Genomic DNA, 115,343 nt, shown 5'->3' with positions numbered 1-115,343 from the left:
CGGCGGCACCATTGTGTGTGATAAAACCACGAATCCACCACAATTTAGGGCATTAGCACTGCGCCGTAAACAAACGCTACTCACCTTGCACAGTCTAAAAATGCTGCACGCACGCGGTTTCTTAGCGGAAATTTTCACCATTTTACTGCGCCACAATATTTCAGTGGATCTAATTACGACTTCAGAGGTCAGTGTCGCCCTAACCTTAGACACAACAGGTTCAACGGGAACTAACGGCAGTTTACTCACCAATGCGCTAATGACAGAACTATCCGCATTATGCCGTGTTGAAGTGGAAGAAGATTTAGCGCTCGTGGCAATCATTGGTAATGAGCTGTCGCAAGTGAATGGCCTCGGAAGACAAATTTTTGGGGCACTTGAGTCATTCAATATTCGTATGATCAGCTATGGAGCAAGTAGCCACAATATTTGTTTATTGGTACCTGGAAATGATGCTGAAGAGATCGTTCGTACCTTGCACAGTAACTTATTCGAATAGTGTGGGAATTTGATCAAAAAACGAGAAGGCGATCATTTCGATCGCCTTCTATATTATACAATTAATCCTCTCTAGCATTTTTGCTGGGTTGCGCAACACTACCAGTGTATTGCAACATTTTTCCCGTCACGCCTTTATTCTGTTTTAAAAGCGCCAAGTTGCTTTTTGCGGTTTCATTACCGAGTTCTACCGCTCGTTCAAACCACATTACTGAACGAAAAATATTTTTCTCACCGCCCTCGCCTCGTGCATACATCACTGCAAGGTTGTTTTGGGCATCGCTATTTTTCTTAAATGCCGCTTTTTCCAGCAATTGCCGTGCTCTGTGTGTGTTTTTCGCCACACCCGTTCCCGTTAAATAAAAGATAGCTAACTGGTTTTGAGCTTCGATGTTATTTTCTTGCGCAATCAGCAACCAACTCAAAATATCATTCACATCAACATTTTTCAGCTCACCAGACACATACAGTTCCGCTAACTTAATTTGAGCCGCTTTACCATCACTGTTGGCAAGTGATATATACCACTCAATAGCCTTTTTGGGGTCTTTTTTAATCCCTCCTAACCCTTTTTCATAGAATTCAGCTACCTTCATTCCAGCTTCTTGGGATTTATTTTGTGCTGCTCGTTCATACCATAGAAAGGCTTCAGAGAGATCTTTACCAACGCCATTACCTTGCTCATAGGCTTTCGCAATCGCCAGTTGGGCCGCAATATTGTTCTGTTGCGCAGCGCGTTTATACCAGTACATCGCTTGGTAGCTATTCTTTTCTATTGCGCTATGACCTTCTTGATAAAAATCACCCATATTCACTTGCGCTGTCGCAGAGCCCATATTGGCAGCTTGACGATATAAATAAATCGCCATTTCGGCGTCCGGCTCTACACCCTCACCATTTTCATACATCACCGCTAAGTTATTCACTGCGGCTGCAATATTATTTCCCGCACTTCTTTCATACCACTCTCGAGCCTTCTGGTAATCAATATCACCACCTAACCCATCATGATAAAACAACCCCATCGCAAACTGTGCGTTAGCATGTTCTTGCTCCGCGGCCTCTGCATACCATGCTTTCGCTTGCTTTAAATTTTGCTCAACCCCAATGCCATGTTCATATAAGTAACCCATCGCATATTGGCAATAAGCATCGCCTTTTTCAGCACCTCGGCGATACCATTGTTCCGCTTGTCGGTATTTTTCCTGATTTTGCAATAACATCCCAAGATAATAATCTCCATCTGTATTATCTCGGTCAGCCACCTTTTTAAACCAACGATAAGCCTCTTGCTCATTGACGTCTAAAAATTCAGTCCCATCCATATAAGCAAGCCCAACATCCACCATTGCCTCTTCATCTCCGGCATTCGCTAGCTTCAATTTTGCTTTGAATTCATCATAAATAGGCATGCTTTTAGGCTGCGCCTGTAGCGTATTCGGTTTATCTTTCGTAGAAGGTGCTTCAACAATATTGCCAGCTTGCGCAAGGGAAATACCGCTAACATAGAGAACTAACAGAAAAGAACGTAATTTCATCACCATGACCTATTTATTGGCGTTTGTCATTAACATATCACTCCAATAAAAAATTCATAAGGGATGTTGGCTGAAAAAGTAGAATAACAAAGGAATTATTAAGAAAACGGAGGAGACGCCAGCTTCTTGCTGAAACTTTTGTCTCCGAAATAAGCCGCAGTACTTAGTTAACGCGGTAACCGCCGTGTTTACTGGCAAATAAATTAAATTTACCCCATTCAATTAACAGAGCTTCCAATGTGTGGTGGCTAATCTTACACAGTTCAGAGATCTGAGAAACGACAAAGTGGTTTTCACTCACCAGTTCTGGTGAAAACACTTCCGCAATCCATTCACACTCTTTCGTGGTCACCAACCAACCGTCATTGGTCGAAAATTTATGCACGGGTACCATACCGTCTTTCGGGCTTTCTTGAGATAACAGCTTATTTTCATCGATTTGGGCTTGATGAAAAGCCGCGATTTCGTCCTCTGAAGGCACGGGTTCTACTGCTAAATTTTCTTCTAAAAATAGGTAAATTTCTTCTGCTCTTGCAGGTGTTAGCTCGCTTCTTAACCAAATCTGATTAAAACAGTGCTCATCCAGTGAATCATCGGTATCAAGCTTATCCATGATCTGTAAAACACTCATCATAGCGCTCACCGCGTCTTCGCTCATCATGAACGTTTCAGGCGCCGCACTGTTTTGGATCTGATAAGGAAAAACTGCCGAGCGTGGCAGTTCTTCTTCAATAATAAATTCATAGCTCATCATTGGCCCCCTCTAATGTATTACCTATAAGATGGTGCCGAATGCATGAAAAATCAATGTATTGATCTTGTTTTAATCTTCAGGGTCATAAGCTAAGTTTGGCGCTAGCCAACGCTCCAACTCCGTCACCGACATCCCTTTACGCTTTGCATAATCCTCAATTTGGTCTTTTTGTAGCTGGGCTACCGCAAAATATTTACTTTCAGGATGGCTAAAATACCAGCCTGATACCGAGGCCCCTGGCCACATCGCATAGGAACTGGTGAGTTGCATACCAATTTGCGTTTCCACGTCCAGTAACTGCCAAATTTTTGCCTTTTCTGTATGCTCAGGGCAAGCCGGATACCCCGGTGCAGGGCGGATCCCTTGGTAATTTTCGCGAATAAGTTCTTCATTACTCAAGTTTTCATCGTCTGCATAACCCCAATATTGCATGCGGACTTGTTGGTGTAAATATTCAGCAAATGCCTCCGCTAGCCTATCCGCCAGCGCTTTAACCATAATTTTATTATAGTCATCATGCTGTTGTTCATATGCATCAGCAAGCGCGTCTTCTTCTAAGCCCCCTGTCACTGCGAAAGCCCCAATATAATCGGCTTTACCACTGTCCTTTGGCGCGACAAAGTCAGATAAACAATAGTTTGGAAACTCAGTTTTTAAAGTTTGTTGGCGTAAATTCAGCCCCATGACTTGCACATGATTTCGCGACTCATCGGTATAAATTTCAATATCATCGCCAACCCGGTTTGCAGGGAATAAGCCAAAAATACCTTTTGGCGTTAATAAGTTTTCTTTATCAAGCTTATCTAACATATTATTGGCGTCTTTCAATAGCTTACGCGCTTCAGAACCGACCACTTCATCCTCTAAGATCCGCGGGTATTTACCTGCCAGAGACCACGTCATAAAAAATGGCGTCCAATCAATATAGTTTCTCAGCGTTGAAATAGATGCGGTGACTTCTTGAATACCAAGAAATTTTGGCACAGGTGGTTGGTAATGTTGCCAATCAATATTAACCGCATTAGCGCGTGCCACATCCAGTGCCACAGGCGGTGTTTTTGGCCTTCTACGGCCATGTTGCTGACGAACCGTTTCATATTCACGGCGAGTGCGCGCAACAAAATCTGCTTTTTGTGTTGCTGACAATAGCGCTGCGACAACCCCCACAGTTCGAGAGGCATTTTGCACGTAAGTCGGTGGCCCACTATAATTAGGCTCAATTTTCACGGCAGTGTGTGCTTTTGATGTTGTCGCCCCACCAATCAGTAATGGCAAGGTAAACCCTTGTCTTTCCATCTCTTTAGCTACGTGCACCATTTCATCAAGAGATGGCGTGATCAAACCGGATAACCCAATAATATCGACGTTCTCTTCACGTGCTGTTTTTAGAATAGTTTCACACGGAACCATCACGCCTAAATCAATGATTTCATAGTTATTACACTGCAGAACAACCCCAACGATATTTTTGCCTATGTCATGAACATCGCCCTTTACCGTCGCGAGTAAGATTTTTCCTGCACTACTACCTGACTGCTTAAGCTCTTGAATATAAGGTTCTAAATAGGCTACGGCCTGTTTCATCACCCGAGCAGATTTCACCACTTGAGGTAAGAACATTTTTCCTTCCCCAAATAGGTCTCCAACCACATTCATACCATTCATCAAGGGGCCTTCAATCACTTCGATTGGGCTGGAAGCACGTTGGCGTGTTTCTTCAGTATCTTCAATGATAAATTCGGTAATACCTTTCACTAATGCGTATTCAAGACGCTTTTCAACTTCCCAACTACGCCATTCCGCTTGTTGAACTTGCTGCTCTCCTGCCCCTGCTCCACGGTATTTTTCCGCCAGTTCAAGCAAACGTTCTGTACTGTCATCACGGCGATTTAAAATCACATCTTCAACAGCATCTTTTAATTCAGTAGGCAGGTCATCATAGATAGCGAGCTGCCCCGCATTAACGATCCCCATATCCATTCCATTACGAATGGCGTAATACAGGAAAACAGCATGAATTGCTTCACGTACAGGGTCGTTTCCTCTAAATGAGAAGGAGACGTTGGAAACCCCGCCAGAAATCATCGCATGAGGTAACTGAGCCTTAATGTCCTTACAGACTTCAATAAAATCAACGGCATAGTTATTATGCTCTTCGATTCCTGTGGCTACGGCAAAAATATTTGGGTCAAAAATAATGTCTTCAGGAGGGAAGCCCACCTCTTCGGTAAGGATCTGATAAGCACGGCGACAAATTTCAATTTTCCGCTCACGTGTATCTGCTTGGCCAACTTCATCAAATGCCATGACGACCACCGCAGCACCATATTTGCGCAATAATTTAGCATGCTCAATAAATGCCTCAACCCCCTCTTTCATTGAGATTGAATTGACGATCCCCTTACCTTGTATGCACTTAAGCCCCGCCTCGATCACCTCCCATTTTGAGGAGTCAATCATAATTGGCACGCGAGCAATATCTGGCTCACCAGCAATCAGATTCAAGAAACGCACCATCGCCGCGTGGGAGTCCAACATCCCTTCATCCATATTGATGTCGATGATTTGCGCACCATTTTCAACTTGCTGACGTGCCACATCTAAGGCTTCTTGGTAATTTTCTTCTTTAATCAGCCGCTTAAATTTTGCCGACCCCGTCACATTGGTTCTTTCCCCAACGTTAACAAATAACGATTTTTCGCCAATATTTAACGGTTCTAAACCCGATAAACGGCATTCAACAGGTAGTGACGGTAATTGACGTGGTGTGATACCTTTTACGGCTTCTGCCATTTTTTTGATATGTAATGGCGTCGTTCCACAGCACCCACCAACAATATTTAAGAACCCTGCGGTTGCCCATTCATGAATTTGTTCAGCCATATTTTGCGCATCAAGATCATATTCACCAAACGCATTCGGTAGCCCTGCATTAGGGTGCGCACTGACATAACATTCCGCAATCCTTGATAATTCAGCAATATACTGGCGCAGCTCATCCGGGCCTAATGCACAGTTCAAGCCAAATGATATCGGCTGCGCATGGCGCAATGAGTTATAAAATGCTTCTGTTGTTTGCCCTGATAATGTCCGGCCTGAAGCATCCGTGATCGTACCCGAGATCATAATAGGTAGAGAAACTCCCAAAGCTTCCAGTTCGGTTTCTACCGCAAAGATCGCGGCTTTCGCATTCAATGTGTCAAAAATGGTTTCGATCATGATCAGATCCACCCCACCGTTTACTAAAGATCGGGTAGATTCACGGTAGGCTTCAACGAGTTGATCAAAGGTGATATTGCGATAAGCAGGATCATTAACATCAGGAGAAATAGAAGCAGTGCGGTTTGTCGGGCCTAAAACTCCGGCAACATAACGCGGCTGGTCAGGGGTTTTACGTGTCCACTCGTCAGCACATTCACGGGCAAGACGCGCAGCAACTTCGTTAATTTCAGCGGAAAGTGATTCCATTTTATAATCAGCCATCGCAATGGATGTTGAGTTAAAAGTATTGGTTTCAACAATATCCGCGCCCGCTTCAAAGTATTGAGAATGGATATCTCGAATAATATCTGGCTGAGTTAAGACTAATAGATCATTATTTCCCTTTAAATCACTCGGCCAATCCGCAAATCGTTCTCCGCGAAACTGGGCTTCCGACAACTTATGTTGTTGGATCATTGTTCCCATTGCACCATCTAATACCAATATACGTTTTTTTAATTCTTGTTCTAATTGATTAACTTTTGCGGACACTGCACTGCCCTCCTAAAATGGAACACTGAGAAATAAGTCAAATTTTTACCTTTAACATCCTATCACAACTTCTCTCGTGAAAATTCGCTGTTATGATGAGAGTTTTTCAAGGTTGCACAAGAGCACACTTTTCACTGATCCGATGAGTATTTTCAAGTGAAATAGTTCATAATAGAAGCTAAATGACAGTCAGGAGAGACTTAATGGCAACGGCACCAATTACTAAGAAACTTAAAAAAGCAAAAGGGCCGGCGAGTGGCGCAGCTGCAGCAGGACAAGTTCAATCATTAAGTCGTGGATTAACACTATTGGAATATATTTCCGAATCGACAGGGGGAATTGCCCTCACTGACCTTGCGATGCAAGCTGGCTTACCCAACTCAACAACACATCGCCTTTTAATGACTTTAGAACAACATGGTTTTGTTCGCCAAACTGGTGATTTAGGCCTATGGGTTATTGCTTCTCATGCTTTTATCATTGGTAGCAGCTTTTTAGAGAGTCGTAATTTGTTAGCCCTCGTCCACCCAATACTACGCCGCTTAATGGATGAATCGGGGGAAACTGTCAACTTAGCTATCCTAGACCATACAGAGTACGATGCCGTCATTGTTGACCAAGTACAATGCAATGCGCTAATGAGAATGTCAGCACCAATCGGAGGAAAACTGCCATTACACGCCTCGGGGGCAGGCAAAGCATTCATTGCTAACTTACCAGAAGACAAACTGGTTCCACTTTTAAGCCGTAAAGGTTTACATGCTTATACGCCTTATACATTAACTAACCCATCAGCTTTAAAAGAGAATTTACAACAGGCTAAAAAGCAAGGTTTTTCTTATGATGACGAAGAGCATGCATTAGGGTTACGCTGTATTGGGGCTTGTATTTATGATGAACACAAAGAAGCTTTCGCAGCCATTTCTATTTCAGGCCCATTATCACGTATCACCGATGACCGTATTACTGAATTAGGCGCTATGGTTATCAAAGCCGCAAAAGAAATAAGCCATGAATATGGTGCAAACCGCTAGCTAAACAGTGAAAGTGAAATACAAAGCAACCTGTATTTCACTTAACCTTACAAAGCTTTTTACTGCCCTCTAATCACCTTGCTGATTTGTTGAAATAGTAGGCAACTTCAGAGTCTTTTCAAATAACTTAAATTTTTGCATATCACGGTACTTTTCAATGAGTGCCAACGCGATAGCCTCTGTTTCAGCATCCGCTTGTCCTTCAATATCTCGCGGTCGGAAATGCAATTGGAAAGCACGCAATGTTTTTTTCGTCTGTGGATCTAACTTACCTGATAGCGGGATTGTTGAATATCCATAAAAATTAAGCGCTTTTTGAATGCGTAACACGCTTGCGGGTTCATTGGCATTACGCCCCGCCAGAAATTTAGTGACTGTTTTTGGGTCAGGCCAAGCCCCTATACCATGTTGAGCAAGACGTTGCCATGGAAATGCCTTGCCTGGGTCCTGCTTGCGCAGTGGTGCGATATCACTGTGACCAATAATATTTTCTGGGGGAATACTATAGCGCTGCATAATATCTTGGATGAGAGGTATCAATGCCACAATTTGCGCTTCATTGTAAGGAACCCACAGTTGCTTTCCTTTAGCATCCTTTTGTCCCCCTGCATTAACGATTTCAATTCCAATAGAAATATCATTCAAACCATTATGCTGTAGCCAATAACTTTCACCTGCATGCCATGCTTTTAATGATTCGGGAACGAGTTGTAATACAACAGGCTGGCCATTTTTAGTTTCAGGTACACTCGGTATGAGAAAATGGGAGCTCACTTTGCCTTGCGTTAGTGTGGCTATGGAACGCGCATCATCGGAAACGGTGTAGTGAATAATGACATATTGAATGCGCTGACTACTATTTTTTGATGGGTAACGGTTATCGAGATAGTAACCTTTGTTCGAGGCCGAACAGCCTAATAGTAAAAAAGCAAACAATATCCCTATATATTTGAACATCAAACCATAGCCTTACTCTATTATTCATTAAGCTTTATTTAAGCATTGTGTCGTCTGCAATACTATCAATTTTCATGCACCAACAACATCACAATGCTTATTCTTTTTAGAAAAACAGATAATAGAAAATGAAATAAATGTTTAAATACATCATGTTAAAACCTTTTTAGCTCATATTAGAAATAAAAAAGGTTTTCTTATTAACGAAAAACATCCCCTTCTATTAAATGGTAGGGAACATTGGAAAAAGTAGAGAGAGAAGCGCCAGAAAAAATTATAATTATCATCACTAATAAGCTCCTCCTCCTTAAAATAGAGACATATTGAATTGATTATTCTTATTTCTAGAATTTAATTTTTAATTTTAAGTAGTTACCATAGACATATTTTTTTCGAGTACTATGACTATGCAAAATTAATCGTCTAATTCTCTATAACGTATAAGTTATAACCTATTTTTTATACTAGGAATTTTTAAATGAGTAAATTATTCATAAAATGTTATAAAAATAAAATAAAAAAATATCTTACTTAGGTTATCGCTAACTCATTTTTTCATACTCAACCTGCTTAGCAATGATTTTAGTAATCTCATTAATATCAATATCTAAAAAAATTACAATTTCAATTAGTTTATCTAAACTCAACTTATTAATACCTAACTCATATCGTGATACTTGCTGTTGGCTCAAATGAATAATCGAACCCAGCTCATTTCCTGATAACCCTTTACTCACTCTAGCCTTACGTAAATGATTACCTAGTAATGCATAAATATTTTTCTTTTTAGCTATATGCATAACCATCTCCTAAATGTAAATAAGAAAAATAATTTAGCTAGTATTATTCATTATAAAATTAATCATAACTATTTAAAATAGTTATGAGCAATCAAAGATAACAAGATTGATAGACAAACATCATTTTTATATACAAAAAAAATGAGGAAAATAATATATGTAAAGTAATCCATTGCTTTATAAAAGTTTTTTTATTTTTATAATTAAATTACATTTCTATATGTTTTTTTGATCAAATCGATAATTTAATATACTTTTACATTTTAAATGTTACTAGAAATAATTAGTAACCAATCAAAATAATTATCTGTTTTTTATTATTAAATAATTTTCACTCTATATGTTAAATTTTTACATACGCAAAAATTGTGTTTTCCCTTTTTTATATCAAAAAACAGATTAATAATTTATCTTATTATTATAATATTCTCTATAGTCAGGCTAATAATCTGATTTCGGCCTAAAAACAACAATCCCGGCCTTCCCTTTTAAGTAATCGTTCAGTTCGATATCAATAACCTGAAGATTTCTACGTAGTGAAGAGGCATTTCTAAATATTGTTTTATTACCTCTACGTATTACAACACCCACATGACTTACATCTAACCCATTATCCTTTGAATAAACGCCGATGTAATCCCCTACATTTAATCTCAATACTAAATCATCATCCACATATTTAACTGGAATATAGTTTATTAGTCTACTTTTAACAGGCAAGCCTGATATATATCGCTGATTATAATTTTTCAAATTAAGTTGTTTATTTACCCGAATAAAGTGTGGGCTTATTTCGCTAGTAATATCTACCACAATTGCCTCAGGTTCTTGCACCCAATCAGAGAAAAAATGCCGCCGATGTTTAAATGTAATATTTTGGTTGATATAACGAATATTGATTAAATTTGAAACAAACTGCTCGTAATTGTTAGAACGCTTAAAAGCCTCGATGTACTCTATGAATGTCATACAGTCCATCTCTTTCAAATTAATCACCAATTCTTCAGGTGATAGCGGACTCATATTCAAAGTTTGTTTATTGTAAGGTGTAGTTAAAAAATATCGGGTCAATACATCAATTTTTTCTGCTTGTGACGCATTCTGTAACTGCATTGCCGTTTGTTCATTAAAAACTTCAGTTAAAATTTTATATGACCCCGAAGCTAAGATAACCTCAGCCCTAACAAAATTTGCCAATAACAATATAAATGCAGCTATAACTAGCCTTAACATCCTGCCGCTCTTCTCATGAATACAACCTAACCTTCGACAATCATCTAATTGAATTTTGATGATAAAATCATCAACTAAGCCACTATAGCATGCTTATTTGTCTATTTCCTACCCTGTCCACACCATAATATAAATTTGATTCAGATCACAGATAGCTTCGAATGTTCATTTTCTATATTGCAACTCCTCCGCTTTCATTGAACAATGTTACCGGTAACATTGATGCTATAGTTCACAAGTAAATAACGATAGGCACAACCCGAATTGACTTGCAGTTTGATTCATCTTTTTACTGCACTATGGAGCAATTATCATGAGCATGACCACCTCTAAAGAGACAAATCCTTCAGTGATCAATAAAGAACTTGATCGCATCACTCAACGTATCATTTCTCGTTCACTGAAAACTCGAGCTGCTTATCTCAAAAAAATAGAGCAGGCTCGTTGTATGACCGTCCATCGAGCATCACTCGCTTGCGGTAACCTTGCCCATGGCTTTGCAGCATGCCAAAGCGAAGAAAAACAAATTCTTAAAAGCATGACTCGCTCTGATATTGCAATCATCAATTCCTACAATGATATGCTTTCTGCTCATCGTCCCTACGACAAGTACCCTGAACAACTCAAAAAAGCATTATTAGAAGCTGGCTCAATTGGCCAAGTCGCTGCGGGTGTCCCAGCAATGTGTGATGGCGTAACCCAAGGGCAAGATGGGATGGAACTATCGATGCTAAGTCGAGATGTCATTGCCATGTCAACTACCATTGGCCTATCCCATAATATGTTTGATGGTGCGCTCTATTTAGGTATTTGCGACAAAATTGTTCCAGGCTTAATGCTTGGCGCACTTTCATTTGGTCACCTTCCTGCAATATTTGTCCCAGCAGGTCCAATGGCAACAGGCTTACCAAATAAAGAAAAGGTTCGTATTCGCCAGCTGTATGCTGAAGGCAAAGTTGATCGACTCGCTTTATTAGAAGCCGAAGCCGCCTCTTACCATGGGATCGGCACCTGTACTTTTTACGGTACTGCCAACTCGAATCAAATGATGATGGAGGTCATGGGGTTACATCTACCCGGTGCGTCATTTGTACCACCTGACTCTCCACTACGGGATGCATTAACAGAGGCTGCCGCACGACAAATTACGCGTTTAACTGAACAATCGGGCCAGTACTTACCTATCGGTCAACTGGTTAACGAAAAAGTTATTGTCAACGGTATCGTCGCATTGCTCGCGACGGGAGGCTCAACTAACTTAACCATGCATCTTGTTGCTATAGCAAGAGCCGCAGGGATCATTATCAATTGGGATGATTTTTCCGATATTTCAGCTATTGTTCCACTTATTTGCCGTATCTATCCTAATGGCCAAGCGGATATCAACCAATTCCAAGCCGCAGGTGGCGTAGCTTTGCTTATCCACCAGCTATTACAAAAAGGTTTATTATATAACGATGTCCATACCGTAGCAGGATTCGGGCTGGAACGTTATACCATGGAACCTTGGCTAAATAATGGCCAACTTGAATGGCGAGAGGGCCCTAAATCCTCGTTTAATCCTGATGTTATCGCTGAAATAGAACACCCATTCTCACCTCATGGGGGCACAAAATTACTTTCTGGTAACTTAGGGCGTGCCGTGATGAAAACATCAGCAGTTCCTGAAGAAAATCAAGTTATTGAAGCTCCAGCAGTCGTATTTAACAACCAAAATGAGATTGCATCACACTTTGAAGCAGGTGAGCTTAATAAAGATTGTATTATTGTTGTCCGCTTCCAAGGGCCATCCGCGAATGGCATGCCTGAACTTCATAAACTCATGCCTCCTCTGGGTGTACTTATGGATAAAGGCTACAAAGTCGCGTTAGTTACTGATGGTCGCTTATCCGGAGCATCCGGTAAAGTACCATCTGCAATTCATGTCACCCCTGAAGCTTATAATGGTGGGTTGTTAGCAAAAGTAAAAAATGGCGATATCATTAGGGTAAATGCATTGACTGGAGAATTACAATTACTAGTTGATGAAGAAGAACTCAATAAACGCCAACCCTTCGAGGCTGATTTAACTGCTGAGCGTAGTGGTTGTGGAAGGGAGCTTTTCGGTGCATTAAGAAGACATTTATCAGGTGCCGAAGAAGGTGCTTGTAGTATTGATTTTTAATCTATTTTCATTGAATAGGAATAGAAAATGAATAATTGGAAAATGACCGCTGAAAGCGTATTAAAACAAGGCCCTGTCGTCCCTGTTATTGTTATCAAAAAATTAGAACAAGCGGTTCCTCTTGCAAAAGCATTAGTCAAAGGTGGCATTAGAGTGTTAGAAGTCACTTTACGTACGGAGTGTGCTATCGATGCTATTCGCCTCATTGCAAAAGAAGTACCTGAGGCTATTATTGGCGCAGGTACTGTTATTAATGCAAAACAACTCTCTGAAGTTACTGAAGCTGGAGCACAATTCGCAATTAGTCCCGGTTTAACAGATGAATTACTCAATGCAGCAACCAAAGGAGATATTCCTTTAATCCCTGGAATTTCAACTGTTTCTGAACTTATGCTTGGTATGCAATATGGCCTGAAAGAGTTCAAATTTTTCCCAGCGGAAGCCAATGGTGGCGTTAAGGCGCTAAAAGCCATTGCGGGCCCTTTCTCACAAGTCAAATTTTGCCCAACCGGTGGAATATCGCTAGATAATTACCTTAACTATTTAGAATTAGATAGTGTTCTGTGTATTGGTGGCTCTTGGTTAGTGCCTGAAGAGGCTTTGAATTCAGGCAATTATGAAAAAATTACCCAACTTGCCCAAGAAGCTGTACAAGGCGCAAAAAAATAGCGCCCCAAAAAACGACTCAATGCTTGCTAAGTCGTTTTTAATTGCCTTTAATTAATACGTAACTATTCCCATTAGTTGCGTATTATAGTTATGCAACCTCACTGAATTTATGGCAAAAACGTAATTCCTCACGATAGGCATAAACATCTTCTACGTGCCCCGCCAAAATTCTATTTTGTAACTTTTGCCAATAATCTGCGGAAAATAAATCTGCATGATATTGTTGCAAGTAATGACGAATTTTCTCATTTTGGCAAATAAAAGAAGCAAACTCTTCAGGGAAAACATCTTGCTCACCAATGCTATACCATGGCTCACTAGATAATTCTTGCTCAGGGTATAATGGCTCAGGAATTTTACGAAAATTCACCTCTGTCATATAACAGATTTCATCATAGTCATAAAAAACAACGCGGCCATGACGCGTTACTCCAAAATTTTTAAACAACATATCTCCGGGGAAAATATTCGCAGCCGCTAATTGTTTAATCGCCCAGCCATATTCATTTAATGCATTATGTAATTGCGCGTCAGTGGCATTATCCATATAAATATTCAATGGGATCATCTTTCTTTCCATGTACAAATGACGAATCAATATGTTATCGCCTAAATCTTCAATTTGAGATGGAACCTCTTTCAATAATTCCACCATTAACTCATCGCTGATGGAAGACTTACTAATCACAAAATTTTCAAACTCTTGGGTGTCAGCCATACGGCCAACTCTATCGTGCTCTTTAACCAAACGATAGCATTCTAAAACTCGTTCTCGTGTTACTTGCTTTTGTGGCGCAAATTGATCCTTAATAATTTTAAAAACACGATCGAAAGAAGGGGACGTAAAGACTAACATCACCATTCCTTTAACACCTGGTGCAACGGTAAATTGCTCTCGTGAAAAATTAATATAGGCGAGATATTCTCTGTAATACTCTGTTTTTCCATGCTTTTGACAACCAATTGCCATATATAATTCAGCAATTGACTTACTGGGTAAGATCTCCCTCAACCAAAAAACCAGTGCTGCTGGAAAAGGGGCATACACCATAAAATGAGCTATAGTCATTTGTGGTGTATGAGGGGAAAAGAGGGTGGCGTATCCTGTTGATTGTTTCCTCCAAGAAATAATTAACAGTAGAGCGATACGCCATGACAAATATTACCCTGAATGTTCTTTCACAACCAGATGAAACTGGCACTGATGTGCTAACTGCTTTATTGCGTAATGGTGCTCGTCAGCTCATTGCGCAAGCAGTTGAAGTAGAGCTGCAGCAACTGCTGCAAGCTCATGAAGAACTGCGTTTACCCGATGGCCGCAAAGCTGTGGTGCGTAACGGCTATTTGCCTGAGCGCAGCATCCAAACGGGCATTGGCGATGTTGATATCAAGGTGCCAAAAGTGCGTGATCGTAGCGGCTCTGGTATTCGTTTTACCAGCGCACTGCTACCGCCATACCTCAAGCGTGCCCGCAGCGTTGAAGAGTTATTACCGTGGCTGTATCTCAAAGGTATTTCCACTGGAGACTACCAAGAAGCCCTTGCAGCCTTGCTGGGTGAGAATGCCAAAGGTCTGTCAGCTAACACCATTTCCAGGCTCAAGGAACGCTGGATTGATGAGCACCGAGAGTGGCGACAGCGCGATTTGAGTGACAAGCGCTACGCGTACCTTTGGGTTGACGGTATTTACAGCAACGTCCGCCTCGATGACCGTTTGTGCTTGCTGGTGGTGATGGGCGTGACAGAGCATGGCCGCAAGGAACTGATTGCTGTTGAAGAAGGCTATCGCGAGTCCGAAGCCAGCTGGCTTGAGCTGCTGAATGGCCTGGTTGCGCGTGGGCTTACGACCTGCCCAAAGCTGGCAACAGCTGACGGCGCTCTGGGCTTCTGGAAGGCTCTGAGCAAAGTATACCCGCAGACCAAACAGCAACGTTGCTGGGTGCATAAGACGGCCAATGTGCTCAACAAACTGCCCAAGGCAGTGCAACCCAAAGTAAAAGAAGCACTGCATGATATCTGGATGGCAGAGACGCGTGAGAAGGCTCATAAAGCCTTTGATATAGCGCTGGAAAGGTTTACTGCTAAGTACCCACGCGCAATGGAATGCTTAGCTAAAGACCGTGAGAGCATGTTGGCTTTCTACGATTTTCCAGCAGAACATTGGGTGAGTATACGCACCACCAACCCAATTGAATCTGCCTTCGCTACAGTACGTTTAAGAACCAGCAAAACCCGCAACTGCGGTTCAAGAAACACAACCCTAGCAATGGTTTATAAATTGCTGCAATCAGCGCAGAAGCGCTGGAACCGCCTGAAAGGATTTCAACTGCTAACCCTCGTGGTCAATAACGTTAAATTCCAAGACGGCGAACAAGTAATGGAGCAGTCAGACAGGAAAACCGCCTGATGCTCGTACACCAGATTTGACCATAACTCCCATAAAATAGGACCGAGCAAAACCAAATACAATACTGGCTTCATCAAACTCAGTTAAACACGCATCAATATAAATGCGCTGACAATCATCATGGTGAATAGGAAGTAAGAATGGGTGAACCTCATCATTAATATAAATTTTACCAACTAGCCAAGCTGCCTTATTACGGTAAAATAACTCATTTGCAATATGAAAACTGACTTTTTGGGTTTCAATATCAGGAAATTTTGTTTTCAATACATTGATAATACAATGAATATCTAAATCCAAATTACGCCACTTTAGCCTTAGTGGTAACCCACTTAATATTGTGAACAATACCCCCTCTAAATTATTATTAACAAAGTATTCTCGAGCTAGTGGCCTAGGAGAAATAGAAAAACGCCTTGCAGGCTGGGATGTAAAAATAAATAAGTTATCTTGTGTAAGCTCCCGATGCTGAAATAACCGGCAGTAAACTGAATTAAAGAAGCTTTCTGCTATTTCAAACCTTGGATAATCTGGTAATAAGGTTTTATAAACATTTTTTATTTGAGCCAGTTTATCGGGTGTTAAAGATTGAACTAGCCCCATAAACTGTAGCTGAGCGACAACTAAACCAACATGGTGATCATACAGCTGAATTCTTCTTTTCATCGCATGCTGAATTGCATGCCAATCTGCCTGCTCAAACCTTTCTTGTGCACCTGAGGTTATCTCAAGGAAACGACCATATTGAGCATCAAAACCCTGTAAAATGGTCTGAGCTATTATCTGTTCTGTCGTCAATATCATAACCACTCCTATAAGAATACAGACTTATTTTGAATAAAAAACAGGCACTAAACGTGCCTGAAAAATTAACAGATACAGCTAACCAACAGAAACACCGATTGAAAGGGAAATAATCTGACTAGAATTGCTCTTCTTCAGTCGAGCCAGTTAATGCTGTCACTGATGAAGTGCCACCTTGAATAACTGTTGTCACTTTATCAAAATAGCCTGTTCCTACCTCCTGTTGATGCGAAGAGAAGGTATAACCTTTATTAATTGCAGCAAACTCACACTCTTGGACTTTTTCAACATAATGCTTCATGCCTTCACCTTGTGCATAGGAATGAGCTAAGTCAAACATGTTGAACCACATACTGTGAATACCTGCTAACGTAATGAATTGGAAGCGGTACCCCATTGCTGAAAGCTCATCTTGGAATCGTGCGATCGTGCTGTCATCTAAATTCTTTTTCCAATTAAATGAAGGAGAGCAATTGTAAGCTAATAATTTACCAGGGAATTTAGCATGAATAGCTTCAGCAAACTGTCTTGCCGCTTCAAGGTCAGGTTTTGACGTTTCACACCAAACAAGGTCTGCGTAAGGTGCATAAGCTAACCCACGACTAATTGCTTGCTCAATTCCTGCTTTAGTTCGGAAAAAACCTTCAGAAGTGCGTTCCCCAGTAACAAATGCCGCATCATAGGCATCACAGTCAGATGTTAGAAGATCTGCTGCATCAGCATCGGTTCTAGCAACTAAAATAGTTGGCACACCTGAAACATCCGCCGCTAAACGAGCAGCAACCAGTTTTTGAATCGCCTCTTGGGTAGGCACAAGAACTTTCCCCCCCATATGGCCACATTTTTTAACCGCGGCTAATTGGTCTTCAAAATGAACCGCAGCTGCTCCAGCTTCTATCATATTTTTCATGAGTTCGAAGGCATTTAATACGCCACCAAAACCCGCTTCCGCATCCGCGATAATAGGTAAAAAATAATCAATATACTCTTTATTGTCAGGGCCAATACCATTCGCCCACTGAATTTGATCTGCCCGACGGAATGTATTATTAATTTTCTTAACTACCGATGGTACTGAATCGACAGGGTAAAGTGATTGGTCCGGGTACATACTCGATGATGTATTTGCGTCCGCCGCTACCTGCCAACCTGATAAATAAATAGCTTCAATACCGGCTTTCGCTTGTTGTAGCGCTTGCCCACCCGTTAAGGCTCCCAGTGCATTTACATAACCTTTCTTTGAACCGCCATGTAGTTGATCCCAAAAGCGTTCTGCACCTTTGCGTGCTAAAGAGTGTTCGATATGCACAGAACCACGCAATTTCACCACTTCTTCCGCTGTATATGGGCGAGTAATACCTTTCCAACGTGGTTGTTTCCATTCATTTTCTAATTGGGCAATTTGTTCTAAGCGCGATGTTGTCATGATCCACTTCCTTTATAAGAATATGTAGGGTTTATCGAATTTTTTATTCACAATGATTAATCTAATAATTGGTATCCAGGGATAGTTAAGAATTCTATAAGCTCATCCTGTGTAGTAATCCGCCTCATCAGTTCTGCAGCCTCACGGAAACGGCCACTTTGAAAACGCTTATCACCAAGTTCTTTTTGGATAACCTGTAACTCTTCATCTAACATTTCTTCAAATAATGCCTTAGTGACTTTTTCACCGGTGGACAAGGTTTTACCGTGGCGGATCCACTGCCAAATTGAAGTGCGTGAAATTTCTGCTGTCGCAGCATCCTCCATCAAACCATAGATAGGTACACAACCATTCCCTGAAATCCATGCTTCAATATATTGCACAGCAACGCGAATATTAGCCCGCATCCCCGCTTCAGTTCGCTCACCGGCACAAGGTTCTAATAACTGGTCAGCTGTAATTTCTTCATCGAAATCACGAGATACATGTAACTGGTTTTGGCGCTCACCAAGTGCTTGATTAAACACGTTCATAACGGTATCCGCTAAACCTGGGTGCGCAATCCAAGAGCCATCATGGCCATTTCTCGCTTCTAGTTCTTTGTCTGCTTTTACTTTCGCTAGAATAGTTTCATTTTCTTGAGGGTCCTTGCTCGGTATAAAAGCAGACATTCCCCCCATCGCAAATGCTCCACGACGGTGGCACGTTTTAATTAATAAGCGCGAATAGGCACTTAAAAATGATTGTGTCATTGTGACAACTTGGCGATCTGGCAATACTCGGTCAGCATGCTCTTTCAATGTTTTGATATAACTAAATATGTAGTCCCAACGCCCACAATTCAGCCCCACAATGTGGTGACGCATGTGATATAAGATTTCATCCATTTGGAATACAGCAGGTAATGTTTCGATCAGTACAGTTGCTTTGATAGTGCCCCGAGGTATACCCACGGAGTCTTCAGCCAGACTAAAAACATCGCTCCACCATTTTGCTTCCTGACAAGACTCAAGTTTTGGGATATAAAAGTAAGGACCACTCCCTTTTTCTAATAACGCTTGATAGTTATTAAAAAAGTAAATAGCGAAATCAAACAGGCCTCCAGGAATAGGCTTACTTCCTGATAAAACATGTTTTTCATCTAAATGAAGACCACGAACACGAGCAATCAAAACTGCTGGATTTGATTTTAATTGGTAAACCTTTCCATTTTCGTTGGTATAAGAAATATCACCGCGGATCGCATCCCTTAAATTGATTTGGCCATCGATCAATTTTTCCCATGAAGGTGAAAGGGAATCTTCAAAATCTGCCATAAATACTTTTACATTGGCATTTAAGGCATTAATAACCATTTTACGTTCAACCGGACCCGTAATTTCGACACGGCGATCTTGTAAATCTTCAGGGATACTTTGAATTTTCCAATCTGATTTTTTTATGGAATCAAATTCTGAAATAAAGTTAGGTAAAGAACCAGCATCTATCTTTTGCTGTCTGACCTCTCTATCTTTTAATAATTTTTCTCGGCGAGGAAGAAACTCTTCAACTAGTTTAGAAAGAAATGCAATAGAATCAATATGTAACACTTGTCTTTCAAACTGTTCAATATTCTTTGTGAATGTTAATTCCGATATAGATAATTGCTGCTCCATCGACCAAACCCTCATTCATCGTTGACTATGAAATAAGCATAAGATCAAAATAGATATAAATCAAAAACGATTTCCATTTTAATTAAAAAGTCAAATATCTTATTGATAATAATGAATTTTAAATAAATTTATAAATTGATTAACCATTCCTTTGACTAGTCAAAAATGTTAAATAGTCGTTAAATCAACTAATTATAGAAAACTGTATTTTTAAAATTTTTCTTTGAAAACAAAAAAAGCAGCTAATAAATAGCTGCTTTCAGACTAACTGTGGTACCACTTTTACTATATAAGCCTAACTTTAACTGGTATAACCAGTAAAAATACTTATTTTATTATAATTTTTAAATTTATATTTCTTTTTTTAATCTAACGTTGGTTCCATATTCGTAAGATCAAAAGGTGTGATCTGATACACATAATAATTCAACCAATTTGAGAACAACAAGTGCCCATGACTACGCCAACTCACGAGCGGAGGGTTGCTGGGATCATCATTTTTAAAATAATTGCATGGGATCTGAGGAGAAATTCCAGCATCTAGATCACGCCAATATTCTTGTGCAAGAGTGTCCCCATCATATTCGGGATGGCCTGTCACAAATGCTAAGCGTTTATCTTTTGACCCAAATAAATAAGCACCAGCCTCCTGTGAACTTGCTAAAATCTCTAGATCAGTGTGCTGGCGAATAAGGTCTTCCGGAAAATCAGCGTAGCGAGAGTGAGGTGCATAAAATGATCCATCAAACCCTCTAGTGAGTAAAGCATACGGCTCTAACGTATCATGCTGATAAATACCAGATAGTTTTTCTTCTCTAGTCCATTTTGGTAAGTCATACAATACCTTTAAAGCCGCTTGTACAGCCCAACAAACGAAAAGTGTTGATGTCACATGCTGTTTCGCCCAAGCTATCACCCTTTCTATTTGTTGCCAGTATAATACATCATTAAACTCAACCAGACCTAACGGAGCTCCCGTTACAATTAAGCCATCAAAGTTTTGATCCTGTATATCTTCAAAATCACAATAAAAGGTATCTAAGTGCTCCGTTGGGGTATTCTTTGATTCTCGCTGGTCAATTCGTAATAGTTGAATATCAACCTGTAATGGTGTGTTCGACAGCAAACGCAGAAACTGGTTTTCAGTTTCTATCTTTTTCGGCATCAAATTGAGTATTAATACTTTCAAGGGACGGATCTCTTGATGACTTGCTCTTGTTGTTGTCATAACAAAAACATTTTCTTCTCTCAAGAAATTAACTGCCGGTAGTTCATCTGGTAAACGAATAGGCATCATTCATCCCCCTTTTATCTGTTTATACGTTTAGACTTCTAGAATGCTAAATAATCTAACTAATGTTATCCGTCTTGTCGAGCCTTTCAAGGTTAAATGAAATAATTTCAAGCACTGTAACTTATAGTTTATTTCTAATAATTATATACAGCTATTAACCTTCTTATCTTCAATATATTGTATTAGTGATTACTACTTTTATTTGCCATAAGCTATTAGCAATTATTCTGTGAATTATATTTAAGATACTGTTATTTGATTGGGCTCTTAGCCTAGCTACTATACTGACTTCCAAATTATGATGACGATTTAAATTCAATTAAAATATTAAACCGAAGTTGTTACTCACTACTTTGCATTTAGAATATCTATTCGTCACACCAATACAACCGCTTATCCTCCATTGCTTCTCCTAACTCCTGCCACCCCACCTTCACTAACAGCCACCATCCCCTTCAACAAGTGAGTTGTTACTTACTACTTTGACTCAAGTGGTGTCATTCATCATCGTGATGGGCAAACACCTAATCCACAGTACTCATTTGATATTTTTAAAGTTATCTTTTCCGCAAAACAACAAGTGAGTTGTTACTGACTACTTTGACTCAAGCGGTATCATTCATCACCGTGATGGGCAAACATCCAATCCACAGTACTCTCGTGATATTCTTAAAATTCCGCTACCCTAAACAATCTGTGAGCTGTTACTCACTACTTTGTATTCACAATATCCATTCAGCGCACCAATACAACCGCTCCCCTCCATTACTTCTCCTAGCCCCTGTTATCCCACCTTCACCAACAGCCACCGTCTCCTTCAACAAGTGAGTTGTTACTGACTTCTTTGATTCAAGCTATGTCATTCATCACCATGATGGGGAAACACCCAATCCACAATATTTATTTGATTTTATTAAAATTTCGCTACCCTAAACAATCTGTGAGCTGTTACTCACTACTTTGCATTCACAATATCCATTCAGCGCACCAATACAACCGCTCCCCCTCCATTACTTCTCCTAACTCCTGCCATCTCACCATCACTAGCAGCCAACATCCCTTTCAACAAGTGAGTTGTTACTGACTACTTTGGCTCAAGCGGTATCATTCATCACCGTGATGGGGAAACTCCCAATCCACAATATTTATTTGATTTTATTAAAATTTCGCTACCCTAAACAATCTGTGAGTTGTTACTCACTACTTTGCATCACGCACTCTCATTAATGATGGTGATAGATAGATAGAGAGAGCCCTAAAAGTAGCTAAAAGAGATGAAGAGAGGATTAAAATTAGGGATTAAAACATTAAGGAGCTAAGAAACTGAGGAACTGAGGAACTAAAACTTAGGCACCCCACCTAACCTCAACATCCACTGTTTTTCTTTTTTTCTCCAAACGCAAAAAAGCCACCCTATGGGTGGCTTTCTCACTAATTTAATGTCTGGCAGTTCCCTACTCTCACATGGGGAGACCCCACACTACCATCGGCGCTACGGCGTTTCACTGCTGAGTTCGGCATGGGGTCAGGTGGGACCACCGCGCTATTGCCGCCAGACAAATTCTGTTTGTTCCCGTTTAGTTTTTTCTTCACTAAACCAGAACGTCAATCTCAAACAAGCTGTGTGTCCTTCACCTTTCGGCTTCTCACGTTCTCTGAAAAACAACTCTATCTCTCTAAAACACCTTCGGTGTTGTCAGGTTAAGCCTCACGGTTCATTAGTATTGGTTAGCTCAACGTATCGCTACGCTTACACACCCAACCTATCAACGTCTTAGTCTTAAACGTTCCTTTAGGACTCTTAAAGAGTCAGGGAAGACTCATCTCAAGGCAAGTTTCCCGCTTAGATGCTTTCAGCGGTTATCTCTTCCGCACTTAGCTACCGGGCAATGCCATTGGCATGACAACCCGAACACCAGTGGTGCGTCCACTCCGGTCCTCTCGTACTAGGAGCAGCCCCTTTCAATCTTCCAACGCCCACGGCAGATAGGGACCGAACTGTCTCACGACGTTCTAAACCCAGCTCGCGTACCACTTTAAACGGCGAACAGCCGTACCCTTGGGACCTACTTCAGCCCCAGGATGTGATGAGCCGACATCGAGGTGCCAAACACCGCCGTCGATATGAACTCTTGGGCGGTATCAGCCTGTTATCCCCGGAGTACCTTTTATCCGTTGAGCGATGGCCCTTCCATTCAGAACCACCGGATCACTAAGACCTACTTTCGTACCTGCTCGAGCCGTCACTCTCGCAGTCAAGCTGGCTTATGCCTTTGCACTAACCGCATGATGTCCGACCATGCTTAGCCAACCTTCGTGCTCCTCCGTTACTCTTTGGGAGGAGACCGCCCCAGTCAAACTACCCACCAGACACTGTCCGCACCCCAGATAATGGGGCAACGTTAGAACATCAAACATTAAAGGGTGGTATTTCAAGGTTGGCTCCACGCAGACTGGCGTCCACGCTTCAAAGCCTCCCACCTATCCTACACATCAAGGCTCAATGTTCAGTGTCAAGCTATAGTAAAGGTTCACGGGGTCTTTCCGTCTTGCCGCGGGTACACTGCATCTTCACAGCGAGTTCAATTTCACTGAGTCTCGGGTGGAGACAGCCTGGCCATCATTACGCCATTCGTGCAGGTCGGAACTTACCCGACAAGGAATTTCGCTACCTTAGGACCGTTATAGTTACGGCCGCCGTTTACTGGGGCTTCGATCAAGAGCTTCTCCTTACGGATAACCCCATCAATTAACCTTCCAGCACCGGGCAGGCGTCACACCGTATACGTCCACTTTCGTGTTTGCACAGTGCTGTGTTTTTAATAAACAGTTGCAGCCAGCTGGTATCTGCGACTGGCTTCAGCTCCATGAGTAAATCACTTCACCTAATGCCAGCGTGCCTTCTCCCGAAGTTACGGCACCATTTTGCCTAGTTCCTTCACCCGAGTTCTCTCAAGCGCCTGAGTATTCTCTACCTGACCACCTGTGTCGGTTTGGGGTACGATTAATGATAATCTAGAGCTTAGAGGCTTTTCCTGGAAGCGGGGCATGAGCTACTTCATCACCGTAGTGACTCGTCGTCGGACCTCAGCATGTAGTGAACCGGATTTGCCTAATTCACCTGCCTACATCCTTAAACCGGGACAACCGTCGCCCGGATAGCCTAGCCTTCTCCGTCCCCCCATCGCAATTATCACCAGTACGGGAATATTAACCCGTTTCCCATCGACTACGCATTTCTGCCTCGCCTTAGGGGTCGACTCACCCTGCCCCGATTAACGTTGGACAGGAACCCTTGGTCTTCCGGCGTGCGGGTTTTTCACCCGCATTATCGTTACTTATGTCAGCATTCGCACTTCTGATACCTCCAGCATGCCTCACAGCACACCTTCACAGGCTTACAGAACGCTCCCCTACCCAACAATATTTACATATCGCTGCCGCAGCTTCGGTGCATAGTTTAGCCCCGTTACATCTTCCGCGCAGGCCGACTCGACCAGTGAGCTATTACGCTTTCTTTAAATGATGGCTGCTTCTAAGCCAACATCCTGGCTGTCTGAGCCTTCCCACTTCGTTTCCCACTTAACTATGACTTTGGGACCTTAGCTGGCGGTCTGGGTTGTTTCCCTCTTCACGACGAACGTTAGCACCCGCCGTGTGTCTCCCGTGATAACATTCTTCGGTATTCGTAGTTTGCATCGAGTTGGTAAGTCGGGATGACCCCCTAGTCGAAACAGTGCTCTACCCCCGAAGATGAGTTCACGAGGCGCTACCTAAATAGCTTTCGGGGAGAACCAGCTATCTCCCGGTTTGATTGGCCTTTCACCCCCAGCCACAAGTCATCCGCTAATTTTTCAACATTAGTCGGTTCGGTCCTCCAGTTAGTGTTACCCAACCTTCAACCTGCCCATGGCTAGATCACCGGGTTTCGGGTCTATACCCTGCAACTTATTCGCCCAGTTAAGACTCGGTTTCCCTACGGCTCCCCTATACGGTTAACCTTGCTAAAGAATATAAGTCGCTGACCCATTATACAAAAGGTACGCAGTCACCCTGATAAATCAAGGCTCCCACTGCTTGTACGTACACGGTTTCAGGTTCTATTTCACTCCCCTCGCCGGGGTTCTTTTCGCCTTTCCCTCACGGTACTGGTTCACTATCGGTCAATCAGGAGTATTTAGCCTTGGAGGATGGTCCCCCCATATTCAGACAGGATAACACGTGTCCCGCCCTACTCGTCGAGTTCACAACACTAACACCTTCGGATACGGGGCTATCACCCTTTACTGCCGGACTTTCCAGACCGTTCTCCTGATGCTAATGCTGATTAAGACTCTGGGCTGCTCCCCGTTCGCTCGCCGCTACTAGGGGAATCTCGGTTGATTTCTTTTCCTCGGGGTACTGAGATGTTTCAGTTCCCCCGGTTCGCTTCGTTTGACTATGTATTCATCAAACGATAGTGCAACGAATTGCACTGGGTTTCCCCATTCGGAAATCGTCGGTTGTAACGGTTCATATCACCTTACCGACGCTTATCGCAGATTAGCACGTCCTTCATCGCCTCTGATTGCCTAGGCATCCACCGTGTACGCTTAGTCGCTTAACCTCACAACCCGAAGGTGTCTTCTGACAACGAGTGACTGCACGTCATGATTTCTTCGTTGGGCAGTGCGCGCAATGCTCACGTACTTATGTACGCTGCGCTTGCTGTGCGCTGGCCGCCTCGAACTCATTTCGTTCGTCGACTCGATGCTTCAGAGAAGCACATTCAAGTTGAGATTTTTGAGAGACTCTCACATTGTTTAAGCGATAAACAATGTGCGTTGTTTTCAATTTTCAGCTTGTTCCAGATTGTTAAAGAGCATAATTGTTAAACCAACTACAACGTAATTGGCTTAATCATTATTGGGGACATCGTCTTTCACTCGATATCGGCGCAATTGGCGTCCCCTAGGGGATTCGAACCCCTGTTACCGCCGTGAAAGGGCGGTGTCCTAGGCCTCTAGACGAAGGGGACACGAAAATCACAAAAACTTTTGTGATTTCATGTAAGTCCTATTCTCGCGAATAAGTCTCCCACGTATAGCCTATTGCTCTACTTTCTATCAGACAATCTGTGTGAGCACTTCACAAGTACACTTCAATGGTAAGGAGGTGATCCAACCGCAGGTTCCCCTACGGTTACCTTGTTACGACTTCACCCCAGTCATGAATCACAAAGTGGTAAGCGCCCTCCCGAAGGTTAAGCTACCTACTTCTTTTGCAACCCACTCCCATGGTGTGACGGGCGGTGTGTACAAGGCCCGGGAACGTATTCACCGTAGCATTCTGATCTACGATTACTAGCGATTCCGACTTCATGGAGTCGAGTTGCAGACTCCAATCCGGACTACGACGTACTTTATGAGTTCCGCTTGCTCTCGCGAGGTCGCTTCTCTTTGTATACGCCATTGTAGCACGTGTGTAGCCCTACTCGTAAGGGCCATGATGACTTGACGTCATCCCCACCTTCCTCCGGTTTATCACCGGCAGTCTCCTTTGAGTTCCCGACCGAATCGCTGGCAACAAAGGATAAGGGTTGCGCTCGTTGCGGGACTTAACCCAACATTTCACAACACGAGCTGACGACAGCCATGCAGCACCTGTCTCAGAGTTCCCGAAGGCACTAAAGCATCTCTGCTAAATTCTCTGGATGTCAAGAGTAGGTAAGGTTCTTCGCGTTGCATCGAATTAAACCACATGCTCCACCGCTTGTGCGGGCCCCCGTCAATTCATTTGAGTTTTAACCTTGCGGCCGTACTCCCCAGGCGGTCGATTTAACGCGTTAGCTCCGAAAGCCACTCCTCTAGGGAACAACCTTCAAATCGACATCGTTTACAGCGTGGACTACCAGGGTATCTAATCCTGTTTGCTCCCCACGCTTTCGCACCTGAGCGTCAGTCTTTGTCCAGGGGGCCGCCTTCGCCACCGGTATTCCTCCACATCTCTACGCATTTCACCGCTACACATGGAATTCTACCCCCCTCTACAAGACTCTAGCTGACCAGTCTTAGATGCCATTCCCAGGTTAAGCCCGGGGATTTCACATCTAACTTAATCAACCGCCTGCGTGCGCTTTACGCCCAGTAATTCCGATTAACGCTTGCACCCTCCGTATTACCGCGGCTGCTGGCACGGAGTTAGCCGGTGCTTCTTCTGTCGGTAACGTCAATCGTTGATGATATTAGCATCAACGCCTTCCTCCCGACTGAAAGTACTTTACAACCCTAGGGCCTTCTTCATACACGCGGCATGGCTGCATCAGGCTTGCGCCCATTGTGCAATATTCCCCACTGCTGCCTCCCGTAGGAGTCTGGTCCGTGTCTCAGTCCCAGTGTGGCTGATCATCCTCTCAGACCAGCTAGGGATCGTCGCCTAGGTGAGCCATTACCTCACCTACTAGCTAATCCCATATGGGTTCATCCGATAGCGCAAGGACCGAAGTTCCCCTGCTTTGCTCCTTAGAGATTATGCGGTATTAGCTACCGTTTCCAGTAGTTATCCCCCTCTATCGGGCAGATCCCCATACATTACTCACCCGTCCGCCGCTCGTCAGCGAGAAGCAAGCTTCCCCTGTTACCGCTCGACTTGCATGTGTTAGGCCTGCCGCCAGCGTTCAATCTGAGCCATGATCAAACTCTTCAATTAAAAAGCTTGATGCTCAAAGAATGTCTTACTGACCGTAACGTTCTTTTGTTCGGCTAACTTTGTCGGCTTCGCATCGCTTCCCCTCGCCGTACCTAAGTACTGTCTCGGGTTATCTCTGCTTGCCTTCGCGTTATCCTTCCAAAATAAGCGTTACTACCTTATTTCATATATATGAATTAACGTGTTAGTCACTCTTCAAGACTTAAAATCAAATATTTTTTTGATAGTGTCCTGTGAGTGCCCACACAGATTGTCTGATAAATTGTTAAAGAGCATTGCAGCTTTTCTTTATGAAAACCAACCTTTCGGTCGTTGCTGCGAGGAGGCGTATATTACGTTTTCCTCCGTGAGAGTCAAGCAATTTTTTGCTTTTTCTTTTCAGAATCTCTCGCTGCCGTTTCAGTGTTCATCGCACTTTGCGTTGTCTTGTTCCCGGTCAGTGGATGCGCATTATAGGGAGTCAGAAAAATCTGGCAACCCCTTTTTTCATATTTTTTTCTGTTCGCTCAGCTTTCCACCAAATTTGACTTAGATAGCTAGTTTTTCCAGCGTTTTGAACCCTTCAGCTTCGAGAACTGGCTGTAATCCTTTTGCGTTGTCATCCATTAATAAGCAATATGCGAAGTTTTCTTCCTCTGAATTGGCGATTTCTTCTTGATTATTAATGAGCCAAACGGTTCTTCTGGCGATTGCAGAACCTGAATCAATGAATCGAGTTCCATTTGGTAGCACTTTTTCGAGTTCTTCTATTAATAGAGGAAAATGCGTGCAACCCAAAATAACAGTATCGGGCGGCTCTGGCATTCGAATCCATGGCCTGACAGTTTGAGCAACTTCATCTAGTGGTAAAGTTTCCCCATGTAACTTTCTTTCTGCAAGTTGAACTAATTCCGCAGAACCGAGAGAAATCACTTTGCAGTCTGTTGCAAACCGTTCGATCAGCTCTTTGGTGTATTCGCGGTTTACAGTGCCTTTCGTCGCCAATAAACCAACTACGCCATTACGCGTTAACTTGGTTGCGGGTTTAATGGCTGGAACAACCCCAACAACTGGGAACGTAAAATGTGCTCTCAAATTAGGAAGGCTGACCGTACTTGCGGTATTGCACGCAATAATCGCAATGGTTAAAGGATGTTTTGCAGCTATTGCATTTACGATTTGATAGACCCTATCAATAATGAACTCTTCGCTTTTTTCACCATAAGGGAAGGCTTTATTGTCGAATGCATAGATATAGTGAGCATTCGGGATCATTTTTTTGACTTCACGATAAACAGATAACCCGCCCACTCCAGAGTCAAACACTAGAATGGTCGGGCGAACAGATAGGTTGTTATCAGAAGTTGTAGCTTCCTGTAAGGAAATATTCTCTTCCAGCGGTGCGATAACCATACGCGGTCTCATAGTCTTTATCGAACATATTAGCTATTTTACCACGAATTGTGAGATGTGAAGTGATTGGATATGCAGCGGTGAGATCCCAGATGCTAACGCCGCCGACTTTAGTGCGTTGATAAGTTTCATTGGTATCATAACGACTGCCTATATATTGGTAAGTCAACCCCATATCTACAGCAGCAATGTTCCAATCTAGCTGGTATTTGACTTGTTGTTTTGCTCTACGATTAAGCACTTTATTTGTTTTTTCATTTCTTGGGTCTAGATACTGTAACGTGAGTTGATGGCTAAATAGGCCTGTTTGTAATTCTCCATTCCACTCGACTCCTTTAATCTTTGCCTTGCCAATATTGTTATAAGAACTAGTTTGCGTCACTGGATCCGAAGTGAAATCAATCAGATTAGTTATCTCGTTTTCATACCCAGTTAATTGCCAAAACAATAACCCTGTTTCGCCTTCTAAACCAATTTCCCACTGCTTACTTTCTTCTGGTTTTAAATTTGGATTTCCTTTGATGTTCCAAGCAACATTATCCGTATAAAGCTGACCTAAGTTAGGGGCTTTATACGCTGTAGCATAAGAGCCGATTAACTTATATCCATCATAAAATTCCCAGCTTAAACCTGATTGCCATGTCGTGTGCCAGTTAAATTCAGAATGGTGATCTGAACGTACTGCCCCTTCCGCATTGACAGAGTCGATGAGTGCATATTGTCCTGTAAGATAAATACCTGTGTTATTGACGGTTTCTTTTTTACTTGTCATCGTATAACCACCGGGCTCAATGCTTTGACGTTGATAATCAACCCCAGCACTGATATTTCCTTTTTCTAATCTATAGCTATTACCCCATTGAAAGTTGTATTGGTCTGATTCATCAATTACAGAACCGCTACCATACCGCCCATTGTGATAGTTGTAGTTGTAATCTTTCATATGGCTATAGCTCCCAAGCAAACTTGTAGAGTACTTACCATTCGCATATTTCAACCCAGACTCATATGTTCTGCTGTATAGCTTACGAGTGTCTGCTGGCGTACCGTCATAACTCGTACGATTGTCGTAACCATAAGCGCGTGCATAAGCAGAAAGAGCGGAAGAGAATTGATGCTCAACACCTAACCATAATGTTTTATTCAAAAATCATCTTTATCGGGTTGAGGGCCCCCGCCTGTATTTCCTCTGGCTTCAACATCAAACCCTTTTGTATGAGTATAAGCACCCGCTGCCGTTACCGTTGTATTCTCACCAATTTTTTGCTGAGTCGAACCGTTATAGTTTTGATAACTGTGTGAGCCAATGCCTGCATTTAAAGTAGTGCCATCGTTATCACGACGAGTAATAATATTCACCACACCACCAACAGCATCAGAACCATAAACCGCTGAGCGTGCTCCGCGAATATACTCAATGCGCTGTACCAGAGAAATTGGGATTTGGCTCATATCAGATGAACCTGAAATGCCCGCCTGATTCAAACGAACGCCATCAATTAGAACTAAAACATGACGAGATTCTGTTCCTCTAATAAAAAGAGAGCTTTGTTGCCCCATTCCGCCACTTTGAGAAATATCTACTCCCGGCAAGCGCCTTAATACATCAATAATGGTATTTGACTGCCAATGGTCGATATCTTCACGAGTGACCACCGTCACTGGCGCTAATATAGAAGAAATAGGTTGTTCGAAACGATTAGCTGACACAACCACTTGGTCAGTTTTGTCATTTGCACTTGCCAAAGAAGAAGTAGCGCACAGTACTGCCAGCGCAGCGGCCGATAGCGGCAGCGACTTTTTATTATTCATTATGGTTACACTCGGAAAATCAATTTAATTAACATTCCGCGAGGTTGAATATAAGATCCGCGCGAATATTCAACGAAGCGATTGGATGCGTGGCAGGTATCGGACTTTTACCGTTGCGCGTCAGTCTTGGATTCACACCAAATTCCCTAAACCACAGCCTATTATCGTAAGTTGAATAGTAGTGAGTGTCTACGGATGGATAATGAAAACTGGACATCTTCGCCGCATTCCCTACAATTTCGCTCCTGATACGAATTTATTACTGCTTTATGGAGCCAAACATGCCAAACACCTTGCACACTGAAGACTACGAACAACAGCTCGTAGAAAAAACGGATCGCTTAAAGGCGATGATGGCTCCTTTTAACGCACCTGAACCTGAAATTTTTTCATCACCAAAGTCGCATTACCGGATGCGTGCTGAATTTCGTATTTGGCATGAAGGTGATGACCTGTTTCATATTATGTTCAATAAAGAAACGAAAGAGCGTATTCGTATTGACCAGTTTCCTGTTGCCAGCCAATTGATCAATGACATGATGGCGGCGTTATTGCCGTTAATTAAGCAAAATGAATTACTACGCCATAAATTATTTCAAATTGACTATTTATCAACACTAAGTAATAAGCTGATTGTTTCGCTGCTTTACCATAAAAAATTAGGTGAAGAATGGATGGCAGAAGCAAAAGCGTTAAAAGCCGCTTTAGTTGAACAAGGCTTTGATGTGCAATTGATTGGCCGAGCGTCAAAAACAAAAATCATGTTAGATAATGATTATGTCGATGAAGTCTTACCTGTTATGGGTAAAAATATGGTTTATCGCCAAGTTGAAAATAGCTTCACGCAACCTAATGCACAGGTCAATATCAAAATGTTGGAGTGGGCAATTGAGTCAACGCAGAATTCGACGGGTGATTTATTGGAACTGTACTGCGGAAATGGAAATTTCTCTTTAGCATTAGCGCAAAACTTCGAACGCGTATTAGCGACTGAAATTGCAAAGCCCTCAGTGGCCGCTGCTCAATATAATATCGAAGCCAATAATATTGAAAATGTACAAATTATTCGTATGTCCGCAGAGGATTTTACCCAAGCCATGCAAGGTGCCCGTGAATTTAGGCGCTTGGAAGGTATTTCTTTAGCCGATTACCAATGCAATACTATATTCGTTGACCCGCCTCGCAGTGGTTTAGATGCAGAAACAGTGAAACTAGTTCAGGGTTATGAGCATATCCTATATATTTCATGTAACCCAGAAACGCTATGCGATAACTTAGCTGAGCTGACTAAAACCCATAAAATAGAGAAATTAGCCTTATTCGACCAGTTCCCTTATACCCACCATATGGAAAGTGGGGTATTACTGAGCCGCTATTAATTTACTAAAAAACAAAAACGCCGCAGTGATGTGAACTGCGGCGCCTTACTATTAGAAAAGTCGTATAAACTTAATTTTCAACTTCTTGTTCAAGTGCTAGCTCCGCTTTTTCTTTCTTACGTGCTTTCCAGCTTGAGTACATCCACAATGCGATAATGACAATAAAGGTTGCGGGAATAAAATTAGAGCCTATTTCAGGGTTTTGCACACGTAAAATCGCGGCATAGCCAAAAAGCCCAATAAAAAAACTACCGGCAACAAATTTTGGCAGCCCCATAGGCATCGCTTGATGCAAATAGCGCTGATGTAAACAATACACTGCCAATATCAGGGTTAAAATTGGGAAAAATGAAAAATCGACCAGCGAGTTAAACAGCGTTGAAAAGGTTCCATGGGTTGCAAGGCCAATCACAAAGGCTAGCAATAATGTGCTTCTTTCATAACTTTTTTGATCCGTCATTGATTCTCCTTATTATTTAGTCAGGTCTGGGTCAGTTTGATTTTGTTTTTCCTGTTCCCGGCGGTACCAGTAATAGGCGCCTTTCGCTATCATTCTTAACTGTAATACCAGCCGTTCTTCGAGATTTCTGCGTTTTTCTTCATCAATATCTAGCGCCTCTGCACCTGCGCTAAAGACAATCGTTACCATGGCCTCTGCTTGCATTTCAGTAAAATGGCGAGGCATACGGCTTTCAAGTTCAAGATAATCAGCCAATTCCGCAATAAAATGCTGAATTTCCCGAGCGACTGCCGCACGAAACTCAGCAGATGTTCCTGAACGCTCCCGCAATAATAACCTAAAGGCGTTAGGGTTATTACCAATAAACTCCATAAAAGTTGAGACTGATGTACGGATCACACTCCCGCCTTTTGCAATACGCTGCCTTGCTTGGCGCATTAGCTGGCGTAACATCAAGCCGCTTTCGTCGACCATCGTCAGCCCGAGTTCATCAACATCCTTGAAATGACGGTAAAATGAAGTCGGTGCAATCCCAGCTTCACGCGCAACTTCTCGCAAACTAAGGCTAGTAAAACTCCGTTCAGCGCTTAATTGGCTAAATGCGGCTTCGACGAGTGAACGCCGAGTTTTTTCTTTTTGTTTTGCTCTAACGCCAATTGTGTTACTCACGGTGATCCTAGTTTCTTATCATGAAAGGTAAATGTAATAAGCCTTACTCTTCGCCTAGCATACCTGAAAATAGTTAAACTGTTTTGGAGAAAAAGCGACTATCACTACAATTTACTCATTTTCAGAATTTAACTTAGCCTTTTTCAATTAGTTTTTTAACACTGATATACTACCAACCTTTTATTAAACAATACGTCAGCAAATCCTTGGGAGCATGCATAAATATGTGACTAGGGTAAGCGAGTGTAGCCAACGCTGTATCAATTTGAAAAACGACGAGGAAATTAGGTGAAATAACCAACTAATGATAACATCTTGTTGTCATTTTGTTTTAGAGCAGGTCTTACCTCATGCAACTTACCCATTTTGATGCAATAGTCATTGGTTCCGGTCCTGGTGGTGAAGGCGCCGCCATGGGGCTAGTGAAACAAGGAAAAAACGTTGCTGTTATAGAACGTTATAATAATGTCGGCGGAGGCTGTACCCACTGGGGAACCATTCCCTCAAAAGCCCTCCGTCATGCTGTTAGCCGTATTATCGAATTCAACCAAAACCCTCTTTATAGTGATAACTCCCGTAGCTTAAGCTCCTCTTTCTCTGAAATTCTTCGTCATGCTGAAACGGTAATTAGCCAACAAACACGCATGCGCCAAGGTTTTTATGAGCGTAATGGTTGCCAAATGTTTTCGGGTGAAGCCACCTTTATCGATGAGCAACATATCAGTGTCCGTTACGCAGATGGCAGTTGTGACGTTTTAAGTGCGGATAAAATCGTGATTGCCACAGGTTCTCGTCCATACTGTCCGTCCGATGTTGATTTCAATCATTCTCGAATTTATAACAGTGATACGATCCTCAACCTAACTCACGAACCTCGCCATGTCATTATTTATGGTGCCGGAGTGATAGGCTGTGAATACGCCTCTATATTTCGTGGATTAGGGGTTAAAGTTGATTTAATCAATACCCGCGATCATCTATTGGCCTTTCTTGACCAAGAAATATCAGATGCCTTGTCGTATCATTTTTGGAATAGTGGCGTTGTTATTCGCCATAATGAAGAATATGAAAAAATCGAAGGGGTCGAAGACGGTGTTATTGTTCACCTGAAGTCGGGTAAAAAAGTCAAAGCAGACTGCTTACTGTATGCGAACGGAAGAACGGGTAACACAGATAGCTTAGGTCTCGCTAATGTCGGGATTGAGGCTGATGGCCGCGGTTTAGTTAAAGTCAATAAAGCATATCGCACCACTAATGAACATATCTATGCTGTTGGTGATGTCATCGGCTACCCAAGCTTAGCCTCTGCGGCCTACGACCAAGGACGAATTGCGGCCCGAGCCATTGGTGGTAGTTTAGGTGATGCTCATTTAGTAGAAGATATTCCAACAGGGATTTATACTATTCCTGAAATTAGTTCAGTTGGTAAAACAGAGCAAGAATTGACCGCAATGAAAGTGCCTTATGAAGTCGGTCGGGCACAATTTAAACATTTAGCACGTGCACAAATCGCAGGTATGAATGTCGGTAGTTTGAAAATATTATTCCATAGAGAAACATTACAGATACTAGGCATTCACTGTTTTGGTGAAAGAGCGGCTGAAATTATCCATATCGGCCAAGCTATCATGGAACAAAAAGGTGAAGGTAATACTATAGAATATTTCGTGAATACAACCTTCAATTACCCAACAATGGCGGAAGCTTTCCGTGTTGCGGCTTTAAATGGTTTAAATCGACTATTTTAATTATTTTGTGATTTATGGTTGCCAATAACCTGGCAACCATCATCAACTAAAAAATAATATTGGCGGCTTAACCTTAAACTCTATTTTTATAATAGTTATCCATTGAGTTATAGATGGTCTCAGCTAATTGTTCATAGCGCCCACGTAACGGTGAACCCGGGCGATAAACTAATACAATTGTACGTTTCGGCTCAGGCTCAATACAATTTAAATAACATACCCCATCACGACAAACTTCATTTGGTACCGATAAATCAGGTAAAAGTGTAATTCCACTCCCTGCGGCCACCATATTTCTTAACGTTTCTAAGCTCGTTGCCCTGAAGTGTGTGTCTTCCTTCGCGCCCGCTTGGAAGCAGAAGCCCATCGCTTGGTCACGTAAACAGTGGCCATCTTCTAACATTAATAGCTTTTCACCTGACAACTCACTCATTTCAATCGTATCACGATCATGCCATGGGTGACTCTCATAAATAGCCAGTTTCATCGGTTCTTCGAATAACGGAACAACAATAAAAGGTTCCGTTTCTTTAACTTCCGCTAAAATAGCGCAATCTAATTTACCGCTGTCTAACTGAGCTAATAATTGCTGAGTTTGCGCTTCATGCAAATAGATTTCTAATTTCGGATGAGCTTGGTGCAATTGCGGAATAATATGAGGTAATAGATATGGCGCAACCGTTGGGATTAAACCAATATGTAATGGGCCCGACATGCTTTCCCCTTGGAGGGCGGCCATTTCTTGTAATACTTTAATTTCACGCAAAATAGTACGGGCTTGTTCAACCAATAATAAACCTTGTTGAGTGAAAAGAACTTTGCGGCTGGTTCTTTCTAACAACATAACGCCAAGTTCTTCTTCTAATTTACGAATTTGGCCACTAAGAGTAGGTTGGCTAACATGACAAGAATCCGCGGCACGTCTAAAATGTTTATGTTCGGCGAGTGCGACAAGGTACTCTAAATCTCGAATATTCATATTTCTTTTCCTTTCGTGAATTCTCTGTCAAACCAAAGATAGATAATACCAATCACTATATCGATATTGTTTTGTTTTATCTATTGATAAATTGAAAAATAGGGAGAAAACCTCATTTTCTGTACAAAACCCGCAATAAAATGAAATAAAATGTAATATTTAGAAACAAAATGTGTCATTATTTACCCTCCTGTTATTTACAAAGAAAGCACAACACCAGAAAAACATTAAGTTTTACTTATCATACTTAAAACAGTATTAAATATAAGTTTAAACTCTACTTAAGATCGATATTAAAGTAAAAATCCAATTGACCAACCTCAAAAACATTTCAAGCTAGTACATGGGTACGATCTTAAAAAAAAGAAGAAGTAATTTTTTTTAAATTTGCATTAATTTATTATTTTAGTTTTATAATTTCATGAGTGAAAATAACGTCATGTATAAAGTCCTTTAAAATCTTACACATAATTACACACACTTTTATTGTGGATAAACTCAAAATAACACCCTATATTTATTATAAGAAAAAAAGCATAGAACAGCATCAATTCAAATTAATAGTTTTATATAGTCACCTAACTTCTGCAATATCCTCATCAATGATGATAATACGGAGGGCTAAATACTATGAACACTATTATCAGCTTTACCTTCCCCATAAATGATCTAAATAGCAAACAAAGTTATTACAGAAAACCACAAGCATGCCGATATAAGATATGCATGTATATGATGAGCAGTGATACAAGCATAAGTTTGAAAACTGCACATACCAATAAAAATCCTCTAGGGGGTATAACAACATAAATAGGTAATTCAAAATACTGATGAATACCAATATGAATGAGGTAATAAAAATGAAGAGTAAAAGCATCAAATACAAATTCAAGTATCGAAAACATAATTTAGAGCAATACTGAAACGTTTTCATTAATAATAAGGTGGTATTAACCAATATTATTTTGGAAACAAAGAACATCACTCTCCAAAGGTTTAAAAAAGAAATCACAATGCCTTATTTCTGAAACATTTTGTCATATTCATTTTCACTTTCAATTAAACTTTGTAAATTTGTATTTAAAAACAAATTAAAAATCTCAATATAACAGCCATTTTTTATATCTAAAAATGAATATATTCAAGGCGGTTTTAAAAAACGCCACAATAGATTAAACCACCCAAAAGGGGGGTTTTGATGCAAACACAGAACATTAAACACTAACAAACCAAATTTAACGGAATATTGTAAATATAAATCATTAAAAAATGACCCTAGAGATATATTAAAGCAGGTCATTTAGAATTATATTTTAATACATTTTTAGCTTTTAGATTTACACCTTTTTAGAGTTTTTCATTTTATAATTCTTCCCATAGCAAGATATATGAAAACTTAAACAAACCGAATTACAGAAATTTGAAATTAGGAGCAAACATTATGACGGTTAAAAAAATCACTTCAGTATTAACTTTAACTTTCGCTTTAGCTGCAACATCATTCTTTACTACGAATGTACAAGCTGAAGGAAATCAAACAACCATTACTTTTAAAGCCATGATTGTCTCTCCACCATGTACCTATGACATTAATCAAAACAACACAACTTTGAATTGTTTTAATAATGAAAAAAACAAAATGGAATCTAGCCCAATTAACTTTTCCAAAGAGAAAAAATCCCCAGAATGGAAAAAATTAAATGGAAGCACGAGTATTTACCAATTCAATTGGACTAATAAAGAAAAAGGATATGCATTATTATCCGTGCAACACGCTTAATTAGAAAATAACCCGATTTTAAAAACACATTACATAAACAACTGATTTAAAACGAATTAAGTTGTAGGGCTCTATTATGCAAAAATCAATAACAGAAAGAGTATTTAATCGTTCATTAACAGCTTTAATATTAGTTTTAGCATTCAGTACATTCAATACCTATGCGAACCAAAGCCCAGAATCAGGCACTATTAGCTTCAATGGCGCAGTGGTTCACCCAACTTGTACGAATGCTGTCTCTGATACACATATTAAATTGAGTTGCTTGAATAATACTGAGTCTACAATGACAAATATTGGGCTAAATAATATTACTCAAGAAAAAGATTGGAACGTTATTAATGATGGTCGAAATGAATACTCATACAATTGGATCAATGAGGAGAAGCAATTAAGAATGTTAACCATTAAATATATTTAAAAACAAACGCGTTATGGGAATTGGGGTAGTCATGCTACCCCCCATTTTTATCTTCTATAACCGATCACAGCTCTAATCGTTTTTTTGCTTCTACAATAGCATTTGCCACTTGTTTCTGAGATACCCCGCCTTTTGCTAACCGCTTATCTAAACAAGATTGTAGTGATAAAACTTCATAGACATCCAACTGAATAGTGCTACTGAATTTTTGCAAATCACTTAAAGCCATTTCCTCTAAAGCTTTACCTTGCCCAATTGCGGCAACAACGGCCTCACCCACAATATGATGCGCTTCACGGAATGGAACACCTTTAGCAACCAGATAATCAGCGAGTTCGGTTGCATTCGCATAACCTTGCTTTGCGGCATCTTCACAACGACCGCGACGAATTTGAATACCATCAAGAACCAACGCAGCCATGTGCATGCAATCTAACCAAGTATCTAATGCATCAAATAGCCCTTCTTTGTCTTCTTGCATATCTTTGTTGTAAGCAAGAGGGAGCCCTTTTAGGGTCATCATCATACCTGTCAATGCACCTTGGACACGCCCACATTTTCCACGGATCAATTCCAATGCATCAGGGTTTTTCTTTTGCGGCATAAGTGATGAACCCGATGTCACTTTGTCTGATAGCTCAACAAAGCCAGCTTCTCCACTATTAAAGAAAATTAAATCTTCAGCAAAGCGGGATAAATGAACCATACCGATACTTGCGTTCGATAATAATTCAAGAACGTGATCTCTGTCTGATACCGTATCCAAGCTATTACGCGTTGCAGAAGAAAAACCTAACCAAGAGGCAAGCTGCTCACGGTCGATATCATAAGCCGTTCCTGCTAATGCCCCACACCCTAATGGGCTGACATCTAAACGTTTTAAGGTATCTTTTAAACGGCTTTCGTCGCGCGCTAGCATTTCGCTATAGGCTAAACACCAGTGGGCAAATGTCACCGGTTGGGCACGTTGTAAATGGGTATAACCTGGCATTACTGCATCTTGGTTATTTTCTGCGGTGATGACCAACGCTTTTTGTAATTCGGTTACCGCTTCAAGCAACAATGCGACTTGGTCTTTACACCACAGTTTTAAATCTGTTGCCACTTGGTCATTACGGCTACGACCGGTATGTAATTTTTTACCTAAATCACCAACTTTATCAATCAGCTTACCTTCAACCCAGCTATGAATATCTTCTGCGTCACTTTGCAGGATAATTTCAGGGTTATCTTGCACTTCTTTCAGTAAGGAGTTTAGCGCTTGTTCTAAAGTTTGTTGTTCGCTATCAGACAATACACCAACTGTTACTAGTGATTTTGACCATGCGACTGAGCCGATAATATCTTGTTGCGCCAGGCGATAATCGAAACGCAATGAATCATTAAACTGTTTGAACCGTTGATCCGCTTGCTGACTAAAACGTCCACCCCAAAGTGCCATAACTAATCCCTACCTGATTGATAAAATAAGTTTTTAACCCCAACAGCAGTCTTGGCTGTCGGGGGACTACTATTTGATTTACTTCGCTTTGTTTTGTTCTTTCAGCGCACGGATACGTGAAGACAGCGAGTAAAGACGAATAAACCCACCTGCATGACTGTGGTCATAAACTTCATCTTCACCAAATGTGGCAAATTCCTCAGAATACAAGCTCTTATCCGCTTTTTTCTGAATCGCAGTCACTTGCCCTTTATATAATTTCAGAACAACTTCCCCTGTCACATCTTGTGCTAATGATTCAGCAGCCGCTTGCAGCGAGTGACGTAGTGGTGCGAACCAACGGCCATCATAAACTACATATGACATTTCTAAGCCGAGTTGCTCACGCCATTTGTAGCTGTCACGGTCAAGAACCAGTTGTTCAATACCACGTAATGCCGCCATCATAATGGTGCCTCCCGGGGTTTCATAGCAACCACGAGATTTCATACCCACTAAACGGTTTTCAACGATATCAATACGGCCCACTCCATGTTTTGCACCTAAAGTATTTAATGCTTCTAAACAGCCAAGTGGAGACAATGCTTGACCATTTACCGAAACGACTTCACCGTGTTTGACACCAACGGTAACTAATTCAGCTTCATCTGGTGCATCTTGCGGATCGACAGTCCATACCCAACAATCTTGGTTTGCAGCATTCCATGTGCTTTCTAAAACACCACCTTCCGTAGAAATGTGCCATGCGTTTTCATCACGGCTGTAGATTTTTTCAAGGCTAGCTGTTGTTGGAATATTACGCTCTTTCAGATAATCGAGCAGCGCTTCACGGGAACGTAAGTCCCACTCACGCCATGGTGCAACCACTTGTAACTGTGGTGCTAATGCCGTATAGGTGCTTTCGAAACGCACTTGGTCATTACCTTTACCTGTTGCGCCATGGGCAACAGCATCTGCACCCACTTTTAAGGCAATTTCAACTTGCGCTTTAGCAATGATTGGACGAGCCATTGACGTACCTAATAAATAGCTACCTTCATATAGCGCCCCCGTTTTCAATACAGGGTAAATATATTCTTTGATGAACTCTTCACGTAAATCGACGACATAGCACTCGGATGCACCTGATTGTAGAGCTTTTTTCTCTACGCCTACTAAATCTTCACGGTCTTGCCCCACATCCGCAACGAAGGCCACGACTTCGCAATCGTCATAGTTTTCTTTTAGCCATGGAATAATTGCTGATGTATCCAGGCCACCTGAATATGCTAATACAATCTTTTTAATGCCCTTTTTCATAACGTACCTATCCGCTCAATTAATATAGTTATTCCATGGCTCATTTATGATGCCAAGATCCGTGTTCCGATTGCTGTTCCATTAAACAGCTCGGGAAGTTGTTCTGCATGACGCCAACTTGCGATATCAACAGAGCGTTGTAAGGCTGCCGCAGCGTCTAACGCCGCATTGACCTTCACAATCATTCCATCGGTAATAATTCCCTGCTCAATGAGCTTTTGCGCTTTTTGCGTCGTCATTTCGTCAATTTTTTGGCCTTTACCATCCAAAATACCGCTCACATCAGACAGTAAAACCAAATCTGCGTTTAAGGCTTGGGCGATAGCGGTTGCAGCTTGGTCCGCATTTACATTCATCAACTCACCTTCGGGTGTGATACCTATAGAGCTGATAATGGGTAAATAGCCTGCACCCAACAATAATTTCAATAATTTCGCATCGCCAGGTTTGGCATCACCGACATGACCTAATTCTTCGTTTAATTGAGTCACTGTGGCACTTTGCCCATCACCGAGAGAAAGCCCTACGGCTGGAAGTTGATACTTCGTTGCCCATGCCAGTAATGTTTTATTCGCCGTACCTGCTAATGCCCCTGTAATGATATCGATTTGGTCTGCTGGCGTGACTCGTAACCCTTGCTTTTTAACGACAGGTAATTGCAGTTTTTGCATCAATTCATCAACTAAACAGCCACCGCCATGTACAATCACCAACTCACGTTGATGTGCTTGCCGATAGGTTTGAATCGCTGTAAATAATTTTTCAAGTGCCTCGACGCTATCAAGTAACACTCCGCCCAATTTAATCACTAAGGGTTGCATGGGGTTAATCCTTCTTAAAATAAAGACTGAGTTTCAGCAAAACCAAAACGAATATTCATGCACTGAACGGCTTGTGCTGCCGCACCTTTAAGTAGGTTATCTTCTGTACCCACTAAAATCAGGTGTTCACCTTTCAATACATAGCCAATATCACAAAACGGCGTACCAACTACCGATTTCAATGCAGGAACGCCTTTTTCATATAGCCGCACTAACGGTTTATTTTGATAAGCATCTTTAAACGTTTGTGTGATTTTTTCTGCCGAAACACCCGCTTTTACTTTGCACGTAATCGTTGCAAGGATGCCTCGAGAGAAATTGCCTAAATGTGGTGTAAAAATAACCTCTCTTCCCAAGTGGGTCGCAATTTCTGGCTGATGGCGATGAGTAAAGATGCCATAAGGTTGCAAACTCACTTCACAAAAGCTGTTGGTCATCGAGGCTTTACGGCCTGCTCCAGAGACTCCGCTGGTGGCATTAATCACTGGCCACATAGCTTCATCTAGCAAATTGCCTTCAATCAATGGTTTAAGTGCTAATTGGGAAACCGTTGGGTAACACCCTGGTACTGCGATCAGTTGCGCTTGACGAATTTTATCGGCCTGCCATTCTGCTAAACCGTAAACTGCTTGCATTAGCCATTCAGTATTTGTATGTTCAAAGCCATAGTATTGCGTATAGAACGCAGGATCTTGAACACGATAAGCACCCGATAAGTCGAACACAACGCAGCCCGCTTCAAGAAACTGAGGGGCTATGTCGTGGCTTACTTCATGTGCAGTGGCAAGAAAAACAACATCAATACCTTCCGCTGCTTCTGCGACATCGGTTAATGGCAGAACGGGAAGGTCTATGATGCCTTTATACTGAGGATGTAAATCAGAAAAACGTTTATTTGCATCCGCACTTTGCTTCGATACCATCAATCCTTGAAGATTAACTTCAGGATGGCGTTGCAAATAACCGGCTAATTCTGCTCCAGTATAGCCACTGGCCCCGATAATGAGTGTGTTCAACATATGCTTTCTACCTTGTACTCGTGACCCAAACAGTTTAATGTGTATTTTTATTCAAATAAAGTGCATGAATATTGATACTATTATGGATAAAGGCTGTCAACAGTGAATATTAAATTACCTGCATTTATTGAGATTTATCGTCAATTAATTGCGACTCCGTCGATTAGTGCGACTGATTCTCATTTGGACCAGAGCAATAAAGCCCTGGTGGAACTTCTCGGTGGGTGGCTGGAGACGTTAGGTTTTTCGGTCAACATTCAACCTGTGCCGGAAACGCGAGATAAATATAATTTGCTTGCATCTATTGGTGAAGGAAATGGTGGGCTGATGCTATGCGGCCATACCGATACCGTGCCCTTTGATGATGGACGTTGGAGTAAAAACCCGTTTGAGCTAACAGAGCATGACGGCAAGTTATATGGGCTCGGAACCGCAGATATGAAAGGCTTTTTTGCTTTCATTGTTGATGCGTTACGCGATATGGATTTAACTCAGCTCAAACGCCCACTGCATATATTGGCCACTGCGGATGAAGAAACATCGATGGCTGGCGCACGTTATTTTGCAGCCAGTACAGCGCTAAGACCGGATTTTGCGATTATTGGAGAACCAACTTCGTTACAACCGATTCGTGCGCACAAAGGACATTTATCAAATGCTATCCGCATTACTGGACAATCGGGGCATTCTAGTGACCCAGAACGTGGGGTCAATGCCATTGAATTAATGCATGAGTCTATTTCCCATTTGATGGACTTACGAAATACGTTAAAAGAACGATTTAACAACCCTGCATTTGTCATTCCCTACCCGACGATGAACTTTGGTCATATTCATGGCGGTGATGCAGCCAACCGAATTTGTGGTTGTTGTGAATTACACATGGACATTCGCCCACTCCCCGGCCTGACTTTGCAGGACTTAGATGAACTACTCAATGAAGCTCTTGAGCCTGTTAGTGCCCGTTGGCCAGGTCGCTTGGCGATCGAGCCCATGCATCCGCCGATCCCTGGCTATGAATGCCCAACGGACCACAAGATGGTGGCAGTAATTGAACAGTTGTTGGGGCAAAAAGCGGATACCGTGAATTACTGTACTGAAGCGCCGTTTATCCAAGAGCTCTGCCCGACGTTGGTTCTTGGCCCTGGTTCTATTGAGCAAGCACATCAGCCTGATGAATTTATCGATATGCGCTTTATTGAACCTACTCGCCAATTAATTAGCCAAATGGTTGAGCACTTCTGTTTCACTGAGTAAATCTGACTAGCCATCGATTTAAGCGCGACACTGAACAGGGTCGCGTTTTTTATCATGAATTATTTTCCTGTTGCCTTTGAAAAAACCTCAGCGTCATAATTTAATTTAAGTATTGACTATTGGTACCGATCTGGTAATTTCTATTTGGACGTCTAAACGTATAGACGCACAAATGGATATAATAACGTACAAAAAATAGTTAGTTTGCAAATTGCGAGGTTACAGGGTATGAGTTTTTTTCACGCAAATCAGCGCGAAGCGCTAAATCAAAACTTAGCTGAGTTAGATGGCCAAATTAATGTTTCATTTGAGTTTTTCCCACCTCGCAGTGAAGAGATGGAGCAGACACTATGGAAATCTATTGATAGGCTCAAAAACCTGAAACCTCAATTTGTCTCCGTGACTTATGGTGCGAATTCCGGCGAACGCGACAGAACGCACAGTATCATCAAAGATATTAAGGATAAAACCGGTTTAATTGCAGCCCCTCACCTAACATGTATTGATGCAAGCCCTGAAGAATTGAAAGCCATTGCTCGTGACTATTGGAATAATGGTATTCGTCATATTGTTGCATTGCGTGGTGATTTACCTGACAACAGCCGTAAACCAGATATGTATGCTGTTGATCTAGTCGAGCTGTTAAAAAGTGAAGCGGATTTTGATATTTCTGTTGCGGCCTACCCTGAAGTTCACCCTGAAGCCAAAAGCGCTCAAGCCGATTTAATTAGTTTAAAAAAGAAGATTGATGCGGGAGCTAACCGTGCAATCACTCAGTTTTTCTTTGATGTTGAGAGCTATTTACGTTTTCGTGACCGCTGCGTCGCGACAGGTATTGATGTGGAAATCGTGCCGGGGATTTTACCCGTCTCTAACTTTCGTCAACTCGAGCGCTTTGCCAAACTGACTAACGTACGCATTCCTGCATGGATGAGTAAAATGTACGAAGGGTTAGATGACGACCCTGAGAGCCGTAACCTTGTCGGCGCATCAATCGCCATGGATATGGTCAAAATTCTTAGCCGTGAAGGCGTGAAAGATTTTCATTTTTACACGCTGAACCGCTCTGAGCTCACCTATGCTATCTGCCATACTTTGGGAGTTAGGCCTTAATTTAGTCGGATGAGGCGAATATTTTGCCTCATCCCTTTGCTATTTTCTTCTATTCTTATAAATATCTTCTATTTTCCCAGAAAAAAATATCAAATAGCTAGAACTAGTTATTTCTTGTTTAAAAAAGAACCAGTGTTTTTAAGGTAAATATATTAACGTGATATCTAAACTGATTAGATTTGCGAACTACTTTTCCACAATATAACTCATGCTATTATTTTCTTTATATTCAAATTCATTTTGCCACAATAATTATATTTAACGGTTAACGGTATAAATTAACTTTAAACATTATGAAAATCAGGGTTTAAATAAAAGTTACATAACTTAACATTATTGAAATATTAGTTTTTTATGAACATTTATTTATTTCCACTACATTTTTCGCCCATATAAAATCAAATAAAAATAACTAAAAAGCTAAATACATAGAAATAAAAACCATAAAAATGTAATAATTTAGTTAAATTGAGTGATTTTTAGCATCACTTTATGAACATAATCAGCTATTGAGAAAAATTATCTATAACCAAAATAACCATAAACCATCATTCACTCTACTGTTACTTTCTAATTATGACGGTTTTCATTAAATTATCTTTTTTATTTGAACACTTTTGAATTTTTAAAAAGACGGCGTATATTTAATATTGAGCTCAAGATTAATAGTATTTAATTACCACATGGTCATTGAGGAATTAAAACATGAGTAATAATGCATTAAATTCAAAACACAGTGGAATGGATGATGTCTACGCATCATTAGAATTATCCAAATCATTACCAAAAACCAAGTTTCCATTGAAAGAACAAGCACCACGTAATGTATTTAGTGCAGTACGCGATGAATTAATGCTAGATGGGAATTCACGCCAAAACTTAGCAACATTTTGCCAGACATGGGTGGATGATGAAATTCGTGATTTGATGGATTTGTCTATCGACAAAAACATGATAGATAAAGACGAATATCCACAAACAGCAGAAATTGAAAACCGCTGCGTACATATGTTAGCGGACTTATGGAATTCACCGGATGCAGAAAATACCCTTGGTTGCTCAACCATCGGGTCCTCAGAGGCTGCAATGCTTGGTGGGCTAGCGCTAAAATGGCAATGGCGCAAAAAACAAGCCGCTAAAGGAAAACCGACCGATAAACCTAATTTAATTTGTGGCCCAGTTCAAATCTGTTGGCACAAATTTGCTCGTTATTTCGATGTTGAACTCCGAGAGATCCCTCTTGAAGGTGACCGCCTCATCATGACACCGGAAGAGGTGCTCAAACGTGTCGATGAAAATACTATTGGTGTCGTACCGACCCTTGGGGTGACATTTACCTGCCAATATGAGCCCGTAAAAGCTGTACACGATGCGCTCGATAAACTGCAAAAAGAAACTGGACTGGATATTCCTATCCATGTGGATGGTGCTAGTGGCGGCTTCTTAGCTCCATTTTGTGCACCAGATTTAGAATGGGATTTCCGCTTACCACGTGTAAAATCCATTAATGCATCAGGCCATAAATTTGGTTTGGCGCCATTAGGCGCTGGCTGGGTTATTTGGCGTGAAGCCAAAGACCTTCCAGAAGAATTGATTTTTAATGTGAATTATTTAGGCGGTAATATGCCAACATTCGCACTGAATTTCTCTCGCCCTGGCGGTCAAATCATTGCTCAATATTATAATTTCTTGAGACTGGGTCGCGAAGGCTATGCAAAAATCCACAACGCTTGCTATGCAACTGCACAATACCTCAGCCGTGAAATTGAAAAATTAGGGCCATTTGAAATGATTTTTGATGGTGATAGCCAAACTGGTATCCCTGCATTAGCATGGAAACTGAAAGAAGGCACCGCCACCAGCAAATATTCCCTCTATGACATCGCAGACAAACTGCGTAGCCGTGGCTGGCAAGTTCCTGCTTACTCCATGCCAGCAAACCGTGAAGACCTTGTTATTCAACGTATTCTAGTGCGTCATGGGGTTAGTCTAGATTTAGCCGCATTACTCATTGATGACTTCAAACGCACCTTAGAGTATTTCGATAAGCACCCCGTCAATAAACCGCTAACAGAAGAAGAAGGCGGCGGCTTTAATCACAGTTAATTCTTTTATTCATGATTGTGTTGTTAACGAGCCAAAGAGCCTTAGGTTCTTTGGCTCCTACTGAGATCCGCCCTGAAAAGGCAGATTGTTTATCGATTTGAGGAGAACTCGTATGGCAACAACGACAGCTCCAGCCGCAAAGCAACTGACACTACTTGGCTTTTTTGCCATCACTGCATCAATGGTGATGGCCGTTTATGAATATCCAACATTTGCAACATCTGGCTTTAGCCTCGTATTTTTCCTGCTATTAGGAGGATTATTGTGGTTTATTCCTGTCGCATTGTGTGCCGCAGAAATGGCAACCGTAGAAGGTTGGGAGGAAGGTGGTGTATTTGCATGGGTTTCTAATACATTAGGCGAACGTTGGGGATTTGCCGCTATTTCATTTGGTTATTTACAAATTGCGATTGGCTTTATTCCTATGCTGTATTTCGTATTAGGGGCACTGTCTTATATTTTGAATTGGCCAGAACTGAATACAGACCCAATCACTAAAACGATAGGGGCACTTGTTATTCTCTGGGTATTGGCTTTCACCCAATTTGGCGGAACTAAATATACTGCCACGATTGCGAAAGTCGGTTTTTTCGCAGGCATCTTGCTTCCAGCGCTAATTTTGGTCTTTCTAGCGATCAGCTATTTAGCCAGCGGCTCTCCATTGGCCATTGAAATTAGTACTGAAACCTTTATTCCTGATTTCACCAAAATTGGCACACTCGTGGTATTTGTCGCCTTTATTTTGAGCTATATGGGTGTTGAAGCTTCAGCAACTCACGTTAATGAAATGAAAAACCCCGGTCGAGATTACCCCGCAGCGATGTTTTTACTCATGATAGCGGCAATTTGTTTAAGCTCAATTGGTGGGTTATCGGTAGCAGCGGTGATCCCAAACAGTGAAATTAATTTATCTGCTGGTGTGGTACAAACCTTTGAGGTTCTCGTTACCCACTTTAATTCCACTTTAGAGTGGGCAGTACGGATTATTGCCGCGTTGCTATTACTCGGCGTATTAGCGGAAATTGCCTCTTGGATTGTGGGACCTTCCCGTGGGATGTATGTCGCTGCACAAAAAGGAATTCTGCCGAAAAGCTTTGCCAAAGTGAATAAAAATGGCGTGCCAGTCACGCTAGTGATTTCCCAATTACTGATCACCACGGTGGCGATTATTGTCCTCACTAACACGGGTGGTGGCGGGAATATGTCCTTCCTGATAGCCCTGGCATTAACCGTTGTTATTTATCTGTGTAGCTACTTTATGCTGTTCCTCGGTTATATGCATTTAGTCTGCAAACAATCTGATAAAAAACGGGCATTCAACGTTCCGGGTGGTAAAAGCTTTAAATTGTTAATCGCGTTTGTTGGGTTAGTGATCTCAATTCTGGCATTTGTGGTGTCATTCTTCCCGCCAAGTTCATTGCCGGGCGGGGCAGATGATACGACTTACGTGACGCTGCTCGCGGTCAGTTTTGTGATTATCTTCCTGCTGCCTTTTGTGATTTATGCATTCCACAATAAAGCCGGAAAATCCACCAACGTCTCCATGGTGCATATCAAAACTCACAATGCTCCAACGAACCATTTCTTTATCCATCCTCGGGCGCGTTCGCCTTATCATCTGATCCATAATGATCAGAACAAAAAATAACGTTCGACAATAAACGAAAAGGCTGCCAATTGGCAGCCTTTTACTTATCACTAATTTATAAATAGCGTAATCAATTACTAGCCGGTATTACGCATTCCCGCCGCAACACCTGCAATGGTCACCATCAAAGCTTGCTCGACACGTGGGTCTGGCTGCTCTTGTTGACGGGAACGGTGTAAAAGCTCTGCTTGTAAGACATTTAATGGGTCAGTATAAACATTACGTAACGCGATGGATTCCGCTATCCAAGGTAAATCCGCCATTAGCGCTTCATCTTTTGAAACCGCCAACACGCTTTTAATATCTTCAGATAACTGGTCACGCAGTTTTTGCCCTAATGGCCATAAGCGCTCTTCCACCAAGCGGTGGTCGTAATATTCCGCCAGCCATAAATCTGCTTTTGCATAAACCATTTCTAACATCGCAATGCGCGTATTAAAGAATGGCCACTGCTGCCACATTTCATCAAGAATGGCTTGTTTGCCTTCTTTCTCAATGACATGTTTTAGCGCCGCTCCTGCCCCTAACCATGCGGGTAACATTAAGCGGTTTTGCGTCCATGCAAAAATCCATGGGATCGCACGCAAAGTTTCCACACCACCAGTTGGGCGGCGTTTTGCAGGACGCGACCCAAGCGGTAATTTACCTAGCTCTAGCTCCGGTGTTGCGGCACGGAAATAAGGCACAAAATCCGGTTGTTCACGTACATAATCACGGTACATCGCACAAGACACATCAGATAGCGAATCCATCACGGACTTCCACTCATCTTTTGGCTCTGGTGGCGGTAAAAGGTTCGCTTCTAATATAGCACTGGCGTATAACGCAAGGCTGCTAATGGTAACTTGCGGCAAACCGAATTTAAAACGGATCATCTCGCCTTGCTCGGTTACCCGCAACCCACCTTTTAAACTACCCGGCGGTTGAGAAAGTAATGCAGAATGTGCAGGCGCACCACCGCGGCCAATTGTACCGCCACGCCCATGGAATAATGTCAGTGTGACACCTTCTTTCTCACACAATTTAATCAGTGCATCTTGCGCGCGATACTGCGCCCATGAAGCTGCCATTACCCCTGCATCTTTAGCAGAATCCGAGTAACCAATCATCACCATTTGGCGATCATCGATAAGGTTGCGATACCACTCAATGCTTAACAGCTTGGTCATCACACTTTCTGCGTTATTTAAATCTTCCAGTGTTTCGAATAGCGGCGCGACTGGTAAGCGAACCGACGCCCCATTCTCTTTTAGCAGTAATTTAACCGCCAGCACATCTGATGGGACTTTCGCCATTGAAATAACATAAGCCGCAACAGAATCATTTTTGGCTTTCGCAATCACTCGACAAGTTTCAAACACTTCCTGTGTTTCTGCACTCGGCTGCCAATCTTGCGGGATAAGTGGGCGTAAAGATTGTAGCTCTGCCAACAAAAACTGTTGTTTTTCCTCTTCTGACCACTGCGAGTAATCACCCAACCCTAAATACTGAGTCAGCTCTGCAATGGCTTCAGTGTGACGAGTACTTTCTTGGCGCACATCAATACGTACCAGTTGCAAACCAAAGCTACGAATACGGCGCAGAGTATCCAACAACTGACCATTAGCAATAATTTTCATATTGCAGGCAATTAATGATTGGTAGCACGCGTATAGCGGGTCCCATAATTGAGCATTATCCACCAATAGGTCTGCTGGTGGTAAAACTTGCTCGCCTTTTACACGGCGCTCTAAGTACTCTAGCGTCGAAAATAGTTGGCTACGTAAATTTTTCGCGATTTGGCGATAAGGCTCATCAACGTCATCCCCCCCAGCTAACGCACGCAGCTCTGAGGTCGCTTCCGTCATCGAAAGCTCTGAAACCAATACTTGAATATCTTTGAGGAATAAGTCTGCCGCTTTCCAGCGACTCAGCAATAAAACTTGGCGAGTCACATCCGCAGTTACGTTCGGGTTACCATCACGGTCTCCACCCATCCATGAGGTAAAACGAATAGGATTGGCTTCAACCGGTAATACTGCCCCAATAGAGTCCTCAAGTTGTTCGTTAAATTCACGTAAGAAAGCAGGAACCCCTTCCCACAATGAATTTTCCACAACAGCAAAACCCCATTTAGCTTCATCAATGGGTGTTGGGCGAATTTTACGAATTTCATCGGTATGCCATGATTGAGCCACCAATTGACGCAAGCGGCGCATGATATTATTGCGTTCATAATCCGCAATGTCATCATGGTCGAGTTGTGACAAACAGTTATTTACCTCAACTAATTTATGGATCAACGTACGGCGAGCAATTTCCGTTGGGTGAGCCGTTAAAACCAGCTCAATTGAAAGCTGTTCAACTGCTTTTTGGATATCACCATCAGTGAAGTTTTTGCCTTTTAATCGGCTAAACAGATTTTTCAATGCTACTGGGTTACTTGCCGCTTCGCCGTGAGGCGAAATACTGTGGTATTGCTCAGCGACATTTGTCAGGTTTAAGAATTGGTTAAATGCCCTTGCAACGGGTAGCAATTCATCATTAGAAAGATTTTGTAATGTCATCAGCAGTTTTTGGCGCTGAACTTCATTACCTGCACGAGAAGATTTGGAAAGCTTACGAATGGACTCAACTTTGTCGAGTATGTCCTCACCTAAGGCTTCCTTGATGGTATCGCCGAGTAGCTTACCCAGCATACTGACATTACTGCGCATTGCGGAATATTGCTGATTCATGAGACTCCTGACCTTGTGCTTCTGGCAGAATGCATTCCCGCACGGTTCACGGTTAACAGACTGCTACCTGTTTCCTGTAACAAAATTTCAGTCGGCTGCGTTAGAGTTGTCGTTTTGTGATGCAGGCCGCTAAATTTACCCTTCAGTGTATATTCATATCAGAAAAAAATGACTTTGGGGGATTTTTCTGAAATTTAATTACAGCCTTATTTTTATTAATTTTTCTTATTTAAGTATTGTTTCAGCGCAATATATCGTCGATTCAGCACTTTTAAGACATGAATAATGTTTAAGAATTAAATCATCAGAATAAAAAACAGAAAATGAAGGGATAAATTAAAAATCTTCATGATGCATTGGTGCCCTCAATACCGAAGAGAACACCAATGCACTGAATAAATGATTATAAAAGTTGAGAGAGTCGGTTCAGATCCGATTGAATAGCACCCGCAGTCACATCGCGCCCCGCTCCGGGCCCACGGATCACTAATGGGTTGTCTCGATACCAACGGCTTTCAATAGCAAACACATTGTCACCCGGTAATAATGAGGCCAGTGGATGTTCCGGCTTCACCGCTTCCACCCCCACTTTTGCTTTGCCTTTTACCGCATCAAACCGTGCGACATAACGTAGCACTAACCCAAGTTCTTGCGCCGCTTCTAAGCGCTGCTGCATTTGCTCGTTAATAACCGCACTGTTTTCAAAAAACGCGTCCAAAGAACCTGCCTGTGCTTGTTTTGGCACTAAAGACTCAACTCTCACATCATCCGGCTCGATGTCATAACCCGCTTCACGGGCTAAAATAATTAATTTTCGCATGACATCTTGCCCTGATAAATCAATGCGTGGATCTGGTTCAGTTAACCCTTGCTGCCAAGCTTGCTCTACTAGCTCGCTAAATGGGATAGAACCGTCAAACTGTAAAAATAGCCATGATAGCGTTCCAGAAAAAATACCACTGATAGTCAGAATAGAGTCACCGCTTTCTTTTAAATCACGTACTGTATAGTTAATCGGTAACCCTGCCCCTACCGTCGCGTTATATAACCAGTGACGACCTGTTTTTGCGAACGCATCGCGAATTTGACGATATTGCGCCGTTTGCGCCGCCCCCGCAATTTTATTTGCACTAATCACATGAAAACCATAACTGGCAAAATCTACATAGTCATCTGCCAACGTTTCACTGGCTGTGACGTCTAATACCACTAAATCATCATAAGGGTGGGAGCGCATCCATAAAAATAGGTTATCGTCCTCATGCTCTACGGCTTCATCATCAAAGAAAGCGAGTGCACGACTTGGGTCAATCCCTTGGTAATTCAGTAAGCTACGGCGGCTGTCTACTACGCCAGCTAGGACGAAATCAAAGTCACTACGTGCAGAAATTTTGTGTTGCTCCGCGGCAAAAAGTTCTAACCAACGCGCGCCAATATTCCCTTTACCAAATAACACTAAACCGATGCGTTTTTCTGCGCGGAATAAGCTTTGGTGCATCCCTTTAATTAGATGTTCCGTTTGGTTAGAACGCAAAACAGCAACTAAACTGATATCGTCCTCTGAATGCCAAATAAATTCAACAGGTTGCCCTTTTAATTCCTCATAAAAGCGGTGGCTATGTAACGGTTTTTTACACACCCCCGCACCGACTAATGCCACCAGAGAAAAACCTTCACGTAATGATAATGACCCCGGTAAACCGGCTTCTTCAAGGGTATTTAAGGCACTTTCGACAATCTCGGAGGTATAGCACAATTGCAGTAAAGAACGGTCATGATGAATACCGCGAGCCAAAGGGCGCAATTGAGCACGTTTAAGTAATAAATCCACATCTTTGCAGATTTGTTTAAAATCACGCCCCGCGGCGATACGCAATTCAATCAGACACACATCATCATGACTAGTCACGATTTTCGCACCAGCCCCTGATGCAAGCACCCGTTCAATTTTTGTTGAACCCTGTTCAGGTTGATAGCTACACCTTAATTGCAAATCAATGTTGCTCACAGAAACAGGCTGTAAAGTCCGTGTATGTAAAACGGGAGCCGCTAAACGCGCTAATTCACTCGCTTCATCAAGACGTAACAAAGGCAGTAAACACGCATCTTTCACTTTACGAGGATCCGCACTATATACCCCAGCAACATCACTCCAAATCGTCACTTTAGCAGCATCCGCCAACGCACCAACTTGTGTTGCAGAATAATCACTGCCATTGCGCCCGAGTAATACGGTTTCACCTTGCTGATTCCGTGAAATAAACCCTGTTACCACAATACGACGGTTAGGTAATTGCGTTAGCTGTTGCTGTAACAAATACCGTGACTGTATTTCATCAACTTGTGGCTGTGCCGCACGTTCCGCACGTAGAAATAAACGTGCATCGAGCCATGCACTTGCCATATCGGCTTGGGCAAGCACTTCTGCCATCAAGCGAGCTGACCAAATTTCACCGTGCCCGACCACTTCTGCATAAATCGCATCATTTATGGGTTGATCCAACAATGCACTTAAACGCTCTAAATCGTGAATAAATAACTGGCTTAATTCTACGGCTTTTTGTTCCGGTAAAAGAGATTCAATTAAATCAAGTTGATAGCGGCGTAACGACTGTTGAGCTTGATGAGCCGAAATACGATCACTTTGGCTTAATTTTAACCAATTGATCAACTGATTAGTTGTACTACCCGCGGCAGAAACCACCATTAAATCACCGGGTTGACTATAGTTGGCCATAATTGTTGCAACGCGTTGATAGCACTTCGCATCGGCTAAACTACTGCCCCCAAACTTATGTAACTGGCGGTGGCAAGGAGCCACCTCAACCGCTGTTAGTACACTCATCAAAAAACTCCGCTAACGTTGTGCCGCAACCTGAAATGCGTGATCTAAGTCTGTGATTAAGTCCTGAGGATCTTCAATCCCCACTGAAATTCTTAGCAAGCTATCTGTAATCCCCGCTTGCGCACGAGCTTCTGCTGACATACCTGCATGCGTCATTGTCGCAGTATGGGAAATCAATGTTTCCACCCCACCCAATGACTCCGCCAATGTAAACAGGCTAAGTGAGCGAAGAAAATGGCGAAGTTGTGACTCATCACCTGCAAATTCAAAACTCAGCATCGCACCAAAGCCTTTTTGCTGTTTCACTGCTATTTCGTGCCCGGGGTGATCTTCTAATGCAGGATAATACAATTTTTTCACTAAAGGCTGCGATTTAAGATATTTTACGATCTCTTGTGCGTTTTGCTGTTGCTGTAATACACGTGGAGATAACGTTCTGATACCTCTCAAGAGTAGATAGCTATCAAAAGCGCCCCCAGTAACACCAATATTATTCGCCCACCAAGCAAGCTCTATTACCCACTTTTCTTCTTTCGCAATCACCACTCCTGCAACGATATCAGAATGGCCATTCAGGTATTTAGTGCATGAATGCACCACAAAATCTGCGCCGAGTGAAAGAGGCTGCTGCAAAATTGGGCTTAAAAAAGTATTATCGACAACGACTAATGCCCCTACATCATGGGCTAACTGGGCAATATGCTGTATATCAAAAATTCTTAATAGTGGGTTACTTGGTGTTTCTATTAACACTAATTTGGGTTTTTTCGCTAATGCTGCCTGCAATGCAGATTCATCACTTTGGTCGACAAATTGCACCTGATAAGCCCCACGCTGGCTTTGGCTATTAAATAACCGGTAGCTTCCACCGTAACAGTCATGTGGCGCAACGAGTAAATCACCCGGTTGCAGAAAAACGGTACATAACAGGTGAAGCGCAGACATCCCACTGTTAGTTAGTACCGAACCACTCCCCCCCTCAAGTTGTGCCAATGTTTTTTGCACAATATCACGCCCTGGGTTTCCACGACGTGAATAATCATGAGCTCTCGGTTCATTAAAGTCAGTAAAATTATAGGTACTGGATAAATAAATGGGAGGCACTACGCAACCAAATTGTTGATCTTCATTTAATCCATTATGAATTGCGATAGTTGACGGCTTGTAAGTCATAAACGCTTCTCCTGAACAGTGATAGGCTAAATCATACCCATCGGATGTTTGGACGTCAATATATCTAGACGTCTAAACCTCTTTACGTTTATATCAACTAATGGAATAATCAACCTTAATTATGATGTGTAAATTGATAGTCAATCACACAAATCAGCTTAACTTACTAATTTCACAAAAAATATTGTGATAAACTAAGTTAAGTGTCGTCACATTTGTATGCAGTTCTTCATCCTTGAAAGCTTAGATTAAGTTTCTATTAAAAAGAATGTGCATATTATTTTTAATTATTACTGAAAATATCCAAGGTATCCCATGGCTGAATGGAATGGTGAGTATGTCAGTCCGTATGCTGAACATGGCAAAAAGAGTGAGCAAGTAAAAAAAATTACAGTATCTATCCCTTTGAAGGTACTAAAAATTTTAACTGATGAGCGTACTCGCCGTCAGATCAACAACTTACGTCATGCCACTAACAGTGAATTACTGTGTGAAGCATTTTTGCATGCATTCACAGGCCAACCACTGCCAAATGATGAAGACTTGCGTAAAGAACGTAATGACGAGATCCCTGAAGCCGCAAAAGAAATCATGCGCGAATTAGGTATCGACCCTGAAACGTGGGAATATTAATCCTAATTAGTCGCCATTACGTGCCTCAAAGTTTTAACTACGTCGCAAACCTTGCGACGTAGTGCCTTCCCTTATGTTTTATTCAAGATAGCTATAACTATAATGGCGATACGCTCAAGTCTAAAGTCAAAATACGCAGTAATGACATCATGCTCGGTGTCGTTTATCACTTCTAATTTCTTCATTTAGACATAAAAACGCTTATTTTGGGCATTAAAAAAGGGAAACTCAGTTTCCCTTTTTTTCGCATTTCACAAGTTCGATTATTTTTTAGAACCTGGGATGCTGAAACGTTGGTTGAAGCGATCAACACGACCACCAGTCGCAACATCACGCTGTTTACCAGTATAGAACGGGTGGCAGTTACCACAAACGTCCAGGTTCAGCGAGTGACCAGCAGTTGAATTAATTTTCATTACATTACCGCAAGAACAAGTTGCAGTAACTTCTTCGTATTTAGGGTGAATACCTTTTTTCATGGGAGAACCTCTATTAAGGCCGTGTCGCCATTCCAGCCCTAACGCCGGACACCACACGTCGTGTTGATTGAATTTTATATATTGGTAAAAATAGATACCAAAGGCGGCGGATCATACAGAAATTCTGTTTATCACGCAATGAAAACCGAGTAAATTTTGTGGTACTCTAGTCAACAATCGCTCGCATTATCGCATAAAAAATAGACGGAAACCCAGATATGATCGTCGTTCAGGTGGCTTTACCTGTCCCTTTAAACCGCACATTTGATTATCGCCTTCCTGATAACATGCCACTACCAGTGATTGGCAGCCGTGTTATGGTGCCATTTGGCAAGCGCCAAGCCTTGGGTATTGTGGTAAAGCACAGCGATAAAAGCGAATTTGCTGAAGATAAATTAAAAGCCATCGAACTGGTTCTCGACCACCAAACGCTCTTCCCTGACGATATTTGGCAGCTCTTATTGTGGTCTTCACAATACTATCATTACCCAATAGGTGAAGTGCTCTTCCACGCATTACCCACACTATTGCGCCAAGGTAAACCCGCTGAATTTACCCCTATTTGGCAATGGCAAGTAACGGATGAAGGCTTAGCGGTTGACCTTAATGAGCTAAAACGTTCTCCAAAACAGCAGCAAGCTCTTGCACTTCTGCGTCGTCGACCCGTTTATCGCCATCAAGTCAGTGAGCTTGAAATCAGTGAAAGCGCTTTGCAAGCACTGAAAAAGAAAGCTTATATTGATTTGCGCCCCGTTCCACCGACTAGCGAAAAGTGGCAACCAAGCTTCACAGTTTGTGGTGAAAGGCTGCGTCTTAATAGTGAGCAAGCGACAGCTGTCGGTGCTATACGTGCTGAAGATGACCAATTTTCACCATGGCTACTCGCTGGGATCACAGGGTCCGGTAAGACGGAAGTGTACCTAAGTGTATTGGAAAATGTTCTTGCCCAAGGTAAACAAGCTTTAGTTTTGGTACCTGAAATTGGCTTGACCCCACAAACCATTAGCCGTTTTCGTGAGCGCTTCAATGCCCCCGTTGATGTGTTGCACTCAGGGCTGAACGATAGCGAGCGTTTAGCTGTTTGGTTACGCGCTAAGCAAGGGCAAAATGCCATTATTATTGGGACTCGCTCGGCACTGTTCACCCCTTTCGCCCACCTTGGCATTATTATTATTGATGAAGAGCATGACAGCTCATATAAACAGCAAGATGGCTGGCGTTATCATGCCCGTGATTTAGCGGTTTTCCGTGCTAAAAAGAACAATATACCGATTGTCATGGGTACTGCGACGCCATCATTAGAAACCTTATTCAATGTTCAACAACATAAATATCGGCAATTAAATCTCACTATTCGGGCAGGTAATGCACGCCCCGCGACTCAACACCTTATTGACTTAAAAGGCCAGCCACTAAAATTTGGCCTTTCACACTTATTAATTCAACACATTAAAGAGCACCTTGCACAAAACAATCAGGTGATTTTATTTTTAAATCGCCGTGGTTATTCCCCTGCATTGATTTGCCATGAATGTGGTTGGATTGCAGAGTGCCAGCGTTGTGACCACTATTACACCCTGCACCAAAATTTTCATCAATTACGCTGCCACCATTGCGATAGCCAGCGCCCTGTTCCTCGCCAATGCCCACAATGTGGTTCAACGCATTTAGTACCTGTAGGAATGGGAACTGAGCAACTTGAGGAAGGGATTTGTGAACTGTTCCCTGATACCCCCGTTACCCGTATTGACCGTGATACCACGAGCCGTAAAGGGGAACTGGAACAGCATTTAAACCAAGTACATGAAGGGGGGGCTAGAATTCTTATTGGCACACAGATGTTAGCCAAGGGCCACCACTTCCCTGATGTCACCTTAGTCGCCTTGTTAGATGTCGACGGGGCTTTATTCTCGAGTGATTTTCGTGCAGCCGAACGGTTTGCTCAATTATACGTGCAAGTTTCTGGTCGAGCAGGGCGAGCTGGTAAACAAGGTGAAGTGTTCTTGCAAACCCACCATCCCGAACACCCATTGTTGCTCACGCTTCTTGAAAAGGGTTATCACGCATTTACCCAAGAAGCGATGGAAGAACGGCAAATCGCGATGTTACCGCCTTACACCAGCCATATATTGATACGCTCGGAAGATCACAATAACCAAGATTCACGTCAATTTCTGCAAAATGTGCGGCAATATATTGCTGAACATCCCCAAAGTGACGCGAAAATGTGGATCCTAGGCCCTTCGCCGTCGATTCAAGCCAAACGTGGTGGGCGATTCCGCTGGCAATTGCTATTGCAACACCCTTCGCGGCTTTATTTACAACAATTTATGGCGAAACTGTTGCCAGAAATTCTTCAACAGCCAGAAAGTCGCAAAGTAAAATGGAACATCGATGTGGACCCGACCGATTGTTAACTCATTACTCATGCTAAATGATTCATTTTATCTAACCATTTAACGTTATAAACCCTGCCAATATTTTCTTCGCAGTATGTTGATAACTTTGAATTATTTACCCTATAATGCTAAACAACCAATTTGAGCGTTTTTTATACATATTGAGTTTCATTTATCTTTTTGCCCTTAGCATTATTTTCAAAATTTGCGAAGCAGCTCTAAAAAATGATGCAAGTCACACTTTTTATGCAAACTAGGTAACAGATATTCTTGAGAAACCAATTAGAATAACCACTAATAATGACGTACTTGCGCCATTCAAAAAAAGCAAACGATTAAATCAATCTAAGGAAGGCGTTGTGGAAAGTAAAAAACACAATAACACGGCAACGATGAAAGATGTTGCTAGTGCCGCGGGCGTTTCGACAGCGACAGTATCTAGAACACTCATGAACCCGGAAAAAGTTTCTTTGCAAACACGCCAAAAAGTCGAACAAGCGGTGATGGATGTTGGCTATTATCCTCATAACCTTGCTAGAAGCTATAAGCGCAATGAATCAAAGACTATTCTTGTACTCGTTCCTAATATTCGCGACCCTTTCTTTAGTGATGTCGTGTGCGGCATTGAAGAAATTGCCGCTCAAGAAGGCTATTTTGTTTTGATTGGGGACTGTAAACACCAAGAAAAACAAGAAAATGCTTTTATTAATCTCATTATTACCAAACAAATTGATGGCATGGTCTTACTGGGTTCCAATATTCCATTCGATATCTCAACCGAAGAGCAAAAAAACCTCCCTCCAATTGTGATGGCCAATGAGTTCGCACCTGAGCTAAAACTGCCTACCGTGCATATCGATAACCTCACCGCCGCATTTAACGCAACACATTACCTACAAAAACAAGGCCATAAACTGATCGCTTGTATTGCAGGCCCTGACCATATGCCTTTAAGCCAATATCGTTTAGAAGGTTATAAAAAAGCCATGTTACGCACAGGTGAAAAACTGCGTGAAAATTATATTATTCGTGGTGATTTTACCCATGAGGGTGGCGCTGAAGCAGTGAAAACATTGATGTCACTTCCTGAACCACCGACAGCTATCTTTTGCCATAGTGATATCATGGCAATTGGTGCAATGTGGCAAGCGAAAAAAATGGGCTTAAAGCTCCCTGATGACCTTTCTTTTGTTGGTTTCGATAACTTAGAGCAAGCAAAATATACCTTGCCAGCCCTAACGACTATCAACCAACCTCGTGCTGAAATTGGCCATCATGCGATGCAATTACTGCTCGAGCAGATTCATGGGCACAATGTTAATCCAGGCTCACGTCTCCTAGATTCTGATTTAATCATTAGAGAGAGCACAAAAGCGCCTAAAAGCTAGTCAAAGTTGCTCAGGTTAAGTAACATGTTAACCCAAATGATGACTAACAATTGATAACTAGTGAATTAATAGCGTGGCACAAAAAGATTATGTAGCTCGAGGGCGCTCATCCGCCCGTAAAAAAAGCAAAGGTAAATCAAAGAAAGCACAAGGACTACCAATGACAACATTGGTTGTTGCTGTCACGATTGTCGTGCTATTTGTTGGCGGCCTGTTTTATATCACTCAAAATAAAAAGGACACACCACAGCCTCAGGTAGCCACTCCCACAACACCGGGTAGTACGCTTCCACCAAAGCCTGAAGAACGTTGGCGTTATATTAAGGAACTCGAGCGTCGTGGTGTGGATATGCCAAATATTCAACAGCCGAGCACGGGTAATAATATTGTGCGCCCATCAGATTTAACACCTGAACAGCGCCAGCTATTAGAACAAATTGATTCTGACAGACGCCAGCCTGTCACTAACTTGCAAGAAATACCTGCAAACGGTAAACCAGTGCCGCGTTCACAAGTGCTCATCAATGAGCCTGCTCAACCTATCGAGCCAGTGCAACGTAAACCAGCGACTAATATCCCTCCAAAACTTGAGGCTCAACCAACCGTGCCCACAACTCAACCACAAACGGCGCCAAGCACTAAACCGACAAACAGCTTGCAAAATATGGTTGTTCAATGTGGTTCATTCCGTACAGCAGAACAAGCCGAGTCTGTGCAAGCTACTTTGGCATTCTCAGGTATTGAAAGCCGTGTAAGCGCAGGTGGAGGTTGGCACCGTATCGTTTTAGGACCTTATTCCAAGTCCACTGCCGAAAAAATGCGTGACCGTGCAGCAGGTGCAGGTGTTTCCGGTTGTATTCTTCGTGCTTCTGGGGGTTGAAAAATTCCTCCTTCCCCCCCATGTACTGTTTTAATGTACTCATGAGCGGTACTTTGTGTCTTCAACCTAGTTCAAGTGATAGTTAATTAGACAACTATCACTTGAATTTAATCTTTTGAAAATCACATTCAACCGCATTCTTTTTTGTAATAAAACCAGGGGCTAACTCATGACAACAATCGTAAGTGTTCGCCGTAATGGCCAGGTCGTAATTGGTGGTGATGGACAGGCGACGATGGGTAATACCGTCATGAAAGGCAATGTCCGCAAAGTTCGCCGTTTATACAACGACAAAGTCATTGCCGGATTTGCCGGTGGCACCGCAGACGCATTCACATTATTTGAACTGTTTGAGCGCAAACTCGAACTGCATCAAGGCCATTTAACGAAAGCGGCCGTTGAACTTGCTAAAGATTGGCGTACCGACCGCATGCTTCGTAAATTAGAAGCCTTGTTAGCTGTCGCTGATGAACACACTTCACTGATCATTACAGGTAATGGTGATGTGGTTCAACCGGAAAACGACTTAATTGCGATTGGCTCCGGTGGCCCATATGCGCAATCAGCCGCACGTGCTTTGTTAGAAAATACAGACTTAAGTGCTAAAGAAATCGCTGAAAAAGCCCTCGCTATTGCGGGTGATATCTGTATTTACACCAACCATAATGTCAACTTTGAAGAAATTTCTTCAAAATCATAAGGATTGCTAGTATGTCCGAAATGACTCCACGCGAGATTGTCAGCGAACTCGACAATCATATTATTGGCCAAAATAAAGCCAAACGTTCTGTTGCGATTGCTCTGCGTAACCGCTGGCGCCGTATGCAGTTAAACGAAGTATTACGTCACGAAGTCACACCAAAAAATATTTTGATGATTGGGCCAACAGGGGTAGGTAAAACTGAAATTGCCCGCCGCCTTGCGAAATTAGCCAATGCGCCATTTATCAAAGTTGAAGCGACCAAATTTACTGAAGTCGGCTATGTTGGTAAAGAAGTTGACTCGATTATTCGCGATTTAACTGACTCTGCCGTTAAAATGGTGCGTTTACAGTCTATCGAAAAAAATCGCTATCGCGCCGAAGAAATGGCTGAAGAACGTATTTTAGACGTTCTTATCCCACCAGCAAAAAATAACTGGGGGCAATCTGAACCAACGGATGAGCATTCTCCAGCCCGCCAAGCATTCCGTAAAAAATTACGTGAAGGCCAATTAGACGATAAAGAAATTGAAATCGAAGTCGCTGCATCCCCTATGGGTGTTGAAATTATGGCACCTCCAGGCATGGAAGAGATGACTAACCAGTTACAATCCATGTTCCAAAACCTAGCAGGCCAAAAACAGAAACCTCGTAAGATGAAAATCAAAGAGGCATTCAAACTGCTAGTTGAAGAAGAAGCGGCTAAATTAGTCAACCCTGAAGAGCTAAAAGAACAAGCGATTGAAGCGGTTGAACAGAATGGTATCGTCTTCATCGATGAATTCGACAAAATTTGTAAACGCGGTGGCCAAAGTTCGGGGCCAGATGTATCCCGTGAAGGGGTTCAACGTGATTTACTGCCATTAATCGAAGGCTGTACCATTTCGACTAAGCACGGCATGGTCAAAACTGACCACATTCTGTTTATCGCTTCAGGTGCGTTCCAAGTTTCGAGCCCATCAGACTTGATCCCTGAACTCCAAGGTCGCTTGCCAATTCGTGTTGAATTACAAGCGCTGACAACTGAAGATTTTGTGCGTATTTTGACGGAACCAAATGCCTCATTAACTGAACAGTATAAAGCGCTGATGGCAACAGAAGGCGTGAATATTGAATTCACGACTGACGGTATTCGTAAAATTGCGGAGTCCGCATGGCAAGTCAATGAGTCAACCGAAAACATTGGTGCTCGTCGCTTGCACACCGTGCTTGAGCGTTTAATGGAAGATATTTCTTTCGATGCCAGTGACCGTAACGGGCAAACTATCCAAATCGATGCAGACTATGTCAGACAGCACTTAGATGAGCTGGTGGCGGATGAAGACCTGAGTAGATTTATTTTATAATCTTATTAATTATCTGGTTTTCATGTATCCTTAATATACATCGACTAAAGTGCAGCTTTTATCGCTGCACTTTTTTCTATTAAATATTCTGCCCATTACATTGAAAATACTCAGGTACCTCTCTATATGATGGGCTATTAAATTATTAAGAACACATCTCTAAAGAGTTTGAATTATAGGTAACTGCATGCAGTCGACATCCTCAACAATAAGTCGTAAACAAGCTTGGATTGAAAGTCTCCGCCCTAAAACCCTACCATTAGGGGTGATTGCGATTGTGACAGGCTCTGCACTCGCTTATTTAACTAATAATTTTAAATGGCCTGTCGCTTTATTAGCACTTATCACAGCGGGTTTATTACAGATTTTATCTAACCTTGCGAATGACTATGGTGATGCGGTCAAAGGCTCTGATACGGCTGAACGCATTGGTCCATTACGTGGCATGCAAAAAGGCGTTATCACGCAAGAGGATATGAAAAAGGCGCTCAAGCTAAATATTACAGCGGCCTGCCTTTCCGGATTACTGTTAATTATTGTCGCATGTGAAAAACCCGAGGATGCCATTGGTTTTGTCGCATTAGGGCTTATTGCTATCGTCGCTGCTATTACCTATACCGTGGGCAAAAAACCATATGGCTACCTAGGGTTAGGGGATATTTCTGTTTTAATCTTCTTTGGCTGGCTAAGTGTTATTGGGACTTATTATTTACAAGCAAATAGTTTTAATATCATCACTGTCCTACCCGCAACGGCTTGTGGATTGCTCTCTGTTGCGGTATTGAATATCAACAATATGCGTGATATCGAAAATGATATTAAAGCAGGTAAAAATACCTTAGCGGTGCGCTTAGGTCCCCAAGGGGCTCGAATTTATCACACCATTATTATTGTTGCGGCTATTTTATGTTTGGCCTTTTTTAATCTAATTTATTTACACGGCTGGAGCGGTTGGCTATTTTTACTCGCCGTACCAATGCTAATGAACCATTTACGCCGTGTTCTCAGCGACCCAACCCCCGAAGGTATGCGCCCTCTATTGGAAAATATGGTGAAAGCCGCACTCGTGACCAACGTTTTATTTTCCATCGGCGTCGTAATGAGTAAATAATATTCACTATTTGTCGTTTTTTTGACTTTTTCCGCCTATTTTTAGGCGGGTAACTTTGCCAAGTACGGTTCAAAAGGGATATACTGATTGCCTCTTGCAGCAAAAAAGACCTAACTCCTATGAAATATGATACTTCCGAACTCTGCGATATTTACCAAGAAAGCGTCAACGTGGTAGAACCCCTTTTCTCCAATTTTGGTGGACGTACTTCATTTGGCGGTCAAATCATTACAGTTAAGTGTTTTGAAGATAACGGCCTAGTGTATGATTTGCTGGAAGAGGATGGTACAGGGCGTATCCTACTCGTTGATGGGGGCGGTTCTGTCCGTAAGGCACTTATTGATGCTGAAATTGCAAGGTTAGCTGTTGATAACCACTGGGAAGGAATTGTGGTTTACGGTGCGGTTCGTCAGGTAGATACCCTGATGGAACTCGACCTCGGTATTCAAGCTATTGCTGCGATGCCGGCAGGCTGTCCGGATGAAGGCATCGGTGAAAGTGATATTCGTGTTAATTTCGGCGGTGTGACTTTCTTTTCAGGTGATTACCTTTATGCCGATAACACCGGTATTATCCTTTCTGAAGAGCCATTAACACCTTATGAGAACAACGGTTTTGTCGAAGATGACAATATCGACGCATGATCCGTTAAAAATTCTATAAATAAGGGCTGCAAATTATTGCAGCCCTTATTTTTATACTCTAGAACATGGGGTGTGATGAAGATTTCTCTAAATAATTCGTGTTGTAGGTAGGCGGCAAAGTCGATAAGACCCTAGGAGCATACATGATATGTGACTAAGGCGAAGAGACGAAGCCAACACCCTACAATGTGAGGCATAACAAACATTTCTCTAAATAATTCGTGTTGTAGGTAGGCGGCAAAGTCGATAAAACCCTAGGAGCATACATAAGTATGTGACTAAGGCGAAGAGACGAAGCCAACACCCTACAATGTGAGGCATAACAAACATTTCTCTAAATAATTCGTGTTGTAGGTAGGCGGCAAAGTCGATAAGACCCTAGGAGCATACATGATATGTGACTAAGGCGAAGAGACGAAGCCAACACCCTACAATGTGAGGCATAACAAACATTTCTCTAAATAATTCGTGTTGTAGGTAGGCGGCAAAGTCGATAAGACCCTAGGAGCATACATAAGTATGTGACTAGGGCGAAGAGACGAAGCCAACACCCTACAATGTGAGGCATAACAAACATTTCTCTAAATAATTCGTGTTGTAGGTAGGCGGCAAAGTCGATAAGACCCTAGGAGCATACATGATATGTGACTAAGGCGAAGAGACGAAGCCAACACCCTACAATGTGAGGCATAACAAACATTTCTCTAAATAATTCGTGTTGTAGGTAGGCGGCAAAGTCGATAAGACCCTAGGAGCATACATAAGTATGTGACTAGGGCGAAGAGACGAAGCCAACACCCTACAATGTGAGGCATAACAAACATTTCTCTAAATAATTCGTGTTGTAGGTAGGCGGCAAAGTCGATAAAACCCTAGGAGCATACATAAGTATGTGACTAAGGCGAAGAGACGAAGCCAACACCCTACAATGTGAGGCATAACAAACATTTCTCTAAATAATTCGTGTTGTAGGTAGGCGGCAAAGTCGATAAGACCCTAGGAGCATACATAAGTATGTGACTAGGGCGAAGAGACGAAGCCAACACCCCTACAACGCGAAGTATGACGAGAAATTACACTTCTTCCATCTTACCGAGCAAAGTCCGTAAACGCTCTTGCCAAGCTTGCTGCTCTTGTTTTAACTGTTCATTTTCACGCACCAGTGAATCCGTGCCTGACTTTGCTGTTTCAAGCTCTTGGCTTAACGCACCATTTTTATCTTTTAATTCATCGATTTCCATTTGTAACAGTGTGATTGTATCAATCGCTTGTTGGACTTTGGATTCTAGTTTTTCAAATACTTCAAATGACATAATTCTGGTCTCCCTTATCAGCTTTTACACGATTGTAAGTAGCATGATCCTCTGTGTCCAGTTCCTTCCTTCTGAATCGTAATAACCTTCATAAAAAAACACTGGTCAGATCACATCACAAAGGTCGAATTCATCACTATTTTTGATTGTTTTGTTTCGCTTTAGTGATGCAACACACATTTTTCAATTTCGATATTTCTCGTTTATGTTCTTTAACGATAAATTCACAGTTAATGATTTTCGATTAGAAAATCTTAACTTAAAAAAACATTACAATATTTTTCATTTTCGTAGGATAGAAACATATGAGCCAAATGACGACTACATCACTCACAGGTCAGTGCATCTCAGAGTTTTTAGGGACTGCGCTACTGGTATTTTTTGGTCTAGGCTGTGTTGCTGCCGTTAGAATAGCTGGCGCACAACTAGGTTTATGGGAAATTAGTATTATCTGGGGCTTCGGCGTTGCTTTAGCCGTTTACCTAACAGCGGGTACTTCCGGTGCTCACTTAAACCCAGCCGTTACTCTCGCATTATGGCTATTTGCGTGTTTTGATAAACGCAAAGTCGTCCCTTATATCATCGCACAGATGCTAGGAGGCTTCTTTGCTGCCGCCTTAGTTTACTCAATGTATTCCCCTGTATTTTTCGATTACGACCAAGTCCACCATATCATTAGAGGCTCACAAGAAAGCTTATTTACTGCAGGTGTTTTCTCAACCTACCCTGCACCACAAATTAGTGTTCCTCATGCATTCTTTATTGAGGTCATTATTGCTGCCATTCTTGTTTGCTTAATACTCGCCCTAACCGATGATGGCAATGGTGTCCCTCGTGGCCCACTTGCTCCATTATTAATTGGTATTTTGATTGCCGTCATCGGCGGGTCATTTGGCGCACTCACAGGATTTGCACTCAACCCTGCTCGTGACTTTGGCCCAAAAGTTGTGGCTTATCTCGCAGGTTGGGGGGATATTGCCCTGACTGGTGGCCGCGATATTCCGTATTTCCTTGTCCCATTGACAGCACCTATTGTTGGTGGTCTGCTAGGCGCATTCGCCTATCGCAAACTGATTGGTCGCCACTTACCTTGCATGGTATGTGAAGAAGAGACCAAAACAGAAAAATTATCCGTTAAAAACACCAAATCCTCGGAACAGGCTTAAATTATGACAACTGAAACCACTATTGCGAAAAAGTATATTGTTGCACTCGACCAAGGCACAACCAGCTCACGCGCTGTTGTACTCGACCATGATGCAAATATTGTCAGTATTTCACAACGTGAATTCACCCAAGTTTATCCTAAACCAGGTTGGGTGGAACATGACCCAATGGAAATTTGGGCATCGCAAAGCTCAACACTTGTAGAAGTACTCGCTAAAGCGGATATTCGTACCGATGAAGTCGCTGGCATTGGGATCACTAACCAACGTGAAACCACCATCGTATGGGAAAAAGCCACAGGTAAGCCTGTTTATAATGCGATTGTATGGCAATGTCGTCGTACTGCTGATTTTTGTACGCATCTAAAACAAAATGACCGCGATTTAGAAGAGTATATTCGCCAAAATACGGGGCTGGTTGTTGACCCCTATTTCTCCGGTACCAAAGTAAAATGGATTTTAGATAATGTTGAAGGCGCACGTGAACGTGCTGAGAAAGGCGAATTACTGTTTGGGACGGTGGATACTTGGCTCGTTTGGAAAATGACACAAGGGCGTGTTCATGTCACCGACTACACCAATGCCTCTCGAACTATGTTATTCAATATCCGTAACCTTGAGTGGGATGACAAAATCCTCAAAGCGCTCAATATTCCACGTGCAATGCTCCCTGAAGTACGCCCCTCTTCCGAAGTCTACGGGCAAACCAATATTGGGGGGAAAGGTGGGACTCGTATCCCAATTTCAGGGATGGCGGGAGACCAACAAGCCGCGCTATACGGCCAACTGTGTGTAAAACCGGGTATGGCTAAAAATACCTATGGAACAGGTTGCTTCTTACTACTAAATACAGGGGAAACCGCAGTACGCTCAAACCACGGGTTGTTAACGACCATCGCTTGTGGGCCGAGAGGCGAAGTCAATTATGCCCTTGAAGGTGCTGTATTCGTGGGCGGAGCATCTATTCAATGGCTGCGTGATGAACTGAAATTGATTGATGAATCGACAGACTCAGAGTACTTTGCCACTAAAGTGAAAGACAGCAATGGCGTGTATGTTGTTCCCGCCTTTACAGGCTTAGGCGCACCCTATTGGGACCCGTATGCGCGTGGCGCTATTTTTGGCCTAACGCGTGGTGCAAACCGCAACCACATCATTCGCGCAACCTTAGAGTCCATCGCTTATCAAACCCGTGATGTACTTGATGCAATGCAAGCAGACTCTGGTGAGCGCTTAAAAGCACTGAGGGTTGATGGGGGCGCTGTCGCCAATAACTTTTTAATGCAATTCCAGTCAGATATTTTAGGTACCCCTGTTGAGCGTCCTGAAGTGCGAGAAAGCACCGCGTTGGGCGCCGCTTACCTTGCAGGTTTAGCCGTTGGTTTCTGGAGTAATCTTGATGAGCTACAGAGCAAGGCGACCATTGAGCGTGTATTCAAACCAGGTATTGAAACGACGGAACGTAATTTCAAATACGAGGGATGGAAAAAAGCCGTAGCACGCGCCCAAGAGTGGGAAGACCGCGGCTAGTCTATTTTTAACCGCCTTTATTTTTAATCACCCAAGGCCATATAATTTATATGGCCTTTTTTATTTTATCCCTACAAGTATGACTTTCTTCTAATAACTAATTAGTTAATCAATGAAAATGCAGTTATTAAAATAATAATAAATTAGACCGTTTTTTTGAGTTTATTTAGAATAACATTCCAATGAAACTCGAAATTAACCCTCAAAAAATGGATTTTGGTAATGGATAACCTTAAAATATTTGCTGATGAAATACAGCAAGGTAACTTACAACTAGGATGGTATAAAAAAGGGAGAGTGGCAATTATTCAGCAAGATACCACCTTGATAAATGCATTAAAGGATAACCCTGAACAATCAGCTGACGGCGAAAAAGCATTTAAGTTATTCAGTTGGTTAAGTGATAAGCCCCGTTTAGCGGGTGAAAATAAAAAAACCTATATATTAAGTGCGCTCGGCACTAAAGATTTCTCCGGCTTTAGTTTCCATACGAAGCAAAATTTGTTTGTTGAAAGTTTTAATTCACCCCACGAATGGATTGATGGAGAAACCAGAGCACAGGCTCAGCTCGCTGATTTATTACTACCAAGTGGGCAATGGCATCGCCATTATAGCATCGTCGTCTTACCCGAAAATGCCAATGACAAACAAGTTGAGCTCATTCGCCATTGGTTAGAACTCACAGGCGGGAGTTTATTGATAGTCAAAGATAAACACAAAAAACCATCAGCTTCTACTCAACAACTCATTGATGAACTTCGCCCAGTAGAACGCATTGAACTAACCAATAACACCTTAGACAATCATAACTTCCAGCAAGCCATTATCCTACCACCCCATTCAATAAACTCATTGAAGCTAACCGATGAGTTACGGAATAACAGCCAATATTTCTCAATATCTATAGAAAATACCAAGTATAACAAGACGTTGTCTTTACATAACATCCCAATTACAGAAACGTCGTCTTGGCAACAGATTGCCCATTCCATCGAAACTGATGTTAATAAAATGATGGCAGTAAATCAGCTTCCTGCGGTGAAAATCCGCTATGAAAATAATACCTTAAAACTTGTTGGTGAAAATATCATTTTTCGCCAGTTCCAATTGAAACAAACAAAACAGGCGATCTCTCGATATGATTCGCAAGAAAGCGTTCCTCAAATTCTACCTATTTTAGTAGCAGAAAACCCAGATGAGCTCCCAAATCAGTTAGTTGTGGGTGCCATAACAGGAAAACTACCAAATAGCCCCCATATTAAGGGTTACAAAATCCTTGAGCAGCCCAAATTTGGTCAATTAACGCTAAATAACTCCACCAACGAATGGCAGTACATTGCCAATAATGCAAAATTTAAAACCCACTCAGATCAATTTGATTTTACAGCTATGCTACCTAACGGGCAGCAATCCCAACCCCTTTCCATTCAGTTACAAACCGTAAATGCACCACAACTGCGCATTCCTGGTAAACGCACATATTCCACTCCAGACCCTGTTTATCATGAACCTCAACGGCGTTACAACCCAACACCAAGTGATATGCAAATCCATCATATTCAACTTGCGCAAACTCACCTGCAGAACATGACCGATAAGCATATGAGCTTAACGGCTAATCGCTGGGCATTATTGAATGTGGAAATCACCAGCGAAACAGCAGCGAAATCCCCTGATATTGAGGCCATCGTCAGCAATAAAGAAAGAAAAATATTAGGCCGAGTAAGACTAACTGGCCCAGATCATTTACCCCAAAAATTAACAGCGCTCCCCCAACAGATGAATGTTTCCGCGCAAAATTGGCATCAGCAACGCTTTACCGCTCCGCTAAAAGGTGAGTGGATACAACCGGATATCAACCTTGTTATCACTGTTAATGGCAAACCCATTATCACCGAAGAAACCAACCAATATGGCCTATTTTCCCCCAATGTCACCCTTGATAACCACTTAATTGTTCATGTTGATAGCCACAGTTTATATCAACAAGGTCATGGCGTTTATTCATCTTCCCCGCTAAGTTGGGGAAAAGAAGCGGCAACCGTTTTACCAATTGGACAGCTCACATTGTATAGCCTTCCTGCTACAGTGGGTCACCCAAGCTTAACGCCATATAGGGCTGGCACCAATAGCAACGCCATTCCGTTTATTCATCCTCACTATGATAACCCTGAAGAAATTGACTATCACCCCAGTGCACAAATCTTTTGGGCTTACAATAACAGCAATAAATACCAAACTGCTAACAATGCTGATTCTGATTATCAATATACTGCGATTAAAACCCTACCTTCAAATGTTGGCACTGCGCTATTAGGGCTTGGGTCGCCCAACAACGGTGGCGGGGTTCACGAACCTAATGTGATGTTTCATGAGATTTTTGGTCACGGCCTTGGCTTGCCTCATACCGATGCGAAAAGTCGTGATAATCAGCCAACATACCCTTATACCCCTTATAGCCACGGTAAAAACCCAGCTTATAACCAATCTAGGCAATATTATGTCACTTATCACGATCTCCATAGCCACTTACAACAAGCTATGCCAACCATGCTTTCTAGTTTTGTGCCTTTTAGGAGCGGTGCTTATGATGCATTTTTGCCTCATCCTGATGTCTACAACCAAAAAATCCACCAATTTTTAAGCAAAAGAATACGCTGGCAAAACAATAAAACTAAAGGGGAGGATACTGAAGATGGCGGGTTTGCAGGAGACGGTTTTTATCAACGTTGGGATCACATTAACAAACAATGGGTCACACTAACTCAAGAGAATTACTCAAAATATTATCGCCTAACACAAATTGAACAACTTCCTCATCAACGTGATGTCCCGATTTATTGGATACAGCATCAGTTTACTAAAATGGCAGATAATACCCCACACCCTTATAGCACCATCACGGTTGACCGTACCATAGGAAGCTTGCCGGCCGATTACCATAACCTAAAAACAGGGGTTGGCCGTCCATTTGATATTAATGGTGACTATGCATTAACCGTCACTTATGCAACTCCGAATGGGTTATCGACCGAAGTATTGCAAATCCGACGTACAGAGAGCTTCAATATTGCAGATAAAGGCGAATTGGTTCAGTTTACTGTACATGAATTGAACTACAAAAAAGAGCTTGGGCAGTTGATCTCCCACTATAACAACCCGGATTCATTAGCTTGCCGTGTATTAACAAACAGTGATGGCTATTTATTACCCAACCAGCTGATTCTCGATAATTATTGGCAAGGTGCCCCTATTTACTGGGCAGCAACAGAAGAAGGCTTAATTGATTTTTCGACAGGTAAAGTCAATCTCGACAAAATCACCTCAAAAAGTGCACTTTGCGCCAAGTGGGTTGAAAAAGGCCGGTTACATCAACAATATTTTTCATTATCTGACCCATTTGGCCAAGATTCGCAGGTTGATACCTCTTTGAACTTTATTGCGCTCAATCACCTTGATACTCACGCAAGGCATTACTCAGCAATACCCGATGTGATCTACTACACAGTCGAGCAACCTTTAGTTGCGGATGTAAACTTCGAACAAATGGTGGATATTACTCACCTAAACTTGCCTGATGGCCAGTACTCTTTTTGGGTCACACTAAGGACAAGTGATGACCAAAAACAAATTCAAGAAAGCATACCAATAGAGGAGTGGTATTTTTCAGTACAACAAAATCAATTAACAATAAAAGGTACGATAGACAGTACCCCTGAGTTAAAACTGGATGGAATAATCATTCATATAGACCAACACTTGCAGGACCATACTGTACCAAAGTTGATTTGGCTCCAACAAAACACTCAAAATCCAACAGGGCAATTAGCAGAAAATACAAAATTTCTAGATGCCAACCAACCAGTGATATTTAATTCAGGAGTCATGTTGCCGGAACTTATATCATCAATGTCAGAAGAAGAACCTAGCTCCTTGTATTCATCGGTGCTATCAATTTCGCCACAAAAGCAAGCTGATATACTGCTAAGCGCGTAATTTGATGGTCAGGCTGTCTTTTGCAGCCTGACCATATACTATTAAACCATGCGTTCTGAGTGATTCATACGTTTTGCTAAAGGTAACCAGCACAACAATACAAGCGTCGACATTAAAAACATCAACAATCCTAAACTAAACTGCCCGTTCTGCGGTAATAATGCGGAAACCCAAGTCGCAACACCTGAACCGACATTTTGTAAGCCGCCAACGAGTGCTCCTGCGGCACCTGCCAAATAAGGGAAAGGCTCCATAGCCCCTGTCGTTGCTAAAGGAAATAACATACCAGCGCCAAAGAAAAATACCGCTGCAGGGACTAACAATGTCCATATATTCATAATCCCAAACCAACCTGGCACCCACATCATAAAGCCAGCCAATAAACAAATAAGCACTGAGTGCCACATCAAATTATAAAACGTTTTTCCCTCTCGCCCTGCATACCAAGCGCCAAAGAAAGCGGCAGGAATCGGCAATATAAATAAAATACTCACAGTGATACTGCTTAGCCCTAATACACCGCCCATCAATACACCACTGCTGGCTTCAAATACCGCTATCCCAGCTAACGCACCAACTAGCATGGCAAGGTAAGAGAGAAATGAACCACTTGAAAGTAATTCACGATATGAGGCCAACATTCTGTGCTTTTCTGGGGAAACAGGCCGCGTTTCTGGTAGCCAACGATACATACTCAATAATACTGAGGCTCCTAAGATAAATAGGAAAATATAGCAAGCATGCCAGCCCCAAAAGTGCGCTAATATTCCGCCAAACATAGGAGCCAATAATGGGCTGACTAACACCCCCATATTTAATAGGCTATTTGCATAACGCAGCGCTGTGCCTTTATATAAGTCTCGAGGCATTGTTCTTGCCATTACACCGGCAACACCAGTTCCTAGCCCTTGTAACCCACTTGCCACTGTAAGTATATTTAGCGTTGGCGCGAAAATTGCCACAACCGTTGAAAATAAGAAAATCGTTAAACCGGTTAAAATAACAGGTCGGCGACCAATTCGGTCAGATAGCGGCCCATAAACTAACTGCGAAAAACCATAAGAAAATAAATAAGCCGCCATCACTTGTTGAACAGCACCAGAGGGCTCATTAAAATAAGCGGCAATTTCAGCAATGACAGGAACATAAATAGTTTGTGTCATTTGGCCGACTGCTGCCAATGCAATTAGCATTAATAGCAAATTAAAATGTTCCAGTTTTCTCATTTTTCTCTCAAATACATCCAATAATTCAAATGCACGCTATTTCGGACACAAAATAACGCCGCATTATTTCATTGTAATAACGCAAAATTATTTAGGTGCTTAATTATCAATATAAAAATACTGCTCTACGCTTTTATGCCATTTTTAATAAATAGCAAATAATGCGTTTTGCTTGAGTGTGACTAAGATAACAAAAGCAGCCATCTTTTCGTAGTAGTGCGACATTTTATATTTTTCAACAATGGCAGTAATATTCGCCAGCATTGTCAACATAACTGTACATTGAACTTTAAAATAGACCAATATTAAGAATAAAACACTGGAACACATTATCGATAAGCATAAATAATGAACTGTTTTAGTATTAAATCCTAGTGAACCATGCTTTGGCTCATTCACATCAAAAATGAGTTATTTTTCAGATGGTCGATTTTAAAATATGAAGAGGTGGGATCTATGGCAAATTGGGTAACAGGAACAGTGATTGAAGCCAAATTTTGGACTGATTCATTATTCAGCTTAGTCATTGAGGCGCCAATTAAACCCTTTACCGCCGGACAATACGCCAAACTGGCACTCGAAATCGAAGGCGAACGTATTCAGCGAGCTTATTCTTACGTCAACGCACCTAGTGATAACCGACTTGAATTTTATTTTGTCATCGTCCCCGAAGGGAAACTTAGCCCAAAATTAGCACAATTAAAACCCGATGATACGTTACAGATCACAGATGAAGCAGCAGGTTTCTTCGTTCTAGACGAAATCCCTGAATGTAAAAATTTATGGATGTTATCAACAGGTACCGCCATTGGGCCTTTTTTGTCTATTTTACAGGAAGGCAAAGACCTTGAGCGCTTCGAGAACATTGTTTTACTCCACGCGGTCCGTTATGAGAAAGATTTAAGTTATTTACCCTTAATGAAAAAGTTGGAACAACAATACCAAGGAAAATTAAAGATTGTCACCGTAGTGAGCCGGGAACAATGTGCGGGTTCATTATATGGTCGGGTTCCAGCTTTAATTGAGGATCATGAACTCGAAAACACTGTTGGCTTAACACTTTCGCCTGACACCTGTCACGTCATGTTGTGTGGCAACCCTGAAATGGTCAGAGATACTCGTGATACGCTGAAAAATAGCCATGGGATGGTTAAACACTTGCGCCGCAAGCCCGGCCATATCTCTAGTGAACAATATTGGTAATGTCATACACTACCCTGATGCATCTTCAGGGTAGCATTTATGCTATATGGTATTCGCGCTATAGATAATCTACTGTTTCTGTTTCTTCACCGTAGTGATTAACACCATCCATTCCCACAAAAGCCCCACAATCAAGTACCATTATCATAGTAATTAATAATGGCAAAAAGCGCCCTATCCCCCATTGCCATACAGGTTCAAATTGGCTGACGTCGATTGAAAAAAGAGCAAATGCCAATAAAATCAGCGTAAACCACCCACCCGATTTTCCACGGTCATGTAAACGCTTCACAAAGATAGCGGCCAAAGGGTAAAGTAGTAAAATAAATAACGATATAGCAAGTGTTTCAGAGAATAGCAGTGCATTTTGTAACAGGGCAATTACCGTCATTAAAATAAAAATGACTGCAATACCTACCCAAAATGGCCGGCGACCGATACGGCCTTTGAAGGAAAAAGCCCATTGTTGTAATGTCATTACCTATAATCCTGATACAATGTGGAAAACTAAAAATGAGTGGCTCAAAAATGACCCAAACTTTATTTCGTTCTGTATACGCCATCATAACCATTTTTGTACTTAGTGTGCCACAACTGGCTTTTGCTCAAAAAGTCCCAACGCTGCCAGATACTGACTTTGAGGTCTCCTATTTGGCCCCTGATGCGCCTTCTTTTAACCTCACTATTCCTGAATTACGTAACCAATTCAATCAAGCATACAAAGACTTATATCTTCATGAATATAAAGTAATTGCTAGCCAAGATATCGCAGCTCCCTATATTCGAGCAGCTTCTCGAATTAACCAACAAATTTATTCCTCTGCGGTGTTAGAACGCGGAAGTGAAAAAATTAAAAGTTTACAGATCACATTACTACCGTCTGATAACCCACAAGAAAACCAAAAAAATCGACAATTAATGGAAAGTTATACCATGGCAATGGTCCGTATATTTGCCCCTGAAGTTTCACTGGATAAAGCCCCTGAGCTTACGGAAGCCTTAAATAAATTTATTGCCAATAATAGTGCAACTCACGCGGAAGAAGCTCGATTAGGCGCTTTAAGATATATTTTAGTAAAAAGTGACAATAATGTGCTTACTTTTGCTGTTGAACCGATTAAGCTAGAACAACAAACACCCTAAACTGACTGTGATCACGCTCTAAGAACAAGCATGATGAAAAGCAAAGCTATTATTATCCATTGTTCTTATAATGCAGAAGGTGAATGGCCACAACATTGTCACGTTACGCGTGTAACATAAGCGTGTGATGAATAACTTATTGATTAATCATTCAAACTCTCTGGTTGGAGGAAATAACATGCGACATCCATTGGTAATGGGTAACTGGAAACTAAACGGCAGCACACAGATGGTCAATGACCTCGTCGCTGGCTTGCGTAATGAACTCAGCAGCGTTGATGGCTGTGATGTGGCTATTGCACCACCTGCGATTTATTTGACTCAAGCTAAACATGCGTTAGCAGGTAGCCGTATTGCGTTAGGTGCACAAAACGTTGACGTTAACCTATCAGGTGCATTTACAGGTGAAACCTCTGCTGAAATGTTAAAAGATGTTGGCGCCAAATACATCATTATCGGCCACTCAGAGCGCCGTACTTATCACAACGAAAGTGATGAATTTGTCGCTAAGAAATTTGCTGTCTTAAAAGAACAAGGCCTGATCCCAGTACTGTGTATTGGTGAAACTGAAGCTGAAAATGAAGCGGGTAAAACCGAAGAAGTCTGCGCTCGTCAAATCGATGCCGTATTGAATTCTTTAGGTGCAGAAGCTTTCCAAGGTGCCGTTATCGCTTATGAGCCAATCTGGGCTATCGGTACAGGTAAATCAGCAACACCAGCACAAGCACAAGCAATCCATAAATTTATTCGTACTCATATTGCGAAAAAAGATGCAGCCATTGCTGAACAAGTTATCATCCAATACGGCGGCTCTGTTAATGCCAGCAACGCAGCTGAGCTATTTACCCAGCCAGATATCGATGGTGCCTTAGTGGGTGGCGCTTCTCTGAAAGCTGACGCTTTTGCTGTTATTGTTAAAGCGGCTGCTGAAGCGAAAAAATCTAAATAAGGTTATTTTAATACCTTGAGATTAACCGCCAAATATTGGCGGTTTTTTGTTTTCATTAATTCCAACATGAATAAAATCATCATATTAATATTTTTATTATTCTCATAATTACCAACCATATAATACAATTACCACTTAGTTTTAAATAAAATTAATATTTATTAATTAAATTTAAAACTAACAAATAAACATGTGATTAAAAATCTTAAATAAAATTATAAATAAAAACACACCTTTATACCAACAATAATAAAACTCCCAAAAATAACAACAAGATGCAACTTATTAGATTTTTAATTTATATATACCATTCATCATCTATTAAATAATAACGGTAGACAATCTATAAAAGTTAATACACATTTATCTCTCTAATCGCTCAACTAGATAATTAACATTAATAAAACTCACCCTGAAGGATAAATATGAAATATATAGTTGGTTTAATCTATAGCATCATAATTATATTCCCTACAATTTGTTTCTCTGAATTAAATAATGACTCTTGGCGAGTTAATACCAATATCTATTTGGAAATAGAAGAATATCAAGGACAACGGGATTCATTTAATAATAAAGTCTACGATAAAATCAGCGCCGTTGGGCAACTAAAGCTTTTCAACCCGCAATCTGCCTGGCGCTTTGCTCTTGAACACCGCGAATCTTTAAGGAATCATGGCCGTAACTTCACGACTTCACGGGATTCTTACATTAGAAATCGCACGCAAATTGATGCTATCAAGAAAATGATTAACACCCCAACATCAGACTTAGAGCTTGGTTTTCGTTACAGAAAAGAGTCAAACGATGTCGAACCCAACACCAAAGCACGTTCTTCGAATCGTTTATATGGCTTAACTCCTGCCGGCGAGTACCGTTTCAATGATGATTGGTCTTTTAACTTTTGGCTCTCTTATTTTTATTACAGTAATTATTTCAATGACAGCAGTCATGAAGCAGAAACCGAATTTGGTGTGACCTATAAATATTCAGATGCATTAAAAGCAAAATTCACTGTTTATATTGATAACCAATGGGATAAACATTTCAGCACCCGCTTTTTACAATCACAAGTTCGTGCGTACCTACCCATTACCATTAAACCCAACTGGAAAATCACCCCCTATGCACGTTATTTCTTACAAGAAAATACCTATGATAAAAATAATTATTTAACACAGGAAATTAAAAATGGCTTCCGCATTGGCTCTCTCGTGGAATACCAAGTCACCCCATCACTGACTTTATGGAGTGAGTTTGCCTATGAGCCTTCAACATGGAAATCACCTAAAAAGAATGGAATTACGTCAGGATATGATAATAAACAAACGCTATACCTAAGTAAAATTGGCGTAAAATACCAATGGTAACCTTTGGTTTGCAACTAACTTATTTCTCTTAGAAAAATAAGCCATGTGAAATATCATATGGCTTATCTATTTTAAATTAGAAAACTACTTAAATATAAGAATAAAATATATTAAAAAGTAAATAATTAGTGAAAACATTAATTTTTTACGCTCTACCGTCGATTTAAATACCATTTAATTATAATTTATACTTACGTCACATAACAAAATAATATCAAGTTGAAATTATTCTAGGTTAAAATTAATTATTCTTGATAATTTGCTATTTAATATCAATGAGATAAATAAAGACCCCTTCTCTATCTATTTGTACGCTATTCCTCTTACTCTGAAAGAGAGAATACTATCAACTGTGAGCACTCTCACATCATAAATATATCCAGCCACTTATTATTTTTTGAAAAATAACTTAGGGAAAATGAAAAATGAAGAAATTCACTTTACTTAGTGCTTGTATTTTCAGTGCATTTTCAATGGCTAACCCAATAACACAAGCCCAATTGAATGAATTATGGCAAGACAAACAAAAGTCTGCACAAGAAATAGTAAATAATATGTCCGAGGCTGAGAAAATTGGTCAGCTCTTCATGTTAGATTTCAGATATTGGAATAAAGACAGCCATGGAGAACCCGCTCCTTTTCTCGTTATGAATGATGAAGTTTCTAAGGTTATCAATCAGTACCACCTCGGTTCGGTGATCCTATTTAGAGAAAATCTGATTGATACACCACAAACTGTGGAGTTAATTAATAAACTTCAATCTTCCCGCAGTAACCTTCCACTATTTATTGGTACCGACCAAGAAGGGGGTTATGTCACCCGCTTACGCGTAGGCACCGAAATGCCCGGAAATATGGCATTAGGCGCAGCACGTAACCCAGCCCTTGCAGAGCTAACAGGGATGATCCACGGATATGAACTATCCAGTCTTGGTTTTAATATCAATTTTGGCCCAGTTGTTGATGTTAATAACAACCAAAATAACCCAGTTATTGGGGTACGCTCATACTCAGATGATAAAAATTTAGTTGGCTCTCTGGCCACCAGCTATATTCAAGGCATTCATAAATATAATTTATTGACGTCACTTAAACATTTCCCGGGTCATGGAAATGTCTCTGCTGACTCCCATGTTGATTTACCCGTTGTTAATTCCGACGCGAAAACATGGCGAGACACTGAACTCGTCCCATTCAAATACGCGTTATCTCATGGTGCTGATGCCGTCATGACCGCACATATCATTGTACCAGCACTGGATGACGATAAGATCACCACACTTGCAGGTAAACAAGTTGGCACCCCAGCGACGCTTTCCAAACCTATTTTGCATGGTATTTTACGCGATGAGCTCAACTATGACGGCTTGATAGTGACAGATGCCATGGATATGGGGGCTATTGCTGACAACTTCGATATTAATTGGGCGGTAGAAACCTCGTTACTCGCTGGCTCAGATATTATTCTTATGCCAATTAAAATGTGGGACTCCCAAGCGGTTTCTCGTTTAGATAACATGTACCGCTATTTAGAAACACAAGCAGAGAAAAACCCAGAACTGAAAAAACGTATTGATGAATCCGCAAAACGTGTAGTGCTGAAAAAGCTTCAGCAAGAAATTACAGCACAACCAATAGACTTAGTGAAGGCAGAACAAGTCGTCGCATCAAAAGGCCATAAAGATATTGAAAATATGGTTTCTGAGCAGGCTATCACATTAATTAAAAATGAGAATGTGCTGCCCTATCAATTAAAACCGCTAAATCGAATTTTCATTATTTCTGATGAAAAGCCACGCAATACCTTAATTCAAAAACAGTTAAATGATATCGCACAGGAAACGGGGGTTGCTATTCTTACAGGCGAAAGTGTCGTTAAATTGAATGAAAATACGCTAACTCAAGATGAAGCAAAAAAACTGGTTCAAAACCAAGATTTGGTATTACTGACGACCTATAATTTAAAGGATACGCCAACGAATGCTCAGCTTATCATTGATGCTGCAAACCAACTTAAAACCCCTATTGTTGTTATCTCTTCACGTAACCCCTATGACATCGCATACCTAAACAATGTAAACGCAAATATTGCCATCTACGGTATTACCGGATTTGATATCACCAATAATAACCGCAATTCGTTAGAAACCAATATTCGCAGCGGTTTACGGACATTATTTGCTAACACTCACGGCCAGCCGCTAAACCCACCTCAAGGGTTGCTACCCGTTAATATTAAAAACTCACAAGGTAACAAAGTGCTGTTCCCTTATGGTCATGGTGAAACCTACTCCACAATCAATTAATTACACAACCTATTAATTATTAACAATGATTTAGCCTTTATACCCCACGGTATAAAGGCCAGACACTAACGCCTTGGACTAAGGCATAAAAAATAAAATATACATAAAAATTAAAGGGTTAAAATGAAAACTTCACTGAATGGTTTACTTTTTGTTACTCTCACAGGATTGACAACATCCGTTTTCGCAGCTGATCAGGTCAATAATGATTACTGGCGCGTTTCTTCCAACGTCTATATGGAACTCGAAAAATTTGAAGGACACCATAATACCAGCGGTCGTAAGGTCTACGACAAAACCACGATGGTTGGCCAGCTATTTTTAGCGAATCCTGAATCAAAATGGAGCTTTTTTCTGGAACATAAGGAATCATTAAGAAGCTACAACCACAATTTCTCAACATCCAAAGATTCTTTTATTCGTAATCGTACGCAAATTGGCGCTACTCGGAAAATGTATGCGAGCGATATTGGTCAGTTCAATTTGAATGTCACCTATCGTAAGGAATCAAATGACTCCGCACCGGGCACACAGGCACGGCCATCGAATACTATGTTTTGGTTAATGCCTAGCGGGACATACAATTTCAATGATAAGTGGGCATTTAACTTTTGGGATGCAGTTTATCACTACGATAATTTCCATGCCCCCAATAGTTATGAGTGGGAATCCGAACACGGACTTGTTTATAAGGTCAACGACTCTGCAACCGCCAAAGTCTATCTATACACCGATTGGACATGGGATAAAGACTTTAATAAGACATGGGAACAAAACCAAATTCGCGGTTATTTTCCTATCACGTTAAACCAGGATTGGAGCGTAATGCCTTATTTTCGCTATTATTTAAATGAACATAACTACGATAGCAACAAACGTACAACTCAGAAAGTTAAAGACGGCTACCGTGTCGGAACACAGGTTTTTTATAACTTAACACCAAAACTAACGCTATGGGGCGGCTTCGCGGTTGAACCTAGTACTTGGGAAAACCCAAAAAATGCAGGTATCACCTCTGGTGGCAATAACCGTCAAACATTTTATCTTGGCCAGTTAGGTGTCAAATACCAGTGGCAATAAATTAACCTCATTCCTAGTCTGCCCCTCACAGGCTAGGAATAATACCCCATTTTAATCCTGTTTTTATTATCCCCGCCCTTAACTATCATTACTCAAAATATTTATTACACCTAAGATAATACTCTAAATAGTTCAAATTGTAGGTAGGCGGCAAACAAACGAGGCCCTAGGAGCATACACCAGTATGTGACTAGGGCGAGTGCGTGCAGCCAACACCCCTACAAATTGAAATATGACGAGTATTAGCGTTGAATGATTTCGTCGAACACCCCTCCATTAGCAAAATGGGTTGCTTGCGCGGCTTGCCAGCCGCCAAAGCTGCCATCAACCGTCAGCAGTTTTAGTTCAGGAAACTGTTGTTGATATTTTTTGGCCACTTCGCTATTTCGTGGGCGATAGTAGTTTTTAGCTGCAATTTCCTGCCCTTGCGCAGAATAGAGGTGCTCTAGATAAGCTTCTGCAACCGCCCTGCGGTCACGTTTATCGACGGTTTTATCGACAACAGCGACGGTTGGCTCAGCGAGAATCGAAATACTTGGCGTCACAATTTCAAACTGTCCGCTTTCCCCTAACTCATTTATGGCTAATAACGCTTCATTTTCCCAAGCAATTAATACATCGCCGATACCACGTTCAACAAAACTATTGGTTGCGCCGCGAGCCCCCGAATCGAGTACTTCCACATTTTTATAGAGCTGTTTAACGAATTGTTTCGCTTTTTCAGGGTTTTGCTGATTTTTATCTAACGCATAGCCCCATGCTGCTAAGTAATTCCAACGTGCTCCGCCGGAGGTCTTTGGGTTTGGTGTCACCACGGAAACGTCTTTGCGGACTAAGTCGTCCCAATCTTTGATATTTTTCGGGTTATCTTTACGAACGAGAAAGACGATAGTCGATGTATAAGGAGCTGAATTATCGGGGAGCTTTTTTATCCAATTTTTATCTATACGGCCACTTTGTGCTATAGCATCAACATCATAGGCTAAAGCTAAGGTAACAACATCGGCTTCTAATCCATTCACCACTGATATGGCTTGCTTACCTGAGCCACCATGAGATTGCCGAACGGTAACGGTATCGCCCGTTTTCTTTTTCCAATAATTACTGAACTCCTGATTATATTGCTGATAAAACTCACGAGTCGGATCATAAGACACATTCAACAATTGAATGTTTTTCGCCCAAGCCCCTGTCGCTAACAGCAATAGCAATGCTGTCGTGAATTGTGATTTTTTTACCTGCCATGAACGTGTCATTTGCCTTCCCTCATTAAATTTGTGATAAGGAGGAGGCTGACAGATAGCATCAATTACGGGAAATAATTAAAAAGAAAAACTTATAAGAATGAGGAATATATGAACAAAGTATTATCTGGAATACAGGATCAAACCTGCATAGCGGGAAATCACTATGCAGGAGAGATTTGCAATTATAGAGGGATTAGTACAGCTTCTTCGCCGTATCAAACCAATCCTTCTTAAAGACGCGCTTCATATTCATAACCGCATCAATAATGTCATGATGGACTAATTTTTCATTTTGAATACCAACACAGCGCCCGCCGTAGCCTTCCAACAGAAGTTGAATAGAATAAGCCCCCATGCGTGATGCTAAAATACGGTCATAAGCAACTGGGGAACCACCACGTTGGATATGACCAAGAACCGTTGCACGGGTTTCGTGGTGTGTTTCCTGCTCAATATATTTCGCTAATTCACCCACATCACAAACGTGTTCGGTAATAGCAACAATCGCATGGCGTTTGCCTTTTTCAATACCACGTTTGATTTCTGATAATAGTTCTTCGCGGTCAAAAGCCATTTCCTGCTCAGGTAACACTAAGAACTCACAGCCCCCAGCAATCGCAGCAGATAGCGTTAAATCACCACAGTAACGTCCCATCACTTCAACAATAGAAATACGTTTATGGGACGTCGAGGTATCGCGAAGGCGGTCAATAGCCTCAACAACCGTTTCAAGTGCAGTGAAATAACCGATGGTATAGTCTGTGCCAGCAACGTCATTATCAATCGTTCCCGGTAATCCAATACATGGGAAACCAGCTTCCGTCAGTGCTTTAGCCCCCAAATAAGAACCGTCACCACCAATAACAACTAATGCGTCAATATGGTTTTTCTTCAGATTATCGAATGCGACAGCACGCACTTTTTCATCACGGAATTGTGGAAAACGAGCTGAGCCTAAGAAGGTACCACCACGGTTAATCATATCTGACACGCTATACCGGTCTAATTGCTTCATGCGGTTTTCATATAGGCCAAGGTAACCGTCAAAAATACCCATGACTTCTAAACCTTCACCTAATGCCGCGCGAACCACACCGCGGATCGCTGCATTCATGCCTGGCGCGTCACCACCACTCGTTAAAACCCCAATTCTTTTAATCTGCTTGACCATGATGACCTCTGATTAATGAACATAAAATTGCAAATCGATAAAACCGTTACGCTGCTAATCTTTTTAACGCTAATTACGCTGGCTTACTAGTGCTGAATTGATTCACCTAGCAGCATAATACGGCAAAGAGTGAATTATGCATCTGCTTTCCATCAAGCTTTTATGTTTTATTGTGATCCAGTTTACATAATTCTAGCCGATCACCCCAATAGGTAAATCTTTCAATGCAAAAAAAGCCCTAGAGTACCAACTAAAGCGAATTACCCTAGTTGAATCTTAGTTTGAAATAAAAATTAAGTATTAATGATAACACTTAAATTCCTTCGATGCTGTACCTATAAAACAAAAGAAAAGCACCATTTTGGTGCTCTTTTGATTAACGAACAAAAACGAAAATAAAATGGGATTATGTATAGTAATAACGCGTTAAATGGAAAAAAATAGGCGCAGCAAAACACAATGAGTCAATGCGATCCAGCATGCCCCCATGTCCTTCAATAATCGCCCCAAAATCTTTAATGCCACTATCACGCTTAATGGCTGACATACATAACCCTCCCACAAACCCCATAATGGTAATCGCTAATGACATCAGTCCCGCAACCCACCAGCTAAACGGGGTTACCCAGTAAAGACAAACACCAATGAGTACTGAAGATAATACTCCGCCAATAAAACCTTCAATTGTCTTATTTGGGCTCAACTTAGGCACAATAGGCCGCTTACCCATTAACTTGCCAAAAACATACTGCAACACATCTGAAATTTGCGTCACAATAATCAAGAAAAGTAATAATTTTACGTTTTCGCCTTCATAGCCTTGAATATTCAACATCAATAACGCAGGGACGTGGCTTAAACAAAAAACAGCCACCAACATTCCCCACTGAATTTTTGCAGTGCGTTCAAGAAAATGAAAGGTATCTCCAGCTAAAGCAATACGGGTAGGCAAGAAAAGGAATACAAAAACAGGTACGAAAATTGAAAATAACCCATACCATTCAATACCAACCAAGACATATTGCAATGGAATAAAAACAAAGAAGCACCAAAATAATGCCTCATGGTCACTTCGCCGTGTTGGCGTTAAGGTAATAAACTCTCTGAGTGCAAAGAACGATATCAGTGCGAATAAGATCACGACACCTATATTGCCAAGCACCACAGCAAGTACACAAATAATGCACATAACCCACCATGCGCGGATACGAGCATTCAAATTATCAATGGTTGGGTTACTTTTTTCACCTGAATAACGATATGCAAGAATACCACCAATAACACTAGCAAATACTAGTATCCCAAACACACCTGACAACAATAATACTAATTCCCTGTCCCCAATATTCATGGCATTAGCTCCTCAAGTGCTTCTTTGGCTCGCTGCAAAAAGTCGATTTTATTTTCATTCTCCATAATAGGCTCCAGAGGCTTACCAACGATAGCTGAGCAAATCACAGGCACAACAAGCTTTGACCCCTTCGGTAATACACGATTTAAATTTTCCAAATAGACTGGAACAACTTCAACATCAGGGTATTTTTTCGCGAGATGGTAGAGCCCACTTTTAAATTGACTTAGCGTTTCCCCATCTCCACGCGTACCCTCAGGAAAAAATATTAATGAATGCTTTGACTCTAATACTGATTCTAAAGGAGCTAATGTATTATTTTGTGCAGGCTTATCGCCTTTTCTATCGACTAATACAGCGCGAAAAACCTTATTAACTAAATAACGCCGAAATGGTGTCTTAACCCAATAATCTTTAGCGGCAACAGGGTGAACAAAATGGCGCATTAACGGCGGCAACCCAGACCAAATAACCAAACCATCAAGATGGCTTGAATGATTGGCATAATAAATACGTGTGGTCATTGAAGGTTGGCACCCTACCCAACGAGTGCGAACACCCGTTAATAAACGGCAGGTTCCCGATAACAGCATGCCCATTCCCTTAGCTAAAAGAGAAATTCTCTGCACTTTTTCCATCTTTTTTCCTTGCTAACGTTTTATCAAACGAAAATTTGCAAAATTACGAAAAGACCTGAATATCGTTTAATTAACAAGATAGAGAGTCGGTTACAGGAGCACAACGGGATAAGTTCTGATTTGCAATATAAGAAAAGTAATATTGAGATAAATAGCAGGAAATACGTGATTGGTGTAGCAATATATCATCATATTACTACACCAAAATAACACTCAACTAACGTCAATAATTAAATATTATTTTTTGTCAGCGGCAATACGGTCACGGATGTTTTGTGCACGTTCGCTTGATGGTGGGTGAGAGTCAAACATGCTTGTCTCGCCGCTACCCATTTTCGCTAATTTTTCAAAACCAGTGACTAAACCGTCAGTTTTAACACCACGTTTTTTTAGTAAGTCATAAGAGAAGTTATCTGCTTCGCTTTCTTGGTGTTGAGAAAACTGTGAGTTAATCAGTTTTTCACCCAGAGCTGCAACTTGTGATGCACTCAGTTGTTCTACAACGCCACCCGCTGATGCTGCGGCAGTACGCGCAGCAACTGCCGCATAAGCAACTTGCATTGCTTTACGTGTATGACCTAATGCAACGTGGCCCATTTCATGACCCAGAACGCCTTCAACTTCGTTATCGTTCATCACATCCATCAGGCCGCTATATACACGCACACAACCATTTGCCATTGCCCATGCGTTGACATCGCTAGTCAGATAAACTTTATAGTTTACTGGAGTACCATCAACTTCGTTACCCAGCGCTTTTGCAATTTTGTCTAAGCGTTTCGCATACTTGCTAGACGCTGGAGCAATTTTGTTTTGCGCATCCATTTCTTTACAAGATTGGTCACTTAATTGTTTAACATCAGAGTCAGTCAGTGTCGCAGCTTGGAATAATTGCATGCCTGAGTTAGTCAACATCCCTTGGTCTAAATTTTTACAACCCGTTAAAATGACAGCAGAAACAGCAACTGCCACAAGCGCTTTCATCTTCATAGAACATTTTCCTTTAGTATATAGGTATTATTTTTTAACAACGCTAAAGACTATAAATTCTGCGAAAAATAACAATAGGAATAAAGCCATAATTATCTAATATATGAATTTGATAACGTTTTGACTAAAATTGCAAAATAGACAGAATATTATTCCAATAATAAGTACTATATAAGCTTCATACAAATAGTACTTAAATTTAGAGTGAAAAAATTCTAACTATTTAATAAATAACTCAATAATGCAAAAATCATTTTCTGTATTTTGCTCAATAGTAAATTGTAGATTCTCTCGATTTTCTTTGATTAGTAGAGTCTCGAATGGTTTTAAATAAAAGCAATCTGAATTAATAGTCACCCCCAAATTAGGGGTAATATTAAAAATTAAGATCTCACTTGCTCCACTGACCCAAGAGTTAATAAGCGCAGTATTCACCCATTGTAAACGGGCTTGATATTTTTCAGGATTATAGATGACATTAAAATCACGAATTGCACCTTGGATAAGCTCCGCATAAACCTCACTTTCCCCATTAAAAGCAAAAAACTCTTTTTGCTTTAACGTCACCGCAGGGTTCTTATCCACATGTAAAATAAATCCTTCCCCTTCCAATACTCCAATAATACGTTGTCGATTTTGGAAAAACGAAAATGCTCCCGCCGCTTTAACATCTGCAATAGACACTCGCCAATCAAAATCATCTAAACCTTCACCATGACTGCGTGCCAATTCAAGTGTCGACCCTTGGCCATTTTTCCAAGGCATATTGCGATAATCTTGTGTCGTTAATATCTGAGTCATAAAGTGAACCCTACTTTGGTGGATACGTTATTTTTATAGTGAGCTTAGCTAATGGCTAGCCTAATCATAGATAAGCTATTTTTTAGATACTCTTAAACTGTAGCTTTAATCCGAGAGAATTAACGATTTTTATAATCGTCATAAATGTTGGATTTCCCTGTCCTGATAGCGCCTTATATAAACCTTCACGACTCATTCCAACTTCTTTAGCTAATTGGCTCATATTTCTTGCCTTCGCAATATCACCAAGTGCAGCGAGAACTAGACTAGGGTCACCTTCTTCTAGAATTTCGTTTAGATACATTTGTATTTCTTCTTCACTGTTTAAATACTCAGCGATATCAAATTCTTTTAATTTAGTATTCATAGTTCCCCCTCAACTTCACCAAAAAGAAGTTTAGCTTTATGGATATCCTTCTGCTGCGTTGCCTTTGTCCCACCACAAAGTAAAATTACAATAACATTGTTTTTCTGCTTTAGATAAACACGATACCCTTGTCCTTCATGTACCCTCAGTTCCGAAAAGCCATCACCAATGGGTTGAACATCACCATAATTTCCATTTTTTAACCGCCTAATTCTCATTAGAATTTTAGTTTTAGCTCGAATATCTCTAAGATTTTTAATCCAACTATCAAAACATTCCGTTGTTAGAACCGTGATCATAAGACTGCTCCTTGTCTTTATGTTTTTATCTTAGCAATCTTCGTTTAGTTGTCAACTATAGTTAACAAACATGAATAAAAGACTAGTTTAGAAATAAAAAAAAAGCCCCTAACAGGGGCTATAAAAGACAGGGATGGTGTTCATTATATAGGCGTAATGCATTGTTATATAAAGCCTTATGCTAAACACCGTCCATTGTCCGTCCACATCGACCATTATTGACCAATTAGCCCCTCTTTTTGAGGGGCTTTACTTATCCTCAAAACCGGACTCTAATTTAAGTCCAATTTAATTGAGGACATGTAATGACTAACTTTCTGTCACGTTCAACTAAAAGCATTCTAACTTTTACTTTTCTGTCATTCGCATTTTCAAATCTTGCGTTTTCAGCGAGCTATCTTTCATCTAAAAACGACTGTACAAAACAAAATCACACTTATGCAACCGCAAGCGATGCAATGGAATATTTCAGTGATTTTTACCCAGAAAATAACTCACTTGAAATCATTAGCGAGTCGCCACTAGAGATCAGATTATCATCATCAGCGTATGAGCAAGATAGCCAAAGCCTAAAAGAAACATTAACCAAACGCGCGGTGATTTACGGGATTTATCGCAGCTTAATTAATACCCCAAACAATTCTGTTACTGTTACTTCTTACCTCATTTCAGATAAAAAGAAATTGAGTGGCAGCCCTGAATATACAGTAACAATTACTAAGCCACAGGCATTAGAGATCACTAAAAAATATATTCCTGTAAATAGTCTTGATGACCTGATAGATGAAAGCTGCTCTTTCACTGACCAGTTTAATGAATTGAGATTTGATGACAGTGACAAGAAAGGTTTTGATAAATTCTTTAATGAATTAGTCAATGCAGGTTAATCATTATTGCCCCTCACATTGAGGGGCATATTTTTTATAATGACAAAGAGGCTTGTTGATATTTGTTAGGGTGGGGGTTTACAGCTTCTACAAGTTTAGGTTTAACCACAAATCTTGATACTGATTCATGACTCACAAACGTTGCACCACAATTAATATTCTGGCACTGGTTATAACGTTCTTTGGTTTCTTTTGAGACTTGCTGAGAACTACGGGTATGAGCTGCGTAACCGCAAAGAGGACAATTCATCATGATAATATACCTTTTGTCATGATGTTAATATTGCATACAGTATAACATGTGATTTTATACAGTGTTAATTTTCTTCTCCCGCCATATCGAGATCTGAAACTTTTACCTCAAGCTCTAATGCGCTCATAAATCCACTATCATTAAGTGAATGAACAACCCGCGTTAACGTCCACTCAGCATTATCAATTTCAGGCTTAAACCCGCTCACTATTACCGGCATTTCTGGGTATAAGTCTGCACGCCCTCGCGCAAGCTGAATAGAAAATGAAGCAACTCCGCGTTGAATTTTTTCCCACTGTGCCTTTGCGGCTCTTGCCGCATTTTCTTTAGTCGCATAGGTATGGGATAGCGTCAATACGTTCCCTTGCTCCCCTGCTAAATATTCGCCTTGCTTTTCTTTTGGCTCACTTTTTTTAGCCGGTGTTTTACTGTTGGTTTTTCGCTTTCGCTTCACTGCAACTTCTTTTTTCTTTTTTGGCTCGCGAGTGTCTAACCAGTTTGCAATTACTCCCGTGTATGCCCCACGATCAGCCAAAGAAAAACGATGTCCATCACCGACAGAACGAGTAATAAACATCGTTTGAATTCGTTGCCCCGTCGCAGTTAATCCCTCCCCCTGCCGCATGAATAATAAATTACCATCTTTTACGGCAACAATTGCCCCCTCGGTTTTAGCAACTCTCGTCAGAAATGAACCATCTGACTCATTCGTTTGGTCAATATGGGCTAACTTTATTTTATCCAACTTTTCATCTATCACCGGTTTGAGCTTGTTACGCTCCGCAATTGTTCTCACAATATCGCCCAGCGTTTTTTGATGATATGACTGCTCACGCTTGACGTTTAGAGTGTCACGAAAATCAGCACTACGTCCGCGAATAGTCAACTTATCAGGCACACCGCTATGCTCAATTTCATCAACCGTGAACGTACCTTTATAAATTAATGGCTCATTTTTCCAGCCTAAATGAAGTGATAGTGTTTCACCGCGCTTTGGCAATGCTAATTTCCCGTCGCTATCATCCAGTTCAATATCAAGCTGATCGGCTTCAAACCCTCGGTTATCAGTCATTGATAATGACATTAAACGCCCTTGGATTAGCGCATTGATATTTTCACCACCGGCGGCTAGCACAAATGCCGGTGTCGATTCATCCCCCGTAAACATACTCATAATGGCAATGCCCCACGGAGATCGCTCAATTGCTTACTCAAATCACCAAACATCTCACTTAATGATTCGTCTGTCCGTTTCAACTTCAACGTGAAATCTATTTGTCTAGCGGCACCATCATCAAAAAAGTAACTTTTTGATTGTGTGATTTCTTCAATGACAAACATCCCGTAAATTGTGCCGGTTCCATCGATCAGCGACCACGCCTTACCGGTATCTGCCATTAACTCCAAAGCCAATAACGATAACTTACCGCCGGTTAATGATGGAAATAACGAACCACTTAACGAAATATCATCACTATCAGGACCAATAAACTGGAATGCAGGTCGCTTGCCGACGCGGTTATTAAATCCGTATCGGTATTTTTTATTAATCTGCATCATTTGATAGGGCGTTGTTCGCAAATGAAAAATAAATACGCCTAGTGCTGCCATTGCCATAATTAATATTCTCCACTGTCTTGATACTGGCTTAACCGCCTTGATTGCTTTCTTCGCTCCGCCTCTTCTAATTGCCTTGCGACCTCTTTTGCAATATCCGCGGCTGATTGATTCGGTGTAGGATGAATATGAATTTCAATCGGGGATCGACTAGACTCACTGCGATTTTGAGTGATATTAACCGGTGTAGATACGTAATTTTTAGCCGGTAATGCATAGGGGTGAATCGGTTTATCCGCCACTGCCGACATTGAACCTAGTGTTAATGCTGCCGCAGCCAATGCCGCTGTACTTTTACGACTGGTCACATTCGCAGGACCATTAACAATCTCAGGACCATACTCACCCACAATGCCAAATTGACCACGAGGAATATAACCGCCACTATCAAATAACCCAGCAAGTGACTTACCCGCAACGGATGCGCCGCTTGCCTGAGTCGCTAATCTCGCAGCTTTGGCATCATCTGATAACATCCACTCAGGTAATAAATCTGTCGCAGCCTGCTTAATTTCAGCAAATGTAGATTTTAGTGACTCCCATTTTTCAAGAATACCATTCTTCAAACTATCGATAATTTCACCACCGATTTGCTTGAAACGTTCGGGCAATGCAGTCACATCAGCGACAATCTCATTCCATTTATCCGAGATCGTTTTTTTAATTAGCGCCCACATACGCGACGTCACAGAAACAATGCTATCCCAATGCTTGTAAATTAAACCCGCCGTCGTCCAGTTTAAGATGAAATATTTTACCCACTCCCAAAATTGAGAAAAAGTTTGCTTCACTGCGTCCCAAACTTGCGCTGCATAAGCTGTAATCTGATCCCAATTTCTTGCTATCGGACCCACTATTGTCCAGTTCATTAAGAATGATTTAATTACCTCAAACGCATCCTTAAAAATACCGCTAACTAAGTTCCAAACACCTTTGACATAGGGAGCTATCTTGTCCCAATGCTTGTAAATCAAATAAGCTGCACCCGCAATGGCAGTAATAATTAAGATAATCGGGTTAGCTAATAACGCCCTTCCCAACATCATAAACGCCGTTCCAATCAGCTTAATTGGCTTAATCAGCAACCAGAGGAAACCGCTACCTTTAATGCCTAACACTGACAAGCTGAGCTTCGCCATCGCAAGTGGACCAATCATTGCAGCAATCATCAATGATATGCCACCGCCCACAGCTAAAATCGCCCCAAGCCCCAATGTGATCATTGTGAGTGTTTTAACTATTTCAGGATTTTTCTTTGCCCACTCACCAAAACTTGAAATGATATCGGTGACGCTTTTTGCTATGTCACGCAATGGACTATCGGCACCACCAAAGATTTGAATCCCGACATCTTCATACGCTGATGTGAGGTTTTTCAAATCACCGTCAAGATTATCGGTCATGGTTTTAGCCACTTTTTCGGCTTCACCTTTTGCGGCTTTGATTTCTGCAATCATTGCCTGCAATTGACCCGAACCCGCCTGATCAACAAGTACAGATAATGCAGAAAATGCCTCTTCGCCAGCTATATGCTTGAATAACCCTGCTCGCTGTGCAGTACCCATTTTTTTAGTTTTCTTGTCCAACTCGGCAAGAATAACGGGTAACTCACGTAAGTTGCCTTTTGCATCTCTGGTTTTTATACCCAGCTTTGTGAGAGCTTCGGCGGCTTGCTTTGGCGGCTCAGCCAAGCGCCCCAAAATAGATCGCAAACCAGTACCCGCCATGCTGCCCTGAATACCTGCATCACCTAGCTTGCCGGCTGCAACTGCTGCCGTTTCTAAGTCAACACCAAGCCCTGACGCCACTGGCGCAACATATTTCATGGTATCGCCGAGCATGTTTAAGTTGACGTTAGAGCGTGTAAACGTTGCGACTAACGTGTCGCTCACTCGGTTCATTTCATCCGAGTTCAGTTTAAAACCAGTTAAAATATTAGATCCAATATCCGCGGTAGTGGCTAAGTCAATGTCTCCGGCGAGTGACATTGATAATGTGCCTTTCATCGCATTTTTAATTTGCTCAGGTTTAAAACCAGCCATCGCATAGAACGCTTGCCCTTGTGCGACTTCATTCGCCGTAAATGCCGTCGTTGCACCCAGATCACGCGCCTGCTCTCTCAGCATCTTGTAATCACCTGAGTTTTTATCCAAACGAGTCAAGGCTTGTACTTTCGACATGCCGATTTCAAAGTCATAGCCTGGTACTAAGACTTTTTTTGCCGCATAACCAATCCCAACTCCTGCGGCTGTCATGCCGGCACCAGCCCCAGCCATTTTGTTTCGAACGTCCATGGTTCTTTGATAGCCATCTTTCGCCGCAGACATACGCCGCTCTTGATTGGCGACACGTTTTAATTGCTGCTCTTGTTGCTGCAATCGTTGATTAGCCGAGGAGATATCGCTATTGAGTCTAGTTTGAGCCTGACTTAACTGGCGTGTCGATATGCCGCTATTTTTCAGCGCTTCTCGTTGTCGCTGTAGCGATACGCTTAACGTTCCCGCTTCCATTTTTAGCTTAGCAGCGGCAGACTTAGCGCGTTCAAATTCTCTGGACTGCGCCTTTGTTGGATTTTGCACTGAGGATAATTCGCGCGAAAGCTGGCTCACCTTTTCGGTGGCTTTTTGATAGGCATTATTTGCAGCATCAAGGGATTGCTTTGTTTTCTTAAAGCCATCAATTTGCTGAGCTTGATTGTTGAGTTCTTTTAATTCTTGGCGAGACCGGCGGAGAGTTTCCGCCAGTTTTTTATTGGAATCTTGAGCGCCGCGTAGTGGCTTTGTGAATTTATCAACGGCGCTTAAAATCACCTGTAAACGTAAATCTTTACTCATCTTCAACACCGCTACGTTTAAGGGCGTGATAACGCCATTCTAATAATTCAGTCAAAGAATAATTTTCGGTTACTGCCGGCGACCAGTGAAAAATGGTGGCAATATCTGCCACCAAATCATCAACGGTTAGTCGTTCTGGAAATCGGAAGTTACCGATTTCGGTAGCAAAAAAAGCACTAACTCCTTGGTCAAATTCAGCATGTCTGCTGGATTCATAAGGATAAGTTCAGGCTTGGTTAGTGCCGGTGCCGTGACGCGAGGTAAAACCAACATCGCTGAATCAACATCCATTTCCATTAATGCCGCAAGACGAACACCGCGTAATGCCCCTGAATTGGGTTTACGCACAATAATTTCAGTGATCGTCGTTTCACCACGAGTCAACGGTTCATCTAATGTCACTGTGATGTGAGTATTTTCTTTTTGTTCAGTCATTTACTTTTACCTTATAGCCCTAATGCTTCACGATGCGCCGCCATGCGGTCAACGCCACCGACGATCTCAATCATGTTGATAATGTCGATTTCAATCAGCTTTTCGCCGTTCATTTCCAGTCTGAAATAGATCGGTTTTACGCTCAGTTTGGTTTGAGAGTTATCCCCCTCTTTCACGTTACCGGCGTCAATTTCGCTGTATCGACCACGCACGACGATTTCAACTGCTTGGACTTCTCCAATATCATCACGTTGGACTGACCCATTAAATCGCAGTTGGACACCATCAATAGTTTCAATTCCCCACTGGCGGTAGACTTGAGCCTCCATCCCGCCAAGAGTAATCTCCATATCCAACGCGCCATCATCCAGCCCCATATCAATTTGAGCTGAGCCATTCATGCCGCCGCCGCGATACGCTTCAAATTTACGAGTCAGTTTGGGCAAAGTGACTTCCTCGGCAATACCCATGTAATTTTGACCATCATTAAAGATGTTCATGTGTTTAAACTTGCGTGGTAACGCCATGACTACCCCTTAATTTTTGAGCTGAAATCTAACAAATAACGATCAGTGATCCGCTGGCGCAACATCAAGTTTTCGAGTGGTGCAACTGGTGTATAGTCATAATCAAGATAGGCTTTGCCACTCTTCAACTCTTCTTTTACGTTGATTTTTTCATCAAACCAGCATTCACCGCCCAACAAATACCCTTGGTTTGTCATGGCGCGTAATTTCGCGTTGATACCGTCGATAATGTCTTTCACTAGCGTTGGTGTCAGTGGCTTATCAACCGCCCATGCCTGCCCTTCTGCGATGGTATCTGCCAGCACTTGTGCGGTACGCGTGTAAGATTCAAAGGCAAATAATGGATCATCGGAACAAGTACGAGAACCCCAGAATTTAAATCCATCATTACGGATCAGTGTCGTGATATCGTTTTCGTTAAGCAAACCAGCGTCCGTGGCTGGGTCTTGCAAGTCCCATGACACATCGGCAGAAATACCCGTGACACCATTGACCCCTACGTTAGATAACGTTTTATGCCAGCCCATCTCGTTGTCGATTTTTGCACGTAACCCCAATGCCGTTGCCGTTGCATAGATATTACTTTCTGCATTAGCGACTGTGTCCCAGCCTTGAAATTCTGGGTAAATCAACATAAGTTCGCGCTGGCTAAAATTCTGACGATACTCAATTGCTTCGGATACCGTCTTACAACCATAAGCACTGATATATGCCATGGCTCGCATCTTTTGAGCGATGCCCGCAAGTGATGCTGAAACGGCTTGCGTATCATGACCTGGCACGGCAATAATGCGCGGCTTCACACCCACACGGCTTTGAGCGACGGTTAACGCTTGCAAGCCTGTTTTGCGCCCTTCCGCTGTTGACCCGCCAATAATATTAGATGTGGTTTCCGCTTCGGTTTCACCTTGCTCAACACGGACAACAACAGTCACCGGCTTTGATTGATTTCCGATTGCTTCTAACGCACGGGCTAACGTACCGGTATCGCCTGCCTTTCCGGCAGCGTCCATCACGTCAGTAATTAAAACAGGTGTATTGAGTGGAAAATATTTAGCATCAGCATCATCGGCAGTACAAACCATGCCGGCGATAGCTGTATTAATGGTGCGAATAGGGCGCGTACCCTCGTTAAGTTCGACGACTCGCACGCCGTGGTGATAATCTTGAGCCATTACTAGCGTCCTCTATTTTGCAATAGCTCAATTCTGGATGTGGGATAAGTGAAATGCACGGAATGGGGATTGTATGGGGAATGAAACAAAGCCCCGTCTGGGGCTTGTAATAATTATTCTGGTTTGACGCCCCAATCGATATCGGGGGCTTTTGAAGTATCAACATCTGCATTTTTAACGCTATAGATTTCCCATGCGATCAATAAATCTTTTTCTGCATCTGTTGCCATGCCTAACTTAACCTTGCGCTCAAGTATCATGATATTCTGCTCTGCCTCTGTTAAACGCTGCGCTTTCTCTTGCTCTGCTTGCGCAATCAATACGGCTTTTTGAGCTTCCTTATCCGTTACCCATTTTTTGCCGTTCCAGATATCAAATTCGGTTTTAGGCTCCTGTAACGTTAACTCAGTGGGTAAATCACCGATGAAATTAATAACAACTTGTTGACGATTTGAAGTGTTATACGCAGTTTTTCCGCGGTGGTCTGCAATGTACAACCACGACTTTTCATCCGAACTGCGAACAATAGCGATATCTGATTTTGTTGGCAATTCAGGTTTATCTAAGTATGCATCTGCAACAACTGAGCCGCCAAGTGGAACATTATCTAACGATGCGCGAACATATTCTCGCGTCATGGGGTCACAAAGATAAACCTCAGTCCACCCTGCAACAACTGCTAACCCTTGCTCGTCAAATTGTGCCTTTTTAATTTCTGTTGTGTATTTCATTATTTCATTCTCGTAATTAAAATTTTAGCCACGTTTTTCATACGAAATTCATCAGCAGTTGGTACTTGCCGAGAAATATCGAGTGTAAAGCCTTGTCCAGCCCAAACTGTTCCGCCCGGTTGAGAATCCGAGGCTTTATATGTTTCATTCCTTGCAAACACACCTTCCGCGACTAAACCGCTTGTTGTCGCAAGTCCTGTAGATCTCACATTCCCCGTCAAATTTCGCATAGCATCTTGCTGATATGTTCCTACTGTACGACCAGTATCAATACCACGACCATTATCTGCTGCTCGGATGGCATACCCTCTATCATCAGGTACTTTTAAATCAGGCATCGCTTTTGCGGCTTCTGGATATTCAGTAGCTGAAAAAGAACGACCTTCATTAGCCCAGAAATTAGGCGGAATTGGTGCTGATGTGTTCCAAATTACTGATGCGCCAATAGGAACAAATGCATAACTCATATCCGTTGATATTGCGCCCACATCACTGGATGAAGGCTTAAAACCTTGATGATAAATTCTAAAAGCTTCTGAGCCACGGGTTACGTATGCAGCACCGTTGTTAGACTCTAATCTTACTGCTGCAACACTTTCAGTGTTTCCTAGATAAACGGTTGCACCAGAAGCATTAAGAATTTGTTTATTATCTCCAGTCAATTTATTGGATTCGACGCGAGGGGTGATGAGCGTCCCCGTCATTTCACCACCAGTCTTATCAAGTTTTGTCAAACCCATATCAGTAACGGCTTTTTGACTCATGGAAACATTTGTTGTTTGCCCGCCATATTGCACAATTGCATCCGTTCCTAGCTTGCTATCTAAGCCAGTTTTTAATTCGTCTTTTGTTGCATATTCACCGGCTGGTTGTTTACTTGATAATCCAGTAGCTAATTCAGCTTTTGTCGCTAATTTCCCCGTCTCTGTCGTAAATAAATCTAAACTAGGGGTTTTATCCCTAGCATTTCCTTTAACATCTGAAATATTCGCTTTATCGAATTTTTTACTCAAATCCAATTTTGTTTGCGCAGATAGTGCATCAATTTTTTTATCCAGCACGGTAATTTCTGTATTTACATACTCACGGGTAGCAAGTACAACCGATGGATCAATCTTCAATGTCACTGACTCAGTATGACTAACAATCAATACCATTCGAATAGATTGTGTTCGCCCCGACCCCTCAGCAAGCTGCGGTTTGTAAGTTTCAGGACAGTTTGCGACTGCAATTAAATTACCTGTTTTATCAAACAATCCAATCTCACGTATCCACCAACCGCCCTCAGATTCAGGGATGATTTGCTCAGCGATAATCTGATTTTTATTTTTTCCATCAATAAATAACGTATTGATAGCTGCTCGGCGTTTTTCGGCAATTAGCTTTGTTTGATTGGTATCAGGGGTTGGTAATGAACCGCCACCATCCCCCACCGCCATATGAGTAAGCTCAATTTTTGTTCCTAACGCGGTTGCCTGCGCGATTAAGTTCTCACCTAATTTAGTGAGCAATGCGAAATATTTCATTGTTGATAAATCCTCGTTTCGTCAATGAGATGAACAGCTGCGCCCTGAACATCAAGTCCAGAAACGGAAATTAAAGGGGGCGTATACGCGTAAACAGTTAATGCATCACCGGCATAACTGGATGCCGTACAATAAAATTCACCACGGGTTTCTAGCTGAATAGTTAGTCCGATTAAATGCCGGCTCGCTGGCTTCGCATCAAAAATAAGCGCCTCCAACTCACGGTACATTTCTTCTGTAATACCCGTTTCTAGCACGCCAATATCAAGCCTAAACGTTCCTGGTGTTTCGTTAGTTTTCCACCACTCAATAACTCGAATTAAATAGCCCAATGGCTCAACAACACGACGCAATGCGCCTATCGTGCCTTTATGCTTATGAATAAACATCGCGGACTTAATCGCGTCGCGCTTGGCTTTCTCTGTCCAGTTTTTATCCCACCGGTCAACACTGAATGCCCATGCCAGATACGGCAGCAAATGCACCGGACATTTATCAGGATTCCAGAGAATACGAATGGGGATCGGCACCCGTTCTATTTCAGCTAAAGCCTCACCAGCGGCAAGCTCTAATGCTGACGACCCAACTGGCAGTAAACGGCTATTCATCCGAGCCACCCAGCTCAACATTTATTCCAGTACAAAAACTGGCTTGCGTCTTATCGAGTTTGATATCTGCCTTTGGTGAAATCAGCTCAACACGTTGCACACCTTGAACATGCAAAGCGGCATAAATCGCGCTCAACACAATGTCACGCCCTAACCTGTGTTGTTGGTTGGTATAGTGTTTTAGTTGTGCTTCTGCCGCTTCCATAATCGGCTCGTATTCAGGGGATGGATAACAATAAATTTTCGCGACGATTTCATAATCAACAATTTCAGCAGACTGCACGGTCACTCGATCAGCAACAGGGCGCATATCTTCATCATTTAAAGCTACATCAACAATTTCAATTAAATCTGCTGGCGCGACACCATTACCCTCCCGCGACAAAACGGTCACCGTCACACAAGCGGGGGATGGACTAATCACTGAGGCATCAGCAACGCGACCATCTGCACTGCGAGCGTGGTAGGCATAACTACCAACAGGACCCGCAACACTCAATCCCTCAAACGCTTCTGGGATGCGCATTCTCAAATCAGAATCAGACTCATAAACTGGCGGGATGGGCGGGATTGCTGTTTCATCCCCTTTAAATAGGACCAATCTTTTAACGCCGTTATTAGCTGCAAGCTGATCAAGGTCTGCTGCCGTAGCGAAAGCCACCATACTTGCGCGGGCTGCTTCATTCACACGCTGGCGTAAAATCAACTCACGGTAGCTGTTCTCTTGCAGTAGTTTTGTGAGTGGCTCTGACTCAAACTCTAACGTTCTGGCGACTACTTCACGTTGCTCCGGTGGCATAGCAGCAATTAATGCCGCTTTTCGCTCAGCAAATATCACTTCAACATCGAGCACTTCAATAACATCCGGTGCCGGTAATAAACTTATATCAATACTGTTTGCCATCATCGCCCCACATCGACAGAAAAGTTAATTGGCTGATTTGAGTCTTGCTCAATTGCTTCGATATCAATCATTAGCTTTGCGGCTTCTGTACTACTTAACCCGATGCGGGTTAATAAAATACGCGGTTCCCACTTCATCAAAGCGGTATAGCAGGCTGACATCAATTGCAGTTTCAATGCTGGGTTTTGCGGCTGATCAATTAACTCTGATAGTAATGAGCCATAGGTACGACGAATGACACGCGAGCCAATAGGCGTGATTAAAATATCTCTGACTGACTGGCGGATATGCTCAATATCTGAAATCGCCGTGCCGTCGATTCGACTCATGCCCTGATATTTCATTGCGTCCCCTCTGTTCGGCTACCACCACGCTGCACACCGCCGTGATCGTGGTCATCAACAACAACGCCATTTGATGAAAACTTGCCACCTTTATGCGTAATATCACCGGTCATTTCTCCGCCCTTAGTGACTTTCAACGTGGCACACGTTAAATTATCCGAGCAAATAACAGTTGGAGTATTGAGTTTGATTTGCTGAGCAGCATTGACAATGACCACTTGTGTTTCCGCGCTAACTTGCTCACTGGCTTCAATATGTGCGGTTGTGATACCAGTCGCTTTCAACGCGCCCGTGGCTGGCTCATATTCAATGACTGCCCCGTCTGAATAGGTGCGATGGTCTGCCGTCAATGAATCGGTAGGCTCTGAGTGTTCATTGGAGAAAATACCCGTTAATACAAATGCTGTCGTTAACTCACCGCCGATAGCTAGGATAATCACTTGCTCACCAACACTCGGCGCATTCATTGTGCGAGTACTACCGGCACGCAATGTTATCCAGTTAAGCCATTCCGTTTCTAAGTCGCCCGTTTTTACGCGGCACCCTTTCTTGGCATCAACGGCAGTGACAACGCCAATACGGATCAGATTTCGGATTAAGCGATAAATATCAGCGGACATAGCGCGTTATTTCTCTTGTGAAATGGCATTTAAAAGCAATTGGCGAACTAAGTGTTGCCAGCAGCCTAAACAGGTAAATAACGGGACTAAAAACCATTGACCGATAAGCGTTAAAGCTAGCAAAGCAAGTAAATTTAATGCATGGACATAGCGATAAACGGCGTTATCCATCGGGACAAGACTCAGAGGGAAACCGTCTAATTTATAAGACTTCGTTTGGCTCCCTAGAAATGGCAGATAGTTCATCAATAACCAGAAGGCATAAAAAGAAATCACCGTATTCAATATGAGTACAGCAATAAAACTTCCAGCAGTGTTATCAAGAAAGGCAATCAGAGAGTAAAGAATAACGACTAAAGCAGGAATAAAGGGAATGTATTTACGCATAGCAACCTCAAAAAAATTATTTTCTTAAGCCTGCCATTAATACTGCAAGTGTTCAGTAAGTGTGGTTTGTTTGATTAGTGGCACAAATTATCGTGTCAGAAAATCAATAATTTGGTTTTCGATGTGAGTAACTTCTTGCGGCGTAAGCCCAAGTAATTGACGTGAAGGATAGGTAATTTGTGCTCGTCCAATTCGTTCTGTTAATCCAAATTGATGCACACCGGCAATATTTCCCGCAGAGGGTAAAAAGTAAATAACGGCTTCTTTATCGCTGTTATACATCCGCAAAAAACGGGCGGTTGCCAGTTTTTTAAACATACGAGTTTGCTTGGTTTTTCGCTCTGTACTGATTTTGTCTTTTTTGACGCTGATATAGCGCTGAATATCCGATTTACGAAATGAGCGCTGGGATTTTTTATCCGCATCTTGTCCGGTAATCGTCTTTGAGTTTCCACGCCAATTACGCAATATACGTTTTTGACCCCGCCACATGAATTGAATTTCACGCTGTACCGTGACAAAGCTGGCTTTTCTTTTTGTGTATGCACTACCGTCTGGATTTTTTTGTTGCTGGATGCGCTTTATTTGAGATCGGCGCAAGTCACGCGTTATTTCTTTAGCTAGTTGTCGGCGCTGATTTGCAGACATACGGCTGATTAAAGCGCTTAACTCGCTATCAAGCTTACGTAATGTATCCTCGCTCATCGCTCTGTTTTCCATTCATCGAATGGATTTGCTGGCTCAGAAATAGACTCAACAACCCATTTGCCCTCGTTATCGATGGCTAACACTCGCTCTGTAAGATTTAGGTCGATACTAATATCCGCGGTTTCATTATCTAAAATAACAGCTTCAAACTTAAAATCTTGATATCGCTTGGTTGGATTCGCTGAAATATCATGTTGATGCTTTACCAGCCAATCATTGACGACTGCAATCAAAACATTCTGATCACCTTTATAGCCTTCAATAATAATATTCGCCGTGTATTCATATTCAAAACTTGGCGTTGTCGCTATTGTCGAAATAATCCGTCCATTCTCAACAAACATGTAGAGCTTTTCTGGGTTTTTGTGCAGGAACGGGATTTTGCTATTTAAATAGTCTCGCAAGCTAGTTAACTTTTTCATGCTCACGCTCCTCGTCGAATTTCTCAATCGCCATAAGCTGCGTATTTGCTTGCTCTAAATCGGTAAGTAGCGGATCAACCCACAATGCCAAATCGCAATAGGTTAAAATCCGTCCGGTAGTGATGGTGGTACTGGCTGCGTTAGCGTTTTCGGTATTGGTGTGCATGGCGATGGCACGTAAACGGTACGCGTTACTGAGCAACCGGTCAGAAATAAACTGAGGCACAGGCAGATCACAGCTCGGCTCTTTTCTAAGGATGGTTTTATATTCAATTTTTCTTTCCTCTGCGCTCGCACGTTGGATAATTCCGTTCCGGTAAGCTGCGCTACTGATTTGATTTGCGCGATGAAAAGAAAGTGATTGGTCAGCAATAACCTTAGATTGATTGCTTACGTCAGTTTTTAACTGCGTATTTTCTTCTTGCAGCCCACCAATTTGAGTATTCAAATTATCTATTTTTTTCATGCCCAGCACGGCGATAATTAACGCAATACCAAGTAAGACCACAAACCCAATCACTCTCTTTTTCATATTATGAGTTACTTCCCCAGCGTGCTTTGTTTTTACGAACATCAATGTGAGTGAATGTTTTGTAGCGTCCGACACCATATTTACTCGGATATTTTGACTCCAAATAATCAGCGACGGCTTTCGGTGCAACATCTTTGACTTTGATATCTCCTGCTGTACCTAAAAGATGCTGTGAATGCTCAGCGCCGCCAACGGCTTTATTATGTTTCGCACAACGACGACCACTGACAACATAAACCGGCTTGTTAAAATGCGCTCTCACATCTTCAAGCACACCCACTAACTCAACATCAACTTTTGATGCGCCACACCCATCTTTACAGGCAAACTCTGCGCTATTGAAATGCTCACTTAATTTTGTCACTCTTTACCCCTGTATACTTCAACCAGAAAAAATCTAAAGCCATGGTTCCCATCGCACCTGCAACACCCGATGAAATCATGATCATGTATTCCGATGCTCCTGATTCGATAGCACCAAGACCACCAAGAAGCCCAGCAAACCCTGACACAACAACTTGCATTAAGGCATTTACCCAGCTCCATGCGGTATTATTTTTTCGTATATCAATGATATATCTCACAGCGCCTCCCCATGCGGAAATGAAGAGCAGCATCAACCACTGAACCAGACCGAAACTATTCGGATCTTTATCAAACATGTACTTAATCCCATAACTGTAAAAGTGGTCGCGTTGGCTCTGACGTCACTTCTGGCATATCAATTAATATTCCAGCGGGAACAACTGCACCATGCTCTGCTAAGTTAGGATTTGCTAACAGAACCGCTTCAGTCATTCCCATCGTTCTTCCGTAAAATCGCCAACAAATAGCGTCAACGGTGTCACCTTGAATTGTTCTAATCTTCATATCAGCTCAACAATGTTATGTGTTGCGCCCTTGATTCGCTGGATTGCCCATAACGCATCACGTTGCAAATCATCAATATTTGGCTCAAGCGCATCGGCTTTCTTACTACCACTAGGCGTGGTATCAATATCACGATATCGCTCAGTGATATTGGCTTTCGCACCGCAAAATACAGCGCGGCGATAAAGATAAATAAGCTCGGACTCTGAGGATTCGCCCTCATGAATTTTATTGGCAGGTACACTCTCAAGCGACTGATACCCCAAACCAATTTCTTTCGTTTTCCATTCCAACAACTCTCGATTGGTTTCGATAATGGCATTTTTTAAGCTGTTGATTAGACGATGTGGTGTGACCGTTCCATCTACGCGCATTTGTTCGCGAAAATCGGCGGTATTGATGGCAGGAAAGAAATCATCACTTTTTAATACTTCATTTTTTTCTTTTACCTGTTCTGGTGAAACAAAATCCATAACTCACCTCAATAGGTAGGCGGTGGGCGAGATGTCGAAAACCAGTTTCTAGTCTCGCGCCGCCTTGCGCGTTGGCACGTTCTTTAATTGTCTGCGCTGTTTTTCGCAGACAAAAACTTTTCAATATTGCTAATGTCTTTTTTCACGCCGCAGCGCTCATTAAGCTCAAGCGCGCGCATTAATTCGCAAAGCGCAGGCTGAGGTAAGTCATTATCCCGTAAGCTATAACCCAACCATTTGTGTAACTCACCCCGCACTTTGTCTGGCATGTCTTCATGCTCAATCAATGACATTGTGCGCTGTAAGATATCCAGTGGGATTGGATTCTTCGCGGTGTTAGCTTCTTTAGCTCTATCTCCCATTTCCTCAGCAATAGCGCACCCTGTTGTGCGCGATTGACCTGACGGCATAGTGAGATTGTGCTTGAGTGCATATTCAGCAATATCAAGTCCTTGCTCATACACACCCGCATCAAAACACCACAACATGAGATACATCAATACATCATCTTGCGCCCCTGAATTGCCTTTTAGCGTTTCAGTGACCCACGCTTCATACAACGGCAAGGCTTTTCGCTTATACGCCGCTTTACGTTCAAATGATTGAATTTTGCTCAAGTCACGCATGTGCTGCCTCAACATCAATTTAACTTGTGTTGCTGCTGATGGGTCAGCAAGAACGCCATACGCTCCGACATTCTTTGCTTCCACTTGCATGCGCTTTTTTTCCCACGGGTTCACGACTTACCCCTTATTTCCCTGCTTTTTCTTTCTGCTCAAGCTCTTTTTTTAGAGCATCAAGCTCAGCTTTAAGCGCGTCATTTTCTTCCGCTGTCGCTAACATTTTTGCTTTCTGCTCAGCATCATCACCCGCTGCTGCGTCAGGCGCTGTTTCCTCATTGATAATTTCAATGTTTTCAATCAACGCCACGCAGTCATAATCTTCAATGATGTAATCTTCATTGACTGATTCGTAGTTTTCGATGCGATCACGTTTTGCATTATCTTCAACTTGACGGCGTCGAGAGTCGATTTGCACGTAAATTGATAAGTTATCCAAACGAGTGATAAGAATGGCATTCTTAGGGAAATAAGGGACTCGCATTGCCATTAAACCGCCCAGCCGTTTCTGGCTGATAATCACATCACCGGCTAACGCTTCAGAATTAGGCTGATCACGGTTGACGATTGGGAAGTATTTTTCATCCAGAAGCGAGCGCCCACAAATTGCAATTAATCCCGTATCATCTGCGAATTCTTCTGCAATTGCGTTATTGACTGCCTGCATGACGAGAGCATCAATATTCTTGTAACCCTCATTTTTGCCGACTTTGATAGGTTCTGGCGTCACAACGTTCGTGTCTTTATCTGTTGAAGAGCCAATAACTTGCGTAGGGGCTTCAAGACGAATTTTATGTAACCAACCAACATTCACGTCTTGCAGTAACTTATTCACTGCGCGATTTGATGTGGCAGCACGACTTGTTCCGTTAAATCCGATCATGATGCGGTCAAGGGCTTGTCGCTGAATAATCGCATCACGAATACGGCGCTGAAAATCCTCAAACATCGCCCACATATCCAGCTTTTCATAACGAATTGCGGTATCGAAATTCGTTTGCTGGCAATGGTATTTTTGCCCCGTTAACGCAGTTGGATCGATTGGCTCTCGATCTTTTTTCGTCGTGTCCGTCGTACCAGCAACAGTTGAGCCAATACCCAAACCAATTTTTTCACCGATTTGGTTTTTAACTGGCACGATATTAATTTTCGTCAGAAAAACAGCGCTAAGCTGAATTTTGGTTTCCAGTTTTTGGGCTGCTGCCGGTGAGATTTCTACTTTTGACTCAGCAAATTCACGCGGCTGAACACCGTAAATCTCACCAAGTCGGGTTAAATAACCATTAAATTTAAAACGTGTTTCTTTTCTCATTGTTCTTCCCGTTAGCAATCAGTGAGATTTTCGGTATTTGTACCCGCACCGCCGAAAGAGGTTGGGCGATGCTTGTTATGGTCTTGCTGGCTTAAATCTTGTTTAAGCGAGTCCAGCTCAGTTCGCAGTGCTTCATTTTGCTGCTTGACTGCGGAGAGTGCCTTTACTTCACGCTCTAATGTTGCAAGCTTTTGTGCCGCTTCTGTTTGCTCTTCCGCACACAGTTCAACGGCTTGATGAATATCGTCAAGCTCCGCATCATTGCGTTTCTGCGCTCGGCTAAACATGGCAAAAACACATTCTTTTAGACTTGGGCTTGTTTTTTCAGGCGTTTCTTCCACTTCTGAAAATTCAATTACCGTTTCTTCCGCAGCCGTAAAGAGGTTATCTTTATCTTGCTTACGGTCAGAAAGATTATTCGCCTTATCTGCCCCAGCACTAAATTCAAGCATGCTAGTACCAAGGCTGGCAGGGTTATCCGTCACCGCTAACCCCACAAGATACGCACTACCCATATCCGAGAAATTCGGGTTAATTTCGACAGATGTGTAAACCTTTTGGCGTTTTTTGTTCATTTCAACCAGTTCAGGGGTTGGCTTTAAGACGCCATACAGCGCTAATTTTCCTGCTAATGCACCCTCACTGATTTCCTCGGTATAAACCGACTCCACATCACCGAATCGCGGCATCCAAGAATAATTCCAGTGCTCCATATTGATTCGCGCGCCATAAACGCTAGGGTCATAATTTTGTTCGATATCCGTCAACCATTGACGCTGCACCTTGCGACCGTCAGTTGTTGCCCCTTCAACACAAAGGCGCACCGGCTTGGATTTTGTTGTCATTGCTCAGGCTCCGGCAATTGAGTGTGTATATGATCGTAAAAAAGATGAGCCTATGTTTTCAGGGATGGGGGATAAGAAACAATGATTTGCCATTGTGTGGGAAATGGCACAATGCGGAGGCAAGGCGATAATTCGTGTGAGTCATTAATCTGGCGGCATGAATACATTACACGATTTTGACCCACGAAAAAGAGCCATGCACCTGTACTTCAAAGGGTACAGGATTGCGCGTATTGCCGAAGCACTCAACGAAAAATCCGCCACAATTCACAGCTGGAAGCGACGTGATAAATGGGATGAGATCACCCCCGTTGAACGCGTAGAAATGACGCTTGAAATGCGACTTTGTACTCTACTCAGCAAAGAAAATAAAGAGGGTAAAGATTTTAAAGAAATCGACCTGCTTTATCGTCAAGTTGAGCGTCATGCCAAAATTCATAAATACCAAAATGGCGGTAATGAAGTTGATTTAAACCCCAAACTTGCCAATCGCAATAAAGGCGAGCGCCGTGCCCCTGAAAAGAATTTATTTAGCGAAGAACAGCTTGAAAAACTGGAAGAAATCTTTCGTGAAAATATGTTTGAGTATCAGAAAGTTTGGTACGGCGCAGGGCATAAACACCGCATTCGCAACATCCTAAAATCACGCCAAATTGGGGCGACTTACTTCTTTGCCCGTGAAGCCTTTATGGATGCCCTCACGACTGGGCGAAATCAAATATTCTTATCTGCAAGTAAAGCTCAGGCACATGTATTCAAAGGTTATATCATTGATATGGCGCGAGAAGTCGATGTTGACTTAAAAGGCGACCCCATTGTTTTACCCAATGGTGCCACCCTGTATTTTCTCGGCACTAATGCGCGAACAGCACAAAGCTATCATGGCAATTTGTACCTTGATGAATATTTTTGGATACCGAAATTTCAAGAGTTGCGCAAAGTCGCATCCGGTATGGCAATGCATAAGAAGTGGCGTCAAACCTACTTTTCAACCCCATCCGCATTAACGCATAGCGCTTATCCGTTCTGGTCAGGAAAACTATTTAACCGTGGTCGTCGTAAAGCGGACCATGTTGAGATTGATATCAATCATCAAGCACTCGTGAATGGCATGATGTGCGGGGATGGTCAGTGGCGGCAGATCGTCACCATTGAAGATGCCATGCGCGGCGGCTGTAACTTATTCGATATTGACCAGCTGCATTTAGAGTACAGCCCCGATGAATTCGAAAACTTGCTGATGTGTGAATTTGTCGATGATATCGCGTCCATTTTCAACTTGCAGCTAATGCAAAAATGCATGGTGGACAGTTGGGAAATTTGGGACGACGTGCAGCCATTGATGATACGCCCTTATGCTTATCACCCCGTTTGGATTGGCTACGACCCCGCCAAAGGCACCCAAAATGGGGATAGCGCCGGCTGTGTGGTTATCGCTCCGCCAATGCGCAAAGGTGATAAATTTCGCATACTTGAACACCATCAATGGCGTGGCATGGATTTTCGCGCTCAATCCGATGCAATCAAAGAGCTAACTGAACGCTACAACGTGCAATACATCGGTATCGACTCTACGGGTATTGGTCATGGAGTCCTACAAAACGTGCGTGAATTTTTCCCCGCAGCGAAAGAATTTATTTATAACCCTGCCTTAAAAAATGCCCTTGTCCTCAAAGCGTATGACGTGATTAGTCATGACCGCCTTGAGTATGACGCCGGTTGCAATGATATCACTCAATCATTTATGGCGATTCGCCGTGCAACCACCGCGAGTGGCAACCGCCCCACTTATGAAGCAGATCGCAGTGAAGAAGCCAGCCATGCCGATTTAGCGTGGGCAACTATGCATGCTCTGTATAACGAACCAATCACCGGTGAAAACAGCAACCATCACAATATTGTCGAGGTATTTTAATGAGCCGTAAAAATAAAAAACGTCATTCACAAAATATGGCGCAGACAACCAATGACGCATCAATGGAAGCGTTCACGTTTGGTGACCCAATACCGGTGTTAGACAAGCGCGAAATTTTTGATTATTTGGAATGTGTGCAGATTGATAATTATTATGAGCCACCGATTAGCTTTCATGGGCTGGCTCGGACGTTCCGTGCAGCACCTCACCATAGTAGTGCCATCTATGTGAAACGTAACATTCTCACAAGCACGTTCATTCCTAATAAATATCTCAGCCGCCAAACCTTTGATAGCTGGGGATTAGATTTTTTACTCTTTGGCAATGGCTATTTAGAATTACGAGAAAATCGACTTGGGCAAGCGTTAACATTTAAACACTCCCCCGCTAAGTTCACACGCCGAGGCGCAGACTTAGAAACCTACTGGTTTGTACAACATGGGTATGATACTAAGCCTTATGAATTTGAAACTGGCAAAGTGCATCACCTAATTGAGCCTGATATTAACCAAGAAATCTACGGGCTGCCTGAATACTTAGCCGCTATTCCATCCGTGCTACTCAATGAAGCATCAACACTGTTTCGCCGTAAATATTATCTGAATGGTTCACACGCAGGTTATATCTTGTATATCAGTGATGCAGCACAGAAAACCGATGATGTTGATAAAATTCGTGAAGCACTCAAAAGCAGCAAAGGACCAGGGAATTTCCGTAATTTATTTTTGTATGCACCAGGGGGAAAGAAAGACGGTATTCAAACTATCCCTTTGTCTGAAGCAGCAGCAAAAGATGAGTTTCTGAATATCAAGAATGTGAGTCGTGATGATATGTTAGCGGCGCACCGTGTCCCCCCTCAAATCATGGGGATCATTCCTGAAAACGTAGGCGGCTTTGGTGATGTGGAAAAAGCCGCGAAGGTGTTTGTTCGTAATGAACTTATCCCACTACAAAGTAAGATGATGCAGCTTAATGATTGGTTTGGTGCTGAGATTGTTAAGTTTGATAAATACTCATTGGATTTAGATAACAACGACTAGAACAAACGCTCGTAAGCTAATCAAGATACCGCCCTCAGTGGCGGTATTTTTTCGCCCACAGGTAGGTGATCTCGATGGTTTAAATAATAATATAACCCCACTCTATTATATCAAAACCACAACACCAAGACTAATCCCCTGAATTTAACCCCCACCAAATCAACGCTTATCCGCCCTGTAATCCATTCTGAGACGACCTAAAATAATTGCTATCTAGCTATAGAAATTTGAATTTAACGCCGCTATGGCTCGGAGAATTTGCGGACTGATTACTAACAATAAACATATCGCCGCGCAATCGTAGCCCCGCCACGCCTGCCCACTAAATAGGTCGGTTTTTATGCACCCGCAAGAGATCGTCTGAACCGCGCCAGTGGTGGCGCTTCGCACAGATAACGATCCTTTTTTGATCTTGCGGATTTGGGCGGGAAATTGCAAAAGTACCTGAATATGTAAGAGAGGCGCCATATCAAACATTGTATTCACATAGTTTTATGTCATAGTTCCACATTAAAAAAATATATGCTTGTTATGTTATGGCGACATCCACTTTAATTTATTTCAACAATGCTTAAAGATACTCTTTTGCCTACGGAATCAATATCATTATCGATTCTTACTGTTATTTCTTGGTTTTTCCTATATTTTCTCATGTAATCTTCAGGACATTTAGCTTTATAGATTAACCCAGTTATGTCGCCTTGTTCTGATAGTTTGACAAAAATACCATATTTATCATGAACACTTTTAATTATACCTTTTATAGTATCACCAACATGATTTTTTGATTCAAACTCAGTCCATAGTGGATCTTTTAAACTTTCATTAAAGCGTTCAACATACTCTTTAGATGCATTAAAATCAGATAATACAGAGAACTCGTTATCACTTAAAATATGGCTAGCTAAAGAATCATGCTTATCTTGCCATTCCGATAAATAATCCATTATCAACTTTGCATTTTTAGCTACGATTTCCTTATCATAAAGACTTCCTTTTTCCCCCATGGCACTAGCAATTTCTTTTGCGACGGCGTCTGAGTCATAATCAGTATCTTCAGAAATAGCAGCAAGGTAATTAATATTTGATACCATGTCTAAATGAACGAATCCTGTCGATGTTATTTTTAATAAATCATTCTCATCAACAATATCTGTTGTAAAGCGCTCTGATTCTAAACAGAAGCCCTTTATTAGATAATTAACTTCTCTAAATATTACATCTTCGGATATACCATATTTAGCTATGCTTTCCGTTAAATCTCTAACAGAAAAATAACCTCTATATCCTGATGTACCTACGGATGAGTATTTATCATGAAACCATTTAAGAATAATATATCGAGTAAAATAATTAGGAGTTGTATCACTTGTTGTTATTGCAAATAGATTTTTCAAATATGAGGTATCACTTTTGTAAAATCTTTTATTCATGCGAAGGAGAACCCTAGTTATTATATATAAAGGTAAAGAATAACTTCCTTTTTGTTGCCTTATTTTTAAAATTTCGCCACTGGTTATATGGCCACTAGTGCAAAATTCCATAAATATTTCTAAAGCTCTTCTGATATTTTTTCCAGCAAGCCCAACAATAATACGTCTTATTTCTTTATCATAAATAAAAATTGCTCTAACTATAGATGTTAAATATATTGATTCCTCATCTCGGCCACACTCAACAGATATACCGTTACCTAGGTCATACTGAATTTTATTATTAGATTTAGCGCCCATTTTGTTTAGTATTAACTGTACTCGTGATAATAAAACCTCTTGGAACATTGGTGGTTCAATTTTAAACACCATATCTTTGATTGCTGTATCTAGAGGTGGTCGATTCCTATGATTGTCATATGTTTCATCACGTAGTGGCAGCATGATTAATACTCTAAATTCATTTTGTAACCATTGTGCTACTTCGAACATTAATAACTGTTCATCTCTAGTCCGTTTGTCACAATTATCTAATACAACTATTATTAATTTACTTCTCTCAGAACCCAAATACCTCGTGTAACATGATGTTTTTTTATTTAGATTTGATTCATTTTCTTTAATTATATTAAATAGTTCCCTATTTCTCTCATTTTCATCACTCAGTAATGCACCTAACCCCTTATTAAAGCTGTTTATTTCTACTGAATAAATTCTTCTCATTATATCTAGACTTTCAAAGTCTATTTCTGAATGAAGATTTTTTAGTTCATTAATTATTCTTTCTCTAACCCAGTCATATATCTCATCTTTATTTACGGGTGAGTTATTCATATTAATTCTAACCCATAAAGTTTCTTTTTTTATGTCCTCTGGTATGACTTTTTCTATTAAATGGTCTATAAACGTTGTTTTACCTGAACCAACACTACCTATGAGAAGAATTATTTTACCTTCTAACTCTCTTCTCTTTTTTAAACCATTCACTAATTCGTGAGGGTTTTTTAAATCATTAATTACTGTTCCATCTAAAGAGTAATCTATAACGCGGTTATTTATTACATTATTAATTGGGTCAAAATACCTTTTATTTTTAGTTGAAGATATATAACCATTAATTGCAATAAACTTTCTATCTTCAACACTATTTGGATTAAAAATATGTCTATATTGAGATATTAATTTATCACCAAATGAATTAAAACCAATTTCTTCATTTTGGATTCGCTCTCCACCAACATACCTTAATGGTCGAAAATAAACCTGTGGAAATAATTTTTTATTAATGATTTCAACATCTTTTAATAACGACGAGCGTTTTAAAAAATCAATCAGTTGTGCGAAATTTTCACTAAATGAGCTAGATTCAGTTACTTCAACCTCAATATTATCTGAATCCCAGTAACCCAGTAACCATGTATTCCCATCAGTAGCTACTAATTTAGTGAGAGGATTTATATTATTTGGGTACTGAGCATTAATTTCTGATGCATAAAGCCTAGCCTCACTAAATGCCTCCTGAAGATCTTCATTTGGTTTTTTAACCTCAATTACTACAACTGGTAACCCATTGATTCCAATTACATAATCAGGGTAGTGATTTTTTTTATTAGCTCTTTTTTTTATCAGCATCCCCCTTACATTATGTTTAGTAAGTATATCTTCTGTTTTTAAACCTAGTCCATCAGGTGGGGCCTTAGTTAGAAGGGTATATACATCATGCTGTTCTACATCACTTTCCGTTACAATATTTGTATCTATTAACAAATTTTTCTCGGTCATTAGATTAGCTCCAAAGCAAATAGCGCACTTATGTGCGCTATTCTAGCTATTTCACTAATAAATACACCTGATTATTTATACATACTATATATAGTGGTATAGTCGGATTATTACATACTACATATATTCATTAAGTATATTATACCATTTTTTATAATCCAAAGTGATTAGTTAACAGTTACTTAGAGTTATTTGACTTAAGGATGAAAAAATTATTTTTAAAATAAAAGTCTGGTAAACTTAATAAAAAAAAAAGCATTAGTCAACCTTTTTATGCACTGTTACTAATAATTTAGATATATATCACTATAGAGATAAATTAAACTAACTTATTGATAATTAGAATATATGTTATTTTGTTATCTATCATAAATTAATTTAATGATTTTATGATTCTTACAGTAAATATAAATACCAACAGATATCATAATGTAAACATGTTGTGAGTTTTTATTTAGTTAGTTTCTGATTTATCATTTTATTAATTTTCTCTATTGCAGTGAAATAGCGTTGCTTATATTTTTCATTAATTGCCTTTTTTTGTGCCTTCAACTCTCTCTGTTTCTGTTCTTTTCCATCTCTGCTTAAACTCAATCTCAATCGCCCTCCGTCAACTTTTATAAAATACAGTCCATTACTTACACCTAAACCGTTAATGAACATGGTTTCAATTTGTGGAATATCGAAATGAATGCCGACTTCATTAGCAAAAGTGACTATTTCCGACTGAGTTCCTTTATCACTCTCACTTAATTCAATGTTTGAAATCTGTCTTTGTTGATTTTCATGCGATATCTCGCTCTCTGCTGCGTTCTGTGCGTTTGTTTCTATAAATGCAAAACCGTATTCCTTGATGTTGCATACTTCACCTGAGCCGTGCTCAGGCTCGTAAAATTGCACATCTGATAGATTGGATGTGATCCGCGATCTACAGTTATTGACAGGACTCCGAGTCGCTCCGCTGTCGCTTCTTAAAAGATTAAGGTCAAGGTCAACCGCGCTTTTCTTGACGATTTCATACTTTCTTTCGCGGGTTTTAATGATTGGCGCACCGGATTTTAATTGG

The 115,343-nt window shown here is 41.6% G+C and carries 93 protein-coding genes, 1 tRNA gene, 3 rRNA genes, 3 pseudogenes and 1 riboswitch (2 of these 101 cut by a window edge); of the genes and pseudogenes, 33 read left to right on the top strand and 67 right to left on the bottom strand.

What is annotated here, in order from left to right; translation table 11 throughout:
* On the top strand, window positions 1-499 hold the end of the coding sequence (gene lysC, locus M1F25_RS01565; protein WP_004261326.1) for a lysine-sensitive aspartokinase 3. It extends 878 nt beyond the left edge of the window; 499 of the gene's 1,377 nt are visible here — the last part of the coding sequence; its start codon lies beyond the left edge, outside the window; it ends in the stop codon at window positions 497-499.
* A gap of 61 nt (window positions 500-560) precedes the next feature.
* Here lysC and M1F25_RS01560 read toward each other — a convergent pair whose 3' ends face one another.
* The 3 genes from M1F25_RS01560 to metH form a co-directional block, all read right to left on the bottom strand.
* On the bottom strand, window positions 561-2,036 hold the full coding sequence (locus tag M1F25_RS01560) for an SEL1-like repeat protein (RefSeq protein WP_232368712.1): 1,476 nt from the start codon (window positions 2,034-2,036) through the stop codon (window positions 561-563).
* A gap of 163 nt (window positions 2,037-2,199) precedes the next feature.
* Window positions 2,200-2,790 carry a hypothetical protein gene (locus M1F25_RS01555; RefSeq protein ID WP_181489119.1) on the bottom strand — a complete coding sequence of 197 codons (591 nt, stop codon included), beginning with the start codon at window positions 2,788-2,790 and terminating at the stop codon, window positions 2,200-2,202.
* Window positions 2,791-2,859: 69 nt separating this feature from the next.
* Complete coding sequence (metH, locus tag M1F25_RS01550) at window positions 2,860-6,543, bottom strand: methionine synthase (protein WP_318836621.1); 3,684 nt, start codon at window positions 6,541-6,543, stop codon at window positions 2,860-2,862.
* A gap of 203 nt (window positions 6,544-6,746) precedes the next feature.
* On the opposite strand from metH, the gene iclR reads away from it, so the two are divergent.
* Window positions 6,747-7,577 (top strand): glyoxylate bypass operon transcriptional repressor IclR, encoded by an 831-nt coding sequence (gene iclR / locus M1F25_RS01545; RefSeq protein WP_036958355.1) that lies wholly within the window; start codon window positions 6,747-6,749, stop codon window positions 7,575-7,577.
* A 69-nt stretch (window positions 7,578-7,646) separates the two neighbouring features.
* Here iclR and M1F25_RS01540 read toward each other — a convergent pair whose 3' ends face one another.
* The 3 genes from M1F25_RS01540 to M1F25_RS01530 form a co-directional block, all read right to left on the bottom strand.
* Window positions 7,647-8,534 carry an N-acetylmuramoyl-L-alanine amidase gene (locus M1F25_RS01540; RefSeq protein WP_181489115.1) on the bottom strand — a complete coding sequence of 296 codons (888 nt, stop codon included), beginning with the start codon at window positions 8,532-8,534 and terminating at the stop codon, window positions 7,647-7,649.
* Between the two features lie 542 nt (window positions 8,535-9,076).
* Window positions 9,077-9,334, bottom strand: coding sequence for a helix-turn-helix domain-containing protein (locus M1F25_RS01535; protein WP_036958356.1), 258 nt, complete (start codon window positions 9,332-9,334; stop codon window positions 9,077-9,079).
* 441 nt (window positions 9,335-9,775) lie between these two features.
* A complete protein-coding gene (locus tag M1F25_RS01530; RefSeq protein ID WP_004261336.1) occupies window positions 9,776-10,567 on the bottom strand; it encodes an N-acetylmuramoyl-L-alanine amidase-like domain-containing protein in 792 nt (263 codons plus the stop codon).
* Between the two features lie 319 nt (window positions 10,568-10,886).
* On the opposite strand from M1F25_RS01530, the gene edd reads away from it, so the two are divergent.
* Together edd and M1F25_RS01520 are read left to right on the top strand one after the other, a co-directional pair.
* A complete protein-coding gene (gene edd, locus M1F25_RS01525) occupies window positions 10,887-12,731 on the top strand; it encodes a phosphogluconate dehydratase (RefSeq protein ID WP_405127818.1) in 1,845 nt (614 codons plus the stop codon).
* A 27-nt stretch (window positions 12,732-12,758) separates the two neighbouring features.
* Window positions 12,759-13,400 carry a bifunctional 4-hydroxy-2-oxoglutarate aldolase/2-dehydro-3-deoxy-phosphogluconate aldolase gene (locus M1F25_RS01520; RefSeq protein ID WP_112307362.1) on the top strand — a complete coding sequence of 214 codons (642 nt, stop codon included), beginning with the start codon at window positions 12,759-12,761 and terminating at the stop codon, window positions 13,398-13,400.
* A gap of 88 nt (window positions 13,401-13,488) precedes the next feature.
* Here the strand turns inward: M1F25_RS01520 and aceK are convergent.
* Window positions 13,489-14,460, bottom strand: a pseudogene (gene aceK / locus M1F25_RS01515) (bifunctional isocitrate dehydrogenase kinase/phosphatase); the annotation flags it as partial.
* A 92-nt stretch (window positions 14,461-14,552) separates the two neighbouring features.
* On the opposite strand from aceK, the gene M1F25_RS01510 reads away from it, so the two are divergent.
* Window positions 14,553-15,806 carry an IS256 family transposase gene (locus M1F25_RS01510; RefSeq protein WP_135536280.1) on the top strand — a complete coding sequence of 418 codons (1,254 nt, stop codon included), beginning with the start codon at window positions 14,553-14,555 and terminating at the stop codon, window positions 15,804-15,806.
* 30 nt (window positions 15,807-15,836) lie between these two features.
* Here the strand turns inward: M1F25_RS01510 and M1F25_RS01505 are convergent.
* The 10 genes and pseudogenes from M1F25_RS01505 to btuB all read right to left on the bottom strand — a co-directional run.
* Window positions 15,837-16,610: pseudogene (locus M1F25_RS01505) on the bottom strand (isocitrate dehydrogenase kinase/phosphatase AceK regulatory subunit); the annotation flags it as partial.
* 118 nt (window positions 16,611-16,728) lie between these two features.
* Window positions 16,729-18,036: an isocitrate lyase gene (aceA, locus tag M1F25_RS01500; RefSeq protein ID WP_004261346.1), complete on the bottom strand. Its 1,308-nt coding sequence runs from the start codon at window positions 18,034-18,036 to the stop codon at window positions 16,729-16,731.
* A 56-nt stretch (window positions 18,037-18,092) separates the two neighbouring features.
* On the bottom strand, window positions 18,093-19,691 hold the full coding sequence (gene aceB / locus M1F25_RS01495; protein ID WP_112307361.1) for a malate synthase A: 1,599 nt from the start codon (window positions 19,689-19,691) through the stop codon (window positions 18,093-18,095).
* Window positions 19,692-20,055: 364 nt separating this feature from the next.
* Window positions 20,056-20,985, bottom strand: a complete 930-nt coding sequence (metA, locus tag M1F25_RS01490; RefSeq protein WP_181489673.1) for a homoserine O-acetyltransferase MetA — start codon at window positions 20,983-20,985, stop codon at window positions 20,056-20,058.
* Between the two features lie 1,441 nt (window positions 20,986-22,426).
* A 5S ribosomal RNA gene (gene rrf, locus M1F25_RS01485) occupies window positions 22,427-22,542 on the bottom strand.
* 140 nt (window positions 22,543-22,682) lie between these two features.
* Window positions 22,683-25,591, bottom strand: a 23S ribosomal RNA gene (locus M1F25_RS01480).
* A 335-nt stretch (window positions 25,592-25,926) separates the two neighbouring features.
* Window positions 25,927-26,002 (bottom strand) — tRNA-Glu (locus M1F25_RS01475).
* 130 nt (window positions 26,003-26,132) lie between these two features.
* Window positions 26,133-27,672: ribosomal RNA gene (locus M1F25_RS01470) — 16S ribosomal RNA — on the bottom strand.
* The 16S, 23S and 5S rRNA genes sit together here with 1 tRNA gene alongside, the layout of an rRNA operon.
* 528 nt (window positions 27,673-28,200) lie before the next feature.
* Window positions 28,201-29,064, bottom strand: a complete 864-nt coding sequence (gene murI, locus M1F25_RS01465; protein ID WP_181489113.1) for a glutamate racemase — start codon at window positions 29,062-29,064, stop codon at window positions 28,201-28,203.
* A pseudogene (btuB, locus tag M1F25_RS01460) lies at window positions 29,009-30,876 on the bottom strand (TonB-dependent vitamin B12 receptor BtuB). Before btuB ends, murI begins: the two are co-directional and overlap by 56 nt.
* A gap of 73 nt (window positions 30,877-30,949) precedes the next feature.
* Window positions 30,950-31,047, bottom strand: a riboswitch (cobalamin riboswitch).
* Between the two features lie 110 nt (window positions 31,048-31,157).
* Between btuB and trmA the strand changes: the two are divergent.
* Window positions 31,158-32,255 carry a tRNA (uridine(54)-C5)-methyltransferase TrmA gene (gene trmA, locus M1F25_RS01455; RefSeq protein WP_181489111.1) on the top strand — a complete coding sequence of 366 codons (1,098 nt, stop codon included), beginning with the start codon at window positions 31,158-31,160 and terminating at the stop codon, window positions 32,253-32,255.
* Window positions 32,256-32,325: 70 nt separating this feature from the next.
* Here the strand turns inward: trmA and M1F25_RS01450 are convergent, their stop codons facing one another.
* Complete coding sequence (locus M1F25_RS01450) at window positions 32,326-32,715, bottom strand: YijD family membrane protein (protein ID WP_004265352.1); 390 nt, start codon at window positions 32,713-32,715, stop codon at window positions 32,326-32,328.
* Between the two features lie 12 nt (window positions 32,716-32,727).
* Entirely contained in the window at window positions 32,728-33,384 is a 657-nt protein-coding gene (gene fabR, locus M1F25_RS01445) for an HTH-type transcriptional repressor FabR (RefSeq protein ID WP_004265350.1), read from the bottom strand.
* A gap of 350 nt (window positions 33,385-33,734) precedes the next feature.
* Between fabR and sthA the strand changes: the two genes are divergently transcribed.
* Window positions 33,735-35,132, top strand: a complete 1,398-nt coding sequence (gene sthA / locus M1F25_RS01440) for a Si-specific NAD(P)(+) transhydrogenase (RefSeq protein WP_181489109.1) — start codon at window positions 33,735-33,737, stop codon at window positions 35,130-35,132.
* 73 nt (window positions 35,133-35,205) lie between these two features.
* Here the strand turns inward: sthA and oxyR are convergent, their stop codons facing one another.
* Window positions 35,206-36,111, bottom strand: coding sequence for a DNA-binding transcriptional regulator OxyR (oxyR, locus tag M1F25_RS01435; RefSeq protein WP_004265340.1), 906 nt, complete (start codon window positions 36,109-36,111; stop codon window positions 35,206-35,208).
* A gap of 1,441 nt (window positions 36,112-37,552) precedes the next feature.
* Here oxyR and M1F25_RS01430 point away from each other — a divergent pair.
* On the top strand, window positions 37,553-37,891 hold the full coding sequence (locus tag M1F25_RS01430) for a pilus assembly protein (RefSeq protein ID WP_181489107.1): 339 nt from the start codon (window positions 37,553-37,555) through the stop codon (window positions 37,889-37,891).
* 76 nt (window positions 37,892-37,967) lie between these two features.
* Window positions 37,968-38,312 (top strand): hypothetical protein, encoded by a 345-nt coding sequence (locus M1F25_RS01425; protein ID WP_181489105.1) that lies wholly within the window; start codon window positions 37,968-37,970, stop codon window positions 38,310-38,312.
* Window positions 38,313-38,376: 64 nt separating this feature from the next.
* On the opposite strand, the gene argH is transcribed toward M1F25_RS01425, so the two are convergent.
* From argH to argC, 4 genes are all read right to left on the bottom strand, one after another.
* Window positions 38,377-39,753, bottom strand: coding sequence for an argininosuccinate lyase (gene argH, locus M1F25_RS01420; protein ID WP_112308368.1), 1,377 nt, complete (start codon window positions 39,751-39,753; stop codon window positions 38,377-38,379).
* A 78-nt stretch (window positions 39,754-39,831) separates the two neighbouring features.
* Entirely contained in the window at window positions 39,832-41,052 is a 1,221-nt protein-coding gene (locus tag M1F25_RS01415) for an argininosuccinate synthase (protein ID WP_004265334.1), read from the bottom strand.
* Window positions 41,053-41,096: 44 nt separating this feature from the next.
* Window positions 41,097-41,873 (bottom strand): acetylglutamate kinase, encoded by a 777-nt coding sequence (argB, locus tag M1F25_RS01410; RefSeq protein ID WP_004265333.1) that lies wholly within the window; start codon window positions 41,871-41,873, stop codon window positions 41,097-41,099.
* A 14-nt stretch (window positions 41,874-41,887) separates the two neighbouring features.
* Window positions 41,888-42,892, bottom strand: coding sequence for an N-acetyl-gamma-glutamyl-phosphate reductase (argC, locus tag M1F25_RS01405; RefSeq protein ID WP_112308369.1), 1,005 nt, complete (start codon window positions 42,890-42,892; stop codon window positions 41,888-41,890).
* 102 nt (window positions 42,893-42,994) lie between these two features.
* On the opposite strand from argC, the gene argE reads away from it, so the two are divergent.
* The 4 genes from argE to gadC all read left to right on the top strand — a co-directional run bounded on the left by argE (window position 42,995) and on the right by gadC (window position 49,016).
* A complete protein-coding gene (gene argE / locus M1F25_RS01400; protein ID WP_112308370.1) occupies window positions 42,995-44,149 on the top strand; it encodes an acetylornithine deacetylase in 1,155 nt (384 codons plus the stop codon).
* A 228-nt stretch (window positions 44,150-44,377) separates the two neighbouring features.
* Entirely contained in the window at window positions 44,378-45,262 is an 885-nt protein-coding gene (metF, locus tag M1F25_RS01395; protein ID WP_004265327.1) for a methylenetetrahydrofolate reductase, read from the top strand.
* A gap of 705 nt (window positions 45,263-45,967) precedes the next feature.
* Window positions 45,968-47,368, top strand: a complete 1,401-nt coding sequence (locus M1F25_RS01390; RefSeq protein WP_004265325.1) for a glutamate decarboxylase — start codon at window positions 45,968-45,970, stop codon at window positions 47,366-47,368.
* A 112-nt stretch (window positions 47,369-47,480) separates the two neighbouring features.
* The gene (gene gadC / locus M1F25_RS01385) at window positions 47,481-49,016 is read left to right on the top strand and encodes a glutamate:gamma-aminobutyrate antiporter (RefSeq protein WP_164456194.1); all 1,536 of its coding nucleotides are present in this window, start codon (window positions 47,481-47,483) and stop codon (window positions 49,014-49,016) included.
* A gap of 77 nt (window positions 49,017-49,093) precedes the next feature.
* Here gadC and ppc read toward each other — a convergent pair whose 3' ends face one another.
* From ppc to metB, 3 genes are all read right to left on the bottom strand, one after another.
* Window positions 49,094-51,733, bottom strand: coding sequence for a phosphoenolpyruvate carboxylase (gene ppc, locus M1F25_RS01380; protein WP_140172847.1), 2,640 nt, complete (start codon window positions 51,731-51,733; stop codon window positions 49,094-49,096).
* Window positions 51,734-52,136: 403 nt separating this feature from the next.
* Complete coding sequence (locus tag M1F25_RS01375) at window positions 52,137-54,578, bottom strand: bifunctional aspartate kinase/homoserine dehydrogenase II (RefSeq protein WP_140172848.1); 2,442 nt, start codon at window positions 54,576-54,578, stop codon at window positions 52,137-52,139.
* Between the two features lie 12 nt (window positions 54,579-54,590).
* A complete protein-coding gene (gene metB, locus M1F25_RS01370; protein WP_181489103.1) occupies window positions 54,591-55,751 on the bottom strand; it encodes a cystathionine gamma-synthase in 1,161 nt (386 codons plus the stop codon).
* Window positions 55,752-56,066: 315 nt separating this feature from the next.
* On the opposite strand from metB, the gene metJ reads away from it, so the two are divergent.
* On the top strand, window positions 56,067-56,384 hold the full coding sequence (gene metJ / locus M1F25_RS01365) for a met regulon transcriptional regulator MetJ (RefSeq protein WP_004265315.1): 318 nt from the start codon (window positions 56,067-56,069) through the stop codon (window positions 56,382-56,384).
* Window positions 56,385-56,647: 263 nt separating this feature from the next.
* Here the strand turns inward: metJ and rpmE are convergent, their stop codons facing one another.
* Window positions 56,648-56,863: a 50S ribosomal protein L31 gene (gene rpmE, locus M1F25_RS01360; RefSeq protein WP_004265313.1), complete on the bottom strand. Its 216-nt coding sequence runs from the start codon at window positions 56,861-56,863 to the stop codon at window positions 56,648-56,650.
* A gap of 218 nt (window positions 56,864-57,081) precedes the next feature.
* On the opposite strand from rpmE, the gene priA reads away from it, so the two are divergent.
* The 7 genes from priA (at window position 57,082) to rraA (ending at window position 65,331) form a co-directional block, all read left to right on the top strand.
* Window positions 57,082-59,280 carry a primosomal protein N' gene (gene priA / locus M1F25_RS01355; RefSeq protein ID WP_140172851.1) on the top strand — a complete coding sequence of 733 codons (2,199 nt, stop codon included), beginning with the start codon at window positions 57,082-57,084 and terminating at the stop codon, window positions 59,278-59,280.
* A gap of 341 nt (window positions 59,281-59,621) precedes the next feature.
* Window positions 59,622-60,650, top strand: a complete 1,029-nt coding sequence (gene cytR / locus M1F25_RS01350; protein WP_004265308.1) for a DNA-binding transcriptional regulator CytR — start codon at window positions 59,622-59,624, stop codon at window positions 60,648-60,650.
* A 73-nt stretch (window positions 60,651-60,723) separates the two neighbouring features.
* Window positions 60,724-61,530 carry a cell division protein FtsN gene (ftsN, locus tag M1F25_RS01345; RefSeq protein WP_140172853.1) on the top strand — a complete coding sequence of 269 codons (807 nt, stop codon included), beginning with the start codon at window positions 60,724-60,726 and terminating at the stop codon, window positions 61,528-61,530.
* 169 nt (window positions 61,531-61,699) lie between these two features.
* Complete coding sequence (gene hslV, locus M1F25_RS01340; RefSeq protein WP_004265304.1) at window positions 61,700-62,230, top strand: ATP-dependent protease subunit HslV; 531 nt, start codon at window positions 61,700-61,702, stop codon at window positions 62,228-62,230.
* 11 nt (window positions 62,231-62,241) lie between these two features.
* Window positions 62,242-63,576: an HslU--HslV peptidase ATPase subunit gene (gene hslU, locus M1F25_RS01335; protein WP_004265302.1), complete on the top strand. Its 1,335-nt coding sequence runs from the start codon at window positions 62,242-62,244 to the stop codon at window positions 63,574-63,576.
* Between the two features lie 187 nt (window positions 63,577-63,763).
* On the top strand, window positions 63,764-64,687 hold the full coding sequence (locus tag M1F25_RS01330; RefSeq protein WP_140172855.1) for a 1,4-dihydroxy-2-naphthoate polyprenyltransferase: 924 nt from the start codon (window positions 63,764-63,766) through the stop codon (window positions 64,685-64,687).
* Between the two features lie 119 nt (window positions 64,688-64,806).
* Complete coding sequence (gene rraA, locus M1F25_RS01325; RefSeq protein ID WP_004265300.1) at window positions 64,807-65,331, top strand: ribonuclease E activity regulator RraA; 525 nt, start codon at window positions 64,807-64,809, stop codon at window positions 65,329-65,331.
* A 1,073-nt stretch (window positions 65,332-66,404) separates the two neighbouring features.
* Here rraA and zapB read toward each other — a convergent pair.
* Window positions 66,405-66,644, bottom strand: coding sequence for a cell division protein ZapB (gene zapB / locus M1F25_RS01320; RefSeq protein ID WP_004265299.1), 240 nt, complete (start codon window positions 66,642-66,644; stop codon window positions 66,405-66,407).
* A 305-nt stretch (window positions 66,645-66,949) separates the two neighbouring features.
* On the opposite strand from zapB, the gene M1F25_RS01315 reads away from it, so the two are divergent.
* From M1F25_RS01315 to M1F25_RS01305, 3 genes are all read left to right on the top strand, one after another.
* Window positions 66,950-67,810 carry an MIP/aquaporin family protein gene (locus M1F25_RS01315; protein WP_004265297.1) on the top strand — a complete coding sequence of 287 codons (861 nt, stop codon included), beginning with the start codon at window positions 66,950-66,952 and terminating at the stop codon, window positions 67,808-67,810.
* A gap of 3 nt (window positions 67,811-67,813) precedes the next feature.
* Window positions 67,814-69,340 carry a glycerol kinase GlpK gene (gene glpK / locus M1F25_RS01310; RefSeq protein ID WP_140172857.1) on the top strand — a complete coding sequence of 509 codons (1,527 nt, stop codon included), beginning with the start codon at window positions 67,814-67,816 and terminating at the stop codon, window positions 69,338-69,340.
* Between the two features lie 222 nt (window positions 69,341-69,562).
* Window positions 69,563-73,336, top strand: a complete 3,774-nt coding sequence (locus tag M1F25_RS01305) for a hypothetical protein (protein ID WP_181489101.1) — start codon at window positions 69,563-69,565, stop codon at window positions 73,334-73,336.
* Window positions 73,337-73,377: 41 nt separating this feature from the next.
* Here the strand turns inward: M1F25_RS01305 and emrD are convergent, their stop codons facing one another.
* Entirely contained in the window at window positions 73,378-74,562 is a 1,185-nt protein-coding gene (gene emrD / locus M1F25_RS01300; protein ID WP_140172861.1) for a multidrug efflux MFS transporter EmrD, read from the bottom strand.
* Between the two features lie 144 nt (window positions 74,563-74,706).
* On the bottom strand, window positions 74,707-74,835 hold the full coding sequence (locus M1F25_RS01295; RefSeq protein ID WP_256372551.1) for a hypothetical protein: 129 nt from the start codon (window positions 74,833-74,835) through the stop codon (window positions 74,707-74,709).
* A 183-nt stretch (window positions 74,836-75,018) separates the two neighbouring features.
* Here M1F25_RS01295 and fpr point away from each other — a divergent pair, with 183 nt between their 5' ends.
* Entirely contained in the window at window positions 75,019-75,765 is a 747-nt protein-coding gene (gene fpr, locus M1F25_RS01290) for a ferredoxin--NADP(+) reductase (RefSeq protein WP_140172864.1), read from the top strand.
* 58 nt (window positions 75,766-75,823) lie between these two features.
* On the opposite strand, the gene M1F25_RS01285 is transcribed toward fpr, so the two are convergent.
* Window positions 75,824-76,243, bottom strand: coding sequence for a DUF805 domain-containing protein (locus M1F25_RS01285; RefSeq protein WP_140172866.1), 420 nt, complete (start codon window positions 76,241-76,243; stop codon window positions 75,824-75,826).
* Between the two features lie 35 nt (window positions 76,244-76,278).
* Between M1F25_RS01285 and M1F25_RS01280 the strand changes: the two genes are divergently transcribed.
* The 5 genes from M1F25_RS01280 (at window position 76,279) to M1F25_RS01260 (ending at window position 82,613) form a co-directional block, all read left to right on the top strand.
* Window positions 76,279-76,908, top strand: coding sequence for a DUF1454 family protein (locus tag M1F25_RS01280; RefSeq protein WP_172412255.1), 630 nt, complete (start codon window positions 76,279-76,281; stop codon window positions 76,906-76,908).
* 178 nt (window positions 76,909-77,086) lie between these two features.
* Window positions 77,087-77,857 carry a triose-phosphate isomerase gene (gene tpiA / locus M1F25_RS01275; RefSeq protein WP_036959102.1) on the top strand — a complete coding sequence of 257 codons (771 nt, stop codon included), beginning with the start codon at window positions 77,087-77,089 and terminating at the stop codon, window positions 77,855-77,857.
* A 425-nt stretch (window positions 77,858-78,282) separates the two neighbouring features.
* The gene (locus tag M1F25_RS01270) at window positions 78,283-79,227 is read left to right on the top strand and encodes an OmpG family monomeric porin (protein ID WP_140172868.1); all 945 of its coding nucleotides are present in this window, start codon (window positions 78,283-78,285) and stop codon (window positions 79,225-79,227) included.
* A 425-nt stretch (window positions 79,228-79,652) separates the two neighbouring features.
* A complete protein-coding gene (locus M1F25_RS01265) occupies window positions 79,653-81,533 on the top strand; it encodes a glycoside hydrolase family 3 protein (protein ID WP_181489099.1) in 1,881 nt (626 codons plus the stop codon).
* A 123-nt stretch (window positions 81,534-81,656) separates the two neighbouring features.
* On the top strand, window positions 81,657-82,613 hold the full coding sequence (locus tag M1F25_RS01260; protein ID WP_004265276.1) for an OmpG family monomeric porin: 957 nt from the start codon (window positions 81,657-81,659) through the stop codon (window positions 82,611-82,613).
* Window positions 82,614-82,855: 242 nt separating this feature from the next.
* Here the strand turns inward: M1F25_RS01260 and M1F25_RS01255 are convergent, their stop codons facing one another.
* The 8 genes from M1F25_RS01255 to M1F25_RS01220 all read right to left on the bottom strand — a co-directional run bounded on the left by M1F25_RS01255 (window position 82,856) and on the right by M1F25_RS01220 (window position 89,477).
* Complete coding sequence (locus M1F25_RS01255; protein ID WP_140172872.1) at window positions 82,856-83,869, bottom strand: sulfate ABC transporter substrate-binding protein; 1,014 nt, start codon at window positions 83,867-83,869, stop codon at window positions 82,856-82,858.
* 184 nt (window positions 83,870-84,053) lie between these two features.
* The gene (gene pfkA, locus M1F25_RS01250; protein WP_004265237.1) at window positions 84,054-85,031 is read right to left on the bottom strand and encodes a 6-phosphofructokinase; all 978 of its coding nucleotides are present in this window, start codon (window positions 85,029-85,031) and stop codon (window positions 84,054-84,056) included.
* A 406-nt stretch (window positions 85,032-85,437) separates the two neighbouring features.
* Window positions 85,438-86,382, bottom strand: a complete 945-nt coding sequence (locus tag M1F25_RS01245) for a phosphatidate cytidylyltransferase (RefSeq protein ID WP_102140623.1) — start codon at window positions 86,380-86,382, stop codon at window positions 85,438-85,440.
* The gene (locus M1F25_RS01240) at window positions 86,379-87,020 is read right to left on the bottom strand and encodes a lysophospholipid acyltransferase family protein (protein WP_140172874.1); all 642 of its coding nucleotides are present in this window, start codon (window positions 87,018-87,020) and stop codon (window positions 86,379-86,381) included. Before M1F25_RS01240 ends, M1F25_RS01245 begins: the two co-directional genes overlap by 4 nt.
* A 237-nt stretch (window positions 87,021-87,257) precedes the next feature.
* Window positions 87,258-88,010, bottom strand: a complete 753-nt coding sequence (locus M1F25_RS01235) for a M48 family metallopeptidase (protein WP_004907010.1) — start codon at window positions 88,008-88,010, stop codon at window positions 87,258-87,260.
* A 219-nt stretch (window positions 88,011-88,229) separates the two neighbouring features.
* On the bottom strand, window positions 88,230-88,811 hold the full coding sequence (locus M1F25_RS01230; protein ID WP_094961882.1) for a HutD family protein: 582 nt from the start codon (window positions 88,809-88,811) through the stop codon (window positions 88,230-88,232).
* 82 nt (window positions 88,812-88,893) lie between these two features.
* The gene (locus M1F25_RS01225; RefSeq protein ID WP_004265229.1) at window positions 88,894-89,178 is read right to left on the bottom strand and encodes an addiction module antidote protein; all 285 of its coding nucleotides are present in this window, start codon (window positions 89,176-89,178) and stop codon (window positions 88,894-88,896) included.
* Entirely contained in the window at window positions 89,175-89,477 is a 303-nt protein-coding gene (locus M1F25_RS01220) for a type II toxin-antitoxin system RelE/ParE family toxin (protein WP_096863599.1), read from the bottom strand. The genes M1F25_RS01225 and M1F25_RS01220 overlap by 4 nt, the downstream gene beginning before the upstream one ends.
* A 305-nt stretch (window positions 89,478-89,782) precedes the next feature.
* Here M1F25_RS01220 and M1F25_RS01215 point away from each other — a divergent pair, with 305 nt between their 5' ends.
* A complete protein-coding gene (locus tag M1F25_RS01215) occupies window positions 89,783-90,364 on the top strand; it encodes a hypothetical protein (RefSeq protein ID WP_181489097.1) in 582 nt (193 codons plus the stop codon).
* 34 nt (window positions 90,365-90,398) lie between these two features.
* Here M1F25_RS01215 and M1F25_RS01210 read toward each other — a convergent pair whose 3' ends face one another.
* The 25 genes from M1F25_RS01210 to M1F25_RS01090 all read right to left on the bottom strand — a co-directional run bounded on the left by M1F25_RS01210 (window position 90,399) and on the right by M1F25_RS01090 (window position 108,107).
* Window positions 90,399-90,617 (bottom strand): ogr/Delta-like zinc finger family protein, encoded by a 219-nt coding sequence (locus M1F25_RS01210; RefSeq protein ID WP_119246396.1) that lies wholly within the window; start codon window positions 90,615-90,617, stop codon window positions 90,399-90,401.
* 64 nt (window positions 90,618-90,681) lie between these two features.
* The gene (locus M1F25_RS01205) at window positions 90,682-91,791 is read right to left on the bottom strand and encodes a phage late control D family protein (RefSeq protein WP_181489095.1); all 1,110 of its coding nucleotides are present in this window, start codon (window positions 91,789-91,791) and stop codon (window positions 90,682-90,684) included.
* The gene (locus M1F25_RS01200; protein WP_006812851.1) at window positions 91,788-92,234 is read right to left on the bottom strand and encodes a phage tail protein; all 447 of its coding nucleotides are present in this window, start codon (window positions 92,232-92,234) and stop codon (window positions 91,788-91,790) included. Before M1F25_RS01200 ends, M1F25_RS01205 begins: the two co-directional genes overlap by 4 nt.
* Before the next feature lie 2 nt (window positions 92,235-92,236).
* On the bottom strand, window positions 92,237-95,068 hold the full coding sequence (locus M1F25_RS01195) for a phage tail tape measure protein (RefSeq protein WP_181489093.1): 2,832 nt from the start codon (window positions 95,066-95,068) through the stop codon (window positions 92,237-92,239).
* On the bottom strand, window positions 95,061-95,180 hold the full coding sequence (locus M1F25_RS01190) for a GpE family phage tail protein (protein WP_006816450.1): 120 nt from the start codon (window positions 95,178-95,180) through the stop codon (window positions 95,061-95,063). The genes M1F25_RS01195 and M1F25_RS01190 overlap by 8 nt, the downstream gene beginning before the upstream one ends.
* Before the next feature lie 14 nt (window positions 95,181-95,194).
* Window positions 95,195-95,503, bottom strand: coding sequence for a phage tail assembly protein (locus M1F25_RS01185; RefSeq protein ID WP_006816451.1), 309 nt, complete (start codon window positions 95,501-95,503; stop codon window positions 95,195-95,197).
* Window positions 95,504-95,514: 11 nt separating this feature from the next.
* Window positions 95,515-96,030, bottom strand: a complete 516-nt coding sequence (locus tag M1F25_RS01180; RefSeq protein ID WP_181489091.1) for a phage major tail tube protein — start codon at window positions 96,028-96,030, stop codon at window positions 95,515-95,517.
* 2 nt (window positions 96,031-96,032) lie between these two features.
* Window positions 96,033-97,205, bottom strand: a complete 1,173-nt coding sequence (locus M1F25_RS01175; protein WP_181489089.1) for a phage tail sheath protein — start codon at window positions 97,203-97,205, stop codon at window positions 96,033-96,035.
* A 113-nt stretch (window positions 97,206-97,318) separates the two neighbouring features.
* Window positions 97,319-97,936: a tail fiber assembly protein gene (locus M1F25_RS01170; protein ID WP_181489087.1), complete on the bottom strand. Its 618-nt coding sequence runs from the start codon at window positions 97,934-97,936 to the stop codon at window positions 97,319-97,321.
* The gene (locus M1F25_RS01165; protein WP_232368711.1) at window positions 97,936-99,462 is read right to left on the bottom strand and encodes a phage tail protein; all 1,527 of its coding nucleotides are present in this window, start codon (window positions 99,460-99,462) and stop codon (window positions 97,936-97,938) included. Before M1F25_RS01165 ends, M1F25_RS01170 begins: the two co-directional genes overlap by 1 nt.
* Window positions 99,459-100,070 (bottom strand): phage tail protein I, encoded by a 612-nt coding sequence (locus tag M1F25_RS01160; RefSeq protein WP_181489085.1) that lies wholly within the window; start codon window positions 100,068-100,070, stop codon window positions 99,459-99,461. Before M1F25_RS01160 ends, M1F25_RS01165 begins: the two co-directional genes overlap by 4 nt.
* Window positions 100,063-100,977, bottom strand: coding sequence for a baseplate J/gp47 family protein (locus M1F25_RS01155; protein ID WP_405127809.1), 915 nt, complete (start codon window positions 100,975-100,977; stop codon window positions 100,063-100,065). Before M1F25_RS01155 ends, M1F25_RS01160 begins: the two co-directional genes overlap by 8 nt.
* Window positions 100,974-101,318 (bottom strand): GPW/gp25 family protein, encoded by a 345-nt coding sequence (locus M1F25_RS01150; protein WP_119246400.1) that lies wholly within the window; start codon window positions 101,316-101,318, stop codon window positions 100,974-100,976. The genes M1F25_RS01155 and M1F25_RS01150 overlap by 4 nt, the downstream gene beginning before the upstream one ends.
* Window positions 101,315-101,938, bottom strand: a complete 624-nt coding sequence (locus tag M1F25_RS01145; RefSeq protein WP_181489081.1) for a phage baseplate assembly protein V — start codon at window positions 101,936-101,938, stop codon at window positions 101,315-101,317. Before M1F25_RS01145 ends, M1F25_RS01150 begins: the two co-directional genes overlap by 4 nt.
* A gap of 6 nt (window positions 101,939-101,944) precedes the next feature.
* The gene (locus tag M1F25_RS01140) at window positions 101,945-102,325 is read right to left on the bottom strand and encodes a hypothetical protein (protein WP_181489079.1); all 381 of its coding nucleotides are present in this window, start codon (window positions 102,323-102,325) and stop codon (window positions 101,945-101,947) included.
* A gap of 87 nt (window positions 102,326-102,412) precedes the next feature.
* Window positions 102,413-103,030: a phage virion morphogenesis protein gene (locus tag M1F25_RS01135; RefSeq protein ID WP_181489077.1), complete on the bottom strand. Its 618-nt coding sequence runs from the start codon at window positions 103,028-103,030 to the stop codon at window positions 102,413-102,415.
* The gene (locus M1F25_RS01130; RefSeq protein ID WP_119246361.1) at window positions 103,027-103,455 is read right to left on the bottom strand and encodes a phage tail protein; all 429 of its coding nucleotides are present in this window, start codon (window positions 103,453-103,455) and stop codon (window positions 103,027-103,029) included. The genes M1F25_RS01135 and M1F25_RS01130 overlap by 4 nt, the downstream gene beginning before the upstream one ends.
* Complete coding sequence (locus M1F25_RS01125; RefSeq protein ID WP_181489075.1) at window positions 103,439-103,987, bottom strand: DUF2570 domain-containing protein; 549 nt, start codon at window positions 103,985-103,987, stop codon at window positions 103,439-103,441. Before M1F25_RS01125 ends, M1F25_RS01130 begins: the two co-directional genes overlap by 17 nt.
* A gap of 1 nt (window position 103,988) precedes the next feature.
* The gene (locus M1F25_RS01120; protein WP_181489073.1) at window positions 103,989-104,351 is read right to left on the bottom strand and encodes a D-Ala-D-Ala carboxypeptidase family metallohydrolase; all 363 of its coding nucleotides are present in this window, start codon (window positions 104,349-104,351) and stop codon (window positions 103,989-103,991) included.
* A complete protein-coding gene (locus M1F25_RS01115) occupies window positions 104,335-104,649 on the bottom strand; it encodes a phage holin family protein (RefSeq protein WP_006816440.1) in 315 nt (104 codons plus the stop codon). The genes M1F25_RS01120 and M1F25_RS01115 overlap by 17 nt, the downstream gene beginning before the upstream one ends.
* A 4-nt stretch (window positions 104,650-104,653) precedes the next feature.
* Window positions 104,654-104,857 carry a tail protein X gene (locus M1F25_RS01110; protein WP_119246403.1) on the bottom strand — a complete coding sequence of 68 codons (204 nt, stop codon included), beginning with the start codon at window positions 104,855-104,857 and terminating at the stop codon, window positions 104,654-104,656.
* Window positions 104,854-105,330 carry a head completion/stabilization protein gene (locus M1F25_RS01105; protein WP_181489071.1) on the bottom strand — a complete coding sequence of 159 codons (477 nt, stop codon included), beginning with the start codon at window positions 105,328-105,330 and terminating at the stop codon, window positions 104,854-104,856. Before M1F25_RS01105 ends, M1F25_RS01110 begins: the two co-directional genes overlap by 4 nt.
* 83 nt (window positions 105,331-105,413) lie before the next feature.
* Complete coding sequence (gene gpM / locus M1F25_RS01100) at window positions 105,414-106,070, bottom strand: phage terminase small subunit (protein ID WP_232368710.1); 657 nt, start codon at window positions 106,068-106,070, stop codon at window positions 105,414-105,416.
* 10 nt (window positions 106,071-106,080) lie between these two features.
* Window positions 106,081-107,262: a phage major capsid protein, P2 family gene (locus M1F25_RS01095; protein WP_181489069.1), complete on the bottom strand. Its 1,182-nt coding sequence runs from the start codon at window positions 107,260-107,262 to the stop codon at window positions 106,081-106,083.
* An 11-nt stretch (window positions 107,263-107,273) separates the two neighbouring features.
* A complete protein-coding gene (locus M1F25_RS01090; protein WP_181489067.1) occupies window positions 107,274-108,107 on the bottom strand; it encodes a GPO family capsid scaffolding protein in 834 nt (277 codons plus the stop codon).
* A 157-nt stretch (window positions 108,108-108,264) separates the two neighbouring features.
* Between M1F25_RS01090 and M1F25_RS01085 the strand changes: the two genes are divergently transcribed.
* Both M1F25_RS01085 and M1F25_RS01080 read left to right on the top strand, forming a co-directional pair.
* Window positions 108,265-110,022, top strand: coding sequence for a terminase ATPase subunit family protein (locus tag M1F25_RS01085; protein ID WP_119246366.1), 1,758 nt, complete (start codon window positions 108,265-108,267; stop codon window positions 110,020-110,022).
* Window positions 110,022-111,062, top strand: a complete 1,041-nt coding sequence (locus M1F25_RS01080) for a phage portal protein (protein ID WP_181489065.1) — start codon at window positions 110,022-110,024, stop codon at window positions 111,060-111,062. The genes M1F25_RS01085 and M1F25_RS01080 overlap by 1 nt, the downstream gene beginning before the upstream one ends.
* Window positions 111,063-111,613: 551 nt before the next feature.
* Here the strand turns inward: M1F25_RS01080 and M1F25_RS01075 are convergent.
* Together M1F25_RS01075 and M1F25_RS01070 are read right to left on the bottom strand one after the other, a co-directional pair.
* On the bottom strand, window positions 111,614-114,277 hold the full coding sequence (locus M1F25_RS01075) for a type I restriction enzyme HsdR N-terminal domain-containing protein (RefSeq protein ID WP_115168176.1): 2,664 nt from the start codon (window positions 114,275-114,277) through the stop codon (window positions 111,614-111,616).
* Window positions 114,278-114,727: 450 nt separating this feature from the next.
* Window positions 114,728-115,343, bottom strand: the 3' portion of a protein-coding gene (locus M1F25_RS01070; protein WP_181489063.1) for a replication endonuclease. 1,811 nt of this gene lie beyond the right edge of the window; 616 of the gene's 2,427 nt are visible here — the last part of the coding sequence; the start codon falls outside the window, past its right edge; its stop codon occupies window positions 114,728-114,730.

The sequence above is a fragment of the Providencia sp. PROV109 genome (assembly GCF_033681625.1).
Taxonomy (GTDB): Bacteria; Pseudomonadota; Gammaproteobacteria; order Enterobacterales; family Enterobacteriaceae; genus Providencia; species Providencia hangzhouensis.
Note: the sequence above shows the minus strand (reverse complement) of the source record. Positions and strands in the feature narration are given on the sequence as shown.

Coding starts and splice junctions, on each gene's coding strand:
- M1F25_RS01560 (WP_232368712.1), bottom strand. CDS start 2,036: ATGAAATTACGTTCTTTTCTGTTAGTTCTCTATGTTAGCGGTATTTCC.
- M1F25_RS01555 (WP_181489119.1), bottom strand. CDS start 2,790: ATGATGAGCTATGAATTTATTATTGAAGAAGAACTGCCACGCTCGGCA.
- iclR (WP_036958355.1), top strand. CDS start 6,747: ATGGCAACGGCACCAATTACTAAGAAACTTAAAAAAGCAAAAGGGCCG.
- M1F25_RS01540 (WP_181489115.1), bottom strand. CDS start 8,534: ATGTTCAAATATATAGGGATATTGTTTGCTTTTTTACTATTAGGCTGT.
- M1F25_RS01535 (WP_036958356.1), bottom strand. CDS start 9,334: ATGCATATAGCTAAAAAGAAAAATATTTATGCATTACTAGGTAATCAT.
- M1F25_RS01530 (WP_004261336.1), bottom strand. CDS start 10,567: ATGTTAAGGCTAGTTATAGCTGCATTTATATTGTTATTGGCAAATTTT.
- edd (WP_405127818.1), top strand. CDS start 10,887: ATGACCACCTCTAAAGAGACAAATCCTTCAGTGATCAATAAAGAACTT.
- M1F25_RS01520 (WP_112307362.1), top strand. CDS start 12,759: ATGAATAATTGGAAAATGACCGCTGAAAGCGTATTAAAACAAGGCCCT.
- M1F25_RS01510 (WP_135536280.1), top strand. CDS start 14,553: ATGACAAATATTACCCTGAATGTTCTTTCACAACCAGATGAAACTGGC.
- aceA (WP_004261346.1), bottom strand. CDS start 18,036: ATGACAACATCGCGCTTAGAACAAATTGCCCAATTAGAAAATGAATGG.
- aceB (WP_112307361.1), bottom strand. CDS start 19,691: ATGGAGCAGCAATTATCTATATCGGAATTAACATTCACAAAGAATATT.
- metA (WP_181489673.1), bottom strand. CDS start 20,985: ATGCCTATTCGTTTACCAGATGAACTACCGGCAGTTAATTTCTTGAGA.
- murI (WP_181489113.1), bottom strand. CDS start 29,064: ATGGTTATCGCACCGCTGGAAGAGAATATTTCCTTACAGGAAGCTACA.
- trmA (WP_181489111.1), top strand. CDS start 31,158: ATGCCAAACACCTTGCACACTGAAGACTACGAACAACAGCTCGTAGAA.
- M1F25_RS01450 (WP_004265352.1), bottom strand. CDS start 32,715: ATGACGGATCAAAAAAGTTATGAAAGAAGCACATTATTGCTAGCCTTT.
- sthA (WP_181489109.1), top strand. CDS start 33,735: ATGCAACTTACCCATTTTGATGCAATAGTCATTGGTTCCGGTCCTGGT.
- oxyR (WP_004265340.1), bottom strand. CDS start 36,111: ATGAATATTCGAGATTTAGAGTACCTTGTCGCACTCGCCGAACATAAA.
- M1F25_RS01430 (WP_181489107.1), top strand. CDS start 37,553: ATGACGGTTAAAAAAATCACTTCAGTATTAACTTTAACTTTCGCTTTA.
- M1F25_RS01425 (WP_181489105.1), top strand. CDS start 37,968: ATGCAAAAATCAATAACAGAAAGAGTATTTAATCGTTCATTAACAGCT.
- argH (WP_112308368.1), bottom strand. CDS start 39,753: ATGGCACTTTGGGGTGGACGTTTTAGTCAGCAAGCGGATCAACGGTTC.
- M1F25_RS01415 (WP_004265334.1), bottom strand. CDS start 41,052: ATGAAAAAGGGCATTAAAAAGATTGTATTAGCATATTCAGGTGGCCTG.
- argB (WP_004265333.1), bottom strand. CDS start 41,873: ATGCAACCCTTAGTGATTAAATTGGGCGGAGTGTTACTTGATAGCGTC.
- argC (WP_112308369.1), bottom strand. CDS start 42,892: ATGTTGAACACACTCATTATCGGGGCCAGTGGCTATACTGGAGCAGAA.
- metF (WP_004265327.1), top strand. CDS start 44,378: ATGAGTTTTTTTCACGCAAATCAGCGCGAAGCGCTAAATCAAAACTTA.
- M1F25_RS01390 (WP_004265325.1), top strand. CDS start 45,968: ATGAGTAATAATGCATTAAATTCAAAACACAGTGGAATGGATGATGTC.
- gadC (WP_164456194.1), top strand. CDS start 47,481: ATGGCAACAACGACAGCTCCAGCCGCAAAGCAACTGACACTACTTGGC.
- ppc (WP_140172847.1), bottom strand. CDS start 51,733: ATGAATCAGCAATATTCCGCAATGCGCAGTAATGTCAGTATGCTGGGT.
- M1F25_RS01375 (WP_140172848.1), bottom strand. CDS start 54,578: ATGAGTGTACTAACAGCGGTTGAGGTGGCTCCTTGCCACCGCCAGTTA.
- metB (WP_181489103.1), bottom strand. CDS start 55,751: ATGACTTACAAGCCGTCAACTATCGCAATTCATAATGGATTAAATGAA.
- metJ (WP_004265315.1), top strand. CDS start 56,067: ATGGCTGAATGGAATGGTGAGTATGTCAGTCCGTATGCTGAACATGGC.
- rpmE (WP_004265313.1), bottom strand. CDS start 56,863: ATGAAAAAAGGTATTCACCCTAAATACGAAGAAGTTACTGCAACTTGT.
- priA (WP_140172851.1), top strand. CDS start 57,082: ATGATCGTCGTTCAGGTGGCTTTACCTGTCCCTTTAAACCGCACATTT.
- hslV (WP_004265304.1), top strand. CDS start 61,700: ATGACAACAATCGTAAGTGTTCGCCGTAATGGCCAGGTCGTAATTGGT.
- hslU (WP_004265302.1), top strand. CDS start 62,242: ATGTCCGAAATGACTCCACGCGAGATTGTCAGCGAACTCGACAATCAT.
- M1F25_RS01330 (WP_140172855.1), top strand. CDS start 63,764: ATGCAGTCGACATCCTCAACAATAAGTCGTAAACAAGCTTGGATTGAA.
- rraA (WP_004265300.1), top strand. CDS start 64,807: ATGAAATATGATACTTCCGAACTCTGCGATATTTACCAAGAAAGCGTC.
- zapB (WP_004265299.1), bottom strand. CDS start 66,644: ATGTCATTTGAAGTATTTGAAAAACTAGAATCCAAAGTCCAACAAGCG.
- M1F25_RS01315 (WP_004265297.1), top strand. CDS start 66,950: ATGAGCCAAATGACGACTACATCACTCACAGGTCAGTGCATCTCAGAG.
- glpK (WP_140172857.1), top strand. CDS start 67,814: ATGACAACTGAAACCACTATTGCGAAAAAGTATATTGTTGCACTCGAC.
- M1F25_RS01305 (WP_181489101.1), top strand. CDS start 69,563: ATGGATAACCTTAAAATATTTGCTGATGAAATACAGCAAGGTAACTTA.
- emrD (WP_140172861.1), bottom strand. CDS start 74,562: ATGAGAAAACTGGAACATTTTAATTTGCTATTAATGCTAATTGCATTG.
- M1F25_RS01295 (WP_256372551.1), bottom strand. CDS start 74,835: ATGTTGACAATGCTGGCGAATATTACTGCCATTGTTGAAAAATATAAA.
- fpr (WP_140172864.1), top strand. CDS start 75,019: ATGGCAAATTGGGTAACAGGAACAGTGATTGAAGCCAAATTTTGGACT.
- M1F25_RS01285 (WP_140172866.1), bottom strand. CDS start 76,243: ATGACATTACAACAATGGGCTTTTTCCTTCAAAGGCCGTATCGGTCGC.
- M1F25_RS01280 (WP_172412255.1), top strand. CDS start 76,279: ATGAGTGGCTCAAAAATGACCCAAACTTTATTTCGTTCTGTATACGCC.
- tpiA (WP_036959102.1), top strand. CDS start 77,087: ATGCGACATCCATTGGTAATGGGTAACTGGAAACTAAACGGCAGCACA.
- M1F25_RS01270 (WP_140172868.1), top strand. CDS start 78,283: ATGAAATATATAGTTGGTTTAATCTATAGCATCATAATTATATTCCCT.
- M1F25_RS01265 (WP_181489099.1), top strand. CDS start 79,653: ATGAAGAAATTCACTTTACTTAGTGCTTGTATTTTCAGTGCATTTTCA.
- M1F25_RS01260 (WP_004265276.1), top strand. CDS start 81,657: ATGAAAACTTCACTGAATGGTTTACTTTTTGTTACTCTCACAGGATTG.
- M1F25_RS01255 (WP_140172872.1), bottom strand. CDS start 83,869: ATGACACGTTCATGGCAGGTAAAAAAATCACAATTCACGACAGCATTG.
- pfkA (WP_004265237.1), bottom strand. CDS start 85,031: ATGGTCAAGCAGATTAAAAGAATTGGGGTTTTAACGAGTGGTGGTGAC.
- M1F25_RS01245 (WP_102140623.1), bottom strand. CDS start 86,382: ATGAATATTGGGGACAGGGAATTAGTATTATTGTTGTCAGGTGTGTTT.
- M1F25_RS01240 (WP_140172874.1), bottom strand. CDS start 87,020: ATGGAAAAAGTGCAGAGAATTTCTCTTTTAGCTAAGGGAATGGGCATG.
- M1F25_RS01235 (WP_004907010.1), bottom strand. CDS start 88,010: ATGAAGATGAAAGCGCTTGTGGCAGTTGCTGTTTCTGCTGTCATTTTA.
- M1F25_RS01230 (WP_094961882.1), bottom strand. CDS start 88,811: ATGACTCAGATATTAACGACACAAGATTATCGCAATATGCCTTGGAAA.
- M1F25_RS01225 (WP_004265229.1), bottom strand. CDS start 89,178: ATGAATACTAAATTAAAAGAATTTGATATCGCTGAGTATTTAAACAGT.
- M1F25_RS01220 (WP_096863599.1), bottom strand. CDS start 89,477: ATGATCACGGTTCTAACAACGGAATGTTTTGATAGTTGGATTAAAAAT.
- M1F25_RS01215 (WP_181489097.1), top strand. CDS start 89,783: ATGACTAACTTTCTGTCACGTTCAACTAAAAGCATTCTAACTTTTACT.
- M1F25_RS01210 (WP_119246396.1), bottom strand. CDS start 90,617: ATGATGAATTGTCCTCTTTGCGGTTACGCAGCTCATACCCGTAGTTCT.
- M1F25_RS01205 (WP_181489095.1), bottom strand. CDS start 91,791: ATGAGTATGTTTACGGGGGATGAATCGACACCGGCATTTGTGCTAGCC.
- M1F25_RS01200 (WP_006812851.1), bottom strand. CDS start 92,234: ATGGCAATGGCAGCACTAGGCGTATTTATTTTTCATTTGCGAACAACG.
- M1F25_RS01195 (WP_181489093.1), bottom strand. CDS start 95,068: ATGAGTAAAGATTTACGTTTACAGGTGATTTTAAGCGCCGTTGATAAA.
- M1F25_RS01185 (WP_006816451.1), bottom strand. CDS start 95,503: ATGACTGAACAAAAAGAAAATACTCACATCACAGTGACATTAGATGAA.
- M1F25_RS01180 (WP_181489091.1), bottom strand. CDS start 96,030: ATGGCGTTACCACGCAAGTTTAAACACATGAACATCTTTAATGATGGT.
- M1F25_RS01175 (WP_181489089.1), bottom strand. CDS start 97,205: ATGGCTCAAGATTATCACCACGGCGTGCGAGTCGTCGAACTTAACGAG.
- M1F25_RS01170 (WP_181489087.1), bottom strand. CDS start 97,936: ATGAAATACACAACAGAAATTAAAAAGGCACAATTTGACGAGCAAGGG.
- M1F25_RS01165 (WP_232368711.1), bottom strand. CDS start 99,462: ATGAAATATTTCGCATTGCTCACTAAATTAGGTGAGAACTTAATCGCG.
- M1F25_RS01160 (WP_181489085.1), bottom strand. CDS start 100,070: ATGAATAGCCGTTTACTGCCAGTTGGGTCGTCAGCATTAGAGCTTGCC.
- M1F25_RS01155 (WP_405127809.1), bottom strand. CDS start 100,977: ATGATGGCAAACAGTATTGATATAAGTTTATTACCGGCACCGGATGTT.
- M1F25_RS01150 (WP_119246400.1), bottom strand. CDS start 101,318: ATGAAATATCAGGGCATGAGTCGAATCGACGGCACGGCGATTTCAGAT.
- M1F25_RS01145 (WP_181489081.1), bottom strand. CDS start 101,938: ATGTCCGCTGATATTTATCGCTTAATCCGAAATCTGATCCGTATTGGC.
- M1F25_RS01140 (WP_181489079.1), bottom strand. CDS start 102,325: ATGCGTAAATACATTCCCTTTATTCCTGCTTTAGTCGTTATTCTTTAC.
- M1F25_RS01135 (WP_181489077.1), bottom strand. CDS start 103,030: ATGAGCGAGGATACATTACGTAAGCTTGATAGCGAGTTAAGCGCTTTA.
- M1F25_RS01130 (WP_119246361.1), bottom strand. CDS start 103,455: ATGAAAAAGTTAACTAGCTTGCGAGACTATTTAAATAGCAAAATCCCG.
- M1F25_RS01125 (WP_181489075.1), bottom strand. CDS start 103,987: ATGAAAAAGAGAGTGATTGGGTTTGTGGTCTTACTTGGTATTGCGTTA.
- M1F25_RS01115 (WP_006816440.1), bottom strand. CDS start 104,649: ATGTTTGATAAAGATCCGAATAGTTTCGGTCTGGTTCAGTGGTTGATG.
- M1F25_RS01110 (WP_119246403.1), bottom strand. CDS start 104,857: ATGAAGATTAGAACAATTCAAGGTGACACCGTTGACGCTATTTGTTGG.
- M1F25_RS01105 (WP_181489071.1), bottom strand. CDS start 105,330: ATGGATTTTGTTTCACCAGAACAGGTAAAAGAAAAAAATGAAGTATTA.
- M1F25_RS01095 (WP_181489069.1), bottom strand. CDS start 107,262: ATGAGAAAAGAAACACGTTTTAAATTTAATGGTTATTTAACCCGACTT.
- M1F25_RS01090 (WP_181489067.1), bottom strand. CDS start 108,107: ATGACAACAAAATCCAAGCCGGTGCGCCTTTGTGTTGAAGGGGCAACA.
- M1F25_RS01085 (WP_119246366.1), top strand. CDS start 108,265: ATGAATACATTACACGATTTTGACCCACGAAAAAGAGCCATGCACCTG.
- M1F25_RS01080 (WP_181489065.1), top strand. CDS start 110,022: ATGAGCCGTAAAAATAAAAAACGTCATTCACAAAATATGGCGCAGACA.
- M1F25_RS01075 (WP_115168176.1), bottom strand. CDS start 114,277: ATGACCGAGAAAAATTTGTTAATAGATACAAATATTGTAACGGAAAGT.